Genomic DNA, 89,808 nt, shown 5'->3' with positions numbered 1-89,808 from the left:
GTTGTCTACGTTGAAATTCGTTAAAGATTCGTTTACTCATACTTGATTCCCCGTTCTCTCCATTTGTTTTGATTATAACGGGTTTTCCGTGTAAGTTAACACAAAAAATCCCGAATAACGGACTTTTTTTATAAGTGTCCATTATTCGGGATACAGTTCAGTTGCTGTAACGGCTTCCCATGAAGTAACGAAGGAATGGCGGGAGTACGAACGGACAAGCACAGCTGTTTTGAACTCCTATGTTAAACCGATTGCTGCTTCCTATGTAGATCAATTAAATAGGAGGCTTCTTGAGAAAGAGGCGGACAGCAATAACTATATTATGCAATCCAACGGAGGTACAACCACTTTCGATCAGGCAAAAGAGACACCGATCAACATGGTCGAATCAGGACCAGTTGCAGGTATTTACGGTGCAGCCGTTCTTGGTGAAATAATAGGTGATGAAAATATCATTGCTTTCGACATTGGCGGAACAACTGCAAAATGTTCGTTGATCAACAAGGGAGAAGTGAAAATTTCAACCGATTACTACATTGAAAAAAATGATCGGAACGCAGGCTATCCGATTAAAGTGCCTGTAGTAGATATCGTTGAAATCGGTAACGGAGGAGGCTCGATTGCTTGGATTGATGATGGTGGTTCACTTAAAGTCGGGCCACAATCCTCTGGTGCAGTACCTGGACCTGTCGCATATGGACAGGGTGGGGCTGAACCGACAACCACTGATGCGAACTTGATCACTGGTCGTTTGTCTCCTGAAAATTTCGATTACAAAGTTGACCTTGATTCAGTTAAAAAGGCGATCAAGGAGAATGTTTCGAATCAATATGGGCTATCTGAAGAAGAGGGAGCGCTTGGGATCATACGTATCGCAAACTCAAATATGCTGAATGCGTTAAAGCTAATTTCTGTTCGAAAAGGATACAATCCAAAGGAATTTACACTTGTTGCGTTCGGTGGAGGCGGTTCAATGCATGCTCCCGCCCTTGCAAAAGATTTAGGAGTTAAGAAAGTCGTTGTCCCAGTAGCATCATCTGTATTTGCTGCATGGGGAATGTTGATGACTGATTTGAGACACGATTACATTCAAACCTACATCAAACGATTAAATGATGTTGAACTTGAAGAGTTGAATAAAGAGTGGATAAAGTTGGAGTTCCAGGCAACTAACCAATATAAGGATGAAGGGGTACAAGAAAATAGAATCATGTTCTCTCGTTTTGCTGATATGAGATATTCAGGTCAGGAACATACTGTAAAAGTACCTGTACCAGAAGGGGAATTGACAGAGAAAGCGATCGATGAAATCATACAACGCTTTCATAACCTTCATGAAAAGAATTACACATTCAAACTAGATGATTCTCCAACCGAAATTGTTAATCTTCATCTGACTGCATTTGGTACTGTTCAAAAACCGGAGCTTCAAAAGCTTGAATCTTCAACTGAAAGCCTGGATTCTGCCCTGAAAGAGGTTCGGAACGTATTTTATGAAGAGGATGGCTGGTTGGAAACAAAAGTGTTCCATCGTGAATGGCTTGCTCCCGGCATGGAGGTACAAGGTCCAGCTGTTGTTGAAGAACCTTCAGCAACGACAGTCTTATATCCTGGTCAGAAGCTGATGGTAGACGTATACGGAAACTTAATCATTGATACGGGGGTGGAGTAAGATGACAACTTCAATGAATGTGAAAGTCGATCCGTTCACGTTAGAAATTGTCAAAGATTCTTTAATTGCCACTGGTGATGAAATGTTCTATGCCTTGGCACGGACTTCGATGAGCCCAATTATATATGAGGTTTTAGACTATGCAAGTGGTCTGACAGACTCCAAAGGGCAACTTTTAACACAGGGCAACGGTGTTACAGGCTTTATTGGAATGCTGACGTTCATGGTTAAGCAGACGCTTAAGAAGTTTGGCGAAAAAGATCAATTAAAGCCAGGGGACATTGTCATTATAAACGATCCTTATGGCGGTGGTGGATCTCATCTATCTGATGTCGGATTAGTGATGCCGATCTTTTACAAAGGTGAAATCGTCGCTTTTTCAGCAAACAAGGCCCACTGGACTGAAGTGGGAGGAAAAGACCCTGGTTCATTCAGTAATGACGCTACAGAAATATTCCAGGAAGGACTACAATTCCCATGTGTGAAGCTCTATGACGAAGGGAAGCTGAACCAACCGATTGTTGATATCATTGAATCAAATGTACGGTTCCCAGAACTTTCACTTGGAGATTTATGGGCTCAGGTTGCTGCCCTACGAACTGGTGAAAAACGGGTGAAAGAGCTTTGTGAGAAACATGGGGAAGATGTGGTACTTGCTTCTGTTGATCACCACTTAAATCAAGGAGAACAAATGGCACGTAAAGAATTAGTTAAGCTACCTAAAGGAACATTTAAGGCCGAAAGTTTTATTGATGATGACGGGTTTGGGAACGGACCATTTAAAATTCAAGTTAAGGTAACGATTACAGATGAAAAGTTCATTTGTGATTTCCGGGGCAGTCACCCTCAGGTTCCTGGACCGATTAATTGTTCATACACAGCACTTGTATCAGCGGTTCGTACCATTTTCTTAGCAATTACGAATCCATCTCAAGATGTAAATGATGGTGTGTTCAGACCACTTGAAATTATTACAGATCCAAAGTCAGTTATGGCAGCTGAACGGCCTGCACCAGTATCTATTTATTGGGAAAGTATGTTAGCAGGTGCAGATCTGATCTGGCAAGCACTGGCTCCTGAGCTACCTGAACGATTATCTTCAGGACATCTATTGTCAGTTTGTGCCGTCATCCTGGCTGGAAATCATCATGACACAGATGAGCCGTTCCTAATTGTCGAACCTTCTGTTGGTGGCTGGGGCGCAGCTAAAGGACAGGACGGAGCAAGAGGACAGTTTTGTATCGGAGACGGTGAGACATACAATGTGCCAATTGAAGTCGCTGAAACTCGCTACGGTGTCATGATTGATGAGTATAGCTTACGGACAGATGGTGCTGGAGCTGGGGAATACATTGGTGGTGCTGGCGTAACTCGTTCTTATCGTGCCATGACAGACAATCAGATGGTTTCAGCAACATTTGGACGAAATAAATTCATGCCATGGGGGTCAAATGGTGGAGAAGATGGTTCGCCGAATGAATTCATTATTGAAAAGGCTAATGGGGAGGTTGATGGGCCATTCGGAATCTATGCTCGGTATCCATTGAACAAAGGCGATGTCGTTAAATTAATGACCGCTACTGGAGGGGGTTACGGAAACCCGATTGCACGTCCGGAAGACCAAGTCGCACTTGATGTGAAAAATGGATACATGTCAATTGAACAGGCAAAAGAAAAGTTCGGTGTTATTGTCGATCGTGAAACATATAACGTCGAGGGGATTACAGAGAAGAGGGGGGAGTAGAATGAAGGTTCTTAGCATCAAAGAGGTCACTGCAGAACAAAACAAGGCGTTTTCCCTCAGGACCTTATTTAAAGAGGAAAAAGGTGATTCAAATGTAAAAGTGGGTACGGTAACGATCAATCCAGGAGAACGAGTTCCTTTAACAGGTGTCTCAAACCATGAAGAAAACGAATATTCGGTTATCGTGAAAGGGACACTCCTTACTGAAATTGATGGTAATCAATGCCGAGTATCTTCTGGTCAAGCAACTTTTATTCCTGCTGGTGAAGAACATATTGCTTTTAATGATGGATCAGAGGAGTGCGAACTTGTATTTGTTTTAGTCGGTTAAGGGATTGACTCAAAAGGGCAGGAACCTCTGCCTTTAAGTCCACCTTTAGGGACCAAGTTTTCTTTATAAAATTCATGTAAAAAGGGGATGGAAGCATGGAGGATAAAGGAATCACAAAATCTGTAGGTAAAGATGAAGCACTTTCCGCAATACCATTTGATAAAAGGCAGCACTGGTTGACACCAGCTATGATTTTCGGAGGGTTGGAATTTACAATACCAGTCTTAATGGTAGGAGCAACGCTTGCAGGAGCATTCGGGCTGTCGTCAATTTTCTGGATCTTATTAGTATCTCTGTTTGTCTTTCAGTGGATTGGAAATGCGGTTGCTGGGTATATTGGAGCAAAAACAGGTCGGTCCTCTTCGGTGGTTGCTAGAACAAGTTTCGGTGCTCAGCAGGCAAGGTTCATTGTAGGGTTGACCATTTTCATCGTCTCATTAGGTTGGTGGGCTCTACAAACAGCAGTCGCAGGGAACGCTATATCAGCTATGGTCGGTATTGATTATGAAAACCAGGTATTTTCATGGGCAGTTGTAACCATAATCGTTGGTCTATTGTTTGCAATCCCCTCTATCATTGGGTACGGATCTATGAAGTGGACAGATTATATTGCTGTTCCGGCTGGACTTGTTCTTATTATTGCTGGTATTTTCTACGCTTTGAAAAACACTGGATGGGAAACGATCACTTCTTGGAAACCAGAATCATCGATGACCTTTTTAGCTGCAGTGAGTCTTATCATCGGGGTGAACGTTTCTCAATGGGTAATTGCCTCCGACTATACGCGCTACGCGAAGCCTAAAGTAAAGGACAATATTTTAATTCCATTAGGCATAATTGCTGTGGGATTCCCATTGTTTTACGTTGGAGCAATTATGTCTGTAGGAGTTGGTGATGCCGACATCGTAAATGTCATGATGAATCTTGGATTTCCACTTTGGGGGTTCTTAATCCTGTGGTTTGCGACATGGACAAGTCAGCTTGTAAACAACTACAGTATGGGACTAGCGCTGGCAAACATGTTCAATGTCAACTCAAATAAAGGTCGTGCTTTGTTGACACTTGGTGGAACAATCATAGCGATTGTGATCGCCCTTGCTGGAATACTAGATTATTTCATGGATTTCCTTTACATGACCGCATTGATTTATCCCGCAATAGCAGGCGTTATGATGGCTGATTTCTTTTTCCTACGAAATCAGCAATGGGTCGATAATAAAGGGTGGAACTGGATGGCCACAATCGCTCTTGTATTTGGAACCTTTATTGGTTATTTGACCCAATATGTAAATTCCTTTGGGATACCAGCCGTACAATCACTTATTGCCTCAGGAATCGTCTATTTAATTGCAATGAAGGTTAAGTCAAGTGTGAAACCGGACCATTTCACAGAAACGGAACTAGGTCCCCTAGAAAAAGACCGAAATCAGAATGCAATTTGAGTAGATGGACATGAAAATTTAATTAGGAAATAAATATATGACATAAAAGGGTGTGCAAAATTGTACGCCCTTTTGGCTTGAAAGTGTCCATACTATATAATTGTAAGAATAAGAAGTTTGTTTTTGTGAATCATCTTTAACTAGTCCATATGTTTTAATAAAAATCGATGTAGGGTGATATTTTATGCGAGGTTTTCCAATAGAAAGAGGATGGATCCAACAAATTTTTTCTAATCTTCGTGATGGGGTCTTAGTGGTGGATCTAGATTTGCAAATTATCTTTATCAATGAGTCTACTAGAGGGATTGGGTTAAGAACGGAACATGACATTGGAAAATCGCTATTTACCGTTTTTCCAAAATTAAAAAAGGAATATAGTTCAATTGTTCAAGTTCTTTCAACGGGAAAACCGATTATAGACCGAACCCTATCTTTTATAACCTATCGTGGAGAAAGAAAAATGACTTTAACATCTACTTATCCGATGTATAAGGATGGAGTCATAGTTGGAGCTTTTGAAGTGTTTCAGGACATTTCTGCAATAGAAGAACTATCTAATAAAATAGTAAAGTTACAAGAAAGACATCAATCACATCAATCATTAACTCGGATCCAAAAAACTCAATCTCCACAAGATTGTTTGGAGGATCCGATTTTAGGACAAAGCGATGAAATCCAAGGGTTAAATCAAAAAATACCTATCCTTGCCAAAACAAAATCCCCCATATTTATCTATGGGGAGACAGGTACAGGTAAAGAATTAATTGTCCAAGCAATCCATGCTGCATCGCCTAATCGAAATTCACCACTTATCGCTCAAAACTGTGCTGCAATTCCAGAAACGCTGCTTGAAGGAATTTTGTTTGGCACAGTAAAGGGTGGATTTACTGGTGCAGAAGATCGTCCTGGTCTTTTTGAATTAGCTCATAGTGGAACCCTGTTTTTAGATGAAATCAATTCTATGCCTTTATCTTTACAAGCAAAGCTATTACGAGTAATACAAGAAGGAAAAGTTCGTAGAATTGGTGGACAAAAAGAGTTTTCTATTCAGATTAGAGTTGTAGCAGCTACAAATGTTCATCCAGCAGTCATTGTAAAGTCAGGGGAATTAAGAAAAGATTTATACTATCGTTTAAATGTAATCTATCTTGAAATACCACCATTGCGTGATAGAAAGAACGATATTCCAGAACTTGTGCATCATTATGTTGACTATTATAATCATACATTTCAGAAATCTATTATTGGGGTAAACCCTGATACGATGGACTTTTTTATGAATCATGATTGGCCTGGGAACATCCGTGAGTTACGAAATTTGATTGAACGAGGGATGAATTTAGTAGAGGGAGATTTCATTTGTTTGAAAGATATACAGACCCATACGCTCCTGTCATTACAACAACAGGATACCCTTATTTCTTCAAAAAAGAAAATTCCAAGGTTAAGAGAAGCAATCATGGACTTAGAAATAGAGATGGTTAAGCAGGCATTAATGAAAAATGATGGTAATGTTTCAAAGGCAGCACGTCAGCTGGATATTCCCCAACAAACCCTTAATAACAAAATCGAAAAGTATGAATTACGACCATTTATTTATCATGTCAAGATTAATACCCAAAAATGAGTAATTACCCTAAATTATTATGAATAATTGGGTAATTACTTTTTTTGTACTTAGAAACCATTGAGAAATAGGGCTTATAAAAGTTGGCACAAACCTTGCATACATAAGAAGTGCGAAAGAAAATTTCAAAAAAATCAGGAGGTTTTAACTATGTGGAAACCTGAGTACACCATTTTACCCGATTATGCACCGTTATATCCTCAAGTTCCTTATTATTATAAAGACTATCATAAAATTAGTGTCTATTGCCGCGGTCGTAGGGAAGCGATTGAAAAATTCTTGCCAAGTAATTTTGAATTCGTTTCTGATGTATTTGAGATCTTTGTATTAAAGAATGAAAAAGTTGAAGGGTTGGAGCCTTATTCAGAAGGTGGAATTGTTATTCCATGTAAATATAAGGATAAAGTAGGTGCCCATATGGCTTATGAATATGTGGATACAGATGAAGCTTTATGTGCTGGTCGTGAAATATGGGGTTACCCTAAAAAGTTATCAGAAGTTATTTATGAAGAAAAGAGCGGAGAAATACTTGGAAAAATCATCCGCAAAGGAAAAACGATTATAGATATTACGTTAAAATTGGATGATGCTGAAGTTAATCCACCTAATTTGTTTCCGCGTTTACAAGTAAAACGTATGCCAAGAGCGGATCAATATGGAGTGGATATGGATCAAGTGATCTTAAATGAGTTCGTAGATTCCGTGATTCATACTAGAAAAACAGGAACTGCTACAGTGGAATGGGAACATTCGAGCTTTGATCCTTTAACTGAATTAGGACCTATAGAAGTACTGGGAGGGGTTTTTGTGGTTGGAGATTTTACTTTGACTTACGGGAAGGTAATCGATCAAGTTGTTCCGTTGGTAAAATAATATCTATGTTTTTCCTTTATTTCTGTAGAGAATGAACATGATTACTATGATACGGCCAATGCGGTAGCAAGAGTTTATGCGTGTATCCCAGAAGATAAGCTGATATTTACTAGAAGAACGCGATGGAATGGTGAAATAATGAGATGATTTTTTTAGCTTGGATTAAATCAACCGTTAAATGGTAACGCTTTCAAATGCTAAGCGCCTGAATCTAATGGATGGAAAAAGTATTAAATACATTAATTTGTAATGATAGAAAATTTCAAGGTACGATAACTACTCCAGCAATACCACTTTTTGAGTAAACCGTTCACAAACCTTTAGTTAGAAGAACATCATGAGGCAATTAAAGAGGCGATAACCAAATACAAATTAGAATTAATTAGGTGATTTGATGAGATTAAAAGATAAAGTTACTGTGATTACAGGAGCAGGATCAGGAATTGGTGAGGCAACTGCATTTTTATTTGCTAGAGAAGGGGCTAAGGTTGTACTAACAGATATAAATGAAGAAACAGGAAAGGCAACCTTACTGAAAGTTAAAAATAAAGGTGGCAATGCTATCTTTATTCAGCATGATGTAACAAATGAGGAAGGTTGGAAAAATGTATATAATATTGTGATCTCGAAGTTTGACCAAGTAGATGTACTTGTGAACAATGCAGGAATTGCCATGCAAGCCTCTGTTGAGGATTGTACTTATGAACAATGGAAACGTATACATGAGGTGAATCTCGATGGAGTTTTTTTGGGCACTAAATATGGAATTGTTGCTATGAAAGCAAATAATAGAGGTTCTATTATCAATATCTCTTCCATCGAAGGTAATATAGCTGAGCCACATTTAGCTGCTTACAATTCTAGTAAAGGCGGTGTCCGTCAATTAAGTAAATCGGCAGCACTTCATTGTGCGAAATCAAATTATGGAATTCGTGTAAATAGTGTACATCCAGGTTATCTTCATACGCCAATGCATGCCAGATTTTCAGAGAAGCAAGTCAGACAAATAGAAAGCCTCCATCCGATGGGACATTTAGGCGAAGCAATTGATGTTGCCTATGGAATCCTTTACCTCGCATCAGATGAATCAAAATTCATAACGGGTACAGAATTAATCATTGATGGAGGTTATACAGCACAATAAAGCTCTGTAAATGAGTTGCCTCCCCTTGGTACGTTTTTGTTTTTAAAAGGAAATCAATACTTCTACGAATTTGTTTAGTATCTAAGCCTTATCACAAGGGGATTTGTTAGACTTGATTTGTAACCACAGCCCAATAAATAGTTCATATGGAGAAATGACATAGTTATTTTTATGGACAGAATGAAATTTTTATATTTTGGGGGAGTTTACTTGGAAAAACTAAAAATGTTTGTTGGTGGAAAATGGAAGGAAGCAGAAGGGGATAAACATTTCCTTGCTTTTAGTCCTTCAACTGGAGAAGAGATTGCCCAAGTAGCTGAAGGTTCCCGAGAGGATGCTCGACAAGCCCTTCAAGAAGCGAGAAAGGCATCAGAGGAATTTCGGAAATGGTCTGTTTGGGATCGAGCAAGTTTATTACAACGGATTTCTATAGTAGTGGAACAAAGGAAAGAAGTACTAGCTCATGCCCTTACGCTGGATCAAGGAAAACCATATTACACCGAGGCAATACAGGAGGTTGAATCGGTGGTAAGAACATTTTCGGAAACTGCTGAACAGATCAAATGGATAGAGACATCATCCACTGCTACAAAAGATCCTTATAAAAGGGTGTATAGTTTTTTACAACCCAAAGGAGTGTATGCCGTCATCACTCCGTGGAATTTTCCACTAATGGTTCCAACTGAATTTATTGCTCCAGGGTTAGGAGCTGGTAATACTATTGTTTGGGTGCCAGCCCCAACCACAACTGTTTGCTCAGTCAAATTTGCTGAATGTTTCGAAGAAGCTGGAGTTCCTAAAGGCGTTATTAATTTAGTTACGGGTATGGGAAATGTGGTCGGAGATGAAATTGTATCTAGCCCCTATTCTGATGCAATTGCTTTTTGTGGAAGCTCCGCTACAGGAAAATTAATTGCTGAAAGAGGAGCTGGTAAACCTCTACTTCTCGAATTGGGGGGAAATGGGCCTACCGTTGTATTAAAAGATGCGGATCTCGATTATGCAGCACAATCGATTGCAAAAGGATGTTTTACGAATGCAGGACAAATTTGTTCGGCGACAGAGCGTATCTTGGTACAAAAGAATGTACACGATGCTCTTGTTGAAAAATTGACCATGTATGCCAAACAGGTTGTACTAGGTGATCCATTTGATACCAAGACAACGATGGGCCCACTTAATAATTACCCAGTAATTAAGAAAAACGAACAGCATGTAGCGGATAGCCAAAAGCGAGGTTCAACTTTTTTGGTTGGTGGAAAGAGAGCTACTCATCTTTCAAATGACTTATTCTTTGAGCCAACCGTAATTATCGATGTGAAACAAGATAGTTTATATAACCTTGATGAAACGTTTGGTCCTGTTGCACCTGTAATGTCATTTAGCACTCAGGAAGAGTTACTAAAAATCACCCATCAAAATAAGTGGGGTTTGGCTTCTGCAATTTATACCAATCATTTAAAGGAGGCAATTTCTTTAGCGGAAAAAATGCCAACTGGATTGGTCAACATAAACGAAAATAGCAATTACTGGGAGCCTCACATCCCATTTGGAGGTGTTGCCGGAAAATCTAGTGGGATCGGTCGTGTTGGAGGAAAATATGCTATTCAGGAAATGTCAGATTTGAAGACGATCAGTATTGACTTACACTAAAATTGTAAATGAGGTGTTAATATGGATCAGTCAATTCCCGGATTCATTTGGACATTCTATGTGATTGTCCCATTAGCAGGGATGTTGGTGACAGTTGTTACTATGATGATTTTGAGTAGAAAAGATAAAAGGTCAGGTGAAGTGAAGTAGTTCCTATCTAAGGGGGAATAACAATGATCATCACATTTATTATCTACTTAGTAGCAGTTTTTGTCATTGGAATTACATCAGAGCGTTTTATCTCCAAAAGTGAAGAAGGATATTATTTAGGGGATCGTAATTTTGGGACATGGGTCACAGCAATTAGCGCAGGAGCAACTGATTCCAGTGGATGGGTATTCATTGGAGCGGCTGGAGCAGCGTATGTCGCAGGGGCATCAACTATGTGGATGCTACCCGGATTTATTGTTGGGTACTTTCTTAACTGGTTTGTATTTGCCCCAAAGTTACATGATTTTGGCATAAAGCATAACGTTCTTAGTCTAGCAGATTATTTTGAAAAAAGGTTTAATGATAAATCTCATCTCCTCAAAGCTATTGCTAGTATTATTATTGCTATTTTCTTCGTTTCATATATGGCATCCCAACTAGTTGCTGCTGGAAAAGCAATTGATGTGTTTATTGATTTTGATTTTAATACAGGTATTATCTTATCTGCTACTTTTGTACTTGGATATGCCATCTTTGGTGGTTATCGTTCGGTGATGATGACGGATTTTATTCAAGGACTATTAATGGTTGGTGTATTGGTCATATTCCCTATATATATGATCTTTTTCGAATTAGGTGGATGGACATCTTTTTGGCAACAATTAATGGCGATTGATCCAGTTCTATTATCAACAACAGGAGGTGCGGCGGGTTCAGCGGCAATTGGTCTTGTTCTGGGATATGTGTTGTTTGGGTTCGGTGTACCTGGTCAACCTCATATTACTCAGCGCTTTCTTACAGCCAGAGATCCAAAAACACTTAGGAATGGCTCTATTATTGCTATGGGGTGGGTCATCATAATGATGACTAGTTCTAACTTACTGGGGCTCATTGGACGCATTATCTACCCGAATTATTTAACAGATCCTGAAAACGTCTTTCCAAGGTTAACCGTGGATATGATGAGTCCGATTGTTGCAGGAGTCGTATTAGGAGCTGTTTTTGCCGCAATCCAATCTACATTCTCTTCACAATTGATGGTCGCTACACAATCAATCGCCAGTGATTTACTAAAGTCCATAACAAAAAGAACATTTACTAACAAACAGATTTTAAGTATTAGCCGTTGGACTATGATGATCCTTGGTGTTATTTCCACTGGGATCGCTCTGTTGAACTTAGAAGCAGTCTTTAGTCTTGTCATGTATGCATGGGGTGGGTTAGCAGCCAGCTTTGGCCCCTTGTTATTCTTAAGTTTATATACCAATTTGGTAACGAAACATGGAGCTGCCGCTGGTATGGTTACTGGAACACTGGTAACAGTCATTTGGAAGAATACTCCTTTCGATGCCTATATCTATGAACTGATTCCAGCTGCTGGTTTGGCAACATTATCTATATTTGTTGTGAGCATACTAACAAAAAATAAAAAAACAGAATTACAAGAATCAGAGAGTAAAACAATCTCTTAAACTATACATCTTCTGTAGTCACTTATTGTGTTAGAAATCTTTCAAATCTAAATAGAAAGTGGGCAACCGTAGTCAATATTCTTAGGGATTTGTCCGCTGTTTTGTAGAAAAAACTAGGTGTCTATTGTATTTCTAAATCAATTTTACAATGAAAGGTGTAAATGTCATGAATGTATCAAATAAAATTGTTATTATTACTGGTGCCGCGGGTGTTATTGGTCAGGCAACTGCTAGATTATTTGCTGAAGAGGGCGCGAAACTTGTTTTAGTTGATCTATTTAAAAAAGATTTGGAACAAATAACACAAAAATCACCTCTACAAGAAGCAGAATATCTACTTGTAGAGGCAGATGTAACAAAAGAAGAAGATGTAGAAAACTACATTCAACAAACGGTTGATACCTTTGGTAGGATTGATGTTTTGTTCAATAATGCTGGAATTGAGGGGGACGTGTCTGATGTCAAGGACACAACCGTTAAAAATATGTCCAAAGTAATCAACGTTAACGTGATGGGAGTTTTCTTGGGTTTAAAACATGCTCTTCGTGTTATGGTTGATCAAAACTCAGGTTCCATTATTAATACAGCTTCAGATGCGGGCATTTCGAGTGCAGTGGGTTTAGGTGCATATGTGGCATCCAAACACGCTGTCATTGGGTTAACGAAAACAGCAGCTTTGGAATGTGCCGAAACAGGAGTTCGGGTTAATGCTATTTGTCCTGCATCAATCAATAGTAGGTTAATGCGCTCATTAGAAGAAGGAACTAGTGATCCAGAACAGGCAAGAGAAGAGTATAAGAGTAAGATTCCCATGAAACGCTATGGTGAGCCAAATGAAGTTGCCCAAGTTGTTCTTTTCCTAGCATCAGATCGTGCCTCATTTGTAACAGGAAGTCATTATAATGTAGATGGTGGCAGATTAGCGAAGTGAGGCTTAGGAGAAATAATTGGTTTAAAAGTGAATGAAAAAGCTATCAATAGTATTCATCAATTCTAAATAGGCTATCACCCGAGCAATGGGAAAAATAACTCGTTTAATACATTTATCAGAAGACAGGCTCTAATTATCCTACACATAGGGAGATTAGGGCTTGTTCCGTTTATATTAAAAGGGGATGTTAGTTACTTAAATCAGAAGTCAGATAATAATAAAATTTAGAAAATTTAATGTATTCTGTTGACAACTTGTAATACTAAGTATAATAATTAATATAATGATATTGAAAGGAGGCAGATGAAAGTTAATCGTTCATCCTTGTACAAAATCATATATGACGACGTTGTAGACAAAATATTATCGAAAACATACGAAAGTGGTGACAAGCTACCATCAGAAAGTGAACTTGAAAGATTACATGGCGCAAGTCGTACCCCTGTTCGACAAGCATTAATGCAGTTAGAAGCTGATGGATTTATTTTCCGATTACAAGGAAAAGGCTCTTTCGTATCAAACCAACGCCCAACTGATATGTGGACCAAGATGACTGGGTTCATGAGCCATTATAAGGACAAATGGGAGAAGATATCATCCCGAACAATTCAAATTAATTCTGTTCAAAACGACTACTTCGCAGACCTACTTAATGTTCATCCACACGAGAATCTGACTTATCTTCGTCGAATTAGATATTTCAGTGATACCCCAATCCTTTATTTAGAGCATTTCATTTCACCAAAGATACCCACAGACATTTTTAATAGTGATATAAATTTCCTTTCATTGAATGAGATATTGCTATCCAAATTAAATGTAAAGCTCATCGAATCTAATGAGGAAATTGAGGCAGTTCAAGCACCTGAAGACGTCGCAAATGCCCTGCATATTTCAGCTTTTTCTCCAGTGTTAAAGATAACTAGAATATCAAAAGATGAAAATAAACAACCGATTGATATCAATGTTTATTATGTCAATACAGATAAATGGAAATACCGTGTTAATTTTATTGAATAAGAATGATAACTCCTTTTTTGGGGCTTTCATTAATTTTCTAACTTGGAGGGGATTAAATGGTTTACAACACACTTTTGTATCAAGTAAAAGATGGGGTCTTGACTGTAACAATTAATCGTCCAAAAACTTATAACGCCCTTAGTACTGAAACCAAACTTGAGTTAGCTGATGCATTTAAGGCAGCGGATAACGATCAAAATGTAAGGGCTATAGTCATTACTGGTGCGGGTAACAAAGCTTTTTGCTCTGGTCAAGATCTAAATGAGAGCCAGAATGTAGATGAAGATACAGCTAGGAAGTGGGTCGATGAATTTGACCAATTATATCGTGTTATTCGTTCTATTAAAAAACCGATTATCGCTTCAGTAAATGGTTTTTCCACCGGTTCAGGACTACAACTGGCTTTACTCGCAGACATACGTATTTCAAGTGATGAAGCAAAATACGGAATGACAGAAATTGATGTAGGTCTTGCATGTATTATTGGAACAACTATGTTTTGGGAAATAATGGGGAAGTCAAGAACGACAGACATGATACTAACTGGGAAATTGATTTCGGCTGAAGTAGCAGAGAAATATGGATTAGTTACACGAGTTGTACCGAGTATGAACCTTAAGGAGGAAACAGATAAGTTAGCCACAGAATTAGCACAAAAACCACCCATTGCACTTGCATCAAATAAAGAATGGTTTAAAAGTCTAAGTGATGAAAATTTCAATAGCTGCATGATATTTGCAACTGAAGCCCACACCAGAGGTTATGGTGCAGGAGAACCCCAAAGAATGATGGAAGCGTTTTTTGAGAAAAGGAAGACTATTTAGATATTGAGTCAAGGGGAGTTGCTCTATGAAGTTATTTGAATACGAGGGAAAACAACTTTTTAAGGCCTATGATATACCTGTAGCTAATGGGTGGTTAGCTGCAAACTATCCAAATGACTTAAATAAACCTGTTATCGCAAAGGCTCAAGTTTTAACTGGTGGAAGAGGTAAGCAAGGTGGGATCATTGCTGTTAACGATATTAAAAGTCTTGCATCTGCTTTAAAAACCATATATGAGAAAACGTTCAATGGTGAAATGGCTACAGATATTTATATTGAGGAGCAGATTGATTTTACAAAGGAATTTTATTTGTCAATAATCATTGATCGGAATTTAAAGAGCCCTCTCCTTATAGTTAGCTATGAGGGTGGGGTGAATATTGAAGAAGTACCACATGATAAGTTATTGAAAATACCAATCAATCCGCTTTTGGGGTTGCAGTCTTACATGATAAACAAGATTTCAACCTTGTTAATGATTGCTCCAGAAAAGGTTGAAGGGATCGTTAGTAACCTTTGGAATTTATTTAAAATGGAACAAGCAAGTTTGGTTGAAATTAATCCACTGTTTTTAACAAAGGATGGAGATCTAATTGCTGGTGATGCAAAAATAATAGTCGATGAAGCTGCTGATACACCAACGAATGTCAATCTTCTACCAAGAAAGGTTAATAGTTTTGAACAAAACATTTCCAACTTAGGTGCTGTTGGTGTTGAAATGGATGGGGACATTTCAATCGTTACAAGTGGTGCTGGTCTCGGTTTAGCAACTTTAGATTTAGTTAGAAGTAAGGATGGTACAGCTCGGGCGTTAATTGACTTAGGAGGGCATGTTATTCACGATGTAAACTTGGCCAGAGAACTTATTGTCGAATTAAAAAAACTAGGATCAAAAAAGTTTTATTTCAATTTTTATTTTCAAGTAGCTGAATGTTCTACTTTGGCTGAGGCTATAGCAAAGGAACTTGGAGGTACCCATTATCCCGTAGTTGTACGACTTAAAGGGAAAAAAGAGAAAATAGCACGACAATTATTATCAGAATATTCAAACGTATATGTGACTGACTCTTTAGAAGATGCTTGTATATCCATTAGCAAGGGGGTATGTGAAAATGGCCATTATTGTTAATGAAAAGTCAAAAATTTTGATACAAGGCATTACAGGATCAGTTGGTAAAGGGTTTGCCAAACGCATGCTTGTCTATCATTCTCCGTTAGTTGCTGGAGTTACACCTAATAAAGGTGGACAGTTTGTACATGGGGTCCCAGTTTATAACAGTGTCGAGGAAGCAGTCTATAAGGAATATGCGGATACATCATTAATAATTGTACCACCGAAATTGGTTGAACAGGCAGCATTAGAAGCAATCGATGCAGGGATAAAGACAATTGTCGTTTATTCAGAAGGGGTTCCTATTCATGATAGTATGCGATTAGTTCAATATGCAAATCTACATCGGGTAAATTTGTTCGGTCCTAATTCCGCTGGGGTTGTTTCTCCTGGAAAAGCGAATGTTAGTGACATTGATGACTCGATTCTTAGGCAGGGTAAAATTGGGGTTGTTTCTAGGAGTGGAACTCTTACTTATGAAATTGTTGAAATTTTAAAAAAACAACAAATTGGAATATCCACGATCGTGTGTCTAGGTGGGGATCCTATCGTAGGTGTCCACCAAAGGGATATATTAGAACTTTTTGAGCAAGACGAAGATACTGATGCTGTGATATATATTGGGGAAATTGGTGGTACTGATGAAGTTACTGTGGCTGAAACTCTTAAAGGTATGAACAAACCTGTTTTTGCATACATTGCAGGTCAATATGCGCCCAAAAACAAAAGAATGGGTCATGCGGGAGCTATTATTAATAATGAAAATGAAAGTGCTTCAAGAAAACGGGAGCTTTTGGAACTTAGCGGGGCCAAGGTAGTAAAGGTTGTAACTGAATTAGAAGGCTTACTTAAAAACTACTTTAATAGTCAAAAAGTTTAAAGAATCATTTGAGTGAAAAAATTTCGGGAGGTAAAAAAATGTATGAATTGACATTTGTGAGTTGGTTTTGGTTTTATGTTCCTCCGGTTGTTCTAACACTTCATGTTACGTATCAGTATATTAAATATCGGTTGGATGGTCCGAAATGAGCGATGCGACTATTTTGTTGGTAACCTTAGCGATTTACTTGCTTGGGATGATCGTAATTGGTATTGCTTGTTACAAAACAACAAATACGATGTCTGATTATGTTTTAGGAGGAAGGCGTTTAAACAGTTGGACAACTGCATTGTCAGCCCAAGCGAGTGATACGAGTGGTTGGATTGTTATGGGACTCCCGGGTGCAGCCTATGCTACTGGCATGCACGCAATTTGGTTGGCTGTCGGTTTAGCAATTGGCGCTTATTGTAATTGGCAGTTTATTGCGCGACGCTTAAGGGTCTACACAGAAGCTGCAAAGGATTCTATAACTATACCAGAATTCCTTGAAAATAGGTTTCACGATAATTCTCACATATTACGAATTATATCTGCACTTATCATACTTGTATTTTTCACTGTATATGTAGCCTCAGGTCTTGTTGCAAGTGGTAAATTATTTGAGTTTATGTTTGGCATAGATTATCAAATAGCGGTTCTAATCGGTGCCTTTGTAGTAATTACCTATACTTTCCTAGGTGGATACCTTGCAGTAAGCTATACTGATGTTGTTCAAGCGTTAATCATCTTAGTCGCTCTTATAGTTGTTCCTATCGTCATTGTAAGTCAGGTAGGAGGAATAGGTGCGATTTGGAACAAGATGGGTAATATAAACCCTGATTTGTTAGACGCAACAAAAACCGTTGGTTATAATTTTGAAGATGGGGTTTTTTGGGAAACGAGTACTGAAGGTTTAGGTATAATCGGAATTATTTCTTTGTTTGCATGGGGTCTTGGTTATCTAGGACAACCACACATTTTAGTACGATACATGGGAATGAGAAGTGCAAGAGAGGTACCAGAAGCACGCTTTGTAGCCATCGTATGGAATAATATTACACAATGGGGTGCCCTATTTGTTGGTTTTGCTGCTATCGTCTTCTTTACTGAACCATTAGCCGATCCTGAAAATGCATATATTAACATGGTTGGTATATTATTCAATCCTTGGGTTGCTGGCTTCATGTTGGCAGCCGTACTGGCAGCTATGATGAGCACAGTTGACTCTCAGTTATTGGTTGCCTCAAGTGCTTTGGTGGAGGACTTCTATCGGGTTTTGTTCAGAAAAGAGGCTTCCGAAAAAGAGTTGGTATGGCTTGGGAGAGTGGGCGTATTAGTTATATCGTTAATAGCACTGGCTCTTTCATATAGTGGTGGTAGTGTATTGTCTATAGTGGGTTATGCTTGGGCAGGATTTGGCGCTGCATTAGGACCGGCTATGTTATTGTCCCTATATTGGAAAAGAACGACTAGGACTGGTGTTCTTTGGGGCATGATTGTAGGTGCAGTAACAGTATTTGTGTGGAAAAATTACATTGGCCTTGGACTATATGAAATAATTCCAGGGTTCGTACTCTCGTTATTAACCATTTATGTAGTTAGTATTTTAAAGAAAGAACCTGATCAAAGCATCCAAGATGAATTTGATGAGGTAATTGCGAAAACAAAATCATATTAAGATGTTAAAGGTCGGGGGTAAAACCCGATCTTTTTTTCTGCTTGAAATATATTCTTTTAAGAAAGCATATTTTGGTAAAGTGGGTACCATTTAAAAAATGAAGGAGGTCTGTCAATGCCGTACTACAAGGCTGAAGATCAAGTTGAACTGTACTATGAAGATGTAGGTGAAGGGACGCCTGTTATTTTTGTCCATGGAGTTTGGATGAGTAGTCAATTCTTCCAAAAACAAACCTCATACTTCAGCAAAAATCATCGTGCAATTTCACTAGATTTACGTGGGCATGGGCGTTCAACGAAAGTTCATTACGGTCATACTGTTGCAAACTATGCTGAAGATTTGCACAGCTTCATCCAAGAACTAAAGCTAAAAGATGTCGTATTAGTAGGCTGGTCCATGGGAGCCTTCGTAGTTTGGGATTACCTCCAACAATTTGGAGAGGAAAACATTAAAGGTACAGTCATTGTTGATGAATTAGCCTCTGACTTTAAGTGGCCTGATTTTCCAAGTGGTGCCTTTGACTTCCCAACATTGATCCACCTTATGAGAGAAGTGCAGACCAATCGATTCGGGTTCCTTAAAGAGTTCATCCCATTAATGTTCAAGGAAGACCTCTCACAAGATGACTTTGATTGGATGCTTGAAGAAACAACGAAACTTCCAGAATCCGTTGCAAGTACCATTTTGTTCGATCAAACAGTAGTGGACTACCGCAAACATTTTCAAAGCATTACAGTACCCACTCTATTGTGTTTTGGAAGAGAGGAGAAGCTGATTCCGGTCAAAGCAGGGGAATACTTGCACAAGCATATTTCGAACTCTCAGCTCGTTATCTTTGAAAAAAGTTGCCATTGTCCATTTCTAGAAGAAGCTGATCGTTTTAATGAGGTTGTCAGTTCGTTTGTTCAATCACTATAGGTTTTTAAAATTCCATTAAAGAAAAGTCTAGTAAGATTTCTGCTTAATCGAATCTTTATTACTAAAGTCTATGAAGTATTTTCATAGGCTTTTTATAAATGTGTAATTACTTTAATACTGGGTTCGCAACTTCCAAAATACATATCTAAAATCTAGCCTAATAGACATAAAAAAGAGCGCATCAGAATCACGCTCCAATTTTAAAAGATAAAGGTCACATCATAAAACATGTAGCAGAAAAATACTCCTTATAATGAATTGTTCTCGATTTATGAAAATACTGTAAATCCATCACGTTCACTACGTATAATATTCCTACCATATTTATCGCAACGCTTTTAATGCGCTGCTCCAGCTGACGACTTGATCGAATAGCGTGTTGGCAGCTGCTTCCTGATGAGGTGCGGGTTTCAGAATGCTGTAGTTTTCAAAATCTGTAAACAGCGAAAGGGTGACCTGAGCACGTACGTCAGCAACATGCAGCTCACCCAAGATGAGTCTCAGGTTTTCTGCCGCTCGAGCCCCGCCTGTGCCACCGCCATAGCTGACGATGCCTGCCGCCTTATCTTTCCATTCATTAAAAAGATAGTCTATGGCGTTTTTGAGCGCTCCGGAGGTGGCATGATTATACTCGGGCGTCACGAAAACATAGCCATCGAACGAATTGATTACTTCTGACCAAGCTAGCGTATGCGGCTTCGTATATTGACCAAATATAGGCGGATTTGGTTCATCCAATAGCGGCAAATTGAAATCTGCAATATCCACGAGTTCGTATTTAGCGTCACTTCGTTTTTGTGCTATCTCGTGTACCCATCGAGCGACTGCTTCACCTCTGCGTCCTGGACGCGTGCTACCAATTATGATTGCGATTCTTAGCATTGTAATTTCCTCCGTTATGTTAACTTTGTTTTATCCTATATCTTTTTATACTTATTATTCTGGTAGAAATATCAAATACCTTCTTACATCTCTCTTTTTTCAATTACAGGCGGTTAATTGAATAACTTAAAGCTTCGACTTTCGGATAGTTCCTTCTCTTAGTCAACATAATGGCCCAATTCAAACAGGTCGTCATTTAATTAAGTGCACCCTTTAGTTGAAGTACTAGAGCTGTTTCATCATAGAAACAACTTTTATATTTATACCGTTTGGTTTGTATACGACTTCCTCATTATAGATACTATACCCTATGGAACTATATAATTTGATATTTTTAGGTACAGTCATACGGACTTTACATAGGATCGTAGGTATTTCTTTTTTATTTGCATAATCTTCTAATGACTTTAATATTTTTTTCGCAATACCTTGACCCTGTTTTTCTGGTATAACGGATAGCCTATAAAAATAAACACCATTTTCTTTTAATTGAAAACGAATCATTCCTACGGGCTCATCATCAATATAACCAATTAAACCTTGCTCCCCATCTTTTAAAGCTGTTGATATAGATTGTACCGTCTCCTCTAAAGCACTTGACGGTGGTACTTCGTCTTTATATTCCATAAATGCCTTAATCATTAAGTCGTGGATTAATAGTGCATCAGATACTTCTGCAAAATTTACTTTCATAGACTACTCCTCTTTTTTATAAATATATAATAATGCAATAGGGTTTTGTATTATCAGCATAGTGTTTGTAAAAGCACTTTTACTTTATGGAATTAACATCATATATTGCTTGATGTAGTCTAGTCACGCCTTCTTTTATATCTTCATTTTTTAAATGTCCATAACCCAATATAATTCGATTAGGATGTTTTCCTTTTTCAATTGTATGCTCTTCTACGGGATATATTTTAACCCCAGATTGTTCAATTTCCTCAAGTATTTCTTTTGAAAAATATTGTTCATTAAATTCAACAATTAGGTGTAAGCCTGTTGAATAACCGAAAATATTAACCTTATTTGAAAATGTCGTTTTTAGACAATGGATAAGGAAGTTTCTTCGGTTTTTATACATCTTCTTCATCTTCGTAATATGTCGTTCCAAATAACCTTCATCAATAAAACGGGCAAGGATAAGCTGATCTAAAGAAGGGGTATGTAGATCCGAAAACCATTTTAGTCTGCGGCATTTTTCAATAAGATGTGAAGGAAGAATTAAATATCCCAATCTTAGGGCCGGTGATAAAATTTTACTAAACGAACCAATATATATAACACGTTCTGGTTCCAATCCCTGTAATGAACTGACAGGTGGACCTTCATATCGAAACTCACTGTCATAATCATCCTCAACAAGATAACAATTTGTTTCTCTTGAGTAGTTAATCAGTTGGATCCGGCGTTGAATCGGTAATGTTCCTCCCAACGGAAACTGGTGGGAAGGAGTAATAAAGATGAATTTTGGATTTTTATTTAATGGCAGCAAAGATGTCTTCATCCCATATTTATCAACTGGTATCGGGTAAAGGGCAGAGCCTGAAGTTTTAAAAATGGTTTGAATATCATTCGTTATTGGATCTTCAATTATGACTAAATCATCTGGAGATAAAAGTAATTTAGAAACAAGAGTTAAAGCCTGCGTTGCACCGGAAGTAATCACTATTTGTTCCGGATGACAATCAACACCCCTTGTTTTCAGTAAATAGCGCGATAAAATCTGCCTTAATTCTGGACGTCCTTCAGGAAGATCATATCCAAACGTAGAAGGTGATGTTTCATTCCATGTGGTATGAGACAACTTTGCCCATGTCTTACGTGGAAATAAATCCACTGCCGGTATCCCTGAACGGAAGTTGATGATGTGATCGTCTTTGTTTTTATCTTCACCCCAATTTAAAGAATGAAATGAAGGTGCATTTTCACGTTGTTTTAAAAAAGCTCCTTCAGCAACAAATGTCCCTGAACCTCTCTGTGAGACTAAAAAACCTTCAGCCAATAGTTGATCATAAGCTTCTAAAATCACATTCCTGGAAACTTTCAACTCAGAAGATAGTTCTCGTGTTGATGGTAGTTTCTCTCCTGATTGTAAGTCTCCATTTAAAATTCTTTTTCGTATATTTTGATAAACTTGTTTAATTAAAGGTATATCTAACGACCGATCAATGGGTATCCAAAGCATATTACATTTTCCCCTTAAATAAAATTGGTACTATCAAAAATGATTATAAGTGGTACTAATATAAACCATTTTATCATGATAAAGTTGATTCAAATAGAAAAAAGGAGTTGTATGATAATGATGAATCCAGAGGTCCAAGTGACTCAAGCACTTAAATCGATTGCACGAAATGACCATATTAAATCCTATATTCAACAATCCAATGAACTCTATCCGTTGTTAGTGAAAGCTGCTAAACGTTTTGTTACAGGTGAAAATAAACAAGAAGGAATCGAAGTAGCAAAAGAACTTATCAAAAAAGATTATTTTATTTCACTGGAATACATAGGGGAAAATACAACAAATGTAGAGGAATGTAGAAAAGACAAAGACGAATTTTTGAACCTTATTGAAGAAATGGGTTCTCTATCTATGAATCAAACTGTTTCGCTGGATCTATCACATATTGGATTATCTGTGGATTCAGAAACAGCTCATATTCATTTACTAGAGGTAGCCAAAAGGGCAAATCTGTATGGGATTACACTTATGATCAGTATGGAAGAGTCATCGAAAACGAATAACATTCTGGATATTTATAAAAAAACAACTGAGCAGTGCCCAAATGTAGGGATAACTATACAGGCACACTTATATCGATCCATAAATGATATTAAGGAACTAATTCATTATCCTGGGAAAATACGAGTTGTCAAAGGGGCTTATCAAGAATCTGCCAATATTGTTATGCCTAGATCAAAGGAGTTAAATAACCGTTATCTTGAACTTGTAGAACAATTAATAGAAGCGAACCACCCAGTATCCATAGCCACACATGATGAGAGTCTTATTCAAGAAATGGAACACCGTCAATATCTTAATCATCCCCATGTAGAAATAGAAATGCTCTACGGAATATGTCCGGGTTTGTTAAGTAATTTAAAAAGTAAAGAGTATAACTGTAAAGTTTACTTGACCTACGGAATAGAGTGGTACTTGTATTTATGTCATCGAATAGCTGAATATCCGGAAAATCTATATGGTTTAGTTATGGATATGATCAATCCATCGATAGTAGAAAGAAATAGCTTATATTGAGAAACATTTAATTAAGTCTTTAAAATAAAAATAGCAATCTATAAGAAACAATTCCATTTGTATCATGCTAAAATTAGCTAAAAGGAGGTGTATTCTTGAGGAGAAGAGGTAGCACAGCTCTTGCTTTAGCCAGACAGTGGGGATAATTAAAAAAACTATTCTTAACGTAAGGGGATGAGGTAATGGATCAATCGCGTGGGTGTTGTCATTCTGTTGAAAAAGGTACGAGCATATCTTCTGAAAACGGCGAAATAAATAACCCCAGAATCGTCTCAAGGCATGAATGGCAGGAAGCCCAGCAGGATTTTTTAGAGAAGGAAAAGGAAGTCACCCGTGCACTAGACGCACTTGCCGCAGAGCGACGTAGACTGCCGATGGTCCAGATCGACAAGGATTATGTCTTCGAGGGACCGGATAGTACAGCGAGCTTGCTTGATCTATTCGACGGACGACGCCAGCTCATTGTTTATCACTTTATGTTCGATCCTAATTGGGAAGAAGGTTGCACTGGATGTTCAATGATGGTTGATAATATAGGGCACCCCTCTCATCTGAATGCCCGTGACACGACGCTTGTCCTGATATCTAGAGCACCATTCGAAAAAATTGAGCCATTTAAGGCCCGAATGGGTTGGACGATCCCATGGTATTCGTCATTTTCAAGCGAATTCAATTATGATTTTGGTGCAACAACTGAGAAGGGTGAAACACACGGCTATAGTGTTTTTCTTTTAAAAGACAAAAGGATATATCACACCTATTCCACTTGGCGGCGCGGGGTTGAATCCTTAGGCAGTAATTGGAGCTACTTAGATATTACCCCACTTGGCCGACAAGAATTATGGGAAGATTCCCCGCCATGGGTCGTTCAAAAAACATCTCCACATGAATGGTGGCGTCATCACGACCGGTATGATAAGTAAATTTTAGTTTCCATTCGACTAGGCCTTACGTTAAGAAAGTATAAAAATACTTTCCATAGTATAAAGCAAGGGCCTTTAGGTCATCCCTTTAGGGACTAAGGCGATCGACAGCGCTAAGGCTTGGCACTAACCAAGTTTTCTTTATTGCATTATACCAGTTAATAGAAGCTAACTGATCTTCCAGAATTGGGCGCGTTTCTTTAGCAAAGAAAAGCTGTTAAGGGTACCCTCTTACAGCTTTATTTTAATTATCAAAGGGTTTCGTTTTCTCACCATAGAACTGTGGTCTAAAGGGATAAATAATATCACGGATGATAATTTCAAAATCATAAGGGAGAAGTTCATTCAATGGTAAACAACAATCCAAAGAGAAGATTTACATTGTATCACATGATGGAACAATTACTTCTTATCGCCAAATGTTATCTAATCAGAAACTTACTAGCAAGGATTTTCCTACAGATACAGGTTGGGTAAGTATCAGTTGTTGAAAGTTTATTAGGGACCATATAGTATGTAAAAGCATTTAGGAAGGGATGGTATCTATGCAAATTATTAGAGGTAACCGATGTTTTGACTTAGATGAGTTTCTTAAAAAGCCATTATTTGCTCATCTTTCAACCTTATCAAAGGAAGGTCCTAGAGAATCCCCTGTCTGGTTCTATTGGGAAAATGAATGTATTTGGATTATTGGGACTCCTTCTTCAGACAGCTTTCCAGGAAGGATAAAGGAGAATTCTAAATGTGCTATTGGTATAGTTGATCTTAATCATACTACCGGAAAAGTATTGCATGCAGGATTTAGAGGACACGCTAAAGTTGAACAGTTTGATAAAGGGATTGCAGAACGATTACTGACACGTTATTTAGGCTCACATGAAGAAAAATGGGATCCAAGGTTCAGGAATTTAGGGGATAGCAATGTCTTGATTCGTTTTGTGCCAGAAACTGTTGTTGTCCGAGATCAATCATTTGTACCAAGCATTGAGAAAAGTGAAGTCGATATTTAAATAAATGATCATTAGGCAATTGCAAGAGGAATATGATGGTATCTTTTTGAAGGATTGTAAAGTGATTAATAGAACATGGTAGGAAAGAATCATTGCAATTAAACGGAGGAGTATTGAAAAGATGGTCTTTAATATCCAGTGAAGAAGATGGTCTAGAAGAATAAGTAAAAAAAAGAAATGTTCGCGTTACATACGGAAACTGTCTAGTCAATCCAGTAGATTAAATTTATATATTCACAAAATAAAATACCAGGTGTATAATGAAACGTATATTTCATATTATTATTTTATAGAAATAAATATTTCATTATGAGGTGGACCCAATGGACACAAGCAATATAACCAATACATCTGATCAGTACATGAAAAAAAACCAAAGGTCAAAAGAATTTTATCGCCAAGCAAAAGAGGTTATGCCTGGTGGAGTTACGGCTAATATTAAATATTTTGATCCATATCCTATTATTATGAATAAAGGGAAAGGAGCCTACCTTTATGACCTTGATGGTAATGAATACATCGATTATCTTCTTTCCTATGGTGCCTTAATGCTTGGCCACGGACATCCGGACGTTATTCAGGCGATTCAAACACAAATTGATGAAGACGGAACATTTCTATTCGGAACACCGCATCGTCTTGAAATTGAAATGGGAAAGAAAATTCAACAGTTGTACCCAAGTATGGAATTGATTCGTTATACCAACTCTGGAACAGAAGCTACACTCTTAGCGATTCGCATGGCTTATGCTTACACAGGTAAACATAAAGTTGCTAAGTTTGAAGGCCATTATCATGGAGGCTATGAACAGGTTTTACTTAGTGTGAATCCGTCGATTCATGAAGCGGGTCCTGAACATCAACCAAATGCAGTGATTGAATCAAAAGGTGTGGATCCATACCACGAGGAGCATACTGTGATCTTACCTTTTAACAATCTCGATGCCACCGCTGAGATCTTAACGAAGAGAAAAGATGAAATCGCTGCAGTTATTCTTGAGCCAATCCAAGGTGGTTATATTCCAGCAGAACAATCATTTATGGATGGATTACGAAAAATTACCGACCAATTAGGAATTTTGCTGATATATGATGAAGTAAAGACCGGCTTTCGTTTAGGGCTTGGAGGTGCACAATCCGTTTATCAAATAAAGCCTGATTTAACGACCCTTGGTAAGGTGGTTGGCGGAGGGTTTCCTATTGGAATCATTGGAGGAAAGAAAGATATTTTGGAGGTTAGTGCTCCTAAAGCTTCTTCAGATGTTTTTGACTCTAGTCAAAGTAAACAATCGAGTGCTAAAGAGGTCTTGTTCCACAGTGGTACGTACAATGGTCATCCAACAATACTAGCGGCCGGACTAGCAACGATTAAACATTTAGAACAGGAAATTGATCATGTTTTGGCTGTTACTGATCAATTAAAAGAAGGTATTTGTAATCTGTTTAAAAAGCGCGGGATTGCCATGCAAACAGTCGGTTTAGGTTCTATTTTCAATGTCGTAATTACGGAAAAAGATAAGATATTGAACTATCGTGACATGCAACAATCGAATTTCGCTTTACGTAAAGAATTAGATTTCCAGTTGTTAGCTGAAGGAGTTTATACAAAGCCATTGAATCGTTATAGTCTTTCTACGGTTCATGGAGAAACAGAAGTAAACCGTACCCTTGAATCGTACGACAAAGTATTAGCGAATCTGGAAAGAATCTATTAATTTAGCTTGAACGTTTTTCGTTTTTGTACCAAACTAATGTGGAGGTACGAACCATGCAGGGGGTAAAATAATGTCAACCGTCTACCGCAAGATTGCTGAAAACAAAGTCCATATGAGTAAATCTCAGGTTAAAATTGCCACATATATATTAGAAAACCCAAATACAGTTCCGTTTTTAACGGTAGGAAAATTAGCGAAAATGGCGGGAGTAAGCGATGCAACTGTTGTACGATTTGCAACGTTTCTTGGTTATTCGGGATATCCTGAACTTCAGCAATATATGCAAGACTCTGTTCAACAACAACTGACAATTAAAGAAAGGTTGAACATTTCGAAACAAGTATACGAAAAAGAAGAAAAAGGAGTCTATGAAATTTTTCAAGATGATATTGCAAATATCCAATCAACAATGGAGAAATTAGATTTAAATGCTTTTCATAAAGCTGTGAAGCATTTATTGCAAGCAAAAAGAATATTTATCGTTGCAAATCGAAGTGCGATGTCGCTTGGTGTATTTCTCCACTATTATCTTCACATGATTTTGGACAATGTAGAGTTCATTCAATCTTTAGAGATGACAGCTGAACGATTTTATGATGTAAATAAAGAAGATGTAGTAATTGGTATAAGCTTTGCTCGCTATACAAAGAGTACGATTGAGATTTTCTCCTACGCAAAAGAAAAAGGTGCGACAACGATAGCCATTACAGATCACTTGTTGTCCCCCCTTATTTCACATGCTGATATTCCACTTCCTGCAACGAGTCAAATACCGACATTTATTGATTCATTCGTTGCACCTCTGAGCTTAATTAACTCCTTAATTACGTTTGTTGGTAAGGAAAAGCAAGAGGACCTTAATGATCGTTTAGAGGTATTAGAAGATACTTGGAACCGTTTTGATATTTTTCATAAATAAATGTTTCATTTTTCGCGTTCTTTATATGCCGTAGTTGGGGGTGGAAGTATTGAAAATTGCAATTGTTGGTCCGGAAGATTCTTTAAAACAGGCTATATCTATATTTAAAGACTATAAAATTGAGTATGAAACCCTTTTATATGATGAACATAACTCGATCATTCCAATGATAAAAAAAATTAGAGACAAGGTAGATGGATTTTTATTTACTGGTGTTGCACCTTATCAGATTGCGAAAAATTCTATAGACTTAGCAGTTCCAATTAAATATGTACAACACGACATCACAACCCTTTATCGAACCCTTTTTAATATTCGATATGTACATAATTTAAAAATAAGTCAATTAAGTATTGATGTATTTAAACCACAGGAAGTGAAAGAGGTTTTTGAAGAATTAGATTTACCTTTTGAAAACATACATATGAGCAAATTTAATCCTCTAGATGCGGATGAAATCACACGTTTTCACATGAACTTATATCAACAAGGAAAAGTCAATTTTTGCATTACTAGTCTTTTGACAACGCTTAACACATTGAGAAGAGAGGAAATACCGTGCTTTAGAGTTGTACCAAGTAAATTTGCCCTTCGGAAAACGTTAGAATTGTTAATTCTTGAAATCACAAGCTTAAAAACACAGGAAGCACAGATAAGTGTGGGGATTTTCCATATGGACAATATTAAATCTATTATGCAAAATTACTCGGAATATAAATTACAAAGCATGAAATTAAAACTTTATGATCTCATTTTAAAATATGGGGCAGAGACTCAATCCTCTGTGGTTTTTTCTGGAGGAAACGAATTTATTATTTATGGTACGATGGGGAAGATTTCAAAAGGTTTAAATGATAACGAAGCCAATTTTTTACTAGAACAAATTCGTAAAACTATACTAATGTCGGTTAGTTATGGTATAGGAGAGGGTCTAACAGCGAATGAAGCAACGAATAATGCTCGAATTGCTTTGAAAAAATCGAAAGAAGATGGAGGGAATTGTGCTTATATTCGGAAGATCAATGGGACAATGATAGGTCCTCTTGGGGATCAGAATGAAATAGAATATATAACAGGCTATGACGAGAAGATTGAGCAGATTAGTCAAGAAGTTGGAATCAGTTCAGCAACCCTTTCTAAAATTCAGGTGATCAATAAAAAAATAGGAAAAGGAATGCTCTCTGCTAATGAACTGTCCGAATATTATGGTTGTTCATTAAGAAGTGCACGCAGACTACTTTCTATGTTAGAAAAGAGTGGTTATGCTTCTATTGTTAGTTATGATCAACCTTTTTCTACAGGCAGACCTAGACGCTATTATGAATTAAGTCTTTAATAAGGGTTCATTTACAGAACATGAGAAAGTCCCATGTTCTGTTTTTTTACACGTTAAGAAAGTATAAAAATACTTTCTATAGTATAAGCGCAACTAAAGCTCAGCCTGCGCCATAGGCTTGGCCTTGCCAAGTTTTCTTTACACATTAAGAAAGTATAAAAAATACTTTCTATAGTATAAGTGTAACTACGGCGATCACCTGCGCTAAGGCTTGGCGCTAGCCAAGTTTTCTTTATAATCAAATCAAAAAATAATGCAATGCACACTATACCATACCAATGACTGTTAGTCTCCTTGATTTAAAAAGGGGGCTTTTTAAATATTCGAAAAAGTAACAAAAAATAAACTATTCTGTGTTATAATCTTAACTAAAGGACATTGCATAAAGTAGTCACAAACAGGAGGAATATGATGAGGTTGGATGTTGTCTTAAAAAATGGACTATTAGTTGACCCTAAACATAATGTTAACGAGCAATTTGATGTAGGAATTCATGAGGGAAAAGTGATAATGGTAGAAAAGGAGATTGGAGAAGGTGAAAGTGTTATTGATCTTCAAGGGAAATTATTGATCCCTGGTGTTATTGACATGCATACACATGTTACTCGCTATTTAGGTGGAGAAGTTGGGTACAGGATGATTGCAGAAACGGGTGTAACAACCACAATAGACTTTGCGGGACCCGTTCAAGATATTCTAGATGATCTACATACATGGGGTTCAGGCTTGAATGTAGGTTCCATCGAGGCAATCATTCCAGGTCGTAGACAAATTGAACATTCGAATCCTTCGCCTTCAAAAGTAGAGGACTTCCTATGTAAGGCATTAGAAAATGGCTCATTGGGATTGAAGTTGTTTGGGGGCCATGCTCCCCTAACACCAGAGGCAACCGAAGAAGGGATGCGAATCGCGAACAACCTACAAGTAATGGTAGCTTTTCATGCTGGAACCACAGCCACCGCAAGTGATATGAGTGGTATGCGTGAGGCCATAGAACTTGCAAGCGGTAAAAAATTACTATTGGCACATATTAATGCGTATTGCCGTGGTCGAGAATCACATCCGTTAGATGAATTAAAGGAAGCGCTTACGCTATTATGTGAAAATCGCAATATTTATTCTGATTCTCATTTGGCTGTAATGAATGGAACAAAAGGGAATTGTAAGGATGGAGTACCAACTGATTATGTGACACAGGTATGTCTTGACCGAAATGGTTATCCATTGACAGAAAGCGGATTAGAACAAGCAATATTAAATGGTATAGCACGAGTGATAAAAAATGGATCAGCAGCAAATGAGTTACTTTCGGGTAAAGAAGCTCTTCTATATTGGAAAGAAAAAGAGACAAATGCATTCATCAGCTTCCCTGTAAATCTACCAACAACGGCAGTCGCTTGTGCTGTTGAAAGAGTCAAACCAGCAGGAGATTTTGTTATCGGACTTACATCTACAGATGGAGGAGGAATTCCGCGAAACAATCTTGTTAAACGTATTCTGTCACTTTATCAATTAGGTTACCTTTCTTTAGAAGACATAGTGACAAAGATTTCGTTAAATCCTGCCAAAATGTTTGGCTTAGTGAATAAAGGGCATCTTGGAGTGGGAGCAGATGCGGATATTACGGTTATTGATATTGATAAATCGGAAGCTGTCATGAGTTTTGTGGGAGGTAATATGAACATGAAAGATGGGATTGTTTTAGGAAAAGGTGGCCGACTTTTAGTTACAGATGCAGGCATAAAATCTGCAAAGAGAGCTGAGTTAGATTACCAAGTTGTGGATATTAAGAAAAGCACACTCTATCAGAGCTGAATCATGCTGGTCCAACGTTATCATTGAGAACATTTGTTGGTTGAGATCTTGATGAGTTTGCAACACGATTCCTACTATTAAGATGAAGGAGGTTGATTGGATTTGAAGTGGGTTAAACTATTGGCTATTGTTCCTTTCATTGGGTTTTTAGGTGGTGCTCTTTGGGCCAACAAGGTTACTCCTTTTGTTTTAGGGTTACCGTTTTTTACATTTTGGTGTTCATTATGGGTTGTGCTTTCATCAGTCATTATGTTAATCGTTTACATGTTTGATCCTGATAATAAAGAAGGTGATATAAAATGAATGCAGCAATATTTATTATTCTTGGGTCCATCATTTTATCCTTTTATCTGGTCATCAAAGCGAAAAAGGGAAAGGATATGGATCTTGAACAATGGACTGTTGGAGGCAGGGGCTTTGGAACGATCTTTATGTTTCTATTGACAGCTGGTGAAGCTTTTACAATCACTACTTTCCTTGGTTCAAGCGGTCAAACATATAATAATGGTGGTGCCGCACTTTTTATTATGTGTTATGGTACCTTAGCTTATATTATTTCGTATTTTATTTTGCCCAAAATATGGCGCTATGCGAAAGAAAATAAACTTGTTTCACAATCTGATTTTTTCGTCAGTAAATATAAGAGTCCGTATCTAGGAGTACTTACCGCGATTGTTGGTGTTATCTCGATGATTCCCTATTTAATCGTTCAATTGAATGGATTAGGAATTATTGTCTACCAAGCATCCTACGGTTTAATCTCCCCAACATTGGCCATGTGGATTGGAACAATTGTCATCACAATTTATGTCCTAATTTCGGGTATTCGTGGATCTGCATGGACTTCTGTTGTGAAGGACTTTTTACTTTTGTTCATTGTAGTGTTTTTAGGAGTTTATTTCCCAATTCATTATTATGGCGGATTTGGAGAAATGTTTCAAGCGATTCAAACGGCGAAACCTGGTTTCCTTGGTCTTTCTGAAACAGGACAAAGCCCATCATGGTTCATTACAACGGTTTTAATTTCGGCGCTTGGATTCTATATGTGGCCGCATCTTTTCGGTGCAACGTACTCTGCCGAAAATGAGAAAGTGTTTAGGAAAAACGCAATGATTATGCCACTTTACCAGTTGGTTTTATTATTTATCTTTTTCATAGGCGCTGCCGCAATTTTGCAAATTCCGGACTTAAAGGGAGAAGAAACTGATTTGATCCTTCTAAGTTTGTCTACACAAACGTTTGACCCATGGATAGTAGGATTAATTGGAGCTGCCGGTATCTTTGCGGCACTTGTCCCCGGTTCCATGTTACTCATGACCACATCTACATTGGTTGCAAAAAATATTTATAAAGTATTGAAGCCTCAGACTTCAGAAAAACAAATTTCAAACTTAGCAAAATATCTCGTTCCAATTATTGGAGCAGTATCACTATTTTTATCGCTTCAAGGCGGGAAAACGATTATAGCATTGATTGTTATGGGATACAGTTTTGTCACACAGCTATTCCCAGCATTGTTGTTTAGTTTGATGAAAAATAATTTTATCACGAAACAAGGTGCTTTTGCTGGAATTGCTGTTGGTATGATTACAGTAACTTATATCACACTAACAAATACAACGGTAGGCAAGCTTTTTCCGTTTCTCCCACAGTCAATAAAAGATTTTAACGTTGGAATTATCGCATTAGCGCTGAATGTTATTGTCCTTTTGGTTATCAGCCTTGTAACTCGGAATCTCTCTGTTCAGAGTAAAGTAGTAGAAAATAAGGGAGTAAGTTAAGGAATCTATAAACGGAGGAATAACAATTGAAAAAAATCCATATTTTCACTCTTGGAGGAACCATTGCTTATAAAGGAGATTCGGATAAACCCATCATAAATGGCGAAGATCTAGTGCAGGGGCTTCCTGAAATTGCAACCATTGCAAATGTAACGACAACATCTTTTCTCCAAGCCGCTTCATCCTCTTTGACCATTGATGATATTGTCGTACTATCTTCAGAGATCATCCAGATGATTGATAAGGGAATAGATGGTGTTGTTGTAACCCAAGGTACCGACACCATTGAAGAAACCGCATTTATACTCGACTTGCTTGTTAATCGGGATGTCCCGATTGTCATTACCGGGGCAATGAGAAATCCTATACTACGTGGGGCTGATGGTCCTGCTAATCTACTAGCAGCTATTCAAGTTGTGGTAAGTGGAGTGACAAAAGGAATCGGAGCGGTTGTCGTTTTTAATGATGAAATTCATTCCGCGAAATTTGTACGGAAAACACATACACAAAGTGTAGCCGCATTTCAATCAGTTTGCGGTCCAATTGGTTGGATGACAGAGAACGTACCCCGTTTGGTAATGACGCCTGAAAGGAAAAGCTATAGTTCTTTTCAGATTATAAGGGAAGATGCTCCTGTTGCTCTTTATACAGTTTCGCTAGGGGATGATGGAAGGCTTTTACCTAAGATAATAGAAACCGGTTATCGAGGTCTCGTTTTGGAAGCTCTTGGTGGGGGACATGTACCTTCTAGTATGGTTGAGCCTCTAAATGACTTAGCTCGTGAAATTCCAGTTATTTTAGCTTCACGAACCGGGAGTGGAGAGATGCTGACGAAAACCTATAAAGGATATCCGGGATCTGAAACGTCTTTGCTCAATAAAGGACTTATTAGTGCAGGTTGGCTTGATGGAAGGAAATCCAGAATACTTCTCACCTTACTTTTGATGTCGGGTACATCGTATGAAAGAATAAGAGAATACTTTAAATGTTTTTCGAAATTAACATAAAAAGATTCTTCCATAGTTGTCGGCTATTTTACAGGCTTATCGGATGTATAATACAAATTAAAAATCCCAGCTCTTATGAGGAAACTGGGATTTTTAATATGGAAGAGAGATTCAAGAAGTGTAGAAAGAGAAGAGAGGTACCTACGTTCTAATAAAAAGTTTTAGTGTAAATAAATAAGAAGAAGAGGCGAACCGTATATTTTTGGGAACCCTCGCTAATTGTTATTGGGGTAGCGCCATAGGCGGTACCCCTGAAGTTCCTTTATTCAATTATTAATCTAAGTGCTTAGATTTAATCTTTTAAGCTAATGCTCCCGCGGCCTTTACACGTATTTTGGTAGCATTGCCTGGTAGATATGCAAGAGGAATATCTTCCAAATCAACAATCTGTAATTCGTCTGGATCTGCCCCAGCATTGATTGCTTCTTGTCGTGCCATTCCTTTAGCTAATTCAAGTGTCTTCTCTCTACCAAATTCATCAATGGAAAAGATTCGTTCCACTTGTCCACTCACCTGAGAAATCGCAGATCCAATTGCATTGGCAACTCCAAAACTATTTGGTTTGATTACTTCCGACGCACCCTTCAGTTGGGTCGGAAACAAGATACTTCCTCCTCCAACTAGGATGACCGGTACTGGATCCCCGCTTGTTTTCATTTTATCGATCGTCTCCTCGACTAGTTCAACCATTTTATCATAAATTCTCTCTAATAATTCGAGATTTAAATGTGATACGAGTTCACGATTTCCCAGTTCTGCTTTTCCAAGTGCCACAGCTACATCAGTCGTTGTTAATGTGTCACCGCCAAAGATCAAACCTTTTTTAGGCAACTGGTGGCCAACACTGTCTGGTCCAATCTCGAAATCTCCTTGTTCATTGATTCGAACAATCGTCCCTCCGCCTAGACCAATCGAGGCAATATCTGGCATACGGAAATTTGTTCGAACACCACCAATGTCAACAGCTAAGGAGGACTGGCGTGGAAATGAACTAATCAATACGCCTACGTCTGTTGTTGTACCCCCTACATCTACTACAAGAGCATCCGACTTATCTGTCAAATAGGAGGCACCTCGTAAACTGTTTGTTGGTCCACATGCGATGGTCAAAATTGGATATTTCACGGTATATTCTACCGACATTAATGTCCCATCGTTTTGTCCAAAAAAGACTTTTGCGTGAATGCCTTCTTTTTTCAGGGCTTGAACAAAACCGTCAGCAGTTAAACGTGCTACATCAACGATAGCAGCATTCAAAATGGTAGCATTTTCTCGCTCCAACAAACCTACACTTCCAATTTCACTCGACAAAGATAGAGCAACATCATTCCCCAAGACTTTTCCTATGATTTCTGCAACTTTCGTTTCATGACTATTTGAAACAGGTGAAAATACAGAAGTGATTGCGACAGAGTCTACATGGCCTTTGATTTCATTAGCAATTTCATAGATATGCTCTTCGTCCAGTTGGACAATTTCTCGTCCATCGAATTCATGTCCACCTCGTACGATATACATATGTTTCCCTAAGATATCTTTAAGATCATCTGGAACACCCACTAAAGGTTTAATTGCGAGTGTTGCAGGTGCCCCAATCCGGATGACCGCCACCTTATTCAGTCGTTTTCGCTCAACAATTGCATTTGTACAATGTGTTGTACCAAGCATCGCATATTGAATTTTATCAACAGGAACATCCGATGATTTGACGACTTCTCTCATCGCTTGATAAATTCCACTACTGACATCCTCCGATGTTGGTGATTTCACTTCAGAAATGACATTATACAATTCATCCAAAATGACAGCATCCGTGTGTGTTCCTCCGACATCAATCCCAATTCGGTAATTTGTCATTTTACTCACTTTCCTTTCCACAAAGCGTTTCTATAGGTGTAAAATCAATATCGTAACCAAAATAACGTGGACCTGTAACTTCGAGTCCTTTTGGAGTTCTCCACATCGGATCACATGGCATACCGATAATTACGCACCGCGCTCCATATTTCAGTCCTTCCGTTGTTATCGGCATCCCTGTGTCGGAGTCAAGCACTGTAATTAAATCCGGTGTCATGCACAGAACTTTATCTTTTGTTTCAGCCAAAAGATGCTCATTTTGGAAATGAAGGAAACATTCATTCTCTTTAAATTCATGAGTTCCTTCAATTGAAGCAGTTCCTTTTGCAAATCCTTCTTGTGTCTTCCGATTAATATCCGTCACTTTTCCTTGGAATAGAATATGGCCTTTCGTTAATTTCAGCACTTCTTGTATCGGATCTTCATTGTGTCGTTTTGCTTCCCGAATAGAACGGCCGATTTCTTCTTCTAGAGTCAAAATATTAGATATAGAGGATGCCTTAATGGTCTTTCCATCCATGGGATAGATGGCCAGCATAACCGAACCACCCATCTCAATCGTGGCTGTACGCGCAATTCGTTCAGCCCATACGCTGTTTATCGTGTTAAGCAACAAATTATTGCCTTTTTCATCTGACAGTACCATCGGTGTTGCAGACACACCGTTTAAGAAAAATGTAACCATTTGAAGTTCAGGAAATGCTCTTCCCATTCCATCTGCATCAATAACTGGTAATCCTAACCGGGCAGCCAATGCTAGCGGTAAAAGAGAATTCACTCCACCTGCTTCAATCGGCATCGTTGCAAAAACCTCTTTACCTAGATACTCTTTGATAGAATTAAATGCTTCCACAGCTTCTTCACCATTCGGCACTTTTTCCACCATAACCGTTGGTGCACCCATCATAGCTGACGGCACAATCAATGCATCGTCTGGTACCTCATTTATATTTAATAACTTAATAGGACCGTATTCTTCAATAGCCTGCAGGGCCATTAATTTTCCGATATAAGGATCTCCACCACCACCAGTACCTAATAAAGCAGCACCGATAGCAATGTTTTCAATTTCTTCTTTTCCGATTAACCTCATTGGATAGTTCCTCCTTGTTCTGCAGATGAGATAGATTGTATTTTACTTTGGGAAACTTTACTCGCAATCAGTTGTAAACCGAACGCAACTAAAAATGCATCAAGACCTGAAGCTCCTGTTAAAGTGAAGATACCAAACCCATTAGGCGCTGGAGTTGTCATAAACGCAACTAATGCTGCAACAATCCAAATAGATACACTTACAACATTGACATTTTTCATAGATGACAAGTTGTTATAATGATACTTCCTGCGATTCATCAAATAATCCCCAACATAGATTCCACCAATTGGGGGAATTAACGCGCTTAAAAAGATAAGGAAAGGTATAAAGTTCTCATATATTCCATAAACAGCCATAACTGTTCCTATAAATCCGGCTGAAATGGTCAGTACATATTTCGGTGTGTTTTTAAATATAACCGAGAATCCAAGGGCTGAAGAGTATAGATTGTTGTCGTTGGTCGTCCATTGTGCCAAGATCAAAATTAACATTGCAGAAGTTCCCCATCCAAGACCTAACATGATTTCGACAACATCGACCTGAGCAGTCGCTTTTGCCAAAATCGCAGCAATGATTAAAACGATGCTGAACCCACCGAAAAATCCGACAAATGAAGAAATAATTGCATCTTTTGTTGATTTCGCATAGCGCGAAATGTCAGGCCCGATAATCGCTCCTATTGCTAGCGAGCCGATTATCAGTGAAATTGATAATCCAATCGTCAACGGCTCGCCTATTAATGGTGAATTAACTACCTCATCCAACGACTTCCCGTTCATCACACGGATCAATGACGCAATCAGCAATAAGCCAAGCAGAGGAACTGCAATCAAACTGAGCTTTTCTATCGCCTTGTATCCAATAAAAGCAGTAGTAGTCATGAGGACTCCACCAACTACAACCAATAATTTCGAATTGATATCTAAATTAAATACGTTTAATAAGATATTGTGTAAACTGGATCCAAATAAATCAAGTTGCACTCCGAACCAACCGAATAAGGCAAATGCTATAACAATGGACACAGCATAAGAACCATATTTGCCTAAGGCGAACATAGAAACAAGAGAGGTTGACAAACCGGTCCTGGCTCCAACAATCCCACATAAAGCACTTAAAATAGATAAAATAAAACATCCAACAAATGAAGCTATGACTGCCTCCGTCATGCCTAATCCACCACCAAGCGTACCACCGAGTGCTGTTGCTGATAGTGCGATAATCGCACCCATCCAAACCACAGAAAGTTTTACCCATCCTTTTCGTTTATCTTGTGGTACTGGTTCTCGTTCATAATCTTTTATGATGTCATTACGATTTTTAAATCTTTTCTCCATACCGATTTCCCCCTTTTTGAACCGTAGAAAGGCCGTATTTCATCTCAACATCCCTAAACAAAGAGCTGATGAATGTGTCTGCTAGATGAACCTGTTCCTCAAAATCTTGTCCCTCATACAAATTGATACCCCAAAAAACTCCATTCGCCAGTAAAGCAAATTGTTTTATGATTCGATCCATTTCATCATCAGAAATGCTCGAATAACTTTGCCTCAATAGATCCTCAAGTGAACGAACTAACCAATCATTAAAATGCAACATGTGCTTTTGCAAATATAGTTTAATTTCTGGAATGGGTGACGTAACTAACGAAATATACGCCATCGTCCCTCGCTCATCATTTTTGTGATACTTCACGATCCCATGAAGCATTTCACTAAAAATCTGATCAACTGATTGTGAACTTGTTTTAGCTAAAATTCGTTTCATTTCGGCAAAATGGTTTTCAAGTAATTGTTGAAACGCAGCGATAAACAATTCTTCTTTGTTCTTATAAAAAAAATAAATTGATGCTGGTTTTATTCCAACTTCTATCGCAATTTTCTTCATGGTTGCTCCTTGATATCCATGAAGCGAATAATGTAAAAGAGCTGCATCTATCAGTTCTTGCCGTTTCAAATCATCACCACCTAACGTTTGTTAGGTAAATTATAAAGAGTCTATTTCAGAAAAGCAAATATTTTCTGAAATATTTGTTTAATTATAGCGAAAACGGTAGTTGAAGATGGGTCAACATCAAAAAGCCGACCTAAAAAAAGAAGCTTTATTAGGTTTATAAGATTCTATACACAAAGGAGTATCAAAGGTAAATCTAGTGTAGGAAGACAACAAGGAGGTTGAAGGAGGGAAGCAACATTAGGTAAAGTGGAATATTCAGTCTGAGGCGTACTGTCTAGAAGCGTGGGGAGAGACTATCATTCCCGGTGGCGAAAACGTCGATTTCTACCACAAGCAAGTCTGGTTCGAGCCATCTGGTTTCTGGTGCGATAACAAGTACTTTCAGGACAGGCAATGTATCAAACAATATGAGGTATGGAAAGACAACAATGACAATGGGAACAGTGGGGATCCATTGGAGTTAAGAATTCACCGTGATCATATTTTTGCGAAGGGTAAGGGTCCTGCTTACATCATCCATAACTATTTCCCAAACAATGGCTGGCATGCTGATCTCAGATATTCCTGGACCTAGTAGCGCCGATCTGAAGAAAACCAGACCAACTGTTCAGTGCAAATAAAGTTATTTACATTCAACAGCTGAACCCGCATTTTTCCGTTGAAAAATGCGGGTTTTTAAAAAAAGAGAAACGGGTTTTAAACCGTTTTCTCTTTACGAATTGCTTCTACATTTACACGTCCTGAAAAAAATGTAGCCCCTCCGCCCATATCGGCAAGTCGATCTGGAGTTAAGGCGTTGATGAGTTGGTTTTTTCCAGGCATGTCTGACCAAAGACCTTGACTGACTACAACACTAGGCAAGACTTGGTTACCTACAAAAACCGTTAATTCACATTCCCCACGATTGTTCCATATACGGACAGTAGTTCCATTTTCTATCCCTCGGCTGTCTGCATCCTGTTGATTCATAAATAATTTAGGTGCTTTCTCAAGTTTGATATGTTTATCATTATTAGAAAACGTTGAGTTTAAAAAGTTATGGTTAGGACCGGGTACATAATGAAACGGAAAATTTTGTTCTTCTACTAAAGGAATATACGTAGGAAGGGCTGGGTAGCCGTCTAATTCCATTTTTTCAGAATATAATTCGATTTTCCCACTAGGGGTCTTTAAATTCTTTAACAAATCGTTTGTATTCTTTGCTTTAATAAAGCGATCATTCTTGAGTTTCTCAAAGGTTACATCATGCAAATAAGGGTTTGATGAATGATTTAGAGCTTGGTTTATTAATTCCTCATCGCGATCTTTAAATGCTTGCTCGTTAAACCCCATTGCGTATGCCAGTAATCTAAATAATTCTGTGTTCGATTTACTTTCTCCATAAGGTGAGATAACAGGTTCTTGCAAATGGATATATTGATGCCAGTAAGACGTATAAAAATCTGTATTTTCAAAGGCAGACGTAGCCGGTAAAACGATATCTGCAAACATAGCGGTTTCCGTTAGAAACAGGTCATGGACGACAGTAAATAAATCCTGACGAGCTAAACCCTCTCGTACTTTATTAGACTCCGGTGCAACAATAGCTGGGTTACTGCCATAAACAAACAATGAGCGAATTGGATCTTTTGTTTCAAATAATGCTTTTCCTAATTGATTCATATTAATTGTACGTGTGTGATGTTTCTGGAGGTCTGGGCGTTGCAATTCCTTTGTATTATGGGTTAGATAGGCAGAATTCGACTTAAGGGCTCCGCCGCCTTTAACCAACCACTGTCCTGTTAATGCAGGTAAACAGGAAATTGTCCGAACAATCATCCCGCCGTTATCATGATGTTGTAGACCGTTTCCAATTCGGATCATAGAGGGAGAAGTTGTCCCATACATCCGAGCTAATTTATAAATATCTTCTACAGCAATTCCTGTAATTTCAGAAACTAGTTGTGGTTGATAGTGCTCGATATGATCTTCTAGCTCTTTATAACCAATCGTATATTCTTCTAAGAACGATTGATCAACTAACTTTTCCTTGTAGAGGATATGCATAATTCCTAATGCAAGAGCCCCATCAGTCCCAGGGAGGATCGGAATAAACCAATCAGCCATACGTCCAGTTTGATTTTTATGAACATCAATGACGACGATTTTAGCTCCTTGTTTTCTAGCTTTTTGTGCAATCGTCATTTGGTGCATATTCGTACTTACAGTGTTAATTCCCCACATGATAAATAACTTTGTTTCCGACATCTCTTCTGGATCTGTACCATAACTCCCACCCATCGTGTAACTATATCCTTTTGAACCAGCAACTGAACAGATTGTCCGGTCTATTTGGCTTGATCCAAGACGGTTAAAGAAACGTCGATCCATACCTTCTGCATTGATATTCCCCATATTTCCATAAAAACTGTAAGGAAGAATCGATTCTGGGCCATCTTCTGAAATAAGTTTTTTCCAATGATTTGTGATCGTTTCGATCGCTTCTTGCCAACCAATTGGAACAAATTTCCCTTCGCCCTTTTGTCCAACTCGTTTCAAAGGCGTTTTAATTCTCTTCGTATCATAAATTCGTTCACCCATGTTCCGAACCTTGTTGCAAATATTCCCTTTCGTCACAGGATGGTCAGGATCACCTTCAATTTTCCCAATTTTCCCATCCTTTTTATGAACGAGTAATCCGCATTGGTCCGGGCAGTCAAGAGAACAAACGGAAGGGACAACACCATTTTTAACATTTATATATGTTTGCATTTCTAGAATCCCTTTCATGATAAAAATTGATTACTAGATTATACCATGTTAAATGAATATTTACTTGGAGAAGGTAATGCTTGTAAAGTGTTATGACAATGAGCAAATTATAGTTTTGTTATTATGTAACTTCCTAGTGTTTTAACATTATGACCATATGTTTCTAGAATAGTTATAGCTTTGATCATATCTGGATCATGCACTCCCATTTCGGTTTCAATAAAAAAACGATAAGTACCTAATTTCTTTTTAGTTGGACGAGATTCAATCCAAGTCAGATTTATAGAAAGGGATGAAAATACACCTAAAATAATAGATAATATGCCAGGTCGATCCACGCCAGGAGTTATTAATAACATCGTTTTCTCTGAATTAGGAATGTCGTCAGGAGTGTTGGTCACTATCACAAAACGTGTATGATTTTCCGTATGATCTTGGACATTCTCTTTAATAAGTTGCAAATCAAATGTCTGAGCCGACCATTCAGATGCTATAGCAGCAAAGCTTTCCTTACCCTCATCACGGACAGCCATTGCGGCAGAGGCTGTACTGTTAAAATGTCTGCTCGATGCTCCCAATTCCCGAATGTAATCTCTACATTGTGCGAGTGCTGGAGCAATAGACCAAACCTCTTGAATTTGATTGATATTTGCCCCTTTTACGCTAAGTAAATGTAAAGCCACAGGTAGGATTACTTCTCCTTCGATAAACAAATCATTCATGAGTAGTCCATCTACTGTCATATTGATGGTACCCTCAATTGAATTTTCAATCGGTACAATCCCTTTATCCACTTTTTTATCTTTAATGGCATCAAGTACATCCAAAATGGATTCACACATCATCCATTCTATTGGGTTAGAAGAAAAATATCGTAAGGCTGCTTCTTCTGAAAATGTTCCTTTAGGTCCTAAATATGCAACTTTCATTTTGTTACCCCTTTATTTATTATTGTAACTAATTAATTTCTATAATGTATCTCAAATTTAGTGTTAAATCAATTGAATGTTTAAATTAATGAAAAAATTAAGTGGAATATCAAAATTCCCGTCTGATTATAATCTATTTTGTGTATCGAAAACAACAAGGAGGTTATTGAAATATGAAGTGGAAGATAGCTCTTGCTGCTATGGTCTTATTAATGACAATCGGTCTTTCTAATGGATATACTCAGGCGCAATCTCAGGAAACGGAAGGGGAGATCCCGACACTTGGCTGCTAGAAAACTATCTGAAGTTTGAACTGAGTAATGAGGAAAAAGGGGTTTTACTTGACGGTTGTGGCAACCATACAAGCTTCCATAAGCAACGAGTCATTCACGAGTAGATCGGTGATGTTACCTGTCAGACAAGATGAGCGATTAAGATTAAGTTTTCACGACCCGACAATTCTTCATCTACCGAAGCAAACTGTCCAGTAAGGCTGATGCATTGCTTTACTTGATCGGCTCATGAGAGCACTAAAACAACTCGTTCGTTTTGGTTGGGCAGGCCCCATCATGTTTGTTTCCTGTCGTTATTTTTGCCTCTTTGGTTTTTACACAAATCATGCCACTTCCTTTCTTACCATGGTATGACTGGCTGCTTATCATCTGCCTTCTGATAAAGGGTATTATTGAGTCAATTATTAAGGAAATCGGGCGTTTTCGATGTAATGATTGGGTTATTCAAGAGAGCAATCTGAAAGAAATCTATGCATAATTTATTTGCTATAATTGAAAAAAAGAGTTGGTCAATGATGACTGTAAAACTTACCCCTTATTTAAATATGGAAAGGAACGCAAGGGAGCTACTTAGTGATATAGGTTTCAACAAGTCAAAGTCAAATTCATTTTGGAGGGATGGACATGAACCAAAACAACGCAACAAACAAAATCACAACGCAAGTAGGTGAACGCGAGATTGTGATCACCCGCGTATTTGATGCTCCACGCGATCTTGTTTTTGATACTTGGACGAAAGAGGAGCACCTGTCGAAGTGGTGGGGACCTCGAGGTTTTACGACGACTTTTCAGAAGTTTGATATGAAACCGGGTGGTACATGGCAGTTTATCATGCACGGTCCTGATGGCGTTGATTATCCCAACACCAACGTCTTTGTCGAGGTCGTTAAACCCGAGCGAATCGTCATCAAACATGCTGTGTTTCCCCATTTTTTGGCGACAACAATCTTTGAGGATCTGGATGGTAAGACCAAACTCACTTATAGCACAGTTTTTGAAGAAAATGCCGCTGTATTCGATAAGGTGAAAACATATGCCGTCCCAGGTGCCGAACAGACCATGGATCGTCTTGAGGAGCATCTGGCAAGTATGTCTTAAAAGGCCAGCCTCGTAAAGCCAAAAGGTGACAGAAGGAATTGGAGAAATTGAGAATGATCATTCTTGACTGTCAGCTGATCGAAAAATTGAAGAGGGGTGTTCCTTGATGACAAATAGCAGAATGAATCCTAAGGTTGATGAATACTTAAGTAAAGCCACAAAGTGGAAGGAAGAATATGAGAAGTTGAGAAATATCGTTCTTGACTGTGAGCTGACCGAAGAATTTAAGTGGATGCATCCTTGTTACACGTTTGAGAAAAGAAACATCGTTTTAATACATGGATTTAAAGAATATTGTGCGCTTCTGTTTCACAAAGGTGCCTTGTTACAGGATGCTCATGGGATTCTAATCCAACAAACGGAGAATGTACAGGCGGCGCGCCAGATTCGGTTCACCAATGTTCAAGAAATAGTTGAAATGGAACCCATCTTGAAAGCCTATATTCATGAAGCCATTGAAGTTGAAAAAGCCGGTTTGGAAGTGAATTTTAAAAAGAATACAGAATATATAATTCCTGAAGAACTTCAAAATAAATTCGATGAAATTCCTGCCTTGAAAACTGCTTTTGAAGCATTGACGCCGGGACGGCAAAGAGCATACATTCTATATTTTTCTCAACCCAAACAATCCAGAACTCGGGAGTCAAGGGTTGAAAAATGTATGGAGAAAATTCTCAATGGAAAGGGATTAAATGATTGCACTTGTGGACTATCACAAAAGATGCCCAACTGTGACGGCTCGCACAAGTATATTCGATGAGAAAATAAATTGATAATTTTCTAAGAGTAGTTTGCAGATAACTAGGTAAGAACAAACACTTATCAACTATACCAGCTAATAAGTTTGCTTTTATTCAAGAAAAGGACACGATTCTGAAGTAATGAATTGCGCTCTTTCTTTATGTAAAAGGCCATTTAATTACTAATATCGATCTTCAATCGGGCGCATTTATAAAGTAATTAAAGCCTAATTTCTCATTGTTTTAAGGGGAAATTAGGCTTTTTTACACGTTAAGAAAGTATAAAAATACTTTCTATAGTATAAGCGTAACTACGGCGATCACCTGCGCTAAGGCTTGGCGCTAGCCGAGTTTTCTTTATCCTAACGTTATAAATCTGCCTTTTCTGGTGCCGTCCCTATAAATGTTTTGAAGAAGGAAAAAGAGAGCCCTTGAGTGAGGATTTTTTTATCCCTTATTTATTCTTGCCACACAGGTGTCAACAAGAGGTGGTTATGATGTAGATATAGTAAACAAAGCATTTAATTTGAAAGGGTGAGTAGTGTATGAACAAAAATAAAATTGGGGTTATTATTGCAGGGCTTCTATTATCCATTTTCATGGCATCGATGGATAATACAATTGTAGCTACATCGATGGGTACAATCGTTGGAGAGATGGGCGGACTCGATAAGTTTGTATGGGTAACCTCTACTTACATGGTCGCTGAAATGGCTGGGATGCCGATATTCGGAAAACTTTCTGATATGTATGGACGTAAACGATATTTTGTATTTGGAATCGTCGTATTTATGATTGGTTCAGCATTATGTGGTTTGGCAGATTCCATCATTCAGTTAAGTATCTTTAGAGCTATACAAGGTATTGGGGCTGGTGCGATGGTATCAATCGCCTTCACGATCATGTTCGATGTGGTTTCTCCTGAGAATCGAGGAAAGATGATGGGAATGTTCGGAGCGTTATTCGGATTATCGAGTATTGCCGCTCCACTACTCGGCGGTTTCATTACCGATCACTTACATTGGGTATGGATCTTTTATATTAATTTACCACTTGGATTGATTGCTTTTCTTTTAATCGTACTTTTCTATAAAGAGTCAGCTGTACATTCAAAACAAAAAATTGACATACTTGGTGCTTCTCTCCTAGTTGGAACAATTATCTGTCTTATGTTCGCACTGGAACTTGGAGGTAAAGAATTCGATTGGATTTCGCCACAAATTCTTGGCTTGTTCGGAGGTTTCATCGTACTAGCGACTTTGCTTGTTTTTATTGAAAGAAAAGCTCCTGAACCCATCATTTCATTTAAGTTGTTTCAAAACCGTCTCTATACGACAAGCAATCTTGTCGCCATGCTAAGTGGAGCTGCTTTTATGACCGCTTCTGTTTTTATTCCAATATACATTCAAGGTGTATTAGGTGGTACGGCGACGAACGCAGGATATGTTCTTCTTCCAATGATGGTCGGGTCAGTTGTGACGGCAACCGTTGGTGGAATACTAATAGCAAAACTGTCTTATCGTACCATCATGATCACGACACTTATCGTACTTTTAATTGGACTTGGTCTTTTGACAACATTAACAACAGATTCACCAAAGTACCTAATTACGATCTATATGATCTTAGTGGGACTAGGAATAGGGGCTTCCTTTTCTGTTCTTAGTACATCAGCTCTTCACTCATTACCTGCAAATCAGCGTGGTGCAGCCAATTCAACTTTGAACTTTAACCGTTCGCTAGGAATGACACTCGGCATAACAATTTTCGGTATCATTCAGAGTCATTCACTCCATGATAAACTGACCAGAGCTTTCAATGGCACACCAGGAAATTCAACTGTGAACATAAGTGATCCGCACGTTCTTTTAAATCCGGAAATCCGCAAAGGCATGAACGAGAATACGGTGCATGCAATAACAGAAGGACTTTCTTCTTCCATTGCCGCTACATTTTTCTGGGCACTTATTCCGGCAGTACTGGCTTTGGTAACCGCCTTTATCATGGGGAAAGAAAAATTGGAACCGACAGCAGAAGGTTACTCCCTTTCACATTAAATGGTTTATAATAAAATTCAAGTAAAATATGGAACGGAGGGGCTGCGCTTTGAAATTAGAACGGATGATGGCCATTACAATGGTTCTATTAAACCGTAAACGAGTCCAAGCACAAGAACTAGCTGACCGGATGGAGGTATCATTAAGAACGATTTATCGAGACTTGGAATCTTTGAATCTTGCTGGAATTCCTATCGTTTCGTACACAGGTACTGAAGGCGGATACGAGATCATGGATAACTTCCGTCTCGATAAGCAGCTTCTCTCATTCAATGAACTGAGGACATTATTTACCGCTGTCAGAGGGCTGCAGTCGACTCAAGTCTTGAACGATTCCGAAATGTCCCGATTGCTTGATAAAGTTGGCGCTTTGGTCTCCCAAGCTGAAACTGGACCTAACGACAATAATGATCAAATATTGATCGATTTCACCCCATGGAAAAATAGCGATGCTGAAAAGAACAAATACGAATCTCTTCACAAAGCTATTCAAAATAATAATATGATCACATTTACTTATACCGATAACAAAGGAAATGAAACCAAACGATACATTGAACCAATCGGACTCGTACTGAAACGTTATTCATGGTACTTGCATGGGTTTTGCACTGAACGACAAGATTATCGGATTTTTAAACTTTCCCGCGTCCGGGAACTTCAGGTTTTAGAAGAACGTTTCAATCAACGCAATGAAAATCTTTCTGATTTGAATGAGCGTTGGCAACCAAATACTTTACAGAAGTTTGTTGATGTAGTACTTCAATTGTCAGGAAAAGCGAAAGTTTCGATTTTGGATTATTTTGATGAGAACGATATAGAACGTTATGCTGATGGCTCACTCATTGTACGAGGATCTATTCCAGATGAAGATTGGATGATCGGGGTCTTGCTGAGTTTTAAAACAGATGTGCTTATTTTAGAACCTCCGCATCTTGCTGCTACAGTTAGAAAAGCAGCATTACAGATAGCTGATTTGTATCTAGAATCTGGAGAATTAGTTGTCAGTAAGTAAATAAAAGTTGAAGGAGAGGGTGAATATGGATCTAACAGGCAAAATTGCGATTATTACGGGTGGCTGCGACGGAATCGGGCGTGCATCGTCCCTTCTACTAGCGAAGCGCGGTGCAAAAGTAGTCCTTAATTATTTATGTAATGCTGACCGAGCAGAAGAAGTAGTATCTGAAATTCGTGCAAATGGCGGTGAAGCAATTGCTATTCAAGCTGATGTTCGTGATGAGACTCAAGTTTCAAAACTTGTGAGCACTGTAATAGCTTCCTATGGCCGTGTAGATATATTAGTTTGCAATGCGAAAATTGGATTTAAAGCAATACCTTTTGCGGATATGGCATGGGACGATTTCTCACAAAAACTAAACGATGAATTAAAAGCGGCATTCGTGACGACAAAAGCTGTGATACCAGTGATGATTGAGAATCAATTCGGGCGTATCATCTATATTTCTGATAGTCTTGGTAAAGATCCGTCTCCCTATATGATTGCACAGGGTACGGCAAAGGGCGGTCTCGACACATTCTCTGTTTATATCGCACAAGAATATGGTCCTCACGGTATCTCTGCGAATGTTGTTGCACCAGGATTGTTGGATACGGAGGCTTCGGACTTTTTATCAAAGGAAGAAAAACAAATCGTCAGCAACTTTACTCCACTTGGACGGGTTGCAATACCCGATGATGTTGCAGGAGTCATCTCCTTTCTGGCAAGCGATGACGCACGTTTTGTCACTGGTTCGTACACACCAGTTACGGGTGGATTAACGATGGAATGAATATACAAAAGCGAGTGGACGATCTGCTTGTTCACTCGCTTCTTCTGTGTAAGATTCTTGAATGAGTTGTCTTTTCTTTATTTATTTATATTTTATTAAGCTGAGACATACATGTAGCCAAAACTAAGAATGATAATTAATAGAATTGAAGAATATAGAACCATTAACTTACCCATTTGTTGCTTTACACTCCTTTAATTAGTCATAACTTGTTCATTACAAGGTTATATTAATAGTTTACTGTGGGTGATTCGTTGTTCCTATCGAATTACCTTTCAGTTTACTTACAGTCATGTAAGGCGGATTAACGAGAAGATACTAACGGGGTTAGGATCCTTCTTTCCTCCTTATCCGATCGAACAGAAGGATATATGCGCAATTCTCCTTCATAGACTAAGCTAAGCTGACATGCTACTTTAAAATCGTTTGGTGTTACAAGAGTGAGTGGTTTATCCACCACCGAAAGCCCGTTTTCATCTAAAAGGGTTGCGACAAACTGAGAGCAAAAGAACGCATTTTTTCTATTAATCTCAATGTTGAATAGAATCCCGAAAAGTCCAAGAAGGTTATATTTGTAGTCTCGTTCGCTTCGCTCGTATTTTTGAATGTTTCTTCGAAGGAGATGATATTCAAATTCTGTTACAGAGCATCGATAAACCGCACATTTAGCACGCCTAAACAACTCTGTTTCAATATTTTCCTTCACAAAGCCTCCGACAAAAGGATTGCTTTGATCTTTCCGCCCGAAACTATACAATTCCTCTAACTTGTTATCAAATGCAATCGAAGCGTGATTGAATGGACACTTCGTATAAAGCTTGATCATTCTTGTAAATAAAGTACCCGTATCGGTAAGAAGAACATAAACATGTTTGTTCCTCATAAAACATCCCTCCGTAAATGGTGAAATTAGGAAGGGATGTTTTAATGATCATCCTGATTGAGATCTACATTCGAAATATGTCTCTATTTAATCAACCCATTCACAAAAAAGAGAGCAGGTTTCCCTTCTAGTTCTATAGTAAAGGGAACTTCAGACTGAGGTAACGACCTTGAGCTTTAATTGTTACTAGGACCTGAGCAGTATGGAGAGCTACTCTTATGATTGTCTTCGTATTTTTGTCACAACTATAGCTCTATCGAGTCATTCTAATTATCAGATGTTTGGGCTACACTCATAAGGAACAGCATTACCAATCTAACTTATAAAATATTGATTTGGATGCTTTTAGAGCGAATATCAAGTAGTCCAACATGAAAGTGTGGTCTAATACATGGAATCTTCACCAATGTCCTATAAACAAATGAAGTGGCTGATACTATTGATTCCCACTTTTACAGTCGGGTTATGGGAGTTCATTCGACATACACCGCCAATGCTTAGTCATGTATCCATGACGACAGGAAACTGGCTGACCGCAGTAATTGTACTCGGGGTGACCATCCTTTTTGTACGTAAATTGTTCAATCGGATGGAAGACTTACAGAAAAAGTTAGAAGAAGAACGAGCTAAGAAAGTCATGCTGGAGGAAAGAGAGAAAATTGCACGTCAGCTGCATGATGGGGTTGCCCAGTCGATTTTTCTGTTAGGGGTAAAGATGAACCAGTGGGAAGCGAATGAACCACATCTTATAGAGCATGAAACCTACCAAAAAATGCGGAAAACCGTTCAACATATGCATGAAGATGTTCGCCAATCTATTTTCAATTTGCGGAATCCTTCAACGGTTCATCCGTCGCCTTGGATAGAGTCGCTGCAACAATTGGTCAGCGATATTCAACAGGAGACCGGACAAAGCATCCGTTTTCAGTGGGACATTCCTGAAGAGCAGCTTACATCCCAAGAAAAAATCGAACTATACGCCTGTGTAAAAGAAGCGTTAATGAATATACGCAAGCATGCTCAGGCCGATCAAGTCTCGATCATCGCCCAGTCATTGGAGGACGGTTGGGTTTGTACGGTAGAGGATAATGGGGTTGGATTTCAGGAAGAAGATCTGTCCGAAAGTCAAGGATATGGGATGGAAATCATGCAGGACCGTGCCCGGAAAATGGGTTGGCAGGTTGGTTGGCAACGGCAAGACAATCATACAAAGGTAATGATCCGAAAGGGGCTGAAGACCGGTGAATCAACCGTTCCGCATTTTAATCGTTGATGATCATGCTCATGCAAGGGAAGGGATCAGGGAAATCGTCCAAGTCTATGATGATTTCGAAGTTGTCGGGGAGGCCAAGGACGGAAAAGAAGCCATTCAATTAACCGATGAGCTGATGCCTGATCTGATTTTAATGGATATCAATATGCCAGAAATGGATGGCCTAGAAGCAACCCGTATCATCAAAAACAAGTACCCGTATGTCAAAATTGTCATGATTACCGTCTCCGATGAGGTCACCGATTTATTTGAATCGTTGAAAAAAGGTGCCCAGGGCTACTTGTTGAAAAATCTTCATCCATCTACTTGGTATGACTATCTTCGTGCATTTGCTCATGATGAAGTACCGATGTCCAAGGATTTGGCTACGCAAATTTTACAAGAGTTCAATACAAGCAATAAACCACAAGCCAATGCCACTACTCCCTTATCTCAGAGGGAGCAAGAAGTGTTGCAGTGGGTCGCAAAAGGAGATTCCAACAAAGATATTTCCATCACCTTGAACATCTCGGAATATACAGTGAAAAATCACTTGAAAAATATCATGCAGAAACTGCACTTGGAAAACCGGGTACAGTTGACGAGATATGCTTACGAACAAGGATTGATTCGTCCGAACAAATAGATTCGTCAGGAGAGACACCATGGAACAGACGAAACAACAAACAAATTTGGAAGAAGCATCAAGTAAAACAAATACGAAACCTAGGGCATCTTGGTACCAATCGGTTTGGAGATGGCACTTCTATGCAGGTCTGATCTTTGCTCCATTTTTAATTATTCTTGCCTTAAGTGGGGCGGTCTATCTCTTTCACCCCCAAATCGAGTCATACCTATATCATGATTTGTATTATGTTCAAGAAGAACAAACGGCTTTGTCACCTACCGCCCAAGTGGAAGGGGTTAAAGAAGCCTATCCAGACGGTACCGTAACAGCGCTAACGTTTTATGACGATCCATCACGTACGACTGAATTCAGCTTAATGGAAAAAGGACAAATGTCTTCTATCTTTGTAAACCCATACGATGGGAAGGTTGCAGGAACGTTGAATAATGAAGAGAAATTCTCTGAGATATTCAAAAAGGTACATAGTGAATTATTTATAGGCGGGACGGTCGCGAATCGAATCGTGGAACTTGCAGCGTGCTGGGCAGTCATTTTGCTCATAACCGGACTTTATATTTGGTGGCCTAGAAACAAGGCATCCCTTTGGGGGACAGTCCTACCACGGATAAGGTCAAAAGGGAGAACGTTTTGGAGAGATCTACACGCAGTTCCTGCATTTTGGTTATCTGTTTTCATCTTGATTCTAATCGTTACCGGACTTCCTTGGTCAGGTGTGATGGGTGAGGAGATCAATCGGATTGCAACATCTACGAACACAGGATACCCGCCGTTTGCACAGGCATATGGTGATAAACCGGAATCAATCGTTAAAACAAAAGATGTTGCTGAGGATGTTCCTTGGGCTACAGAAAACGTACCCGTTCCAGCATCGACGTCAAGCGGGTATGAGCCATTATCTTTAGAAGACGTGTCGTATATTGCGCAAAATGAAGGAATTCAAAAACCGTATACGATCTCAATGCCACAAGGGGACAAAGGCGTGTATACGATCGCAACTGCCGATACCAAGCCTGGGGATAATGCAACACTTCACGTCGATCAATATTCAGGTGCTCTTTTAAGTGATGTCCGTTTTGAAGAGTATGGAATTATGGCAAAAGCGATTACACTTGGAATTGCTTTACATGAAGGCCGTTTGTTTGGAATCGCTAATCAAATCGCTGGATTGATGGTTTGTCTCGGATTAATCACACTTATTATAAGCTCCTTTATCATGTGGTGTAAACGGAAGCCTAGACAGATGTTAGGAGCTCCGAATCAACCCAAAGATAAAAAGGTAACAAAAACGGTTTTTATCATCATGCTTGGCCTTGGAATCATCATGCCGCTCGTTGGAGTGTCGATCATTATTATTTATCTGATGGATCGATATGTATTACGGAAAGTTGGATTCATAAAAGCATGGTTATACTAAATTATTCAGAGGTGGTCGAACATGAAGCGCATATTTACAGTAGCACTGACCCTTCTTTCCTTGATGATCGTAACGGCTTGTACAGTCGAGAACGAGGCAGGGTCATCCCAAAACACGGGAGAAGGCCCTCCAGAAATTGTAGAAGTGGATATAAATCTACCAGAAAAGATGGCTCCTAATGAGGAAAGTATCCTGAAAGCTGTTGTCACACAAGGCGATGAGCCGGTTGGAGATGCTGATGAGGTGCAATTTGAAATATGGAAGGCCAACCAGAAACAGGACAGCAACCTAATCGATGCAAAGTATGATAAGGATGGCGTTTATCAGGTCAAAACGAGCTTCGATTCAGAAGGAGTATATTACGTACAAACGCACGTAACTGCCCGAGATTTACATGTCATGCCGAAAATGCATTTCGTCGTCGGTGATGTTTCAGAGGAGGAAGTGAAAGCGATCCTGGAAAAACCGCAACAGTCCGAAAATGGCACTGACCAGGGTCACCATCATTAATTCTTCAAGGCAATTTTAACGTAGAGGGGTGCATGATTTTGAAAAAAAGAATGTTCATTACAGTTGTTTTATTGATTGGATTACTTGCAGCATGTGGAAAACAGCAATTGGAAAAGCCAGATGATTACAACTTTGAGGTTCAGAATTTTACATATAAAAATCAAGATGGAAAGTCTGGCAGTCTTGAAGATCTGAAAGGGGAAGTGTGGATTGCCGACTTTATTTTTACGAGCTGCAATACCGTCTGCCCACCAATGACGAACAATATGGCCAGATTACAGAAGGCGATTAAAGAAGAAGGATTGAAGGACGTACAGATCGTTTCATTTAGCGTGGATCCGAAGGTGGACACCCCTGAAAAATTGAAAGCCTTCAGTCAGAAATTCAATGCAGATTTTTCAAACTGGCATTTCTTGACCGGGTATCCTCAGGAAGAAATTGAATCCTTGGCAAGGGACAGCTTCAAAACAACCGTCCTTAAGACGGAACAATCCGATCAAGTGACCCATGGTACATCGTTTTATCTTGTCGATCAATCTGGTACAGTGGTTACCAAATATGATGGGACAAAACGCTCTGATGAAAAGGATAAGGAAGTCATCAAGGACATTAAAGCATTGCAACAGTAATTGAAAAAGAAGGTTCTTTTATGTGGGAACAGTTAACAAACAACTTCAGTTTTGCAGCATGGATAAACCGAATAAACTCCTCTGAACCAGTCAAAATAAGAAGGGCTGATCTCCGCATCATCGATTTGATGTAGGGTCAGCCCTTTTTTTATATAATGTGGTTTTTCGAAAATATTTGAATAATTTAATATTCGTTAACAGTAGTTTAATAGAAGCTTTATAGTTTTTATATATCATTTTCAGTGTAAATATTGAGTATGATAGGAGAGTAAAAATGGCTAATCATGAAGAAGGAAAAATAACAAGAACACAACATGAACCTGAAATAAAAAAAAAGATGACGAGAAGAACCTTTATAGAAGGAACGACTAAGGTTGCGGGTCTTTCGTTAGGGTTGAGCCTTGTAAGCCAATTGAATAGTGGCAATGTCTTCGCTGATTCGGATGATAAGGAGAGGAACGATCGTCGCAAGCCAGATTTAGTATTTCCGGTCATTAGTGATGTTCATATCAAAAAGACAGGAACTGGTGATATACAAAAATTCAGTAGTACACTACATCAGATGAATGAAATTGTCCCGAAGCAAGATGCTTTCGTCGTTGTTGGAGATTTGACGGATCATGGACTTACAGAAAAATACGATCGATTCATGTCTGTTTATAATTCGGGGAAACAAGCGAAAGCTGTTTCTATGTTTGCAATTGGAAATCATGATTACAGAAGTTAATCGAAGAAAGGCCCATTCGCTTTAGCGATGGGATGAATTCGATCTCTCTAAAAATAAATGGCCTCCAACTATTGTTAATTTCCCCCTCTTATAGTATCCTGGTTACAGGAACGTTTGTTCGTCTTAGGGAGGGGTAGAAATGGCGAAAGGTCAATCTCCAAGCTTTGTTTTCACACTTGAATTGGAACGGCNCTGGTTACAGGAACGTTTGTTCGTCTTAGGGAGGGGTAGAAATGGCGAAAGGTCAATCTCCAAGCTTTGTTTTCACACTTGAATTGGAACGGCACCCACGATTATTTTCCATCCTTGAAAGGGAATTAGAAGTTTGTCGTGTCATCTATAACACGGTACTCGGAATGTATCTCAAGCGAGAACATCAGTACAAACGTGAAAAAGCGTATAAACGATGCCTACGTCAATTAAAAGGAATCCGTCATAAGCTTGGCTCGGACCAAGACAATCCTACTCTAATAGAAGAACGAAAGAACGTATACATGCAGTTGAACCAGCTTCGAGAAAAGTACCAACTCACCGAATATGCCGCGCATCAATGGATCAAACCGATCCGACAACACTTTGGCAATCAAGTTAATGCCGCAGTCGCCCAGAAAATCGCCTCCCGTGCGTGGCTCGCTTTTCGTCAGAAGCTATTCGGGAAAGCAACTAAGGTCCGATTCATTCGAAAGGGTGAGATGGTGAGCCTGGAAGGAAAAACGAACAAGACAGGCTGGCGATATGTCGATCGTCACCTTGTCTACAAAGACCTCTCCACACCTTTATGCATCAAACCCAACGACGAGTATGCCTTGACCATTCTCTCTCGACTTGAAAACCAACTCTCTTTCTCCTACACGAAAATGGAAAAGGGCAAACCGATCACAATGGTTGAGCCGTATCGTGTGAAATACGTCCGTATAGTTAAAAAAGTGATCCGTGGAAAGAACCGTTATTTTGCCGATCTTGTCATTGGTGGGTATCCACCGACCAAAACCAAAACACTTGGAAAGGGACCCGTGGGGTTAGATATTGGAACCTCAACCCTTGCCGTTTCCTCCCTAACCAAGGCAGTTTTATGGAATTTAGCGGATCAGGTTGAACCCCTCTCTCGTCAGATTCGTTTGCTTCAACGCAGGATGGACCGATCCAAACGGTCCTCGAATCCAGAAAACTACCATGAAAATGGTACAATCAAGCAAGGAAAGAAAACCTGGACCTACTCCAAACGTTATCAACATCTTCGCATTCGGTAATGGCAACAAAGGTTGCTTGGACTGCGAACGTTCGGATAGAAGTGAGATCTAGTGTCTAACTCCCTAAATGCTAAGCATCCGTAAGGGGCGGACTGTAGCTGCCGGTTTAGAAGAAGGTCTTGCGTATTCGAACCCCACGGCTTTAGTCGTGGGAGGATTCAGTGGAATGGATTGTCTGTAACTGACGCCCAGAAGCGTTTTCTAGAGAAAACCAGAATGAAATCAATCTACTATCATAAGGTCATTAAAGGCTATCATTTTATTGTTCTAGCTACTGAAGACGGTGTGACAGAAGGAACTTTTTCAATAAATCAAATAAAATGGTTAGACAAGCAGCTAAAGCAAGCAAAAGAGGATGATCCGAAAAAACCTATTTTTGTTTTCCACCATCAGCCAATCAAAGGGACCATTTATGGAAGCGAATGGGGATTCGCTAAAAATAGAGATTTCTTTTACAATACGTTAAAAAAATACCCGCAGGTCATCTCATTTTCTGGACACACACACTATCCATTAGATGATCCTAGAATCATACATCAAAAGGATTTTACAACAATCGGAACTTCTACAGGCGCTTATTTGTGGCTTGACAGCGGAAGAATTCAAGAAGAGGTGCCAGAAGGAGCTGATTTCTTTAATCAAGCTCTGATTGTAGAAGTTTATAAGAACAAAGTCTTGTTGAAACGTCGGGACATTCATAATAACGACTGGACAGGGGAACCTTTTGAAATTCGTGAACCCTCCAATAAGAATTCATTTGAATATACAGAGGTTAGAAGGGACAAAAGGGCTCCTTCTTATGAGAAGGATGCAAATATTTCCGTGGTCCAGCAAAGTGTCAGCGGCTTAACAATCATGCTTACACAAGCGAAGGACAATCTTCTTGTTCATGACTATAAAATGGTGGCGAAAAACAATGCAACTGGAAAGATAGCGATTGGAATTCCTCGCCTTCTCTGAATTTTACAAAGATCCTGTACCTAATCCTGTACTTTTTACTCTGGATGGATTAAAACCGAATACATCCTATGAAATCGAGGTTCATGCTCTTGATGCCTTCTCAAATCAAAGTAAAGATTCATTAAAGGCTACAGGAAAAACACTAGATGGTATCGTGAAAGAAGTAACGATCTCCTTATCGAAAAATAAGTTGAGTGGAGTAGAGGATACTGTTGAGGTTACAGTTGAAAATGGTAGAGATCCTCAGAGTGATTGGATCGGAGTTTATGAAGAAAGTGTAAAACCTGGTGATAAAGCATCCATTTGGTGGATGTATTCGAAGGTCGAAGAGGGTACAGTCAAATTCACTTATGATCCAAAGAATAATATATATCCTGAAAGATATAAAGAAGGTGCTGCTTATAAATTTGTTTACTTTTATGGAAGTGGATACGAGGCCGTTGCATCAACAACATTCACGGTGGGCAGAAATGCATAATAATGTGTGAACATTATAAGTTCTGCAAGTTCATAAAAACAAGAAAGCCTCTGGAATTATATTTTTTGGCTCCAGAGGTTTTGCTTGTTTTAAGAGAGGAAAGTATTAAAGTTTAATCTATTTAGTAGGGGTGGTTTATAACTTAATTACATATCCTATCATCTGGAAAATGACATAGACATACACACATGGAGGATTTATAGGTTGAAGAAAGAAATAATGTGTAGGTTGATAAATTGATAACTTGACAGAAATGAGGGAGAACCATGAAAACGCAAATTGAACGCGCAAAGCTGTTGGAAAGTCTCCATATAAAAGGTGATCCATTGATACTCTACAATATCTGGGATCCTGGAAGTGCTTTGGCGATGCAACAGATCGGAGCGAAGATAATTGCTACAGGAAGCTGGTCAGTGGCTGCAGCGTATGGATTTGGGGACGGAGAAAATATCCCATTGGAGTTGGTAATAGAAAACCTTAAGAGGATCGTTGCAAGCGTTGATCTCCCCGTCACCATTGATCTGGAGGGAGGATATGCAGAAGAGATCCAGCTGAGCTCCAACAAAACATAACAAAGGTGGTTGCAGCAGGTGCAGCAGGCATAAACTTCGAGGATCAAATGGTCGGCAGTAAAACCCTTTATTCTATTGAAGATCAGTGTAGGCGGATTAAAGCAGTCAGAGAAGTTGCTGATCAATCATCCATTCCCCTTTTTATTAATGCACGTACGGATTTATTTCTTAAAACGGATCCTCGTGGCCACAGTGAAAAGCATATGAAAGAAGCGTTGGTCCGGGCTTCTGCCTATGCTGAATCTGGGGCTAGCGGATTTTTTGCACCGGGTCTAATAGACGGCAATTACATTGAACGGTTATGCAATCATTCCCCTCTTCCCGTAAATATTCTGGTAAAGTCTGGAGCCCCTGCGACAAGACAGCTAGTAAAAATGGGAGTCGCTCGTATTAGCTATGGCCCCGGACCGTACCGTCAGATGATCAGTACCTTGAAAGAACAAGGACGTGAAGCTCTTTTGCAGAAACAAATCTAGCAGATTCTCATTTCGTTTTAACATAACAAATAGGAATGCCATGATTCAGCCTAAAGATGTAGGGAACATCAGTATTCTAATGGATGTGTAACTTAATCACACTTGTTATTGTTTATTTGATGACACGGTTACTACATTATTTTAGGTATGGAGGGTATCATGATGAACTTTGTTTTATTTGGTGCAAGTAGAGGACTTGGTGATGCGTTTGTAAAAGGATTACCCGAAAAAGGCGACCATGTTTGGATCGTTTCTAGAAGCAAACCGGAGAGCTTGAGTCTTAGTGACGGCATTCACAGATACTGGATTGAAGCTGATCTTTCACAGAAAACCTCATATACTGCTATTGCTGATGCAATAAAGGATGAGCCGATTGATGTACTCCTTTATAATGCAGGGATATGGGAGAAGGAAGGATTTCAGGATCATTATGATTTTGAAAAAGATGATCCAGAAGATATCGAAAACATCATCAATGTCAATACAACCTCCGCAATCATTTGCACTCAGAAACTATTACCCAATCTTAAAAAATCGGAGAATGCTAAGATCATTTTGATAGGTTCAGCTGATGGTATCGAAAATAACGAAAGCAAGCAAGTGGCATATGTCGCTTCTAAGTTTGGAGTACGTGGAATAAGCAACTCTTTACGAGAGAATCTTAGAAAATTTGAGATTGGTGTGACGTGTATCAATCCTGGTAATATCGCAGCAACCATTCCGTATGAAGAGGGAGCTGAAAAAGCTTTATCGACATATAAAGGCACAAGAATACCTGTACAGGATATCGTTTCTTTAATCAAGGTTGTAGTGAGTCTCTCTAAGGCTTCGTGCGTTAAAGAAATTAATATGCCAGCCATGTTCGATACGAATGCATAATTCATAAAGGATTTGAGGAAGTAACATCTCAGAACTTTTATAAGATATGTTGCTTCCTCTAAATCAGAAGATCACAGAGACCTCAGATTAATAAATGATTATTCTGAGGTCTTGACATAAGCATTCAGTTGATCGAGTTCTCTTTTGTAGATCGAACGAAAGATGTATGGAGTCAATATTCTCTCAACTAGCCCTGCAAAGCCAGGTTTTTTGCGGATTTCAGAGACAAGCTGCAGGTCACAATGTTTATCATCCTGCCCGGGTGAAATCGTCCAGATCGTCGTAATACCTGCAACGGCGTCCTTTTCGATTATTACCCTGCCTGGTTCCGGTTCTGAAATCGTCATAACGTTCGTCGATCTCTTTCCCATGACATTCAGGTTTAATCGAAAGACCGTCCCCTCTCCGATACCACCTTTTTCAATCACCACAGACTCGAATTCCTTAGGCAGAAAATTCCGATGTTCATCCATATCACTAATAACTTGATAAACCCTTTCTGGGGAAGCCTCAATCATTTTCGAGGCAGCTACACAATACGTCTTCATTTCACTCACTCCTTTACTTGAGATGATTAACATTTTCCTAAACAGCCTTCCTGGAACGCGAAAAACAATTATACGAAATAGACATCATCATCATATCAACACTATTCAGGTTGTGATCAATTAAGACTAGTTCTAAATTATTGCTCACTATCCATAATTCCTTCAATGGTCTCGTTTAAAAATCTAAGTCAGTGGGAACGGTTTTCTAAAGGAGGGGATAAGCATGAGAAACTCTTTTCGTGTTTTAGTAGTATTGGTCTTTACGCTTTTGGTGGCAGCTGGCTGTAACTCTACGAACGATGGAAAGGTCAATACGGAAGACCAAAAAGAATCAACCGAAAACGAAGAAACTAGTGAACAGAAAGATGAGATGTCAGGTGATCTTTCGAATGGTATTGAAGAAGTTATGGCATCGTTGCAGGACTTACAGACCGCTGTGAAAGCAGAACCTTCAGACCCTGAACAAATAAAAACAGCAGGTGAAAAGCTTGAAGAAAATTGGGATGCCATTGAGAAGAAAGTAGAAGAAGAGTACCCTGAAGACTACACCAACATAGAAGAAAGTCTTTATCCACTAATGGATGAAGCAAAACAGAATCAACAAAATCTAGAAAAAATACAACAATTAATGAACGATACGATGGAAAAAATGAAGGCGTTTAAAGAAAAGGTTGCATCAAGTTCTTAAACCCTTTAAACACAAAAAACTGCGGATATGAAACCTGCAGTTTTTTTGTCTGGAACCATACTTGTTATCCAGTAAACCTGTTTTTACTGTTCTTTTTTTGATTTCAGATAAGCGTCAACTGATTCGTCCAATAATCTTTCCCTGTTTGGATCTTCGTTGATATCTGAATCTACTTCCATTTCCTGTTTAAATATGCCGTAAGTATCATCTTCTTTATTTAGATTTTTATCTTTATCTTGATTATGGCGATCATTTTTTTGAAGTGACATAAGCTCACCCTCTGTAACAGGTATTTTAACTTAGTTTGAACCATTGGTTTATAATTAATTCAAAACCTTATAGAAGCGTGCTATGGAAAACTTAAATCCGCTTATAATGATCCTACATAATTGTGCATGGAAAGTCGGATGGTTCTTTACAATTCCTGCTATTCTTTTGGTCATTCACCTGCCGTTATCAAGACCTAAAATAAATAGCCCTTAAAAAATAAGGGAGAATACATGATAGACATAGGTTGAAGATGTTGGCAGGCTCTTATTTCTAACAATTTATTCACCTCTTCCCTAACCCTCTTTTATGGTAAATATGAATACCAAGCCTTTGTTCTAATAAATCGTTTTGAGATTTCAATTTGATTAACTTTCATTGTTCGAACAGTGATTCGTAGCTTATCATTTGGTGACTTTTTGAACATCCTCTTATTGTGAAATCTCTTTCTCATCAATATGATATTGAGGAGGCTTCTTTACAAATCCCTTCGTTAAGATTAAGAGGTACACAATTCCTATAAACGACCAGATACCTCCAAAAATAAGTGCATTTTTGCTTAAGCTTAACCATATCCATGAAGTGAGACAGGCACCGATAAGTGGAATCATCAAATATAGAATTGTACCCTTTATACCCCGCTGCTTTTGTTTTATATAAAAATGGAAAATAACCGACAAATTAACGAATGTGAATGCAAAAAGTGCTCCAAAATTAACTAAAGAGAATCCTATACCTAAATCTATAAAAAATGCTCCTAAACAAACTAAACCTATAAAAAGTATGTTGAACACTGGTGTTTTGTATTTTGAATGTAATTTCCCAAATATTTTTGATGGGAGAACAGAATCCCTGCCCATTGCGTATAGCAATCGCGCTCCGCTTGCTTGTGCGGAAAGTGTTCCTCCGATACATCCTACAGCGGATGCCGCTATAAAAAACGAGGTAAGGAGTGTAAAGCCAAGAGATTGAACGATTTCAAAACCAGCTACATCCGGGTTAATAAACGAAGTGAAATCGGGATAAACTAAATTAAGAGTGTATGATACTAAGATGAAAATGGTTCCACCAAACAGTGCGACAAGAAAAATAGCTTTCGGAACCGTTTTCTTAGGATTTACCGTTTCCTCTGAAAACGTCGTTACTGCATCAAATCCAAGAAAGCTTGTAGCGACAATTGAAGCTCCCGTTAAAATGGGTAAAAACGATAGATCCGAATTGTGAAAAGGTTCCATAAAAAAGATCGTACCCGCTCCAATATTTTGGGTAATAATTTGTTGAATCGACAATCCAATAAAAATCACGACAAATGTCACTTGAAAAATAATTAAAATCGTGTTAATTTTGGCATTGAGTTGAATTCCGAATAGATTCGTTATCGTGATAGGAATGGTAAATGCTAAAATCCATATCCAAACAGGTATAAATGAAAATGCTGCATGCAGGAAAATACTACTTGCTAAGACGTTAAGCATCGGCAGAAATAAATAATCCATCATCACGACCCATCCAACAAGAAAACCAAAATGAGGACTTATCGTTTGTTGTGTATAGGTATACGCTGAACCCGCAGAAGGAAAAACCTTAATCATTTTCCCATAACTGTAGGCAGTAAAAGAAATCATGATCAAAGCCATAAGATAGGCCGCAGGAACTCTTCCTTCTGTTATGACGGCCGTAATTCCGTATGGTGAAAATACAGCCGTCGGTATCATGTAGGAAAGCCCTATAAATACTAGAGGGAAAAGGGTCAGTGTTCGGTTTAAGCTTTTTGGACTATTACCATTTATTTTGTTTTCCATAATAATATCCTCCTCTTCTTTTTTCCCCTAAAAACCAAGGAAAGTCCACCGTTATAATTGATTGTATTCTTTCATAACTTGCAGCAATTCTTCATGGTCAATTGCGTATACTTTTTTTCCATAGGGCTTTACTGTGGTCATTGTTTCTGCAGCGATTAACGCATTAACAACTGATTCATCTATGGCCTGACAAACCGCTTCGTAAATTGGGTCAAATAATTCATCATTTATAAATTCCATTTGTAGTTTTCCTTGTGATTGTTGTGGAATCTCCATTTCATTTGCTGTTGAAAATGCAAGAAATATATCTCCAGAGTTATTGCCACCAGGGCTTCCACTTCTACCTATTCCAATGGCTGCACGCTTGGCAACTCGGTTAAGCTGGTGGGGGAGCATCGGAATATCTGTTCCAATAATTACTATAATAGAGCCTTGCTCCCGTGATAACAGTTTTCCTTTTTTTAAATGCTTACCCACGGGTACTCCAATAATCGAAAGCCAGTCACGTAAACCGTAGTTAGCTTGAACGAGAACTCCAATATGATGCCCGACTCCATTAATTTCGGCGATGCGTGAAGATGTACCGGTTCCACCTTTAAACTCATAGCAAATCATTCCCGTTCCACCGCCAACATTCCCCTCAGCAACTGGCCCTGACCTCGCACCATCAATTGCAGAAAGAACATGCTGCTCTGAAATATGCTGTCCGTTAATGTCGTTAAGGACTCCATCATACGTTTCAGCAATAACAGGCATTGCCCATATTTGTTCATTGCTGAATTGTTTCTCATATTGTTTCAGCATCCATTTCGTTGTTGCATGGTGAGCAATTCCTACAGAATGGGTATTGGTAATACAAATCGGACTAAGAAAATATCCCCCATCCTGAACCCAATGCATACCTGTCATTTCACCATTACCATTCAAGCTGTAAAAGCCCGCCCAAATCGGCTGCATTTTTTCTCCCTTGCCGCGGGGTAAAATAGCTGTTACACCAGTACGGACTGGACCTTTACCAATTTGGAGTTTACCTTCTCCTTCTATGATTGTCGTTAACCCAACCTCTACACCAGGAACATCTGTTATTGCATTTAATTCACCTGGAGTACCAGGAAACGGCAATCCAAGGTCACGAGCGCGTTTTTTACTCATATTAACTTTCTCTCCTTATCTAGTTGTAATTTAAAATCATACGGTTTTTAATCCGTCCAAACTGGTCTAGAAAATAACTTACTTTGGATACGCTTACAAATCCTTTGATAAAAATAAACAATGTATCTTGACCTTTTACACGATATAACCCCCTAATCACCAATGTATAATTTAAAGTCTATATCTATTTAATAGCAATTATCATGCCAATTTATAAAAAGCGGACAGTATCAATACTATTGGCGTCATGAACAAAAAAACCACATAAAAAGTGTAAGTTTATACTTACATCTTTTATGCGGCTAAACAAAATCAATATCATTGATATAAGGCGTTTGATTATATGTCATTATAAACGAACACTGTTAGTTTATAATGACATTTTTTCACGGTTTGTTATTTATCTATACCTAATCGATTCATCTTTTGGTATAAAAGCGGACGGGGTATTTTTAAATGTTTTGCGGCTTTTGTCTTATTCCCCTTGCACATATTTAATACTTGTACGATAGCTTCACGTTCAGCTTTCTTTTTAATCTCTTCAAGTGGATTCTCTATGTCAATGTCCACCAAATTAATTCTATCGTCCGCTCTATTCGAAAGATTATCAAAATGCTCTAAGCTTAAGGTGCGCTCATGCCAATCAATACGATTCATGGCTCTTTCTATCATGTTTTGTAACTCCCTAATATTCCCCGGCCATTGATAATTCATAAACATGACAAGTACTTCTTCAGAAATCGATTCTACATTTCGATTTAAAAATTGATTAAGATGAATAATATATGATTCTGCTATTTTAGGGATATCCTCTTTTCTTTCCCTCAACGGGGGGACACGAATGTGAATTACATTTAAGCGATAAAATAAATCCTCCCGAAATTTCCCTTCTTTTATTAAAGTTCTCAAATCCTCATTAGCCGCACTAATAATTCGGATATCAATTGATAAACTATGTTTTCCACCAATTTTATCAATTTCTTTTTCTTGTAATGCTCTTAAAATTTTCGGTTGCAAGGAATATGGCATTTGATTTACTTCATCCAAGAATAATGTACCACTATTTGCAAGTTGAAACTTACCTATCTTTCCACCTTTTTTGGCACTTGTAAATGCACCAGATTCATAGCCGAATAATTCTGATTCAAATAGCTCGGATGGTATCGCGGAACAATTTAAACGGACAAAATTACCGTGATTACGATTACTTAAATCATGAATTGCATGAGCAACTAATTCTTTTCCACAACCTGTTTCACCCGTTATTAATACGGTAGAATTTGTCGCTGCAGCCTGTCTAATTTCATCTTTCAATTTTTTTATAGATGCGCTCTCTCCAATAATATTGTTAATCGAATATTTACTACTTTGAAGGCGCTTTAATTCATTTTTAAAATAATCTAATTCACTATTTAAGCTTTCGACTTTCTTTAAGAAATTTTTTAACAAATGATAATTATCGAATACATCATACTCTACAACACCAAAAAATTGACCCTCATTGTTATAGATCGGATAACGTGTACTTATGATCGTGTGATTTTCCAAAACATACCAATCTGCTATAGATGGCTTCCTTGTTTCTACAGCAAGATGAACTTTTGTTGTAGGTATAACATCTTTAATATGTTTTCCAATAATTTTCTTCGGGTCAGCTTTCACTGATTTAGCTAATTTTTCATTCATATAGACAATCTTTGCCCCTTTATCAACTACAACCAATCCATCAATATTTTCTAAAATTAATTGATAATCTTCTAATGAAAGCATAAACACACCTCACAACAAAAGAAAATTTCCGAAATTTCGAATTTTAAAAATTATAGCACACTTTGATAGACCAACTCCATTAGACGTTGAAAATGGATTAAAGAATTGGACTGAAATGTTCGGAAGTCATATGTTTGAAAATATTGATGATAATAAAAAAGACTACATAATAACAAAGGTTGAAAATAATTTAAAAGCAATTTTATGTAAAGACGGTAATTGGATAGCTGATTATAAAAGAATTCGTTTAATCGAGATAAAATAATAAAGAAGATGCTGTCCAAAAATTGAACTAGGAAAGCATCTTTATTTACATTTCACATTGTGATTTTATTGGTAGAAAAGGATTATCGATTTTCTCTTTGGATGCCCAGTTAAGGGAATACCCTATAGCTCGTTTTACTTATGAATAATCCCTTCTCTTATACTTATTCAAGAATGTTGGGGACGCATTTATTCAGAATGGTTTCCATCCACCAACTATCAGCAAATTGAGGGACCAGAAATGCTGTGGAACAAAAATAAAATGTAACTTCACCAAATTTTAAAAGCGAAATATGGATACCGGTTTTGAAGAAGTAATAATGATCAAAAGGACCTAAGGTGAATTTTCATCCGGCAAATAAGAAGCAATTCATATTGGGACAATGAAAAAACGGGACAGATAAGCTGGCACCGTTTTTTTTCATCTTTATACGGAGAAAAACCTCTCGCATTTTCTCCCAACAATTGATTCAAAACAATAGCTGAAGGATTAATTTTTACAAGGAAATAGGTGCGAAAATACAAGGGATTTTTTGTTGGTCAAATTATTTTTCTGTAGCAGGCATGTAGTGTCCGGGTATACTATTCGTAGAAATGGCCAATCGGTTCCACCCATTGATCGTGATGATTATCGTAACGAGATCGATATATTGTTTTTCATCAAAATGAAGGCGAACCCGCTCATACAGATCATCGGGTACACCGTTTGCCGAAATGGAAGTAACTGCTTCTGTTAATTCCAGCGCTGCCCTTTCCGACTCAAGATAGAACGGTGATTCACGCCAAGCACTCAAACAATAAATCCTTTGTTCGGTTTCACCATTTGCCCGGGCATCCTTTGTATGCATATCCAAACAGTATGCACAGCCGTTGATTTGAGACGCACGAATTTTGATCAATTCGATCAACTTCATATCAAGTCCCGTCGTTTTCTTGTACTCCTCTAGTTGAAGCATTAAATTGAGAACTTCTCGGTTTGTTTGCATGTAGTTAATACGTTGTTCCATGTCTATCTCCTCCATGAAATCTTTTTGGGTTTCACTTATAAGACAAAATAGAGGAGTGATTTGTGACACACAGAGCTAAAAAAATTTCTCAATGTTCTATCCTAGAGGAACGGGAATGTGCTTTAGCTTATCAGGATTTGAAATAATAAAGATTTTCCGAATGTCCTTTTGTTCTGAATCCAATTCAAAGCAAATGACTCTGATGAGCTGGCCGTCTTTCATTTGCAGGATTCCTTTCTGACCATTGACCATCACCGGATGAAGTTCACCTTGGCCAGAAGATCCACACGTTCGGAATTATCCGAATGGAGCGGAGTATCATTTTGTAATTTCCGCTTTGCACGACTGTGGATTTTTCTGCAATTCACTTCTGTTTTTTGCAGCATTTCTGCAATATCCTTATAATCATAAGCAAATGCTTCTCTAAGAACGAACACGGCTCTTTCGACAGGTGACAGTTGATCCAGCATAACGAGAAAGGCGTAAGAAACCGTTTCGTCTGTTACAACCTTATCTAAAGGGAGATCTGGTTCGTTTACCTGAGGCTCGGGCAGCCAAGGCCCTTCATAAGTTTCTCTTCTCTTCCGGGCTGAATTTAAATAGTTCAGACAGCGATTCGTCGTCATTTTTGCAAGGTATGCTTTCAAGTCCTTAACCTGGTCGTTATCAACATTAAGCCGCAGGAATACATCATGAACGATATCTTCTGCGTCGGTAACAGATCCAAGCATCCGGTACGCTATGGAATAGAGAAACGGTTGATAGGACTTATATAACGTATCCAGCCCCATCACTTGCACCACCTATTTTCTATTACAATTTTCCTTTAGTTTAAATCATACATAGAAAAAGAACCATCTCCAGTTGTTTTGATAGTCGTGATGAATCGGGGAACTTGTGGGGGAAGGCAGGGCAAAATAGGACTGACATCGAAAATTTATAACACAGGTATTCGTGATATTGTTTGGTCAGCATCCCCTGCATCATTGTGCATGAAATGTCGGATGGGTTCATACAATTCCTGCTATTCTATTGATGAAAGGAGGTCATATCATTGGATTCTCTTAAAAGAATGAATGACGCATTGAGCTACATTGAAGAAAATTTAACTCATGATATTGACTATGAAAAAGTCGCAAGGATTGCCTGTTGTTCAGAATATCATTTCAAAAGGATGTTTTCCTTTCTGGCTGGTCTGCCGCTTTCAGAGTATATCCGCCAAAGACGTCTTACTTTAGCGGCAATTGAGGTTGCGAATAGTGATGAAAGGATCATTGATATTGCAATCAAGTACGGATACAGCTCACCAGATTCTTTTACGAGAGCTTTTCAACATTTGCATGGTGTGACACCGTCAGAAGCAAGGTCGAATGGGCATTCACTTAAGGCGTTTCCGCGTATGACCTTCCAACTATCGATTAAAGGAGGAAGTGAAATGAACTATCGGATTGAAGAAAAAGAACCGTTTCGCATCGTCGGTATTAAGAAAAGGGTCCCCATCATATTCCATGGAGTTAATCCAGAGATTGAATCGATGTGGAAAAGTTTAGATGGTCAGAAAATTGAGGAGCTTAAGAGCTTGTCCAATGTTGAACCTTCCGGGTTGATAAGTGCATCCACGAACTTTTCTGAAGGTCGAATGGAGGAAAAAGGAGAGCTTGACCATTATATCGGGGCGGCAACAACGAAACCGTGTCCTAAACACCTGACACAGCTTGAGGTCCCAGCCTTGACTTGGGCTGTGTTCGAAGCAGTCGGGCCATTTCCTGATACGCTGCAAGATGTCTGGGGACGAATCTATTCTGAGTGGTTCCCATCCACCAACTATGAACAAACCGAGGGTCCAGAAATACTTTGGAATGAAAATAAAGATGTAACTTTACCAAATTTCAAGAGCGAAATATGGATCCCGGTTTTGAAAAAGTAATACTGTTCAAGGTGTTCATTAAATAAGGAGATAGTTACTGATTAAGTGATGATTTGATATCATTCACGAAGCAGTTCTATGGTAATAAGAAATTAGAATTGAAAAAGTCTATACAGGATTATACGGGACCGGGTAGCTGGCCCCGTTTTTTTGCTGTAAAATTACGGACAACAATCGGTCTATACCTTTCCTTTTTTGATATCCTTTTACTCCTGAATAGAATTTGGAAATTACTATTAGTGCGTATTCAAAAAGTAGACGAATCAGATAATTAAAAGGAAGTTCGACTAAAGACTTCACGTCCTGTGACAACGTCGAACTGACTCACTTCCTGTAAGCCCAAGGCACGACAGTTTTGAGGACCGGAGCGACGAGCAAGGCTTGCTGCATGAACACTGCGAGTTTCACCGAGAAAGCCTGCTTCGAAGAATGATCTTGTAGACGCAGGTGCATGGGCCGTTGGATACTTTTTGAACATCCTCTTTTAATGATCTTTCTTATCGGGATTTTGGACTTCAATACCATACAATTGCTTTGCTGCACTGCCGACAATTTGTGTGATCATCAAAGCGATAGTACTTGCTGATTGTGGCATGCCGGTTTTAATCCAGTGAAGTAGAATACTTAGGTTAGAAGCGGCAAAATACTCTACCATATAATCCTTCGGGAGAATTGTCTCTCCTAATTCCGGTTGAATATCGAGGATTTTTGAAATGTGCTGGGTTTTTAAGAATTCTTTGATTTGATCGGCAAAGGCAGGGTCGCCTTTAGGGCCCAAAATGACCCGAAAAAAATCCGCATGCTCTGCGTAGTATTCAATGACCCTCACCATTATGGGGTCGGGCTCGTTTCTAGCTGCATAGGACAGGTAGTCGTAAGGATTGAGCTTCTCCATTCTCGCTGTCAATCCCTCCCACATTTCAGCTTTGACCTGCGCCAATATATCTGTTGCATCCGTATAGTGCAAATAGAAGGTGCCGCGGTTAACATCAGCCTTCTCCGTCAAATCACTGACAGTAATACGTTCAGCGCCTTTCTCTTCCATTACTTCGATCAAAGCTTTACGCAAAAGCGCCCTGGTTCGCGTTTTACGACGGTCCATTTTCTTCGTCATGGGTGTAATCTCCTTTGATTTTAAAATTTTTTCAGAGAAAATCAACAGTTTTCCGTCTATGTATCGATTAAGGAACAGTTATAGGTTTTTTGATCATTGTATTTAACTTTACTCTTAATATAATATACGTATATGATGAATAATCAACATCACTGTTCATTAAAACTTAAAGAATCTGTCGCTCGATGAATCTAATTTCAAGGAGGTTAAGAATCTTGAAAACCGTTGACTTGAGAGTTGAAGGGATGAGTTGTGGGCTTTGTATCGTCACTATTGAAGGGGTTTTACAGGAGATAGGAACGAAAGGGAAAGTGGACTTAAAAACAAGTACAGTTACAGTTGAGTATGATGAGAATTCTCTTTCGCTAGAAAAAATTAAAGAAGCCATTGACGGGAAAGGGTACGAAGTGATCTGATGCGGATGAAAAGTGAAGCGACACATAAATCAAATAATAGAGGTGACCGGTATGAGTAGTGTATGGGAATATTTCACACCTGAACAACAGGAAAAACTGAAGAAGAATATAGAACAATTAACAAGTCATCTCGGGCCAGAAGAATTAAAACGAATGAGAAAAGAGGGGGATGAAATCATCTCAAAATTACGTATAGGATTAGAAACGGGGATACCGTCAGATGATCCTGACATTGTTTCATTAGCTAAACGATTAGCTGAAGGTCAGGCTAAGTTTAATGATGGGGATCCTGAAATTGAAAGCGCCATCGAACGATTTCACGTTGAAAATCCAGATCAAAAAGATCATGGAATAGATTTAGAGCTTTATAGGTATATCGAGAAAGCTAAATCGTAACGCTAAATATAAAACCAAAGGGACCCACTTAAAATCATAAAGGGAGGTGTAGAGGTGAATACAAATCAGAGTAAGCTGCCCGACATTCGTAAGACTAGGGTTCTTGATAATCCGATTTACAAAGTATGGAAGGCTGTAACAACATCGGAAGGGATTGCCTTGTGGTTTGTGGCAAACGATTTTCAGCTTTTGGAGGGACATGAGTTTCACATGGATATGCATAAGCCTCAAGGTATGACCACCTGCAAATTGATGTTGGTCGATACACCAAAACGCCTTACGTACGATTTAGGTAGCGATTGGAGTTGGACTTTTGAGTTGGTCGATCTAGGTGATCAAACAGAGCTTACGTTCATTTGGTCGGGATGGGATGCGAACAAGTCAACCGAATTCGGTATGTCCCACACTACGATACACTCCCAATTGCTCCAAGGTACAAACGTTCTCATGAAAAGTTTAGCAAGATCGATTAAAAAAATTTAATAGATTAAATAAAAGTAATGTAATTATTGGAGGAATTATAATGGTGCAAAAAGTAACACTCCAAGTTATCGGTATGGCATGTGGGAACTGTGTCAATTCCGTCGAAAAAGCTTTGAAAGAAATCGGGGCGTCGGGAGAGGTTAGCCTCAAGAGCAGCTCTGTTACCGTAGTTTACGATGAAAACAAATTATCACTGGGGTCTGTGAAGGATGCCATTGAAGATCTCGGGTACGATATTGCCTGATAAGTAATCTTAACCACTCTCCAGTGAAAATTAATTGGCTATAGAAACCGACTGAATACAATGTAATATGTTCATAAAAGTTTAAAGAGCCTATCATCAAAACGATGGGCTATTTTCTCTTTAGAAAAAGAAAATAGGTTTATCCCTAAAAAATACTTTGCTTTGTTGATTCCACAGAAGCCGTTATTACCTCCAACTTAAATTTTTTCCATAGCAGGTGATTTTCTTTCCATATTGAAATAGGGATAATAAATATTTTTTGTAAACGATTCGGAGGTTTTAAAATGAGTAAACTTATATCAAGTGAAAAGGGTCAACACGTAAATATCGGTGGAATTAAACTTTATTGTAAGCTATAAGGTGATGAAAATGAAGGGCCTACTTTAGTATTTGATTCTGGTTATGCTTGGTCATTAGATAATTGGAACTCCATTAAAGATGAAATTTCAGAGTTTGCTAGGATGTTCATGTATGACCGGACAGGTGTAGGAAAGAGTAAAACGGGTCAAAGGAACCGTTATAGTAAACAGGCGGTCGAAAATTTGCATACATTGCTGCAAAATGCAAATGTTGAACCACCTTATGTATTAGTTGGACACTCTTTTGGAGGATTGAATGTAAGGCTGTTCGCAAATACTTATCCAGAAGAAGTGGTCGGAGTGATTTTACTAGATTCTTGTCACGAAGACCAACATAAAGTATTACCGTCACTATTTACGGATGAAGTTCGTGAAGATTATATCAATGGATTTGGTGCTGAAGGTTCTGTTAGTAAGTTTGAAGAAAGTCTTGAACAAGTTCGAGCATCTGGACCTCTTGGGAAAATTCCGCTCTTTGTAGTTACAGGTGGTAATCAGGAACATCACACGAAGGAATCTATGAATGGCTGGATGTTATTTCAAAAGGATCTTACAACGCTATCGACCAACAGCAAACATATAGTCGTTGAAGATGCCGGACATGCCATCCACATCGATTCCCCAGCAGTTGTTATAAACTTGATAAAAGACATGCTTGAGATGATTAAAAGTTGACAGAAGTATAAAACGTAGATAGCGAGGATACGAATGTATAGATATTTCAATGGTTTAACGCCATTTTTTATAATTTATCGAGAAAAAATCTTTAAACTAAAGTGGAACTAAAAATTCTTTTTAAGTTATTTAATATAAAGAGAGGGGCACCAACATGGATCATTATTATTTATTTGTAATAACAACCTTGATGATCGCGCTTACTCCTGGTGCTGATACAGTATTAGTTACTAAAAATACTCTGATTCAGGGGAAAGGAGTAGGTTTTAAAACTGTTGTTGGAATATGTGCAGGTATTGCAATTCATATACTCATTGCAGTTCTTGGTTTATCTGCTATAATTGCTAACTCTGTTTTGCTTTTTAAGATTATTAAATATGTAGGAGCCGGATTTCTTATTTTGATGGGGATCGTTACACTTTTTTCGAAGAGGCCAAACTTAGCTTCGGATAACACCACTACGGAGAAAAGACTTAAAGGTTCTTATTTCTTGCAAGGAATGTTCTCAAATGTATTTAATCCTAAAGCTGTTGTATTTTTTATGTCATTCTTACCACAATTTATCGTACCCGAGGAGCATACTTTATTACAGATGATTATCATAGGGGTAACACCAGTTTTAATAACTTTAATATGGTTGTTTTGCTATGTTAATTTGATTAATCACATTCGAGTTTGGTTCAATAAGCCATTCTTTCTTTATGCATTTCAACGATTAACAGGATTTATATTGATAACTCTGGGAATGAAATTAGCTTTTGAAAAGAGATAATTCAAGAAACTAGTTTGTTAAACTAAGAACGTTTGAACAAACGATCTTGAACCTTGAGAAGTTAGCTATCAATCAAATAAAATAAATCATTTCCTACTTATTATATATGAGTGCGATTCATGGATGTTATTAAGAAGATTCATTTTACTCATCTATATAAACATGATTAAATTGAACTATACTATAAAATTATCATTATTTTCCAAGGTGGGGAAAACAAGTGGAGAAGAGAGTTCAATTTGATTTCGAGGTTAAGTTTACAAATGGCGGTGGGATCCAAGGTCAAGAATTTCGTCTTGATATTCCCCAGGATGATATTTCTGATCAGGAGTTAGCGGATTATATTGTTGAGGATATGAGGCTTCTAATGGCTGGGAAAGTTCGAATCTTGAATAAGAAGATCATCACGGAAAAACATAAACGAAAGCCAATAAACCTAGAGTTAAAAGGAAGAAAATTTGTAGACTTAAGCCACACGATAGAAAACGGTTTGGTTTCCTACAAAGGATTACCTGCCCCTTTGATTTGTGACTATATGAGCAGAGAAGAGTCGCGTCATTTATATGATGAAGGTACTGAGTTTCGAATTGCAAAGATTGAAATGGTCGGCAACACCGGAACATATTTAGATTGTCCCTTTCACAGATATGAACAAGGAAAAGACTTATCTGAAATGAGTATACAACAGCTAACTGACTTAGATGGCATTGTAATAAGGGTAGATTCACAGGTATCACGATCGATTGATGTAGATTGTTTTAAAGGAAAGGAAATTAGAGGTAAGGCTGTGCTGGTGAATACGGGTTGGGATCAATTTTGGAACAGCGACATGTACTTTGAAAATCATCCTTATCTTACTGAAGGTGCAGCTCGGTATCTGATAGACTGCGAGGTGAAGCTTGTAGGAATTGACTCAATGAATATGGATGATACAACACGTAAACAAAGACCAGTCCATTCATTACTCCTTGCTGAAGAAATTCCAATTGTAGAACATTTATGCAAGCTGGACCAACTGCCAGAAACCGGCTTTACTTTTACAGCATTACCGCCCAAGTTTAAAGGAACTGGAACCTTTCCAGTCAGAGCCATGGCGAAGATTGAACTATAAATTTTTATAAGGACTTACAATTCTGATTTTAATTCATTATAAAGGGTCACATAATTGATGAAGGAGAGATATTGATGGCGAATGATTTCTGGATTAATCTTCCTGTAAAAGATCTGAATCAGTCAAAGGAATTTTTCAGAGAAGTTGGATTTACTGTTAATCCACAAGGAGAATCAGTTCAAATTAGTATTGGAAATACGAATGTTATGCTTTTCCCTGAGTCCACTTTCAAAGAGTTTGCTGGAAATGAAATAGCAGATCCGAAGCAGGCATCGGAAGTATTGTTTTCGGTTGGTGCAGGCAGCAGAGAAGAAGTAGATGAGTTAGTACAAAAAGCGGCAAATGCAGGCGGCACCATCTACAGTGAACCTAGAGAAAGCTATGGTTGGATGTACGGTGCTGGTTTCATTGATTTAGATGGTCACCGATGGAATGTGCTGTTTATGGATATGACAAAAATGCCGAAGCAATAAGAAACGGTATCTTGAAACGAACACATTAAATGTTAATCAAGATCGAGCAGACAGTATTGGAATAGGACTCCATTACTGTCTGTTTGTTGAGTTTTCAAACGATTTGAAATTTTTGGAGGGATTAATTGTAAAAAAAGAGAATGTAATATAATGCCAGAGTATGATTTTCTTAACGTTTTTAAAATTAAAAAATGATATAGGAGTGAAATGACATGCAAAACCTTCAGTATGAAATTGTACATATACCTGCATACCGAGGAATCGGATTAAAATGGGACGGCCTATATACTGACGTTAGTAGTTTGAAAGAACTTATTCACACGATGAGTGATAGAGTAGGGGAGTTAGAACATGTTGTCAATCCAGAGGTTCAATTAGGGTTGTCCTATCATCTGCGGCCTGAAGGGTTTGTTCATTACTCGGTGTATGAAGTCCGAGATGAGCAACAGCTTCCAGAAGGTATGGTAGAAATCAATGTTCCAGAAATGACCTACTTGAAGACACATCACAACAAAGGCGAAAACATCGGTGAAACGTACTTTAAAATCCATCAATGGGTGAAAGAAAATGACTATGAGCCTTATAAAGAAACAGGTATAGATTATTACGATGATTTACCGATCAAACACGAAAGGTACCCGCATGACCGTGATTTAAAGGATCCTCATTTTGATATTCTAATTCCTGTTGTGAAGAAAAAATAGTTTGTATGGTTTAACTTTAGAAGGAGTTGCATATGCTTAAGAATCGTTCTTACTTTTTATATTTAAATGGGTCCGTTATTTCGGCGATCGGAATTGAAATACACTTTATCGCCATCTCATGGTTAATATTGGAAATAACGAATTCAACTACAAAAGTCGGGATTACGCTTGCCATCAGCTTGCTTCCTTTAATGTTCCTGGCTTCTTTCGGTGGGATCATTGCCGATCAATATGACCGTAGGATTGTGAATCGTTCATGTATTATATTTTCAACTTTTCAATGGCTGCTCCTCAATAATTCATGGACGTCCTCGGGTAGAGCGGCGCTGCCAAGATCGACCACCTCACTCCGTTGAACTTTATCGATCGCAAACCGGCCTCCCTGGGCTACTAACACTTGTCCCGTTCCTGTATAATTTTGTGATGCTAGAAGCGCATCTCCAGGAGCAATAGATTCAGGTGTCAACTCACCCGGACCCACCTCTGCACGGAATATACGGGTTGCTGCTACTGTACTGCAATACCATGGGGCTCTCCTTCGCTTGCTAAAGCATTCATAAGCCCAAACTGAGCACCTTTTCTTAGACTGTAGGCTGTAACATCAGCTCCGGGAATAGCTCGAAAGGCGAAACCTGTGACCTAGGGAATGAAGAGGACCTTCATTGAAAGTTAAACAATTGCACATAAAAAATAAAAACCAGAGAAAATCGTTCCCTGGTTTATTACTTTGTATCATCCTTGCGTTCCACTCCAGGCTTGGATTTTAATTCGTAATGTGAGGTTAACTCCTTGGCAAGCTCAACATCTTCATTATTCTGGACAATGTCCTTTTTCGGCGTTTGCGGCAATGTTTTTGAATTCTTATCATTCGCTGGGTGTGAATGCTTATGTCCTCGTCCATAGTAAATCTCCTTTCGATACTAAGTATTTCTAAATAATATGGATCAGTCTTACAAAATTTATTCGTGAGGGTAATTTTAACTTCTCTAATGGTCGATAGGTACAAATCAAAATCATAATGTGGTATTTGTTATGATCGATTTAAACTATTGAGAAGAAGAGAGGTTACAGTACTGTACATTTGAGGACGTTAGATTGTCTTAAGGAAAATTTAGATTAGATTTGAGGAACTTGATGTATGAAAAATCAAGAGATTTATAAAATTTGTTAACAGTAATCCGTGGAGGAAGGAAATCAAACAAACAAACAGAATTACTCTTGTAGTGAAATTAACATACGGCATCAATACTTCGGACTGTTTATTTTATAATTAAAAAATAGGAGGAAGGTTTATGTCTGAAAACAAAGTGACAAACAAGCTCACAACGAAAGTAGAAGGTCGAGATCTCGTAATTGAGCGCATTCTTGACGCACCGCGGGAATTGGTATTTAAAATGTTTTCCGAGCCAGACCATTTGGCTCGATGGTGGGGGCCGAAAGGATGGCAAACAGAGAATCGTAAATTTGAGTTCAAGCCTAACGGTGAATGGCATTATTGCATGGAGTGTATTGATAAGAATCAAGGAGAATATTACGGACAAAAATCTTGGGGAAAAGCGGTATACCAAGAAATTATCACCCCTGAGAAAATTGTCTATACGGATGCGTTTTCAGATGAAGAAGGGAATATATCGGACAATATGCCAGTGATGCTGATAACGGTGATGTTTGAAGAATTCGAAGGAAAGACGAAGCTCATATCGCGTACCCAATTTGCGTCAGTCGAGAATCTTCAGCAAGTAATGGATATGGGTGTGGTTGAAGGGTTCAGCTCACAACTTGAGCGACTTGATGACGTCCTTAAAGAGATGCAGTAAGAACGGTATTAAAAGAAAATGGTCGCACCTAAACAGGGCGCTTGCGCTTTTCTTACACGTTAAGAAAGTATAAAAAATACTTTCTATAGTATAAGCGCAACTAAGGCGATCGCCTGCGCTAAGGTTTGGCGCTAGCCAAGTTTTCTTTATAGACTGTATAATTATGATCCTTGAATTCTGGAAGGATTGTAACGGCAATTGTTCGAATGGGGGCTATTATTGGAAGGAATCAATTGTAACAATTTAAAAGTTATGGTAAAGTGAATGAAAATTAGAGGTGAAACTAATGCTTCCACTAACAAAGTATGTAACCTTCTCCAAATTACATCATCATATCAGCTAGCCTTGCTATAGATTTTTAAAAATCTTAAATAGGAAGGCTATTTCTAATAAACCGCATTTGTTTAAGTTTAACACTTAAATCGAGTGCGGTTTTTTATTTCTTTTATAAAAATTGGAGGTAATGAGAATGAAGAAAATGAATTATCAAAATGTAAAGGGAACTCAAGATTACTTGCCAGAAGCAGAGATTGTTAGAAGAAAAGTCAAACGAACCCTGGAAGATATTTTTATTCTATATGGCTGCAAACCACTAGAGACACCAATTTTAAACTATACAAGTCTTCTCGCTTCAAAATATGGAGGCGGAGCAGAAATCTTAGAAGAGATGTACACACTATCCGACAGAGGAGAAAGAGACTTGGCACTCCGCTACGACCTTACAATCCCATTCGCTAAAGTCGTTGCAATGAACCCGAAACTTAAAATGCCGTTTAAGAGGTATGAGATTGGGAAGGTTTTCCGAGACGGTCCCATAAAAACAGGAAGATTTCGCGAGTTTACTCAGTGTGATGTGGATATTGTGGGAGTGAAATCTCAAATCGCTGAAGCAGAATTAATGGTAATGGCATTAGATGCATTCAAGGCATTAGAACTAAATATCACGATTCAATATAATAATCGAAACTTACTTGTCGGAATGCTGAAATTGTTTGAAACCCCGACTGAAAAGATTAACGAGGTAGTCCTACTGTTAGACAAAGTAGAGAAAGTAGGAATAGAGGCTGTCTCTTCAGAGCTTATTGAAAAGGGACTATTTGTCAAGGTAGCAGATGACATTAGACAGTTCGTAATGAACCCAGATAACCGTACATTAGACTATTTTGAAAACCTACTGACCAAAAATGATGAAATTGAACAAGGTTTAGAAGAACTAAAGGAATTAAGGGAATTCTTAGAAGTTCTTGGTGCCGATGAAAAGTGTGTATTCAATCCTTTTTTGGCTAGGGGCTTAGAAATTTATACCGGTACGATTTATGAAATCTTTCTTACCAATAAAGCTATTACATCTAGCATCGGTAGTGGAGGAAGGTATGATAATGCTATCGGGGGATTGATGGGGAGCAGCCAAACCTTTTCGACTGTAGGTATATCATTTGGGTTAGATGTTATTTATACTGCCTTTGAGGTAACAGCTAAAGGTTCTTTAGATAGCTCAGAAATTGACTATTACATTATTCCGGTAAATACCCTAAAAGAGTCTCTATTAGTGGCTAAACAGCTAAGAGATCAAGGTAAAAAGATCGAACTTGAAATGACCAATAAAAGATTAGGAAAAGCTTTAGAACGAGCAAATAAAGTGAACGTGAATAACGTTATAATCATCGGTGAAACCGAAGTGAAAAATAATCAAATTAAAATTAAAAACATGTTCACTGGAGAAGAACGGATGCAAGCCTTCGTGTTTAGTAAAAAGTGAGCTGCTATTTATCATAGATATAGAAAGAAGTAAAAATTGGATTTTAAACACTACATTCCTCATTTGTTGCATTCGTGTATAAATTAATTGAAACGTAATTGATATGTATTTCGTAAAGAAAAGTAGTAATTTTAAAGTCATAATGTTCTCCTTATAAACTCGTAAAATCTCAAACATTTAACATTTTTTCGAATTAATTCTTTTCCTTGTATTGATGTCAATCGGTTTGGGAAATATCGCATTGATCTAAACCTTAAACCACCTAAACTTACATTTGAAGTACCTCTAGCAAGAGAAAAAAGTATGGCCTTAACAAAATGAAAGAGTGATTTAAATGTTAGATATTCACTGGATGATGAACCGTAGAGATTCAAGATGGTGGGAGGGAAACTCATGGGAGATTTACAATAAGCTTCGTGATGATATGTATGCTACGATAGATTTTTTAAAAACATGTTCAGCTCAACATGAAAGACGAAGCTGGAAACTGGCAAAAGCGCATTTTCTGTTGTTGAAATAACGGGCCTGATAAATTAAAGAAGAAAAAAGCCATCAATTCCATTTCACAAGAATGTAGGCTTTTTGATATATGGCAAAGTGGATCAGTGTTTACTGTATCGTTACCTTACCCTACGACAGTAACCCAGTTACTCCCCCGTTTGGATTATTTTTTTAATTTTGTACACAATGAACATTAATAAGGGAAAAAAAAGTCCAAATGGCAAAGAGTAAGATGTCCAGAATTCAGCTTGTTTATTAGACTCAACTATATTTTCATTTACCACAAGAGCTAAAACTATTGTGATCATCCCCAGAGGGTAAGTTAGAAAACGATAGTCTTTTAGTTTCAACACTTGGGAAAGGCTCAAAACGGATACATAAAAATAAATTGTTATCTTGAAATACATAGTAACGAACCAAATAAAAGCCATAACTGCTTCTATTCGTTGCAAAAAGTCACCCACGTTTATTTTTCTCGCTAAAACATAACTTGCAAATTGATGCCTCTCTGTGCTATCCGTGCCGAGAACCAAAATACTTAAAGAAGTAACCAGTATTAAAACGGTTCCACCGATTAGTGTTCCAAACAGAAATGATTTTTTGGCTTCTTTTGTTTGGTTGACATAAGGAAATAACATCAACAATGACACTAGTTGTAAGTAAGGACTGCCAAGGGAATGTAAAGCAACTCCTATTACAGGTTTCATTCCTTCTTCAAGTACAGGCTGTATACTTTGAAACTCAATTTGAGGGGAAAGTGAAATAATTAAAATCAGAACAAGCATCACGACTAAAGGAAAGAAAATCTCTGATGCTCGTGAAAAGGGTTCAAGTCCAATACGTACTCCCATTATAACAACCATGAAAAACAGAATATGAATAGCTGTTATGGGTGTTTCCGGCATAATTTGTGTAGTCATAAAATCACCGATTTGTCGAACGAAATTAGCAGTACTAAGAAAAAAATAAGTAAAATACATGAGCGAAACGACTCTTCCAAGCCACTTCCCTAATATTTTCTCGCTATATTCTATTATGGTCATATTCGGAAAACAACTTCCTAGTGCATTATACAATAACACTAACAATAACCCTATCCCTACTACGAGTATATTTGCAATCCAAGCATCTTGTTTAGCACCGTGAACAAGCCCTGAAGGTACATACAAAATACTGCCGCCGATAATAAAAAAGGTGACTAAAACTGTAAATTGACTGGTTGAAATCTTACCATTTTCAAGCATCGTATTTACCCTCTTTAATAGAAATATGGTTATTATCAGCTTTTCCATTAATTAAATAATGTATCCATTTTCTTTAGCACGGGTTGGAATAGTTGAAGCAATAAAGGAAAAAGTATGGCTATTCTGATATCAATCAGAAATTGACTTTTTTCATTTAAAATGTTGTGGATTTCTAAGTGAATCAATAAATTAAAAATCGTTGCCATGAAGGGTAAAAAAATATACAGATAAACATCCAGAAATGAATCATGCTATTGAATTACGTAAAACCACCGATAAAACCGTAAAGGAGATATGCTCGATAACAGGGGTCAGTCAGGCTGCGTTTTATCGCAAGCTAAAGGAAATGGAAAAAGATAATTCTTAACAATTGGAAATTTCAGCACATGTGGCCCCTCATTCCTCGAATCGTTTCCGTACCCCTTCTACTGCTTTTACCACTTAACTTGTATCGTGAAGGCTTACCCTTGATTGTTTCAAACTTTACTTGTTCACCACACTATTGATATATATCAACAAATGTAATAGACCGAATCACTATGCGATTTGGTCTTAAAATTGATATGTTATTTCTATAGTTTCTCCACAAAAACTGAACTACATAAAGTAAAAAGGATGCTCTTTTAAATTGGAATTTTGCAAAAAATGGATTTCAAAAAATTATCACTAAGGATACAAGTTTTTTCATACTACCCATATCTTTTATCAAAGGAAATTTGTTATATAAATAGAAAGATATTTTTACAGGTTTTCAAATGGGAATGGGGGAAAACGATGAAGATTCTAATAGTAGGTGGTACTCGCTTTTTAGGAAGAGCTTTGGTAGAAGAGGCCTTGAAAAGAGGACACGAAATTACCTTATTTAACCGTGGTACTAATCAAGAGGCGTTTCCTGAAGTCGAACAGCTGATCGGCAACAGGGACAGTGATGTATCAGTTCTGGCAAATCGAAAATGGGACATAGTAATGGATACATGCGGATTTGCTCCTCATCAAATCAAAAAAATTGCAGATGTACTTGGGGATAACATCGAGCATTATACATTCATTTCAAGCATCTCTGTTTATAAAGATTGGATTCCGCTTAATATAACGGAAGATTACCATTTACAATCCATGCTGCCGGATGACAAATTGAAAGACGTTGAGGCGGGGAAAATTTCTCCTTATGAATATTACGGCGAGTTGAAAGTACTATCTGAAGCAGAAGCGGAGAAACATTGGCCTGGGCGTGTTTTGCACATTAGAGCTGGGCTGCTTGTCGGACCGTTTGACTATACGGATCGGCTCCCGTACTGGGTTCAACGTGTCGCTCAAGGTGGCAAAGTATTAGTGCCGGGACCTTCAAATCGACCTGTCCAATTGATTGACGTAAAAGATGTTGCTGCATGGGCGCTCATTATGGCTGAAAATAAAACAGCAGGTACGTTCAATGTAACAGGTCCGAACGATATATTGACGATAGAAGAGCTATTGAACACCTGTAAAGCTGTTACAAACAGCGATTCCGAATTTGTGTGGGCAGAAGAACAGTTCATGTTGGAGCACAAAGTACAGCCATGGACGGATATGCCATTATGGATACCTGAATACTTCCCGCTAGAGGGAGAAACAGAAGCGTGGAAAGGGTCTTTTTCCATCAGTGTTGAAAAAGCAGTTAACGCTGGTCTTTCCTTTCGACCTCTTGAAGATACGATTTATGATGTTTATCAATGGGAGAAAGAGAGACAGGATACAGAACGAAAAGCAGGAATAGCGCAGGAAAGAGAGCAGGTTCTGCTGGACACTTGGTTCCAAAAAAAGAAAAAGGAGACATTGTGATGGGGTTATTACCCTCGCCCATCAAACTAAGGGGAAATTTTCCTTCCAACTTATCATTTCCAGTAATCGCGCGTATAGTTGATAATACGGACAGAAAGTGATCAAACTTTTTTACACGTGTAGAAAGTATAAAAATACTTTCTATAGTATAAGTGCAACTAAGGCGATCGTCCGCGCTAAGGCTTGGCGCTAGTCAAGTTTTCTTTATAAAAATGGTTCCTTGTAAAACATTTCAAGAGCCTGTTTGATCAATCCTTTTTCAATAACAGGCTCTTATTTTTGCTAAATCCTCAAAAATTAAAGTAAATTTAATATTCGGAAAATTATCGTTAGTTCAAATTACTATCTACACGACTATCAACAGCCTCCGGTTCCTTTGTAGAAGCTGTTTCATCGAAAACAAACATTGGCGTTGGTTTTTTAAACATTTTTGTAATATGAAGCAAGAATGCAAAGCCAATGATATTCCAAGTAACCCCTAAAATCAATGCTTGTACATCCATGTTGTACCACATAATCGCTAGAAAACTAATGCCTATTAATGGTGAAATTAAATACAACACGGTATCTTTTGAAGACCTTCTCTTATTTTGAACATAGTAATACACAATTACCGATAAATTAACAAATGTAAAAGCTGTAAATGCACCAAAACTTATAAATGATGCAGCTGTAACGAGATCGAAAAATACAGCAGTTAAAGCAATAAATCCGGATATTAGTATATTGTTAATAGGAACACCAGACTTTGGCGAAACATATCCAAAGATTTTTCGCGGTAGAACGTTGTCCCTTCCCATTGCATATAGTAGACGGGAAATACTCAATTGGGCAGCAATACCACCTGAAATATTACTGGAAATGATAACGCCCAAAAAAATCGAAGCAAACAACATACCTCCAATTTGGGGCGCTATTTCAGCTGCTGCCGCTTCTGGATCTGAAAATATCGTAACATCGGGATAATGAACTTGCATGAAATACGTAATTATCGAATAAGACAGACCTATATATAAGGCTAAAGCTATCATAGCTCTCGGAATCGTTTTAGTAGGGTTAATTGTTTCTTCAGCCAGTGTACTCATGGCGTCAAATCCAATAAATGAATAAGCTAGAATAGTGACTCCAGATAGTACAGTTGAAAAAGTTAGATTTGCTGAATAAAGCGGTTCTAATGAAAATACATGTCCAGAACTATCACTAATGATAATTCCCCGAATGAGTAGTGCAACGAAAACAGCAGAAATTAATATTTGTAAGAAAACAAAGACTGTACTAAGTGATAAAGCAACTCTAATATTGAATAAATTAGCTGTACTAATGATCAAGATTGGTAATACTACCCATAACCATTCGGGTATCCCAGGAAAATAAGCTGCCATATAAATTTTTATAGCTAAAGCATAAAGCATAGGTAGGAAAAGATAGTCACATAAAGAAGACCATCCGACAAGAAATCCAACATTTGGATGAAATGTCTTTTGTACATAAGTGTAGGCTGAACCTGCACTTGGAAAGGCCTTAACCATATGAACATAGCTGAAGACCGTAAAAAGGATTGCAAACATTGCAAAGATATATACTAGAGGAACGTGTCCCTTAGTAGCAAGGGACGCGATTCCAAAAGTGTCAAATACCGTTGAAGGTGTTAAAAGAGCTAGACCAAGGACAAAAACATGGATAAGTTTTAACCGTCTTTTTAACTTATTCATTTTTCTTAAAACCCTCCAATGCTTTCAAGACTAAACCATGAAAGTGATGGACCCCATGCTCACTAATAGAAGTATGGCCATTATCCACTACATATCGGCCATCTACATATCCTTTTGAATGAAGTCCACGCTGAACACTTTCTACTAATGCAATATCTTCTGGTGTTAACACTTTATCTTGATATTCAATATTCGCCCAACCTTCTGCAGATGGTTCCTTCGTTAAATAATAAAATTCCAAATGTTCGATAGTGTTCTCTGGCCCATCAGGTTCAATATACATGATAATTAACCCTGTTTCACCTGGCATAATGTCGATAGCCAAAGTTGGCCATAACCAATAAGATAAATAGGTTTCGACATCTTCATTACTAGTTTCATTATTCACATTGCAATTCAATGTTTGTTTTCCTTTACTCGTTTGTGAGATATAATACTCATCTGCATTGATTTTGTAACTTTTCATATCTACTAACTCGACAAACTGAGGGTGTGCTACTTGACAGTGATTGCATTCAAGATAATTGTCAACAACATTTTTCCAGTTCGCTTTAATATCATATTTTATACGATGAGACAAGGTCAGTTGATCCAACTTCGGAATGTTAGCACGAATTTCGCCTTCTAATCCAGGCATCATTTCCCGTAATGACTTTGCATTAGGATCAAGATTAACAAAGATAAAATTTAAAAACACTTCCACTCGAACTGCGGTTAAACAGGCTTCATTGTTATCAAAGTTTTGTATTTGATCAACTGCACGACCTCGATTAAACTGACCATCAAGGTGAAAAGTCCATGCATGATAAGGACAGGAAATAATTGATTTTTTCCCTTCACCTTCAACCAATTCATGTCCTCGATGCGGGCATACATTATAGAAACCTCTAATGGTTTTATCTGCACCTTTAATGATCATGATATTTTGATCAAAAATTTGAAAGGTGAAATATTCACCAGGTTCGGAAACCTTTTCAATATGCCCTGCAAAAATCCAATTTTTACAAAAAACCTTTTCTTTTTCCATATTAAAAATTGCTTCGTTCGTATAATAAGATGACGGTAATGTATACGATTGTTGTGCATCAGCTTTGTAACGATGATTTAGTTTGACATCCATGATTATTCCACCCCTTTGATCAATTTTTACTATAAGAGGTTGTTCAAAAAGTCCGGTAAAAATAGCTGTCGAATTTCTTCGTTGCTCGGTCTCTTCGGTCCTCACGTATTAATAGCATACGTTCCGGTCCTCGAGACTTTTCGCGCCTCGAACTTCTCGGCTCTTTTTATCCTCCTTTTTGAACACGCTCTATAATGTGTATTATTAATTTTTAAACCAACCAACTGGTTCAACAGCTAGATTAATATTGATTTGCTTAACTTCCTGGAAATCTTCTAAACCGTAAGTGCCTAGGCTTCGTCCGATACCACTTTGCTTATATCCTCCCCAAGGTGCTTCATTGAAAGTTGGATGATACGTGTTTACCCATGTAATACCAGCACGTACTTTCTTAATAACACGTAATGCTTTTGCACCATCTTGAGAGAATACCGCACCTGCAAGCCCAAAATCTGTATCATTTGCAAGTTTAATTGCTTCCTCTTCCTCTTTAAATTTTTGAATGACAACGACTGGACCAAAAATTTCTTCTTGAACGATACGCATATCAGAAGTTACATTTGTAAAGATCGTTGGCTCGATAAAGTACCCTTTATCCATTCCGTTTTTGGTGAGTCGATTGCCGCCAAGTGCCAATGTTGCTCCTTCTTGTTTACCGATTTTGATGTATTTTAGAATACGATTTAATTGTTTTTCGCTAACAATCGCACCCATTTCAACGCCTTCTTGGTTTCCAGGTCCCACTTTAATATTCTTTGCTCGTTCCACTAATCGTTCCACATATTTATCATAGATATCTTCTTGAACAATGATACGACTTCCAGCGGAACATACTTGACCTGCTCCAAAGAAAATTCCAAATAAACCGTAATCTATAGCTGTTTCAAAGTCAGCATCATCAAAGATAATGTTTGGCGATTTCCCACCTAACTCTAACGAAATTTTCTTCATGTTGCCGGCAGCTGCTCGCATAACACGGCGTCCTATTTCAGTACTACCAGTAAAAGATACTACATCCACATCATTGCTTTCAGATATAGTTTGACCGACAACAGATCCTTCCCCCATTACCATGTTGACAACACCTTTAGGAATACCTGCTTCTTCCATAATTTCAAAAAGCTTTGTTGCCGTTACCGGTGTGATTTCTGCTGGTTTAAATACGATGGTATTACCTGCTGCAAGTGCCGGTGCAATTTTCCATACACTCATAAGCATTGGGAAATTCCACGGCACAATCAATCCTGCAACCCCTACTGGTTCACGAACAACCATAGCTTGTACCGGTTCAGGAACATCATATGTTTCTCCATCAGGTTTCGTAATAAGACCAGCATAGTATCGAAAGCAAGTAGCAGCGTCATTTATATCAAAGCTAGCTTCTGCTTTTGTTTTTCCATTATCCATTACTTCAAGCTTAACTAGTTCATTATGTTTTTCATCTAATTTATCCGCAATTTTAAATAGATACTTTGCACGCTCCTGAGCGGTTTTCCCTGACCATACACCGCTTTCAAATGCTTCTTTTGCAGCTTTAATTGCTTCTTCTGTGTCCTCTTTTGTCCCTCTTGGAGATTTTGCTACAATTTCTTGTGTCGCTGGATTAATAATATCTGCACTTTCTTTATTCCTGGATGATCGCCATTCCCCGTTAATATACAATTTTAAATCCATCACATTTGTTAGTACTGACATTGATTATTCCTCCTTAAAGTAATTTAATCATTAAATTCTACTCACAATAATCAATTGCAATAATCATTCCAACTTAAAAAATCCATGTATTTAGTGCATTTTTTAATAATTACAACTAGTCAAATTAATCAATTTTGACTTGATTGAATCAAATTTGATCATAAAATTGCTTATTTACTTATCATGTCAAAATTGACAACTATACTGACCAGGCGGTACAATAATGTTACAGAAAATTACGAAAATAAGAGGTGAGGAAAATGATTACAACACAAAATAAACCCACAAAAGAAAAAATTATTGAAGCAGCCTATTATTTAGTTCGATCGAAAGGGATAACGAAAATGACCATGGAAGCAGTAGCCGATAAGGCGGGAATTAGTAAGGGAGCAGTATTTTACCATTTTTCAACGAAAGAATTATTAATTGAAGCTATGGTAAAACAACTGTTTAACAATTTTGATAGTCAGCTTAATCAAGAATACGAAAATGAAGGTAAACTTGGCGGACGAACACAATCCTATTTAAAAACTACTTTTCTTATGCATGATCAAGAAGAAAACGAGCTTAGTGTAGCGCTGCTAGCTGCGCTTGTTAATAATCCTGACCTTCTAAAACCTGCAAAAGAATATTACGAAATTTGGCAGAATCAATTAGAAAATGATCAAATTAATCCTGTTATAGCCACGATCGTTCGATTAACAACAGATGGGTTATGGTTCTCAGAGCTTTTTGGTTTAGCCCCAATAGATAAAACATTACGTGATCAACTTTATGAAACTCTTTCTGAATTGATAAATTCTGCAAAAAAATAATGTTTTATCTTATTTATTGTGCAAGCTGTTTATATTTATGCTTCTTACTGAAAGAGGGGTGAATGATCATATGCAAAATTTAAATGAAAAGGTTAATTATTCTGGCAACAAAAAAGAAATTTTAGAAACAATCATTGATTTTGCATCAGATGGTATATTAGTTATCGATGATCAACACACAATAATATTTGTTAATCGAGAATTTGAACAAATCTTCGGAACACCCAAATCCAAGTTAATCGGTAGCGATTTCAAAAAAAAGGAAAGAGTTTTATTTAAAAATAATAATATTACGGATTCAGTAATTGAACATAAAAAACCGAAAATTTTTAATTATGTACATATAAATGAAATCGAAATGAGAATATCTACTATCCCACTGCATAACGCTAATCAATCTATTGAATATGTGGTGATTATGATTAGCCAAAGAGGAAAAGAAAAACAATATGAAAAAAGGCAGAGAAAATCAAACAAAGATTCAAACATTACATTTACCTCACGGGATGAGGATATGAATAAGATAATCAAGATATGTAAAAAAATTGCCCGTGTTGACACAACCGTAATGATATATGGCGAATCGGGTACTGGCAAAGGACTTTTAGCAAAATATATTCATCAAATAAGCTTAAGAGACAAGAAACCTTTTATTGTCATTAATTGTGCAGCATTACCAGAAAATTTACTAGAATCAGAGCTTTTCGGCTATACTGATGGAGCTTTTACAGGTGCTAATAAATCTGGAAAAATAGGTTTAATAGAAGCCGCCGATAATGGAACATTATTTCTCGATGAAATTGGTGAACTATCTCCCATTACCCAAGCTAAACTATTACAAGTTATACAGGATCGAGAGTTTATTCCTATTGGTGGAACAAAATCAAAGAAGGTCGATATACGTATTATTGGTGCTACCAATCGAAATTTAAGTCAAATGGTTAAGCGTAATGAATTTCGAGAGGATCTTTATTATAGATTAAATATTATTGATATAAAACTTCCACCATTACGAGATCGTAAAAATGATATTGTTCCTCTAACAAATTATTTTTTAGAAAAATACAATATTAAATTTAATGTTAAGCGTAGCTTTTCAAAAAGGGTGTATCAATTTTTTAGTGCATACACTTGGCCCGGAAACGTAAGACAATTAGAAAATCTTATAGAAAAATTGGTAATTGTTTCGGATGATGTTATTGATATGAATGATATCCCTGAAAATCTTTATCAACAAAATTGTAATCGAATGCAACAAACCATTTTTACTTCTTTTGAGAAATCATTAGAAGAATTTGAAGAGAAATTAATAACGGAAACATACAATCGATTTGAAAATTCCCGAAAAGTAGCAGAATTTCTTCAAATTAGTCAATCAAAAGCTTCAAGGTTGATTAGGAAATACTGCGAATGAATAATTCTTCATAGACTGATGTAATCAATCACATTATTTTCTCTCTAAAGCAGTTATTTTTTAAATTCCTTCGGAGTGAATAGCACTTTCTTGTGGAGAGGAAAATACCAAAAAACTTGATTATCGATTATAAAACTTGGATTTATTAGATTGTCACATTTCAAATCCAGTTTATTAAAACCATTTGCTCGAACTCCTGAGACTATAAAGAGTGGTTATTTTGTATAACAATTGCACTCGTGAATATTTCGTTTAAATAGAACCACTTTCTCGGACAAAATGAGCACTTATCACGGAAAGATAGAACCACTTTAACGGTAGGGGAACCAGTATTTTTAAACATAAACACATCTACAGTGTGGATAATGCCTCCACACTGTAGACGTAATT

General features: G+C 38.0%; 83 protein-coding genes and 8 pseudogenes. 66 read left to right on the top strand and 25 right to left on the bottom strand.

The genetic code is table 11. From position 1 onward, the window contains the following. Positions 1 to 151 precede the first annotated feature (151 nt). The 17 genes and pseudogenes from NON16_RS17510 to NON16_RS17430 all read left to right on the top strand — a co-directional run. Positions 152 to 1,672, top strand: a pseudogene (locus NON16_RS17510) (hydantoinase/oxoprolinase family protein); the annotation flags it as partial. Between the two features lies 1 nt (position 1,673). Further along, positions 1,674 to 3,416 (top strand): hydantoinase B/oxoprolinase family protein, encoded by a 1,743-nt coding sequence (locus tag NON16_RS17505; protein WP_257350717.1) that lies wholly within the window; start codon positions 1,674 to 1,676, stop codon positions 3,414 to 3,416. A 1-nt stretch (position 3,417) separates the two neighbouring features. Further along, the gene (locus tag NON16_RS17500) at positions 3,418 to 3,747 is read left to right on the top strand and encodes a cupin domain-containing protein (protein ID WP_257350716.1); all 330 of its coding nucleotides are present in this window, start codon (positions 3,418 to 3,420) and stop codon (positions 3,745 to 3,747) included. Positions 3,748 to 3,842: 95 nt separating this feature from the next. Continuing rightward, positions 3,843 to 5,189 (top strand): purine-cytosine permease family protein, encoded by a 1,347-nt coding sequence (locus tag NON16_RS17495; RefSeq protein WP_257350715.1) that lies wholly within the window; start codon positions 3,843 to 3,845, stop codon positions 5,187 to 5,189. Positions 5,190 to 5,373: 184 nt separating this feature from the next. Next, complete coding sequence (locus tag NON16_RS17490; protein WP_257350714.1) at positions 5,374 to 6,816, top strand: sigma-54 interaction domain-containing protein; 1,443 nt, start codon at positions 5,374 to 5,376, stop codon at positions 6,814 to 6,816. A 150-nt stretch (positions 6,817 to 6,966) separates the two neighbouring features. Beyond that, entirely contained in the window at positions 6,967 to 7,689 is a 723-nt protein-coding gene (locus tag NON16_RS17485; RefSeq protein ID WP_257350713.1) for an acetoacetate decarboxylase family protein, read from the top strand. 394 nt (positions 7,690 to 8,083) lie between these two features. Then, positions 8,084 to 8,833 (top strand): glucose 1-dehydrogenase, encoded by a 750-nt coding sequence (locus NON16_RS17480; RefSeq protein ID WP_257350712.1) that lies wholly within the window; start codon positions 8,084 to 8,086, stop codon positions 8,831 to 8,833. A gap of 210 nt (positions 8,834 to 9,043) precedes the next feature. Further along, a complete protein-coding gene (locus NON16_RS17475) occupies positions 9,044 to 10,486 on the top strand; it encodes an aldehyde dehydrogenase family protein (RefSeq protein WP_257350711.1) in 1,443 nt (480 codons plus the stop codon). A 21-nt stretch (positions 10,487 to 10,507) separates the two neighbouring features. Continuing rightward, a complete protein-coding gene (locus NON16_RS17470) occupies positions 10,508 to 10,636 on the top strand; it encodes a hypothetical protein (protein WP_257350710.1) in 129 nt (42 codons plus the stop codon). 23 nt (positions 10,637 to 10,659) lie between these two features. Next, positions 10,660 to 12,108, top strand: a complete 1,449-nt coding sequence (locus NON16_RS17465; RefSeq protein WP_257350709.1) for a sodium/proline symporter — start codon at positions 10,660 to 10,662, stop codon at positions 12,106 to 12,108. 166 nt (positions 12,109 to 12,274) lie between these two features. Beyond that, positions 12,275 to 13,039 (top strand): SDR family NAD(P)-dependent oxidoreductase, encoded by a 765-nt coding sequence (locus NON16_RS17460; protein ID WP_257350708.1) that lies wholly within the window; start codon positions 12,275 to 12,277, stop codon positions 13,037 to 13,039. 303 nt (positions 13,040 to 13,342) lie between these two features. After that, the gene (locus NON16_RS17455) at positions 13,343 to 14,059 is read left to right on the top strand and encodes a GntR family transcriptional regulator (RefSeq protein WP_257350707.1); all 717 of its coding nucleotides are present in this window, start codon (positions 13,343 to 13,345) and stop codon (positions 14,057 to 14,059) included. A 56-nt stretch (positions 14,060 to 14,115) separates the two neighbouring features. Then, positions 14,116 to 14,883, top strand: coding sequence for an enoyl-CoA hydratase/isomerase family protein (locus tag NON16_RS17450; RefSeq protein ID WP_257350706.1), 768 nt, complete (start codon positions 14,116 to 14,118; stop codon positions 14,881 to 14,883). Between the two features lie 25 nt (positions 14,884 to 14,908). Beyond that, positions 14,909 to 16,012: an ATP-grasp domain-containing protein gene (locus NON16_RS17445; RefSeq protein ID WP_257350705.1), complete on the top strand. Its 1,104-nt coding sequence runs from the start codon at positions 14,909 to 14,911 to the stop codon at positions 16,010 to 16,012. After that, positions 15,996 to 16,874: a succinate--CoA ligase subunit alpha gene (locus NON16_RS17440; RefSeq protein ID WP_257350704.1), complete on the top strand. Its 879-nt coding sequence runs from the start codon at positions 15,996 to 15,998 to the stop codon at positions 16,872 to 16,874. Before NON16_RS17445 ends, NON16_RS17440 begins: the two co-directional genes overlap by 17 nt. 145 nt (positions 16,875 to 17,019) lie before the next feature. Then, positions 17,020 to 18,531 (top strand): sodium/proline symporter PutP, encoded by a 1,512-nt coding sequence (putP, locus tag NON16_RS17435; protein ID WP_257350703.1) that lies wholly within the window; start codon positions 17,020 to 17,022, stop codon positions 18,529 to 18,531. Positions 18,532 to 18,645: 114 nt separating this feature from the next. Continuing rightward, complete coding sequence (locus NON16_RS17430) at positions 18,646 to 19,449, top strand: alpha/beta fold hydrolase (protein ID WP_257350702.1); 804 nt, start codon at positions 18,646 to 18,648, stop codon at positions 19,447 to 19,449. 324 nt (positions 19,450 to 19,773) lie between these two features. Here the strand turns inward: NON16_RS17430 and NON16_RS17425 are convergent, their stop codons facing one another. From NON16_RS17425 to pdxR, 3 genes are all read right to left on the bottom strand, one after another. Further along, positions 19,774 to 20,331, bottom strand: coding sequence for an NADPH-dependent FMN reductase (locus NON16_RS17425; RefSeq protein WP_257350701.1), 558 nt, complete (start codon positions 20,329 to 20,331; stop codon positions 19,774 to 19,776). A gap of 225 nt (positions 20,332 to 20,556) precedes the next feature. Continuing rightward, the gene (locus tag NON16_RS17420) at positions 20,557 to 21,024 is read right to left on the bottom strand and encodes a GNAT family N-acetyltransferase (protein ID WP_257350700.1); all 468 of its coding nucleotides are present in this window, start codon (positions 21,022 to 21,024) and stop codon (positions 20,557 to 20,559) included. Between the two features lie 79 nt (positions 21,025 to 21,103). Then, positions 21,104 to 22,519 (bottom strand): MocR-like pyridoxine biosynthesis transcription factor PdxR, encoded by a 1,416-nt coding sequence (gene pdxR / locus NON16_RS17415; protein WP_257350699.1) that lies wholly within the window; start codon positions 22,517 to 22,519, stop codon positions 21,104 to 21,106. Positions 22,520 to 22,636: 117 nt separating this feature from the next. Between pdxR and NON16_RS17410 the strand changes: the two genes are divergently transcribed. From NON16_RS17410 to NON16_RS17365, 10 genes are all read left to right on the top strand, one after another. Continuing rightward, positions 22,637 to 23,596 (top strand): proline dehydrogenase family protein, encoded by a 960-nt coding sequence (locus NON16_RS17410; RefSeq protein WP_257350698.1) that lies wholly within the window; start codon positions 22,637 to 22,639, stop codon positions 23,594 to 23,596. Positions 23,597 to 23,778: 182 nt separating this feature from the next. Beyond that, positions 23,779 to 24,519 (top strand): DUF899 domain-containing protein, encoded by a 741-nt coding sequence (locus NON16_RS17405; protein ID WP_257350697.1) that lies wholly within the window; start codon positions 23,779 to 23,781, stop codon positions 24,517 to 24,519. Between the two features lie 545 nt (positions 24,520 to 25,064). Next, entirely contained in the window at positions 25,065 to 25,529 is a 465-nt protein-coding gene (locus NON16_RS17400) for a pyridoxamine 5'-phosphate oxidase family protein (protein ID WP_257350696.1), read from the top strand. 323 nt (positions 25,530 to 25,852) lie between these two features. Then, positions 25,853 to 27,244 carry an aspartate aminotransferase family protein gene (locus NON16_RS17395; protein ID WP_257350695.1) on the top strand — a complete coding sequence of 464 codons (1,392 nt, stop codon included), beginning with the start codon at positions 25,853 to 25,855 and terminating at the stop codon, positions 27,242 to 27,244. A 70-nt stretch (positions 27,245 to 27,314) separates the two neighbouring features. After that, on the top strand, positions 27,315 to 28,163 hold the full coding sequence (locus tag NON16_RS17390; RefSeq protein ID WP_257350694.1) for a MurR/RpiR family transcriptional regulator: 849 nt from the start codon (positions 27,315 to 27,317) through the stop codon (positions 28,161 to 28,163). A 49-nt stretch (positions 28,164 to 28,212) separates the two neighbouring features. Next, complete coding sequence (locus NON16_RS17385; protein ID WP_257350693.1) at positions 28,213 to 29,499, top strand: GTP cyclohydrolase IIa; 1,287 nt, start codon at positions 28,213 to 28,215, stop codon at positions 29,497 to 29,499. Positions 29,500 to 29,910: 411 nt separating this feature from the next. Next, on the top strand, positions 29,911 to 31,314 hold the full coding sequence (locus tag NON16_RS17380) for an amidohydrolase family protein (protein ID WP_257350692.1): 1,404 nt from the start codon (positions 29,911 to 29,913) through the stop codon (positions 31,312 to 31,314). 102 nt (positions 31,315 to 31,416) lie between these two features. Continuing rightward, positions 31,417 to 31,617 carry a DUF3311 domain-containing protein gene (locus NON16_RS17375; protein WP_257350691.1) on the top strand — a complete coding sequence of 67 codons (201 nt, stop codon included), beginning with the start codon at positions 31,417 to 31,419 and terminating at the stop codon, positions 31,615 to 31,617. Then, positions 31,614 to 33,095: a sodium:solute symporter family protein gene (locus NON16_RS17370; RefSeq protein ID WP_257350690.1), complete on the top strand. Its 1,482-nt coding sequence runs from the start codon at positions 31,614 to 31,616 to the stop codon at positions 33,093 to 33,095. The genes NON16_RS17375 and NON16_RS17370 overlap by 4 nt, the downstream gene beginning before the upstream one ends. A gap of 26 nt (positions 33,096 to 33,121) precedes the next feature. Beyond that, on the top strand, positions 33,122 to 34,102 hold the full coding sequence (locus NON16_RS17365; RefSeq protein WP_257350689.1) for an asparaginase: 981 nt from the start codon (positions 33,122 to 33,124) through the stop codon (positions 34,100 to 34,102). A 300-nt stretch (positions 34,103 to 34,402) separates the two neighbouring features. On the opposite strand, the gene NON16_RS17360 is transcribed toward NON16_RS17365, so the two are convergent. From NON16_RS17360 to NON16_RS17330, 7 genes and pseudogenes are all read right to left on the bottom strand, one after another. Further along, the gene (locus NON16_RS17360) at positions 34,403 to 35,959 is read right to left on the bottom strand and encodes a hydantoinase/oxoprolinase family protein (RefSeq protein ID WP_257350688.1); all 1,557 of its coding nucleotides are present in this window, start codon (positions 35,957 to 35,959) and stop codon (positions 34,403 to 34,405) included. A gap of 1 nt (position 35,960) precedes the next feature. Beyond that, on the bottom strand, positions 35,961 to 37,052 hold the full coding sequence (locus NON16_RS17355; protein ID WP_257350687.1) for an S-methyl thiohydantoin desulfurase family protein: 1,092 nt from the start codon (positions 37,050 to 37,052) through the stop codon (positions 35,961 to 35,963). Then, the gene (locus tag NON16_RS17350; RefSeq protein ID WP_257350686.1) at positions 37,049 to 38,392 is read right to left on the bottom strand and encodes a cytosine permease; all 1,344 of its coding nucleotides are present in this window, start codon (positions 38,390 to 38,392) and stop codon (positions 37,049 to 37,051) included. Before NON16_RS17350 ends, NON16_RS17355 begins: the two co-directional genes overlap by 4 nt. Beyond that, a complete protein-coding gene (locus tag NON16_RS17345; protein WP_257350685.1) occupies positions 38,376 to 39,011 on the bottom strand; it encodes a TetR/AcrR family transcriptional regulator in 636 nt (211 codons plus the stop codon). The genes NON16_RS17350 and NON16_RS17345 overlap by 17 nt, the downstream gene beginning before the upstream one ends. A gap of 696 nt (positions 39,012 to 39,707) precedes the next feature. Continuing rightward, complete coding sequence (locus NON16_RS17340) at positions 39,708 to 41,762, bottom strand: molybdopterin-dependent oxidoreductase (protein ID WP_257350684.1); 2,055 nt, start codon at positions 41,760 to 41,762, stop codon at positions 39,708 to 39,710. 107 nt (positions 41,763 to 41,869) lie between these two features. Then, positions 41,870 to 42,691 carry a prephenate dehydratase gene (pheA, locus tag NON16_RS17335; RefSeq protein WP_257350683.1) on the bottom strand — a complete coding sequence of 274 codons (822 nt, stop codon included), beginning with the start codon at positions 42,689 to 42,691 and terminating at the stop codon, positions 41,870 to 41,872. 420 nt (positions 42,692 to 43,111) lie between these two features. Further along, a pseudogene (locus NON16_RS17330) lies at positions 43,112 to 43,207 on the bottom strand (ABC transporter ATP-binding protein); the annotation flags it as partial. Positions 43,208 to 43,212: 5 nt separating this feature from the next. Here NON16_RS17330 and NON16_RS17325 point away from each other — a divergent pair. The 6 genes and pseudogenes from NON16_RS17325 to NON16_RS17300 all read left to right on the top strand — a co-directional run. Further along, a pseudogene (locus NON16_RS17325) lies at positions 43,213 to 43,369 on the top strand (DUF817 family protein); the annotation flags it as partial. 239 nt (positions 43,370 to 43,608) lie between these two features. Next, on the top strand, positions 43,609 to 44,082 hold the full coding sequence (locus NON16_RS17320) for an SRPBCC family protein (protein WP_257350682.1): 474 nt from the start codon (positions 43,609 to 43,611) through the stop codon (positions 44,080 to 44,082). 106 nt (positions 44,083 to 44,188) lie between these two features. Beyond that, positions 44,189 to 44,842, top strand: a complete 654-nt coding sequence (locus NON16_RS17315) for a DUF1801 domain-containing protein (protein WP_257350681.1) — start codon at positions 44,189 to 44,191, stop codon at positions 44,840 to 44,842. Positions 44,843 to 45,367: 525 nt separating this feature from the next. Continuing rightward, positions 45,368 to 46,879 (top strand): MDR family MFS transporter, encoded by a 1,512-nt coding sequence (locus NON16_RS17310; RefSeq protein WP_257350680.1) that lies wholly within the window; start codon positions 45,368 to 45,370, stop codon positions 46,877 to 46,879. A gap of 49 nt (positions 46,880 to 46,928) precedes the next feature. After that, entirely contained in the window at positions 46,929 to 47,894 is a 966-nt protein-coding gene (locus NON16_RS17305; RefSeq protein ID WP_257350679.1) for a helix-turn-helix transcriptional regulator, read from the top strand. A 25-nt stretch (positions 47,895 to 47,919) separates the two neighbouring features. Next, positions 47,920 to 48,669, top strand: a complete 750-nt coding sequence (locus NON16_RS17300) for an SDR family NAD(P)-dependent oxidoreductase (RefSeq protein ID WP_257350678.1) — start codon at positions 47,920 to 47,922, stop codon at positions 48,667 to 48,669. A 304-nt stretch (positions 48,670 to 48,973) separates the two neighbouring features. On the opposite strand, the gene NON16_RS17295 is transcribed toward NON16_RS17300, so the two are convergent. Then, positions 48,974 to 49,552: a hypothetical protein gene (locus NON16_RS17295; protein ID WP_257350677.1), complete on the bottom strand. Its 579-nt coding sequence runs from the start codon at positions 49,550 to 49,552 to the stop codon at positions 48,974 to 48,976. A gap of 406 nt (positions 49,553 to 49,958) precedes the next feature. Between NON16_RS17295 and NON16_RS17290 the strand changes: the two genes are divergently transcribed. The 12 genes from NON16_RS17290 to NON16_RS17235 all read left to right on the top strand — a co-directional run bounded on the left by NON16_RS17290 (position 49,959) and on the right by NON16_RS17235 (position 59,348). Then, positions 49,959 to 50,825: a sensor histidine kinase gene (locus NON16_RS17290; protein WP_257350676.1), complete on the top strand. Its 867-nt coding sequence runs from the start codon at positions 49,959 to 49,961 to the stop codon at positions 50,823 to 50,825. Next, complete coding sequence (locus NON16_RS17285) at positions 50,794 to 51,450, top strand: response regulator (protein WP_257350675.1); 657 nt, start codon at positions 50,794 to 50,796, stop codon at positions 51,448 to 51,450. The genes NON16_RS17290 and NON16_RS17285 overlap by 32 nt, the downstream gene beginning before the upstream one ends. 19 nt (positions 51,451 to 51,469) lie before the next feature. Continuing rightward, positions 51,470 to 52,867 carry a PepSY-associated TM helix domain-containing protein gene (locus tag NON16_RS17280; RefSeq protein ID WP_257350674.1) on the top strand — a complete coding sequence of 466 codons (1,398 nt, stop codon included), beginning with the start codon at positions 51,470 to 51,472 and terminating at the stop codon, positions 52,865 to 52,867. Positions 52,868 to 52,888: 21 nt separating this feature from the next. Beyond that, complete coding sequence (locus NON16_RS17275; RefSeq protein WP_257350673.1) at positions 52,889 to 53,377, top strand: FixH family protein; 489 nt, start codon at positions 52,889 to 52,891, stop codon at positions 53,375 to 53,377. A gap of 32 nt (positions 53,378 to 53,409) precedes the next feature. Beyond that, positions 53,410 to 54,006 carry an SCO family protein gene (locus NON16_RS17270; RefSeq protein WP_257350672.1) on the top strand — a complete coding sequence of 199 codons (597 nt, stop codon included), beginning with the start codon at positions 53,410 to 53,412 and terminating at the stop codon, positions 54,004 to 54,006. 274 nt (positions 54,007 to 54,280) lie between these two features. After that, entirely contained in the window at positions 54,281 to 54,733 is a 453-nt protein-coding gene (locus tag NON16_RS17265) for a metallophosphoesterase family protein (RefSeq protein ID WP_257350671.1), read from the top strand. 233 nt (positions 54,734 to 54,966) lie between these two features. Next, on the top strand, positions 54,967 to 55,983 hold the full coding sequence (locus NON16_RS17260; RefSeq protein WP_257350670.1) for a hypothetical protein: 1,017 nt from the start codon (positions 54,967 to 54,969) through the stop codon (positions 55,981 to 55,983). 216 nt (positions 55,984 to 56,199) lie between these two features. Further along, the gene (locus NON16_RS17255; protein ID WP_257350669.1) at positions 56,200 to 56,943 is read left to right on the top strand and encodes a metallophosphoesterase family protein; all 744 of its coding nucleotides are present in this window, start codon (positions 56,200 to 56,202) and stop codon (positions 56,941 to 56,943) included. After that, entirely contained in the window at positions 56,921 to 57,421 is a 501-nt protein-coding gene (locus tag NON16_RS17250; RefSeq protein ID WP_257350668.1) for a hypothetical protein, read from the top strand. Before NON16_RS17255 ends, NON16_RS17250 begins: the two co-directional genes overlap by 23 nt. 266 nt (positions 57,422 to 57,687) lie before the next feature. Beyond that, positions 57,688 to 57,993, top strand: coding sequence for an isocitrate lyase/phosphoenolpyruvate mutase family protein (locus tag NON16_RS17245; RefSeq protein ID WP_257350667.1), 306 nt, complete (start codon positions 57,688 to 57,690; stop codon positions 57,991 to 57,993). 5 nt (positions 57,994 to 57,998) lie between these two features. Beyond that, on the top strand, positions 57,999 to 58,469 hold the full coding sequence (locus NON16_RS17240) for an isocitrate lyase/PEP mutase family protein (protein WP_257350666.1): 471 nt from the start codon (positions 57,999 to 58,001) through the stop codon (positions 58,467 to 58,469). 159 nt (positions 58,470 to 58,628) lie between these two features. Next, complete coding sequence (locus NON16_RS17235) at positions 58,629 to 59,348, top strand: SDR family NAD(P)-dependent oxidoreductase (protein ID WP_257350665.1); 720 nt, start codon at positions 58,629 to 58,631, stop codon at positions 59,346 to 59,348. Positions 59,349 to 59,446: 98 nt separating this feature from the next. Here the strand turns inward: NON16_RS17235 and NON16_RS17230 are convergent, their stop codons facing one another. Continuing rightward, complete coding sequence (locus NON16_RS17230; protein ID WP_257350664.1) at positions 59,447 to 59,896, bottom strand: SRPBCC family protein; 450 nt, start codon at positions 59,894 to 59,896, stop codon at positions 59,447 to 59,449. A 223-nt stretch (positions 59,897 to 60,119) separates the two neighbouring features. Between NON16_RS17230 and NON16_RS17225 the strand changes: the two genes are divergently transcribed. Continuing rightward, a complete protein-coding gene (locus NON16_RS17225; RefSeq protein WP_257350663.1) occupies positions 60,120 to 60,584 on the top strand; it encodes a hypothetical protein in 465 nt (154 codons plus the stop codon). Between the two features lie 83 nt (positions 60,585 to 60,667). On the opposite strand, the gene NON16_RS17220 is transcribed toward NON16_RS17225, so the two are convergent. The 4 genes from NON16_RS17220 to NON16_RS17205 all read right to left on the bottom strand — a co-directional run bounded on the left by NON16_RS17220 (position 60,668) and on the right by NON16_RS17205 (position 65,575). Further along, positions 60,668 to 60,853 carry a hypothetical protein gene (locus NON16_RS17220; RefSeq protein ID WP_257350662.1) on the bottom strand — a complete coding sequence of 62 codons (186 nt, stop codon included), beginning with the start codon at positions 60,851 to 60,853 and terminating at the stop codon, positions 60,668 to 60,670. Positions 60,854 to 61,282: 429 nt separating this feature from the next. Beyond that, a complete protein-coding gene (locus tag NON16_RS17215) occupies positions 61,283 to 62,653 on the bottom strand; it encodes an APC family permease (RefSeq protein ID WP_257350661.1) in 1,371 nt (456 codons plus the stop codon). A 51-nt stretch (positions 62,654 to 62,704) separates the two neighbouring features. Further along, positions 62,705 to 63,805 carry a DmpA family aminopeptidase gene (locus NON16_RS17210; RefSeq protein ID WP_257350660.1) on the bottom strand — a complete coding sequence of 367 codons (1,101 nt, stop codon included), beginning with the start codon at positions 63,803 to 63,805 and terminating at the stop codon, positions 62,705 to 62,707. A gap of 396 nt (positions 63,806 to 64,201) precedes the next feature. After that, positions 64,202 to 65,575, bottom strand: coding sequence for a sigma-54 interaction domain-containing protein (locus NON16_RS17205; protein WP_257350659.1), 1,374 nt, complete (start codon positions 65,573 to 65,575; stop codon positions 64,202 to 64,204). Positions 65,576 to 66,005: 430 nt separating this feature from the next. On the opposite strand from NON16_RS17205, the pseudogene NON16_RS17200 reads away from it, so the two are divergent. Further along, positions 66,006 to 66,157 (top strand): annotated as a pseudogene (locus NON16_RS17200) (GyrI-like domain-containing protein); the annotation flags it as partial. 227 nt (positions 66,158 to 66,384) lie between these two features. Here the strand turns inward: NON16_RS17200 and NON16_RS17195 are convergent. Together NON16_RS17195 and NON16_RS17185 are read right to left on the bottom strand one after the other, a co-directional pair. Continuing rightward, positions 66,385 to 66,846, bottom strand: coding sequence for a carboxymuconolactone decarboxylase family protein (locus NON16_RS17195; protein ID WP_257350658.1), 462 nt, complete (start codon positions 66,844 to 66,846; stop codon positions 66,385 to 66,387). Positions 66,847 to 66,942: 96 nt separating this feature from the next. Next, positions 66,943 to 67,637: pseudogene (locus NON16_RS17185) on the bottom strand (sigma-70 family RNA polymerase sigma factor). Between the two features lie 263 nt (positions 67,638 to 67,900). Between NON16_RS17185 and NON16_RS17180 the strand changes: the two are divergent. After that, a complete protein-coding gene (locus NON16_RS17180; protein WP_257350655.1) occupies positions 67,901 to 68,773 on the top strand; it encodes an AraC family transcriptional regulator in 873 nt (290 codons plus the stop codon). Between the two features lie 484 nt (positions 68,774 to 69,257). Here NON16_RS17180 and NON16_RS17175 read toward each other — a convergent pair whose 3' ends face one another. After that, positions 69,258 to 69,887, bottom strand: a complete 630-nt coding sequence (locus NON16_RS17175; protein WP_257350654.1) for a TetR/AcrR family transcriptional regulator — start codon at positions 69,885 to 69,887, stop codon at positions 69,258 to 69,260. Positions 69,888 to 70,102: 215 nt separating this feature from the next. Between NON16_RS17175 and NON16_RS17170 the strand changes: the two genes are divergently transcribed. The 11 genes and pseudogenes from NON16_RS17170 to NON16_RS17125 all read left to right on the top strand — a co-directional run bounded on the left by NON16_RS17170 (position 70,103) and on the right by NON16_RS17125 (position 75,876). Further along, positions 70,103 to 70,303 (top strand): cation transporter, encoded by a 201-nt coding sequence (locus NON16_RS17170; RefSeq protein WP_257350653.1) that lies wholly within the window; start codon positions 70,103 to 70,105, stop codon positions 70,301 to 70,303. A 51-nt stretch (positions 70,304 to 70,354) separates the two neighbouring features. Next, complete coding sequence (locus tag NON16_RS17165; protein ID WP_257350652.1) at positions 70,355 to 70,699, top strand: TipAS antibiotic-recognition domain-containing protein; 345 nt, start codon at positions 70,355 to 70,357, stop codon at positions 70,697 to 70,699. Positions 70,700 to 70,753: 54 nt separating this feature from the next. Next, a complete protein-coding gene (locus tag NON16_RS17160) occupies positions 70,754 to 71,182 on the top strand; it encodes an SRPBCC family protein (RefSeq protein ID WP_257350651.1) in 429 nt (142 codons plus the stop codon). Positions 71,183 to 71,222: 40 nt separating this feature from the next. After that, positions 71,223 to 71,426, top strand: a complete 204-nt coding sequence (locus NON16_RS17155) for a cation transporter (protein ID WP_372508834.1) — start codon at positions 71,223 to 71,225, stop codon at positions 71,424 to 71,426. A gap of 389 nt (positions 71,427 to 71,815) precedes the next feature. After that, positions 71,816 to 72,460, top strand: a pseudogene (locus NON16_RS17150) (alpha/beta fold hydrolase); the annotation flags it as partial. 154 nt (positions 72,461 to 72,614) lie between these two features. Then, a complete protein-coding gene (locus tag NON16_RS17145; protein WP_257350650.1) occupies positions 72,615 to 73,232 on the top strand; it encodes a LysE family translocator in 618 nt (205 codons plus the stop codon). A gap of 220 nt (positions 73,233 to 73,452) precedes the next feature. Continuing rightward, a pseudogene (locus NON16_RS25485) lies at positions 73,453 to 73,662 on the top strand (cyclase); the annotation flags it as partial. A gap of 60 nt (positions 73,663 to 73,722) precedes the next feature. Further along, on the top strand, positions 73,723 to 74,343 hold the full coding sequence (locus tag NON16_RS17140) for a cyclase family protein (RefSeq protein WP_372508836.1): 621 nt from the start codon (positions 73,723 to 73,725) through the stop codon (positions 74,341 to 74,343). 74 nt (positions 74,344 to 74,417) lie between these two features. Then, on the top strand, positions 74,418 to 74,816 hold the full coding sequence (locus NON16_RS17135) for a VOC family protein (protein WP_257350648.1): 399 nt from the start codon (positions 74,418 to 74,420) through the stop codon (positions 74,814 to 74,816). 212 nt (positions 74,817 to 75,028) lie between these two features. Then, positions 75,029 to 75,520 carry a GyrI-like domain-containing protein gene (locus NON16_RS17130; protein ID WP_257350647.1) on the top strand — a complete coding sequence of 164 codons (492 nt, stop codon included), beginning with the start codon at positions 75,029 to 75,031 and terminating at the stop codon, positions 75,518 to 75,520. 32 nt (positions 75,521 to 75,552) lie between these two features. Beyond that, positions 75,553 to 75,876, top strand: coding sequence for an MFS transporter (locus NON16_RS17125; protein ID WP_257350646.1), 324 nt, complete (start codon positions 75,553 to 75,555; stop codon positions 75,874 to 75,876). 366 nt (positions 75,877 to 76,242) lie between these two features. Here NON16_RS17125 and NON16_RS25710 read toward each other — a convergent pair whose 3' ends face one another. Then, a complete protein-coding gene (locus tag NON16_RS25710) occupies positions 76,243 to 76,428 on the bottom strand; it encodes a YfhD family protein (protein WP_372508835.1) in 186 nt (61 codons plus the stop codon). Between the two features lie 384 nt (positions 76,429 to 76,812). Here NON16_RS25710 and NON16_RS17120 point away from each other — a divergent pair, with 384 nt between their 5' ends. The 3 genes from NON16_RS17120 to NON16_RS17110 all read left to right on the top strand — a co-directional run bounded on the left by NON16_RS17120 (position 76,813) and on the right by NON16_RS17110 (position 79,616). Beyond that, positions 76,813 to 77,337 (top strand): SRPBCC family protein, encoded by a 525-nt coding sequence (locus tag NON16_RS17120; protein WP_257350645.1) that lies wholly within the window; start codon positions 76,813 to 76,815, stop codon positions 77,335 to 77,337. 469 nt (positions 77,338 to 77,806) lie between these two features. After that, the gene (locus NON16_RS17115; RefSeq protein WP_308216623.1) at positions 77,807 to 79,096 is read left to right on the top strand and encodes a histidine--tRNA ligase; all 1,290 of its coding nucleotides are present in this window, start codon (positions 77,807 to 77,809) and stop codon (positions 79,094 to 79,096) included. Positions 79,097 to 79,430: 334 nt separating this feature from the next. Further along, entirely contained in the window at positions 79,431 to 79,616 is a 186-nt protein-coding gene (locus NON16_RS17110) for a hypothetical protein (RefSeq protein WP_257350644.1), read from the top strand. Positions 79,617 to 79,743: 127 nt separating this feature from the next. Here the strand turns inward: NON16_RS17110 and NON16_RS17105 are convergent, their stop codons facing one another. Beyond that, positions 79,744 to 80,841, bottom strand: coding sequence for a GerAB/ArcD/ProY family transporter (locus NON16_RS17105; protein WP_257350643.1), 1,098 nt, complete (start codon positions 80,839 to 80,841; stop codon positions 79,744 to 79,746). 208 nt (positions 80,842 to 81,049) lie between these two features. On the opposite strand from NON16_RS17105, the pseudogene NON16_RS17100 reads away from it, so the two are divergent. After that, a pseudogene (locus NON16_RS17100) lies at positions 81,050 to 81,208 on the top strand (helix-turn-helix domain-containing protein); the annotation flags it as partial. Between the two features lie 407 nt (positions 81,209 to 81,615). After that, positions 81,616 to 82,662, top strand: a complete 1,047-nt coding sequence (locus NON16_RS17095; protein ID WP_257350642.1) for an SDR family oxidoreductase — start codon at positions 81,616 to 81,618, stop codon at positions 82,660 to 82,662. Between the two features lie 329 nt (positions 82,663 to 82,991). Here NON16_RS17095 and NON16_RS17090 read toward each other — a convergent pair whose 3' ends face one another. From NON16_RS17090 to NON16_RS17080, 3 genes are all read right to left on the bottom strand, one after another. Next, positions 82,992 to 84,374 (bottom strand): APC family permease, encoded by a 1,383-nt coding sequence (locus tag NON16_RS17090; protein ID WP_257350641.1) that lies wholly within the window; start codon positions 84,372 to 84,374, stop codon positions 82,992 to 82,994. Continuing rightward, on the bottom strand, positions 84,367 to 85,494 hold the full coding sequence (locus tag NON16_RS17085) for an aromatic ring-hydroxylating oxygenase subunit alpha (protein ID WP_257350640.1): 1,128 nt from the start codon (positions 85,492 to 85,494) through the stop codon (positions 84,367 to 84,369). The genes NON16_RS17090 and NON16_RS17085 overlap by 8 nt, the downstream gene beginning before the upstream one ends. Before the next feature lie 204 nt (positions 85,495 to 85,698). Continuing rightward, positions 85,699 to 87,171, bottom strand: a complete 1,473-nt coding sequence (locus NON16_RS17080; RefSeq protein ID WP_257350718.1) for an aldehyde dehydrogenase family protein — start codon at positions 87,169 to 87,171, stop codon at positions 85,699 to 85,701. Positions 87,172 to 87,449: 278 nt separating this feature from the next. On the opposite strand from NON16_RS17080, the gene NON16_RS17075 reads away from it, so the two are divergent. Next, positions 87,450 to 88,004, top strand: coding sequence for a TetR/AcrR family transcriptional regulator (locus tag NON16_RS17075; protein ID WP_257350639.1), 555 nt, complete (start codon positions 87,450 to 87,452; stop codon positions 88,002 to 88,004). 70 nt (positions 88,005 to 88,074) lie between these two features. Next, positions 88,075 to 89,418 (top strand): sigma-54 interaction domain-containing protein, encoded by a 1,344-nt coding sequence (locus NON16_RS17070; protein WP_257350638.1) that lies wholly within the window; start codon positions 88,075 to 88,077, stop codon positions 89,416 to 89,418. 202 nt (positions 89,419 to 89,620) lie between these two features. Here the strand turns inward: NON16_RS17070 and NON16_RS17065 are convergent. Continuing rightward, positions 89,621 to 89,808 (bottom strand): hypothetical protein (locus NON16_RS17065; RefSeq protein ID WP_257350637.1); only part of this gene is annotated, 188 nt, incomplete at its 5' end.

Source organism: Pseudalkalibacillus decolorationis, from assembly GCF_024609785.1.
Classification (GTDB): domain Bacteria; phylum Bacillota; class Bacilli; order Bacillales; family Fictibacillaceae; genus Pseudalkalibacillus; species Pseudalkalibacillus decolorationis.
The sequence above is the reverse complement of the archived record's forward strand: the minus strand, read 5'-3'. Positions and strand labels throughout refer to the sequence as shown.

Coding starts and splice junctions, on each gene's coding strand:
- NON16_RS17505 (WP_257350717.1), top strand. CDS start 1,674: ATGACAACTTCAATGAATGTGAAAGTCGATCCGTTCACGTTAGAAATT.
- NON16_RS17500 (WP_257350716.1), top strand. CDS start 3,418: ATGAAGGTTCTTAGCATCAAAGAGGTCACTGCAGAACAAAACAAGGCG.
- NON16_RS17495 (WP_257350715.1), top strand. CDS start 3,843: ATGGAGGATAAAGGAATCACAAAATCTGTAGGTAAAGATGAAGCACTT.
- NON16_RS17490 (WP_257350714.1), top strand. CDS start 5,374: ATGCGAGGTTTTCCAATAGAAAGAGGATGGATCCAACAAATTTTTTCT.
- NON16_RS17485 (WP_257350713.1), top strand. CDS start 6,967: ATGTGGAAACCTGAGTACACCATTTTACCCGATTATGCACCGTTATAT.
- NON16_RS17480 (WP_257350712.1), top strand. CDS start 8,084: ATGAGATTAAAAGATAAAGTTACTGTGATTACAGGAGCAGGATCAGGA.
- NON16_RS17470 (WP_257350710.1), top strand. CDS start 10,508: ATGGATCAGTCAATTCCCGGATTCATTTGGACATTCTATGTGATTGTC.
- NON16_RS17465 (WP_257350709.1), top strand. CDS start 10,660: ATGATCATCACATTTATTATCTACTTAGTAGCAGTTTTTGTCATTGGA.
- NON16_RS17460 (WP_257350708.1), top strand. CDS start 12,275: ATGAATGTATCAAATAAAATTGTTATTATTACTGGTGCCGCGGGTGTT.
- NON16_RS17455 (WP_257350707.1), top strand. CDS start 13,343: ATGAAAGTTAATCGTTCATCCTTGTACAAAATCATATATGACGACGTT.
- NON16_RS17450 (WP_257350706.1), top strand. CDS start 14,116: ATGGTTTACAACACACTTTTGTATCAAGTAAAAGATGGGGTCTTGACT.
- NON16_RS17445 (WP_257350705.1), top strand. CDS start 14,909: ATGAAGTTATTTGAATACGAGGGAAAACAACTTTTTAAGGCCTATGAT.
- NON16_RS17440 (WP_257350704.1), top strand. CDS start 15,996: ATGGCCATTATTGTTAATGAAAAGTCAAAAATTTTGATACAAGGCATT.
- putP (WP_257350703.1), top strand. CDS start 17,020: ATGAGCGATGCGACTATTTTGTTGGTAACCTTAGCGATTTACTTGCTT.
- NON16_RS17430 (WP_257350702.1), top strand. CDS start 18,646: ATGCCGTACTACAAGGCTGAAGATCAAGTTGAACTGTACTATGAAGAT.
- NON16_RS17425 (WP_257350701.1), bottom strand. CDS start 20,331: ATGCTAAGAATCGCAATCATAATTGGTAGCACGCGTCCAGGACGCAGA.
- NON16_RS17420 (WP_257350700.1), bottom strand. CDS start 21,024: ATGAAAGTAAATTTTGCAGAAGTATCTGATGCACTATTAATCCACGAC.
- pdxR (WP_257350699.1), bottom strand. CDS start 22,519: ATGCTTTGGATACCCATTGATCGGTCGTTAGATATACCTTTAATTAAA.
- NON16_RS17410 (WP_257350698.1), top strand. CDS start 22,637: ATGATGAATCCAGAGGTCCAAGTGACTCAAGCACTTAAATCGATTGCA.
- NON16_RS17405 (WP_257350697.1), top strand. CDS start 23,779: ATGGATCAATCGCGTGGGTGTTGTCATTCTGTTGAAAAAGGTACGAGC.
- NON16_RS17400 (WP_257350696.1), top strand. CDS start 25,065: ATGCAAATTATTAGAGGTAACCGATGTTTTGACTTAGATGAGTTTCTT.
- NON16_RS17395 (WP_257350695.1), top strand. CDS start 25,853: ATGGACACAAGCAATATAACCAATACATCTGATCAGTACATGAAAAAA.
- NON16_RS17390 (WP_257350694.1), top strand. CDS start 27,315: ATGTCAACCGTCTACCGCAAGATTGCTGAAAACAAAGTCCATATGAGT.
- NON16_RS17380 (WP_257350692.1), top strand. CDS start 29,911: ATGAGGTTGGATGTTGTCTTAAAAAATGGACTATTAGTTGACCCTAAA.
- NON16_RS17370 (WP_257350690.1), top strand. CDS start 31,614: ATGAATGCAGCAATATTTATTATTCTTGGGTCCATCATTTTATCCTTT.
- NON16_RS17360 (WP_257350688.1), bottom strand. CDS start 35,959: ATGACAAATTACCGAATTGGGATTGATGTCGGAGGAACACACACGGAT.
- NON16_RS17355 (WP_257350687.1), bottom strand. CDS start 37,052: ATGAGGTTAATCGGAAAAGAAGAAATTGAAAACATTGCTATCGGTGCT.
- NON16_RS17350 (WP_257350686.1), bottom strand. CDS start 38,392: ATGGAGAAAAGATTTAAAAATCGTAATGACATCATAAAAGATTATGAA.
- NON16_RS17340 (WP_257350684.1), bottom strand. CDS start 41,762: ATGCAAACATATATAAATGTTAAAAATGGTGTTGTCCCTTCCGTTTGT.
- pheA (WP_257350683.1), bottom strand. CDS start 42,691: ATGAAAGTTGCATATTTAGGACCTAAAGGAACATTTTCAGAAGAAGCA.
- NON16_RS17320 (WP_257350682.1), top strand. CDS start 43,609: ATGAACCAAAACAACGCAACAAACAAAATCACAACGCAAGTAGGTGAA.
- NON16_RS17315 (WP_257350681.1), top strand. CDS start 44,189: ATGACAAATAGCAGAATGAATCCTAAGGTTGATGAATACTTAAGTAAA.
- NON16_RS17310 (WP_257350680.1), top strand. CDS start 45,368: ATGAACAAAAATAAAATTGGGGTTATTATTGCAGGGCTTCTATTATCC.
- NON16_RS17300 (WP_257350678.1), top strand. CDS start 47,920: ATGGATCTAACAGGCAAAATTGCGATTATTACGGGTGGCTGCGACGGA.
- NON16_RS17295 (WP_257350677.1), bottom strand. CDS start 49,552: ATGAGGAACAAACATGTTTATGTTCTTCTTACCGATACGGGTACTTTA.
- NON16_RS17290 (WP_257350676.1), top strand. CDS start 49,959: ATGTCCTATAAACAAATGAAGTGGCTGATACTATTGATTCCCACTTTT.
- NON16_RS17280 (WP_257350674.1), top strand. CDS start 51,470: ATGGAACAGACGAAACAACAAACAAATTTGGAAGAAGCATCAAGTAAA.
- NON16_RS17275 (WP_257350673.1), top strand. CDS start 52,889: ATGAAGCGCATATTTACAGTAGCACTGACCCTTCTTTCCTTGATGATC.
- NON16_RS17270 (WP_257350672.1), top strand. CDS start 53,410: ATGATTTTGAAAAAAAGAATGTTCATTACAGTTGTTTTATTGATTGGA.
- NON16_RS17265 (WP_257350671.1), top strand. CDS start 54,281: ATGGCTAATCATGAAGAAGGAAAAATAACAAGAACACAACATGAACCT.
- NON16_RS17260 (WP_257350670.1), top strand. CDS start 54,967: ATGGCGAAAGGTCAATCTCCAAGCTTTGTTTTCACACTTGAATTGGAA.
- NON16_RS17255 (WP_257350669.1), top strand. CDS start 56,200: ATGAAATCAATCTACTATCATAAGGTCATTAAAGGCTATCATTTTATT.
- NON16_RS17245 (WP_257350667.1), top strand. CDS start 57,688: ATGAAAACGCAAATTGAACGCGCAAAGCTGTTGGAAAGTCTCCATATA.
- NON16_RS17235 (WP_257350665.1), top strand. CDS start 58,629: ATGATGAACTTTGTTTTATTTGGTGCAAGTAGAGGACTTGGTGATGCG.
- NON16_RS17230 (WP_257350664.1), bottom strand. CDS start 59,896: ATGAAGACGTATTGTGTAGCTGCCTCGAAAATGATTGAGGCTTCCCCA.
- NON16_RS17225 (WP_257350663.1), top strand. CDS start 60,120: ATGAGAAACTCTTTTCGTGTTTTAGTAGTATTGGTCTTTACGCTTTTG.
- NON16_RS17220 (WP_257350662.1), bottom strand. CDS start 60,853: ATGTCACTTCAAAAAAATGATCGCCATAATCAAGATAAAGATAAAAAT.
- NON16_RS17215 (WP_257350661.1), bottom strand. CDS start 62,653: ATGGAAAACAAAATAAATGGTAATAGTCCAAAAAGCTTAAACCGAACA.
- NON16_RS17210 (WP_257350660.1), bottom strand. CDS start 63,805: ATGAGTAAAAAACGCGCTCGTGACCTTGGATTGCCGTTTCCTGGTACT.
- NON16_RS17205 (WP_257350659.1), bottom strand. CDS start 65,575: ATGCTTTCATTAGAAGATTATCAATTAATTTTAGAAAATATTGATGGA.
- NON16_RS17195 (WP_257350658.1), bottom strand. CDS start 66,846: ATGGAACAACGTATTAACTACATGCAAACAAACCGAGAAGTTCTCAAT.
- NON16_RS17175 (WP_257350654.1), bottom strand. CDS start 69,887: ATGACGAAGAAAATGGACCGTCGTAAAACGCGAACCAGGGCGCTTTTG.
- NON16_RS17165 (WP_257350652.1), top strand. CDS start 70,355: ATGAGTAGTGTATGGGAATATTTCACACCTGAACAACAGGAAAAACTG.
- NON16_RS17155 (WP_372508834.1), top strand. CDS start 71,223: ATGGTGCAAAAAGTAACACTCCAAGTTATCGGTATGGCATGTGGGAAC.
- NON16_RS17145 (WP_257350650.1), top strand. CDS start 72,615: ATGGATCATTATTATTTATTTGTAATAACAACCTTGATGATCGCGCTT.
- NON16_RS17135 (WP_257350648.1), top strand. CDS start 74,418: ATGGCGAATGATTTCTGGATTAATCTTCCTGTAAAAGATCTGAATCAG.
- NON16_RS17130 (WP_257350647.1), top strand. CDS start 75,029: ATGCAAAACCTTCAGTATGAAATTGTACATATACCTGCATACCGAGGA.
- NON16_RS17125 (WP_257350646.1), top strand. CDS start 75,553: ATGCTTAAGAATCGTTCTTACTTTTTATATTTAAATGGGTCCGTTATT.
- NON16_RS17120 (WP_257350645.1), top strand. CDS start 76,813: ATGTCTGAAAACAAAGTGACAAACAAGCTCACAACGAAAGTAGAAGGT.
- NON16_RS17115 (WP_308216623.1), top strand. CDS start 77,807: ATGAAGAAAATGAATTATCAAAATGTAAAGGGAACTCAAGATTACTTG.
- NON16_RS17110 (WP_257350644.1), top strand. CDS start 79,431: ATGTTAGATATTCACTGGATGATGAACCGTAGAGATTCAAGATGGTGG.
- NON16_RS17105 (WP_257350643.1), bottom strand. CDS start 80,841: ATGCTTGAAAATGGTAAGATTTCAACCAGTCAATTTACAGTTTTAGTC.
- NON16_RS17095 (WP_257350642.1), top strand. CDS start 81,616: ATGAAGATTCTAATAGTAGGTGGTACTCGCTTTTTAGGAAGAGCTTTG.
- NON16_RS17090 (WP_257350641.1), bottom strand. CDS start 84,374: ATGAATAAGTTAAAAAGACGGTTAAAACTTATCCATGTTTTTGTCCTT.
- NON16_RS17085 (WP_257350640.1), bottom strand. CDS start 85,494: ATGGATGTCAAACTAAATCATCGTTACAAAGCTGATGCACAACAATCG.
- NON16_RS17075 (WP_257350639.1), top strand. CDS start 87,450: ATGATTACAACACAAAATAAACCCACAAAAGAAAAAATTATTGAAGCA.
- NON16_RS17070 (WP_257350638.1), top strand. CDS start 88,075: ATGCAAAATTTAAATGAAAAGGTTAATTATTCTGGCAACAAAAAAGAA.